This window comes from Klebsiella sp. w6 (assembly GCF_033100215.1).
In the GTDB taxonomy this organism is placed as follows: domain Bacteria; phylum Pseudomonadota; class Gammaproteobacteria; order Enterobacterales; family Enterobacteriaceae; genus Klebsiella; species Klebsiella variicola.
The window spans coordinates 1-111,737 of record NZ_CP136908.1 but is presented as its reverse complement, the minus strand read 5'-3'; the positions used below and the strand labels follow the sequence as shown (position 1 = coordinate 111,737).

General features: G+C 51.8%; 129 protein-coding genes and 10 pseudogenes (1 of these 139 running past the window's edge). 40 read left to right on the top strand and 99 right to left on the bottom strand.

The window, feature by feature from the left end:
• The 31 genes and pseudogenes from traG to traM form a co-directional block, all read right to left on the bottom strand.
• On the bottom strand, nt 1-2,730 hold the 5' portion of the coding sequence (gene traG, locus R0140_RS27735) for a conjugal transfer mating-pair stabilization protein TraG (protein WP_317704075.1). The gene continues 120 nt to the left of window position 1, outside the view; the window shows 2,730 of its 2,850 coding nt (coding positions 1-2,730); the start codon lies at nt 2,728-2,730; the stop codon falls past the left edge of the window.
• Complete coding sequence (gene traH / locus R0140_RS27730) at nt 2,730-4,109, bottom strand: conjugal transfer pilus assembly protein TraH (protein WP_011977731.1); 1,380 nt, start codon at nt 4,107-4,109, stop codon at nt 2,730-2,732. The genes traG and traH overlap by 1 nt, the downstream gene beginning before the upstream one ends.
• On the bottom strand, nt 4,087-4,530 hold the full coding sequence (gene trbF, locus R0140_RS27725; RefSeq protein ID WP_015065638.1) for an F-type conjugal transfer protein TrbF: 444 nt from the start codon (nt 4,528-4,530) through the stop codon (nt 4,087-4,089). Before trbF ends, traH begins: the two co-directional genes overlap by 23 nt.
• 44 nt (nt 4,531-4,574) lie before the next feature.
• Nucleotides 4,575-5,132, bottom strand: coding sequence for a type-F conjugative transfer system pilin assembly thiol-disulfide isomerase TrbB (gene trbB, locus R0140_RS27720; protein WP_022644930.1), 558 nt, complete (start codon nt 5,130-5,132; stop codon nt 4,575-4,577).
• Nucleotides 5,104-5,343, bottom strand: a complete 240-nt coding sequence (gene traQ, locus R0140_RS27715; protein ID WP_004144400.1) for a type-F conjugative transfer system pilin chaperone TraQ — start codon at nt 5,341-5,343, stop codon at nt 5,104-5,106. The genes trbB and traQ overlap by 29 nt, the downstream gene beginning before the upstream one ends.
• Before the next feature lie 10 nt (nt 5,344-5,353).
• Complete coding sequence (gene traF, locus R0140_RS27710) at nt 5,354-6,106, bottom strand: type-F conjugative transfer system pilin assembly protein TraF (RefSeq protein WP_015065637.1); 753 nt, start codon at nt 6,104-6,106, stop codon at nt 5,354-5,356.
• A gap of 20 nt (nt 6,107-6,126) precedes the next feature.
• Nucleotides 6,127-6,453 (bottom strand): hypothetical protein, encoded by a 327-nt coding sequence (locus tag R0140_RS27705; protein WP_016529362.1) that lies wholly within the window; start codon nt 6,451-6,453, stop codon nt 6,127-6,129.
• A 45-nt stretch (nt 6,454-6,498) separates the two neighbouring features.
• Nucleotides 6,499-6,684: a hypothetical protein gene (locus R0140_RS27700; RefSeq protein ID WP_032446653.1), complete on the bottom strand. Its 186-nt coding sequence runs from the start codon at nt 6,682-6,684 to the stop codon at nt 6,499-6,501.
• Entirely contained in the window at nt 6,681-6,917 is a 237-nt protein-coding gene (gene trbE, locus R0140_RS27695; RefSeq protein ID WP_317704074.1) for a conjugal transfer protein TrbE, read from the bottom strand. The genes R0140_RS27700 and trbE overlap by 4 nt, the downstream gene beginning before the upstream one ends.
• Before the next feature lie 31 nt (nt 6,918-6,948).
• Nucleotides 6,949-8,904: a type-F conjugative transfer system mating-pair stabilization protein TraN gene (gene traN / locus R0140_RS27690; protein ID WP_015065636.1), complete on the bottom strand. Its 1,956-nt coding sequence runs from the start codon at nt 8,902-8,904 to the stop codon at nt 6,949-6,951.
• Between the two features lie 58 nt (nt 8,905-8,962).
• Entirely contained in the window at nt 8,963-9,601 is a 639-nt protein-coding gene (gene trbC / locus R0140_RS27685; protein WP_015065635.1) for a type-F conjugative transfer system pilin assembly protein TrbC, read from the bottom strand.
• Nucleotides 9,602-9,613: 12 nt separating this feature from the next.
• A complete protein-coding gene (gene traU / locus R0140_RS27680) occupies nt 9,614-10,573 on the bottom strand; it encodes a conjugal transfer pilus assembly protein TraU (protein ID WP_317704091.1) in 960 nt (319 codons plus the stop codon).
• A 43-nt stretch (nt 10,574-10,616) separates the two neighbouring features.
• Nucleotides 10,617-11,243, bottom strand: a complete 627-nt coding sequence (gene traW, locus R0140_RS27675; protein ID WP_004152590.1) for a type-F conjugative transfer system protein TraW — start codon at nt 11,241-11,243, stop codon at nt 10,617-10,619.
• Entirely contained in the window at nt 11,243-11,632 is a 390-nt protein-coding gene (trbI, locus tag R0140_RS27670) for a type-F conjugative transfer system protein TrbI (protein ID WP_004152591.1), read from the bottom strand. Before trbI ends, traW begins: the two co-directional genes overlap by 1 nt.
• Nucleotides 11,632-14,271 (bottom strand): annotated as a pseudogene (gene traC, locus R0140_RS27665) (type IV secretion system protein TraC). The gene trbI and the pseudogene traC overlap by 1 nt, the downstream one beginning before the upstream one ends.
• 71 nt (nt 14,272-14,342) lie before the next feature.
• Nucleotides 14,343-14,741 carry a hypothetical protein gene (locus R0140_RS27660; protein WP_015065631.1) on the bottom strand — a complete coding sequence of 133 codons (399 nt, stop codon included), beginning with the start codon at nt 14,739-14,741 and terminating at the stop codon, nt 14,343-14,345.
• 24 nt (nt 14,742-14,765) lie between these two features.
• Nucleotides 14,766-15,170, bottom strand: coding sequence for a hypothetical protein (locus tag R0140_RS27655; protein WP_023320104.1), 405 nt, complete (start codon nt 15,168-15,170; stop codon nt 14,766-14,768).
• A gap of 44 nt (nt 15,171-15,214) precedes the next feature.
• Complete coding sequence (locus tag R0140_RS27650; RefSeq protein WP_099743479.1) at nt 15,215-15,553, bottom strand: hypothetical protein; 339 nt, start codon at nt 15,551-15,553, stop codon at nt 15,215-15,217.
• The gene (locus R0140_RS27645) at nt 15,554-15,772 is read right to left on the bottom strand and encodes a hypothetical protein (RefSeq protein ID WP_004171484.1); all 219 of its coding nucleotides are present in this window, start codon (nt 15,770-15,772) and stop codon (nt 15,554-15,556) included. It lies immediately after the preceding gene.
• Nucleotides 15,773-15,795: 23 nt separating this feature from the next.
• Nucleotides 15,796-16,086: a hypothetical protein gene (locus R0140_RS27640; protein ID WP_032426790.1), complete on the bottom strand. Its 291-nt coding sequence runs from the start codon at nt 16,084-16,086 to the stop codon at nt 15,796-15,798.
• A 28-nt stretch (nt 16,087-16,114) separates the two neighbouring features.
• Nucleotides 16,115-16,513, bottom strand: coding sequence for a hypothetical protein (locus R0140_RS27635; RefSeq protein WP_223177007.1), 399 nt, complete (start codon nt 16,511-16,513; stop codon nt 16,115-16,117).
• A gap of 155 nt (nt 16,514-16,668) precedes the next feature.
• Nucleotides 16,669-17,238 carry a type IV conjugative transfer system lipoprotein TraV gene (gene traV / locus R0140_RS27630; protein ID WP_015065628.1) on the bottom strand — a complete coding sequence of 190 codons (570 nt, stop codon included), beginning with the start codon at nt 17,236-17,238 and terminating at the stop codon, nt 16,669-16,671.
• Between the two features lie 205 nt (nt 17,239-17,443).
• Nucleotides 17,444-17,863: pseudogene (gene traP, locus R0140_RS27625) on the bottom strand (conjugal transfer pilus-stabilizing protein TraP); the annotation flags it as partial.
• A complete protein-coding gene (traB, locus tag R0140_RS27620; protein ID WP_317704073.1) occupies nt 17,856-19,280 on the bottom strand; it encodes an F-type conjugal transfer pilus assembly protein TraB in 1,425 nt (474 codons plus the stop codon). The gene traB and the pseudogene traP, both read right to left, overlap by 8 nt.
• On the bottom strand, nt 19,280-20,020 hold the full coding sequence (gene traK / locus R0140_RS27615; protein ID WP_004152497.1) for a type-F conjugative transfer system secretin TraK: 741 nt from the start codon (nt 20,018-20,020) through the stop codon (nt 19,280-19,282). Before traK ends, traB begins: the two co-directional genes overlap by 1 nt.
• Complete coding sequence (gene traE / locus R0140_RS27610) at nt 20,007-20,573, bottom strand: type IV conjugative transfer system protein TraE (RefSeq protein ID WP_004152602.1); 567 nt, start codon at nt 20,571-20,573, stop codon at nt 20,007-20,009. Before traE ends, traK begins: the two co-directional genes overlap by 14 nt.
• 19 nt (nt 20,574-20,592) lie before the next feature.
• The gene (traL, locus tag R0140_RS27605) at nt 20,593-20,898 is read right to left on the bottom strand and encodes a type IV conjugative transfer system protein TraL (RefSeq protein WP_004178059.1); all 306 of its coding nucleotides are present in this window, start codon (nt 20,896-20,898) and stop codon (nt 20,593-20,595) included.
• A 13-nt stretch (nt 20,899-20,911) separates the two neighbouring features.
• Entirely contained in the window at nt 20,912-21,280 is a 369-nt protein-coding gene (gene traA, locus R0140_RS27600) for a type IV conjugative transfer system pilin TraA (RefSeq protein WP_004178060.1), read from the bottom strand.
• Between the two features lie 53 nt (nt 21,281-21,333).
• Nucleotides 21,334-21,705, bottom strand: a complete 372-nt coding sequence (locus R0140_RS27595) for a TraY domain-containing protein (protein WP_317704072.1) — start codon at nt 21,703-21,705, stop codon at nt 21,334-21,336.
• An 83-nt stretch (nt 21,706-21,788) separates the two neighbouring features.
• Nucleotides 21,789-22,484 carry a transcriptional regulator TraJ family protein gene (locus tag R0140_RS27590; RefSeq protein ID WP_317704071.1) on the bottom strand — a complete coding sequence of 232 codons (696 nt, stop codon included), beginning with the start codon at nt 22,482-22,484 and terminating at the stop codon, nt 21,789-21,791.
• A 206-nt stretch (nt 22,485-22,690) separates the two neighbouring features.
• Complete coding sequence (gene traM / locus R0140_RS27585) at nt 22,691-23,083, bottom strand: conjugal transfer relaxosome DNA-binding protein TraM (protein ID WP_317704070.1); 393 nt, start codon at nt 23,081-23,083, stop codon at nt 22,691-22,693.
• 434 nt (nt 23,084-23,517) lie between these two features.
• Between traM and R0140_RS27580 the strand changes: the two genes are divergently transcribed.
• Nucleotides 23,518-24,003, top strand: a complete 486-nt coding sequence (locus R0140_RS27580) for a transglycosylase SLT domain-containing protein (protein ID WP_001568108.1) — start codon at nt 23,518-23,520, stop codon at nt 24,001-24,003.
• A 32-nt stretch (nt 24,004-24,035) separates the two neighbouring features.
• Here the strand turns inward: R0140_RS27580 and R0140_RS27575 are convergent, their stop codons facing one another.
• From R0140_RS27575 to R0140_RS27425, 31 genes and pseudogenes are all read right to left on the bottom strand, one after another.
• A complete protein-coding gene (locus R0140_RS27575; RefSeq protein WP_001568110.1) occupies nt 24,036-24,350 on the bottom strand; it encodes a DUF5983 family protein in 315 nt (104 codons plus the stop codon).
• Between the two features lie 47 nt (nt 24,351-24,397).
• On the bottom strand, nt 24,398-25,219 hold the full coding sequence (locus R0140_RS27570; RefSeq protein ID WP_015065622.1) for a DUF932 domain-containing protein: 822 nt from the start codon (nt 25,217-25,219) through the stop codon (nt 24,398-24,400).
• An 820-nt stretch (nt 25,220-26,039) separates the two neighbouring features.
• Entirely contained in the window at nt 26,040-26,873 is an 834-nt protein-coding gene (locus R0140_RS27565; protein WP_317704069.1) for an N-6 DNA methylase, read from the bottom strand.
• A 50-nt stretch (nt 26,874-26,923) separates the two neighbouring features.
• The gene (locus R0140_RS27560; RefSeq protein ID WP_032437931.1) at nt 26,924-27,070 is read right to left on the bottom strand and encodes a hypothetical protein; all 147 of its coding nucleotides are present in this window, start codon (nt 27,068-27,070) and stop codon (nt 26,924-26,926) included.
• 94 nt (nt 27,071-27,164) lie between these two features.
• Nucleotides 27,165-27,512 (bottom strand): hypothetical protein, encoded by a 348-nt coding sequence (locus R0140_RS27555; protein WP_032437933.1) that lies wholly within the window; start codon nt 27,510-27,512, stop codon nt 27,165-27,167.
• A gap of 66 nt (nt 27,513-27,578) precedes the next feature.
• Entirely contained in the window at nt 27,579-27,959 is a 381-nt protein-coding gene (locus R0140_RS27550; RefSeq protein ID WP_032437935.1) for a hypothetical protein, read from the bottom strand.
• A gap of 720 nt (nt 27,960-28,679) precedes the next feature.
• Nucleotides 28,680-29,093, bottom strand: a complete 414-nt coding sequence (locus tag R0140_RS27545; protein ID WP_004182074.1) for a helix-turn-helix domain-containing protein — start codon at nt 29,091-29,093, stop codon at nt 28,680-28,682.
• Complete coding sequence (locus tag R0140_RS27540) at nt 29,094-29,372, bottom strand: helix-turn-helix domain-containing protein (protein ID WP_004152721.1); 279 nt, start codon at nt 29,370-29,372, stop codon at nt 29,094-29,096.
• Nucleotides 29,362-29,682, bottom strand: a complete 321-nt coding sequence (locus R0140_RS27535) for a type II toxin-antitoxin system RelE/ParE family toxin (RefSeq protein ID WP_004152720.1) — start codon at nt 29,680-29,682, stop codon at nt 29,362-29,364. Before R0140_RS27535 ends, R0140_RS27540 begins: the two co-directional genes overlap by 11 nt.
• Before the next feature lie 80 nt (nt 29,683-29,762).
• On the bottom strand, nt 29,763-29,987 hold the full coding sequence (locus R0140_RS27530; protein WP_023320096.1) for a hypothetical protein: 225 nt from the start codon (nt 29,985-29,987) through the stop codon (nt 29,763-29,765).
• Between the two features lie 10 nt (nt 29,988-29,997).
• On the bottom strand, nt 29,998-30,210 hold the full coding sequence (locus tag R0140_RS27525; protein ID WP_004182070.1) for a hypothetical protein: 213 nt from the start codon (nt 30,208-30,210) through the stop codon (nt 29,998-30,000).
• Nucleotides 30,211-30,270: 60 nt separating this feature from the next.
• Complete coding sequence (locus R0140_RS27520) at nt 30,271-30,627, bottom strand: hypothetical protein (RefSeq protein WP_004152717.1); 357 nt, start codon at nt 30,625-30,627, stop codon at nt 30,271-30,273.
• A gap of 635 nt (nt 30,628-31,262) precedes the next feature.
• Nucleotides 31,263-31,613, bottom strand: a complete 351-nt coding sequence (locus tag R0140_RS27515; protein WP_023320095.1) for a hypothetical protein — start codon at nt 31,611-31,613, stop codon at nt 31,263-31,265.
• Nucleotides 31,610-31,882 (bottom strand): hypothetical protein, encoded by a 273-nt coding sequence (locus tag R0140_RS27510; RefSeq protein ID WP_004182067.1) that lies wholly within the window; start codon nt 31,880-31,882, stop codon nt 31,610-31,612. The genes R0140_RS27515 and R0140_RS27510 overlap by 4 nt, the downstream gene beginning before the upstream one ends.
• Before the next feature lie 694 nt (nt 31,883-32,576).
• A complete protein-coding gene (locus R0140_RS27505; protein ID WP_085842394.1) occupies nt 32,577-32,699 on the bottom strand; it encodes a Hok/Gef family protein in 123 nt (40 codons plus the stop codon).
• Nucleotides 32,644-32,796, bottom strand: a pseudogene (locus tag R0140_RS27500) (DUF5431 family protein); the annotation flags it as partial. The gene R0140_RS27505 and the pseudogene R0140_RS27500, both read right to left, overlap by 56 nt.
• 169 nt (nt 32,797-32,965) lie before the next feature.
• The gene (locus tag R0140_RS27495) at nt 32,966-33,340 is read right to left on the bottom strand and encodes a hypothetical protein (protein WP_087638571.1); all 375 of its coding nucleotides are present in this window, start codon (nt 33,338-33,340) and stop codon (nt 32,966-32,968) included.
• Between the two features lie 55 nt (nt 33,341-33,395).
• Entirely contained in the window at nt 33,396-33,722 is a 327-nt protein-coding gene (locus tag R0140_RS27490; protein ID WP_004152639.1) for a hypothetical protein, read from the bottom strand.
• Entirely contained in the window at nt 33,719-34,447 is a 729-nt protein-coding gene (locus tag R0140_RS27485; protein WP_015065618.1) for a plasmid SOS inhibition protein A, read from the bottom strand. The genes R0140_RS27490 and R0140_RS27485 overlap by 4 nt, the downstream gene beginning before the upstream one ends.
• Entirely contained in the window at nt 34,444-34,875 is a 432-nt protein-coding gene (gene psiB, locus R0140_RS27480) for a conjugation system SOS inhibitor PsiB (RefSeq protein ID WP_004194235.1), read from the bottom strand. Before psiB ends, R0140_RS27485 begins: the two co-directional genes overlap by 4 nt.
• 44 nt (nt 34,876-34,919) lie before the next feature.
• Nucleotides 34,920-36,977 carry a ParB/RepB/Spo0J family partition protein gene (locus R0140_RS27475; RefSeq protein WP_023320093.1) on the bottom strand — a complete coding sequence of 686 codons (2,058 nt, stop codon included), beginning with the start codon at nt 36,975-36,977 and terminating at the stop codon, nt 34,920-34,922.
• A 69-nt stretch (nt 36,978-37,046) separates the two neighbouring features.
• Nucleotides 37,047-37,295: a DUF905 domain-containing protein gene (locus R0140_RS27470; RefSeq protein ID WP_004182058.1), complete on the bottom strand. Its 249-nt coding sequence runs from the start codon at nt 37,293-37,295 to the stop codon at nt 37,047-37,049.
• A 48-nt stretch (nt 37,296-37,343) separates the two neighbouring features.
• The gene (locus R0140_RS27465; RefSeq protein WP_019706018.1) at nt 37,344-37,886 is read right to left on the bottom strand and encodes a single-stranded DNA-binding protein; all 543 of its coding nucleotides are present in this window, start codon (nt 37,884-37,886) and stop codon (nt 37,344-37,346) included.
• An 834-nt stretch (nt 37,887-38,720) separates the two neighbouring features.
• Nucleotides 38,721-39,284, bottom strand: coding sequence for a methyltransferase (locus R0140_RS27460; protein WP_020312297.1), 564 nt, complete (start codon nt 39,282-39,284; stop codon nt 38,721-38,723).
• Nucleotides 39,285-39,331: 47 nt separating this feature from the next.
• Nucleotides 39,332-40,687, bottom strand: a complete 1,356-nt coding sequence (locus R0140_RS27455) for a DUF3560 domain-containing protein (RefSeq protein ID WP_014386157.1) — start codon at nt 40,685-40,687, stop codon at nt 39,332-39,334.
• A gap of 51 nt (nt 40,688-40,738) precedes the next feature.
• On the bottom strand, nt 40,739-40,969 hold the full coding sequence (locus tag R0140_RS27450) for a CCDC81 family HU domain 1-containing protein (protein WP_255056441.1): 231 nt from the start codon (nt 40,967-40,969) through the stop codon (nt 40,739-40,741).
• Nucleotides 40,970-41,060: 91 nt separating this feature from the next.
• The gene (locus R0140_RS27445; RefSeq protein WP_004118469.1) at nt 41,061-41,288 is read right to left on the bottom strand and encodes a hypothetical protein; all 228 of its coding nucleotides are present in this window, start codon (nt 41,286-41,288) and stop codon (nt 41,061-41,063) included.
• A gap of 784 nt (nt 41,289-42,072) precedes the next feature.
• Nucleotides 42,073-42,390, bottom strand: coding sequence for a hypothetical protein (locus R0140_RS27440; protein ID WP_004118473.1), 318 nt, complete (start codon nt 42,388-42,390; stop codon nt 42,073-42,075).
• Between the two features lie 34 nt (nt 42,391-42,424).
• Entirely contained in the window at nt 42,425-42,679 is a 255-nt protein-coding gene (locus R0140_RS27435; RefSeq protein ID WP_023320090.1) for a DNA polymerase III subunit theta, read from the bottom strand.
• Between the two features lie 236 nt (nt 42,680-42,915).
• On the bottom strand, nt 42,916-43,341 hold the full coding sequence (locus tag R0140_RS27430) for an antirestriction protein (RefSeq protein WP_004118478.1): 426 nt from the start codon (nt 43,339-43,341) through the stop codon (nt 42,916-42,918).
• A gap of 505 nt (nt 43,342-43,846) precedes the next feature.
• The gene (locus R0140_RS27425) at nt 43,847-44,077 is read right to left on the bottom strand and encodes a hypothetical protein (protein ID WP_004118481.1); all 231 of its coding nucleotides are present in this window, start codon (nt 44,075-44,077) and stop codon (nt 43,847-43,849) included.
• A gap of 212 nt (nt 44,078-44,289) precedes the next feature.
• Here R0140_RS27425 and umuD point away from each other — a divergent pair, with 212 nt between their 5' ends.
• The 3 genes from umuD (at nt 44,290) to R0140_RS27410 (ending at nt 46,313) form a co-directional block, all read left to right on the top strand.
• Complete coding sequence (umuD, locus tag R0140_RS27420; RefSeq protein ID WP_001776124.1) at nt 44,290-44,715, top strand: translesion error-prone DNA polymerase V autoproteolytic subunit; 426 nt, start codon at nt 44,290-44,292, stop codon at nt 44,713-44,715.
• Nucleotides 44,715-45,986 carry a Y-family DNA polymerase gene (locus tag R0140_RS27415; RefSeq protein WP_114267168.1) on the top strand — a complete coding sequence of 424 codons (1,272 nt, stop codon included), beginning with the start codon at nt 44,715-44,717 and terminating at the stop codon, nt 45,984-45,986. Before umuD ends, R0140_RS27415 begins: the two co-directional genes overlap by 1 nt.
• A 78-nt stretch (nt 45,987-46,064) precedes the next feature.
• A complete protein-coding gene (locus tag R0140_RS27410; RefSeq protein ID WP_317704068.1) occupies nt 46,065-46,313 on the top strand; it encodes a type II toxin-antitoxin system Phd/YefM family antitoxin in 249 nt (82 codons plus the stop codon).
• A 368-nt stretch (nt 46,314-46,681) separates the two neighbouring features.
• On the opposite strand, the gene R0140_RS27405 is transcribed toward R0140_RS27410, so the two are convergent.
• From R0140_RS27405 to R0140_RS27355, 11 genes and pseudogenes are all read right to left on the bottom strand, one after another.
• Nucleotides 46,682-47,074, bottom strand: coding sequence for a plasmid partitioning/stability family protein (locus tag R0140_RS27405; RefSeq protein ID WP_070552885.1), 393 nt, complete (start codon nt 47,072-47,074; stop codon nt 46,682-46,684).
• Nucleotides 47,075-47,077: 3 nt separating this feature from the next.
• Nucleotides 47,078-48,052 carry a plasmid segregation protein ParM domain-containing protein gene (gene parM, locus R0140_RS27400; protein ID WP_020801689.1) on the bottom strand — a complete coding sequence of 325 codons (975 nt, stop codon included), beginning with the start codon at nt 48,050-48,052 and terminating at the stop codon, nt 47,078-47,080.
• A gap of 239 nt (nt 48,053-48,291) precedes the next feature.
• The gene (locus R0140_RS27395) at nt 48,292-48,666 is read right to left on the bottom strand and encodes a hypothetical protein (protein ID WP_017901448.1); all 375 of its coding nucleotides are present in this window, start codon (nt 48,664-48,666) and stop codon (nt 48,292-48,294) included.
• Nucleotides 48,666-49,298: a ParA family protein gene (locus tag R0140_RS27390; protein ID WP_017901447.1), complete on the bottom strand. Its 633-nt coding sequence runs from the start codon at nt 49,296-49,298 to the stop codon at nt 48,666-48,668. The genes R0140_RS27395 and R0140_RS27390 overlap by 1 nt, the downstream gene beginning before the upstream one ends.
• A 1,126-nt stretch (nt 49,299-50,424) precedes the next feature.
• Nucleotides 50,425-51,180 carry a replication initiation protein RepE gene (repE, locus tag R0140_RS27385; protein ID WP_001568031.1) on the bottom strand — a complete coding sequence of 252 codons (756 nt, stop codon included), beginning with the start codon at nt 51,178-51,180 and terminating at the stop codon, nt 50,425-50,427.
• 739 nt (nt 51,181-51,919) lie between these two features.
• Complete coding sequence (locus R0140_RS27380) at nt 51,920-52,705, bottom strand: site-specific integrase (RefSeq protein ID WP_070552902.1); 786 nt, start codon at nt 52,703-52,705, stop codon at nt 51,920-51,922.
• Between the two features lie 183 nt (nt 52,706-52,888).
• Nucleotides 52,889-53,905, bottom strand: a complete 1,017-nt coding sequence (locus R0140_RS27375; RefSeq protein WP_317704089.1) for a hypothetical protein — start codon at nt 53,903-53,905, stop codon at nt 52,889-52,891.
• A complete protein-coding gene (locus tag R0140_RS27370) occupies nt 53,902-54,225 on the bottom strand; it encodes a hypothetical protein (protein WP_070552900.1) in 324 nt (107 codons plus the stop codon). Before R0140_RS27370 ends, R0140_RS27375 begins: the two co-directional genes overlap by 4 nt.
• Before the next feature lie 26 nt (nt 54,226-54,251).
• Nucleotides 54,252-54,653, bottom strand: coding sequence for a hypothetical protein (locus R0140_RS27365; protein WP_167875980.1), 402 nt, complete (start codon nt 54,651-54,653; stop codon nt 54,252-54,254).
• Nucleotides 54,654-54,689: 36 nt separating this feature from the next.
• Nucleotides 54,690-55,634: a hypothetical protein gene (locus R0140_RS27360; RefSeq protein ID WP_011977810.1), complete on the bottom strand. Its 945-nt coding sequence runs from the start codon at nt 55,632-55,634 to the stop codon at nt 54,690-54,692.
• 160 nt (nt 55,635-55,794) lie between these two features.
• Nucleotides 55,795-56,058 (bottom strand): annotated as a pseudogene (locus R0140_RS27355) (hypothetical protein); the annotation flags it as partial.
• A gap of 107 nt (nt 56,059-56,165) precedes the next feature.
• Between R0140_RS27355 and R0140_RS27350 the strand changes: the two are divergent.
• The 3 genes from R0140_RS27350 to R0140_RS27340 all read left to right on the top strand — a co-directional run bounded on the left by R0140_RS27350 (nt 56,166) and on the right by R0140_RS27340 (nt 58,809).
• Nucleotides 56,166-57,119, top strand: coding sequence for a type II toxin-antitoxin system RelB/DinJ family antitoxin (locus R0140_RS27350; protein WP_317704088.1), 954 nt, complete (start codon nt 56,166-56,168; stop codon nt 57,117-57,119).
• A 292-nt stretch (nt 57,120-57,411) separates the two neighbouring features.
• A complete protein-coding gene (locus R0140_RS27345) occupies nt 57,412-58,326 on the top strand; it encodes an Abi family protein (RefSeq protein ID WP_126834912.1) in 915 nt (304 codons plus the stop codon).
• 285 nt (nt 58,327-58,611) lie between these two features.
• Nucleotides 58,612-58,809: a hypothetical protein gene (locus R0140_RS27340; RefSeq protein WP_087661545.1), complete on the top strand. Its 198-nt coding sequence runs from the start codon at nt 58,612-58,614 to the stop codon at nt 58,807-58,809.
• On the opposite strand, the gene R0140_RS27335 is transcribed toward R0140_RS27340, so the two are convergent.
• Genes R0140_RS27335 through R0140_RS27325 form a run of 3 tightly spaced genes read right to left on the bottom strand, consistent with a single transcriptional unit; the run spans nt 58,806 to nt 61,359 of the window.
• Nucleotides 58,806-59,096 (bottom strand): hypothetical protein, encoded by a 291-nt coding sequence (locus R0140_RS27335; protein WP_001535717.1) that lies wholly within the window; start codon nt 59,094-59,096, stop codon nt 58,806-58,808. The genes R0140_RS27340 and R0140_RS27335 overlap by 4 nt on opposite strands.
• The gene (locus tag R0140_RS27330) at nt 59,096-60,226 is read right to left on the bottom strand and encodes a DUF4238 domain-containing protein (RefSeq protein WP_087661546.1); all 1,131 of its coding nucleotides are present in this window, start codon (nt 60,224-60,226) and stop codon (nt 59,096-59,098) included. Before R0140_RS27330 ends, R0140_RS27335 begins: the two co-directional genes overlap by 1 nt.
• A 29-nt stretch (nt 60,227-60,255) precedes the next feature.
• Complete coding sequence (locus R0140_RS27325; protein WP_087661547.1) at nt 60,256-61,359, bottom strand: TIR domain-containing protein; 1,104 nt, start codon at nt 61,357-61,359, stop codon at nt 60,256-60,258.
• A 329-nt stretch (nt 61,360-61,688) separates the two neighbouring features.
• Here R0140_RS27325 and R0140_RS27320 point away from each other — a divergent pair, with 329 nt between their 5' ends.
• From R0140_RS27320 to R0140_RS27255, 14 genes and pseudogenes are all read left to right on the top strand, one after another.
• The gene (locus R0140_RS27320) at nt 61,689-61,952 is read left to right on the top strand and encodes a hypothetical protein (RefSeq protein ID WP_087661548.1); all 264 of its coding nucleotides are present in this window, start codon (nt 61,689-61,691) and stop codon (nt 61,950-61,952) included.
• Complete coding sequence (locus tag R0140_RS27315) at nt 61,949-62,515, top strand: hypothetical protein (RefSeq protein WP_087661549.1); 567 nt, start codon at nt 61,949-61,951, stop codon at nt 62,513-62,515. Before R0140_RS27320 ends, R0140_RS27315 begins: the two co-directional genes overlap by 4 nt.
• A 30-nt stretch (nt 62,516-62,545) precedes the next feature.
• Nucleotides 62,546-63,040, top strand: a complete 495-nt coding sequence (locus R0140_RS27310) for a DNA-binding protein (RefSeq protein ID WP_087661550.1) — start codon at nt 62,546-62,548, stop codon at nt 63,038-63,040.
• A gap of 49 nt (nt 63,041-63,089) precedes the next feature.
• Complete coding sequence (locus tag R0140_RS27305; RefSeq protein ID WP_012540085.1) at nt 63,090-63,293, top strand: HHA domain-containing protein; 204 nt, start codon at nt 63,090-63,092, stop codon at nt 63,291-63,293.
• Between the two features lie 13 nt (nt 63,294-63,306).
• Nucleotides 63,307-63,537, top strand: coding sequence for an ACT domain-containing protein (locus R0140_RS27300; protein ID WP_062913614.1), 231 nt, complete (start codon nt 63,307-63,309; stop codon nt 63,535-63,537).
• Nucleotides 63,538-63,600: 63 nt separating this feature from the next.
• Nucleotides 63,601-63,813, top strand: a pseudogene (locus R0140_RS27295) (hypothetical protein); the annotation flags it as partial.
• A gap of 3 nt (nt 63,814-63,816) precedes the next feature.
• Complete coding sequence (locus R0140_RS27290; protein WP_317704090.1) at nt 63,817-64,071, top strand: hypothetical protein; 255 nt, start codon at nt 63,817-63,819, stop codon at nt 64,069-64,071.
• A gap of 217 nt (nt 64,072-64,288) precedes the next feature.
• Entirely contained in the window at nt 64,289-64,420 is a 132-nt protein-coding gene (locus R0140_RS27285) for a hypothetical protein (RefSeq protein WP_258964029.1), read from the top strand.
• A 77-nt stretch (nt 64,421-64,497) separates the two neighbouring features.
• Entirely contained in the window at nt 64,498-64,917 is a 420-nt protein-coding gene (locus R0140_RS27280) for an ASCH domain-containing protein (RefSeq protein ID WP_117046534.1), read from the top strand.
• Between the two features lie 458 nt (nt 64,918-65,375).
• A complete protein-coding gene (locus R0140_RS27275; RefSeq protein ID WP_317704087.1) occupies nt 65,376-65,966 on the top strand; it encodes a hypothetical protein in 591 nt (196 codons plus the stop codon).
• 40 nt (nt 65,967-66,006) lie between these two features.
• Nucleotides 66,007-67,146, top strand: coding sequence for an MFS transporter (locus R0140_RS27270; RefSeq protein WP_191727038.1), 1,140 nt, complete (start codon nt 66,007-66,009; stop codon nt 67,144-67,146).
• A complete protein-coding gene (locus R0140_RS27265; RefSeq protein WP_317704086.1) occupies nt 67,119-68,348 on the top strand; it encodes an 8-amino-7-oxononanoate synthase family protein in 1,230 nt (409 codons plus the stop codon). Before R0140_RS27270 ends, R0140_RS27265 begins: the two co-directional genes overlap by 28 nt.
• 89 nt (nt 68,349-68,437) lie before the next feature.
• A complete protein-coding gene (locus R0140_RS27260; RefSeq protein WP_317704085.1) occupies nt 68,438-69,598 on the top strand; it encodes an aromatic amino acid transport family protein in 1,161 nt (386 codons plus the stop codon).
• 44 nt (nt 69,599-69,642) lie between these two features.
• Nucleotides 69,643-71,439, top strand: coding sequence for a glycoside hydrolase family 13 protein (locus tag R0140_RS27255; protein ID WP_191727031.1), 1,797 nt, complete (start codon nt 69,643-69,645; stop codon nt 71,437-71,439).
• 619 nt (nt 71,440-72,058) lie between these two features.
• Here the strand turns inward: R0140_RS27255 and R0140_RS27250 are convergent.
• A pseudogene (locus tag R0140_RS27250) lies at nt 72,059-73,496 on the bottom strand (glutathione synthase).
• Between the two features lie 104 nt (nt 73,497-73,600).
• Here R0140_RS27250 and R0140_RS27245 point away from each other — a divergent pair.
• From R0140_RS27245 to arsC, 9 genes are all read left to right on the top strand, one after another.
• Complete coding sequence (locus tag R0140_RS27245) at nt 73,601-73,972, top strand: ArsR/SmtB family transcription factor (RefSeq protein ID WP_032655866.1); 372 nt, start codon at nt 73,601-73,603, stop codon at nt 73,970-73,972.
• 4 nt (nt 73,973-73,976) lie between these two features.
• On the top strand, nt 73,977-74,456 hold the full coding sequence (locus R0140_RS27240; protein WP_032655868.1) for an arsenate reductase ArsC: 480 nt from the start codon (nt 73,977-73,979) through the stop codon (nt 74,454-74,456).
• Between the two features lie 45 nt (nt 74,457-74,501).
• Entirely contained in the window at nt 74,502-74,942 is a 441-nt protein-coding gene (locus R0140_RS27235) for a protein-tyrosine phosphatase family protein (protein WP_032655870.1), read from the top strand.
• A 143-nt stretch (nt 74,943-75,085) separates the two neighbouring features.
• Nucleotides 75,086-75,577, top strand: coding sequence for an arsenate reductase ArsC (locus tag R0140_RS27230; protein ID WP_032655872.1), 492 nt, complete (start codon nt 75,086-75,088; stop codon nt 75,575-75,577).
• 120 nt (nt 75,578-75,697) lie between these two features.
• Nucleotides 75,698-76,051 carry an As(III)-sensing metalloregulatory transcriptional repressor ArsR gene (gene arsR / locus R0140_RS27225; protein WP_032655874.1) on the top strand — a complete coding sequence of 118 codons (354 nt, stop codon included), beginning with the start codon at nt 75,698-75,700 and terminating at the stop codon, nt 76,049-76,051.
• A gap of 47 nt (nt 76,052-76,098) precedes the next feature.
• Nucleotides 76,099-76,461, top strand: coding sequence for an arsenite efflux transporter metallochaperone ArsD (gene arsD / locus R0140_RS27220; protein WP_032655876.1), 363 nt, complete (start codon nt 76,099-76,101; stop codon nt 76,459-76,461).
• A 17-nt stretch (nt 76,462-76,478) separates the two neighbouring features.
• Entirely contained in the window at nt 76,479-78,230 is a 1,752-nt protein-coding gene (arsA, locus tag R0140_RS27215) for an arsenite efflux transporter ATPase subunit ArsA (protein WP_032655878.1), read from the top strand.
• A 45-nt stretch (nt 78,231-78,275) separates the two neighbouring features.
• Nucleotides 78,276-79,565 (top strand): arsenite efflux transporter membrane subunit ArsB, encoded by a 1,290-nt coding sequence (arsB, locus tag R0140_RS27210; RefSeq protein WP_032655881.1) that lies wholly within the window; start codon nt 78,276-78,278, stop codon nt 79,563-79,565.
• A 12-nt stretch (nt 79,566-79,577) separates the two neighbouring features.
• Nucleotides 79,578-80,003 carry a glutaredoxin-dependent arsenate reductase gene (gene arsC / locus R0140_RS27205; protein ID WP_032655882.1) on the top strand — a complete coding sequence of 142 codons (426 nt, stop codon included), beginning with the start codon at nt 79,578-79,580 and terminating at the stop codon, nt 80,001-80,003.
• 49 nt (nt 80,004-80,052) lie between these two features.
• On the opposite strand, the gene R0140_RS27200 is transcribed toward arsC, so the two are convergent.
• The 7 genes and pseudogenes from R0140_RS27200 to R0140_RS27170 all read right to left on the bottom strand — a co-directional run.
• Nucleotides 80,053-80,574 (bottom strand): GNAT family N-acetyltransferase, encoded by a 522-nt coding sequence (locus R0140_RS27200; protein WP_046883965.1) that lies wholly within the window; start codon nt 80,572-80,574, stop codon nt 80,053-80,055.
• A gap of 131 nt (nt 80,575-80,705) precedes the next feature.
• Complete coding sequence (gene arsA, locus R0140_RS27195) at nt 80,706-82,463, bottom strand: arsenical pump-driving ATPase (RefSeq protein ID WP_046883964.1); 1,758 nt, start codon at nt 82,461-82,463, stop codon at nt 80,706-80,708.
• A 20-nt stretch (nt 82,464-82,483) separates the two neighbouring features.
• Nucleotides 82,484-82,846, bottom strand: a complete 363-nt coding sequence (locus R0140_RS27190; protein WP_046883963.1) for an arsenic metallochaperone ArsD family protein — start codon at nt 82,844-82,846, stop codon at nt 82,484-82,486.
• A gap of 75 nt (nt 82,847-82,921) precedes the next feature.
• Complete coding sequence (locus tag R0140_RS27185) at nt 82,922-83,467, bottom strand: sigma-70 family RNA polymerase sigma factor (RefSeq protein ID WP_046883962.1); 546 nt, start codon at nt 83,465-83,467, stop codon at nt 82,922-82,924.
• A gap of 8 nt (nt 83,468-83,475) precedes the next feature.
• Nucleotides 83,476-84,186 (bottom strand): arsenical resistance protein ArsH, encoded by a 711-nt coding sequence (arsH, locus tag R0140_RS27180; RefSeq protein ID WP_045347655.1) that lies wholly within the window; start codon nt 84,184-84,186, stop codon nt 83,476-83,478.
• Nucleotides 84,183-84,515 (bottom strand): ArsR/SmtB family transcription factor, encoded by a 333-nt coding sequence (locus R0140_RS27175; RefSeq protein WP_045347690.1) that lies wholly within the window; start codon nt 84,513-84,515, stop codon nt 84,183-84,185. Before R0140_RS27175 ends, arsH begins: the two co-directional genes overlap by 4 nt.
• Before the next feature lie 128 nt (nt 84,516-84,643).
• Nucleotides 84,644-84,946, bottom strand: a pseudogene (locus tag R0140_RS27170) (helix-turn-helix domain-containing protein); the annotation flags it as partial.
• 64 nt (nt 84,947-85,010) lie between these two features.
• On the opposite strand from R0140_RS27170, the gene R0140_RS27165 reads away from it, so the two are divergent.
• The 4 genes from R0140_RS27165 to cysC all read left to right on the top strand — a co-directional run bounded on the left by R0140_RS27165 (nt 85,011) and on the right by cysC (nt 88,193).
• Nucleotides 85,011-85,715, top strand: a complete 705-nt coding sequence (locus R0140_RS27165) for an IS6-like element IS26 family transposase (RefSeq protein ID WP_001067855.1) — start codon at nt 85,011-85,013, stop codon at nt 85,713-85,715.
• Between the two features lie 219 nt (nt 85,716-85,934).
• A complete protein-coding gene (locus R0140_RS27160) occupies nt 85,935-86,336 on the top strand; it encodes a hypothetical protein (RefSeq protein ID WP_317704084.1) in 402 nt (133 codons plus the stop codon).
• A gap of 16 nt (nt 86,337-86,352) precedes the next feature.
• A complete protein-coding gene (gene aroA, locus R0140_RS27155; protein WP_016495555.1) occupies nt 86,353-87,657 on the top strand; it encodes a 3-phosphoshikimate 1-carboxyvinyltransferase in 1,305 nt (434 codons plus the stop codon).
• Nucleotides 87,658-87,680: 23 nt separating this feature from the next.
• Nucleotides 87,681-88,193 (top strand): adenylyl-sulfate kinase, encoded by a 513-nt coding sequence (gene cysC / locus R0140_RS27150; protein WP_016495556.1) that lies wholly within the window; start codon nt 87,681-87,683, stop codon nt 88,191-88,193.
• Nucleotides 88,194-88,637: 444 nt separating this feature from the next.
• Here cysC and istB read toward each other — a convergent pair whose 3' ends face one another.
• The 3 genes from istB to R0140_RS27135 form a co-directional block, all read right to left on the bottom strand.
• Nucleotides 88,638-89,480 (bottom strand): IS21-like element ISAav1 family helper ATPase IstB, encoded by an 843-nt coding sequence (istB, locus tag R0140_RS27145; RefSeq protein ID WP_016495557.1) that lies wholly within the window; start codon nt 89,478-89,480, stop codon nt 88,638-88,640.
• The gene (gene istA / locus R0140_RS27140; protein ID WP_016495558.1) at nt 89,470-91,002 is read right to left on the bottom strand and encodes an IS21-like element ISAav1 family transposase; all 1,533 of its coding nucleotides are present in this window, start codon (nt 91,000-91,002) and stop codon (nt 89,470-89,472) included. Before istA ends, istB begins: the two co-directional genes overlap by 11 nt.
• Nucleotides 91,003-91,095: 93 nt before the next feature.
• Entirely contained in the window at nt 91,096-92,094 is a 999-nt protein-coding gene (locus R0140_RS27135) for a hypothetical protein (protein ID WP_016495559.1), read from the bottom strand.
• A gap of 147 nt (nt 92,095-92,241) precedes the next feature.
• Here R0140_RS27135 and R0140_RS27130 point away from each other — a divergent pair, with 147 nt between their 5' ends.
• Nucleotides 92,242-92,916 carry a DNA adenine methylase gene (locus tag R0140_RS27130; RefSeq protein ID WP_016495560.1) on the top strand — a complete coding sequence of 225 codons (675 nt, stop codon included), beginning with the start codon at nt 92,242-92,244 and terminating at the stop codon, nt 92,914-92,916.
• A 1-nt stretch (nt 92,917) separates the two neighbouring features.
• Here R0140_RS27130 and R0140_RS27125 read toward each other — a convergent pair whose 3' ends face one another.
• The 3 genes from R0140_RS27125 to R0140_RS27115 all read right to left on the bottom strand — a co-directional run bounded on the left by R0140_RS27125 (nt 92,918) and on the right by R0140_RS27115 (nt 95,731).
• Complete coding sequence (locus R0140_RS27125) at nt 92,918-93,490, bottom strand: recombinase family protein (RefSeq protein ID WP_317704083.1); 573 nt, start codon at nt 93,488-93,490, stop codon at nt 92,918-92,920.
• A gap of 152 nt (nt 93,491-93,642) precedes the next feature.
• Nucleotides 93,643-94,209 (bottom strand): TetR/AcrR family transcriptional regulator, encoded by a 567-nt coding sequence (locus R0140_RS27120; RefSeq protein ID WP_003830785.1) that lies wholly within the window; start codon nt 94,207-94,209, stop codon nt 93,643-93,645.
• Between the two features lie 10 nt (nt 94,210-94,219).
• Entirely contained in the window at nt 94,220-95,731 is a 1,512-nt protein-coding gene (locus R0140_RS27115; protein WP_003830786.1) for an MFS transporter, read from the bottom strand.
• 414 nt (nt 95,732-96,145) lie between these two features.
• Between R0140_RS27115 and R0140_RS27110 the strand changes: the two genes are divergently transcribed.
• Nucleotides 96,146-96,850 carry an IS6-like element IS26 family transposase gene (locus tag R0140_RS27110; RefSeq protein WP_001067855.1) on the top strand — a complete coding sequence of 235 codons (705 nt, stop codon included), beginning with the start codon at nt 96,146-96,148 and terminating at the stop codon, nt 96,848-96,850.
• A gap of 53 nt (nt 96,851-96,903) precedes the next feature.
• On the opposite strand, the pseudogene R0140_RS27105 reads toward R0140_RS27110, so the two are convergent.
• Nucleotides 96,904-97,215: pseudogene (locus R0140_RS27105) on the bottom strand (recombinase family protein); the annotation flags it as partial.
• 159 nt (nt 97,216-97,374) lie between these two features.
• Between R0140_RS27105 and R0140_RS27100 the strand changes: the two are divergent.
• A pseudogene (locus R0140_RS27100) lies at nt 97,375-97,707 on the top strand (DUF4158 domain-containing protein); the annotation flags it as partial.
• A 45-nt stretch (nt 97,708-97,752) separates the two neighbouring features.
• Here R0140_RS27100 and R0140_RS27095 read toward each other — a convergent pair.
• A complete protein-coding gene (locus tag R0140_RS27095) occupies nt 97,753-98,457 on the bottom strand; it encodes an IS6-like element IS26 family transposase (protein WP_001067855.1) in 705 nt (234 codons plus the stop codon).
• Between R0140_RS27095 and R0140_RS27090 the strand changes: the two genes are divergently transcribed.
• Entirely contained in the window at nt 98,434-101,187 is a 2,754-nt protein-coding gene (locus R0140_RS27090; RefSeq protein ID WP_411555545.1) for a Tn3 family transposase, read from the top strand. The two genes, R0140_RS27095 and R0140_RS27090, sit on opposite strands and share 24 nt — an antisense overlap.
• Nucleotides 101,188-101,580: 393 nt before the next feature.
• Here the strand turns inward: R0140_RS27090 and R0140_RS27085 are convergent, their stop codons facing one another.
• From R0140_RS27085 to R0140_RS27065, 5 genes are all read right to left on the bottom strand, one after another.
• Complete coding sequence (locus R0140_RS27085) at nt 101,581-101,904, bottom strand: hypothetical protein (RefSeq protein WP_191727027.1); 324 nt, start codon at nt 101,902-101,904, stop codon at nt 101,581-101,583.
• Nucleotides 101,905-101,976: 72 nt separating this feature from the next.
• Nucleotides 101,977-102,972 carry a hypothetical protein gene (locus R0140_RS27080; protein ID WP_191727025.1) on the bottom strand — a complete coding sequence of 332 codons (996 nt, stop codon included), beginning with the start codon at nt 102,970-102,972 and terminating at the stop codon, nt 101,977-101,979.
• 297 nt (nt 102,973-103,269) lie between these two features.
• On the bottom strand, nt 103,270-103,941 hold the full coding sequence (locus R0140_RS27075; RefSeq protein ID WP_191727023.1) for an SOS response-associated peptidase: 672 nt from the start codon (nt 103,939-103,941) through the stop codon (nt 103,270-103,272).
• Nucleotides 103,942-104,109: 168 nt separating this feature from the next.
• Entirely contained in the window at nt 104,110-105,024 is a 915-nt protein-coding gene (locus R0140_RS27070; protein WP_317704082.1) for a J domain-containing protein, read from the bottom strand.
• Nucleotides 105,025-105,661: 637 nt separating this feature from the next.
• A complete protein-coding gene (locus R0140_RS27065) occupies nt 105,662-106,210 on the bottom strand; it encodes a thioredoxin fold domain-containing protein (RefSeq protein ID WP_070611419.1) in 549 nt (182 codons plus the stop codon).
• Nucleotides 106,211-106,671: 461 nt separating this feature from the next.
• Between R0140_RS27065 and R0140_RS27060 the strand changes: the two genes are divergently transcribed.
• The gene (locus R0140_RS27060; protein ID WP_317704081.1) at nt 106,672-107,667 is read left to right on the top strand and encodes an IS110 family RNA-guided transposase; all 996 of its coding nucleotides are present in this window, start codon (nt 106,672-106,674) and stop codon (nt 107,665-107,667) included.
• Between the two features lie 322 nt (nt 107,668-107,989).
• Nucleotides 107,990-108,577: a LysE family translocator gene (locus R0140_RS27055; protein ID WP_317704080.1), complete on the top strand. Its 588-nt coding sequence runs from the start codon at nt 107,990-107,992 to the stop codon at nt 108,575-108,577.
• Nucleotides 108,578-108,634: 57 nt separating this feature from the next.
• Here R0140_RS27055 and R0140_RS27050 read toward each other — a convergent pair whose 3' ends face one another.
• Nucleotides 108,635-109,528 (bottom strand): LysR family transcriptional regulator, encoded by an 894-nt coding sequence (locus R0140_RS27050; RefSeq protein WP_032705636.1) that lies wholly within the window; start codon nt 109,526-109,528, stop codon nt 108,635-108,637.
• A gap of 1,354 nt (nt 109,529-110,882) precedes the next feature.
• Nucleotides 110,883-111,737: pseudogene (gene repA, locus R0140_RS27045) on the bottom strand (incFII family plasmid replication initiator RepA); the annotation flags it as partial.

Genomic DNA, 111,737 nt, shown 5'->3' with positions numbered 1-111,737 from the left:
AAACTCATTTGCTTTTGTTTTATGGTCCTTTTCCATTTCAGTATTCTCATTTTTCACCTCTGCGCCTTGCCGTTGTATGTTTTCGCGGGTTTCCTGCTGCTGTTGTTTATTCTCTGTAATCATCCCACCAACTTTCTGATCCACATTATCCTTAATACCCGCATCTTGCGTCATAGCATCGATACGACCAGAATTTTGTCGGTAGTCGGCCATTACCGATCCATTGTCACCACCACCTGACACCCCAGCCATATTCTGTCCAATGCTTTCACGACCCTGTTGATACGCAGCATCAACCCTGGGTTCTACCTGCTCTTTGACGAATTCACGCGCCAGGGCTTCACGCTGCGCCGCAATTTCAGGAGAACTGGTATTGGTCAGAATGGCCTCGGCATCCTGTGGAGCACGATGCTGAACAAAGTTCGCAAACTGCTGAGTCAGGTTTTCGTTCATCTGGCCAGTCATGCTCTCTGTGCGTGACGCCATCTCACTGTACTCATGGCTGCGTGTCCGGCTGCTTGTATACTGGTCATAGCTGTTTTTGGCACTGGAGAGTGACGCGGCAAACTGGTCAACACGCGAGCTGGCATTATTATCGGTAATGTTGCCCGATGTGGTGGTTTTGCGGCTGGTAAAGTAATCGGATGCTTCCTTAAAGTCTTTGGCCGCCTGACTACTGGTATCATGTCGGCTGTCATTCGATTCACGACCGGAAGTGCCAACATTATCTGTGTTACCCGAGCTGTGGGTCCAACCCGCACTGCCTTTAACTCCGGCCTCAGCAGATAACCCAGTTCCCCATTTACCTAGCTTACCAAACAGCTGATCCCCTGAACTCCACTTACCAGATCCGTATAAATCAACGCCCTGCGTACTTTTAGCTGAATCATCCATCAACTGCTGGAAAGACTCCTCATTACTGATGTTGTTGGCTTTCGCATTAGCAACAACCGCATTCCACATCTTGCTTCTGGCCATCGAGTCCTGCGAAGACTCGGTAGTATCAGCTCCGGTCGTTGTTGAGGCGCTGTTCCCTTTATTGGTACCAAATTGCTGCAGACTATTCCAGGCACTTGTCACGCTGCTGTTATAGCCATGCAGCGCGCTTTCGGCCTGGACATCAGCCTCACGGGCCATCTGTTGCTGCGCACTGGCTATCTGACGACCGACGTTGATATCCACCGGCAGTTTTGACATTGCACCACCACTGTCCCAGACCATCGATCCATCCCTCGTCTGCGTGCTCATGCCCCCATTCGCCAGCTGCCGTGACATCTGTCCGAAACTGGTTGTACTGTTGGTACCCCAGCTGTAGCCGCTGACGTTCTCCATCTGCATGTTGGCGAAAGAGTAATTGCCGTCCACCACGCCGGAGGCAGCCTGCGATGTTGCACTGAGCCCCGATGAAGAAAAATGGCTGTAGGCACTGGAGAAGGCTGCTCCCATGCTCTTCACGATCCCCCACGACAAAGGCGGTATCATCACGGCAATATAGCCCGCGGTGGTCGCAATATCCGAGTTTTTGAGCTGAACCTGCGACAACTCAGAGAGAACGACCGGGACGCCATTTTGCTTCGCATAGTAGGCCATTGCGCTGTTCAGGATGGCGAACAGTAATGGCCACGTCTGCAGCCAGATAAGCGCAAACACATACCCCTTTAGCACCTGCAGAGTCATCATATTAAACATGGCGGCCATCACCATGATCGGGAACATCCCAATCATTATCCCCATGATAACGGTCTGCATCAGCGGAAGTGTGCGAAGCGCCTGGTGCCCCATTGTGGCCTGTGCCAGCCGCTGCTTTTCAAGGGATGATGTGTTAGCCATATTGACCAGACTGGCGGTGTCCCCGCTGCGGGCCGCATAACTCTGGATCCCACTGCGCAGGGCGTTCATCGTGACGTTCTGGCGGATAATCTGCCCGGCGCTCTGTCCCGAGCTGTAGAAGTAATTGTAGCTGTCGCCAATCATCTGGCTGAAAAGCAGATCGGGATTAGGTTTGCCGCCAAACAGCTGACGAACATAGTAGTTCCAGGTTTTACCGCCTGTCTGAGTATCCAGCGCGAGAGCCGATTTCAGATCCCGTGAGGCCTCCTCGCATGTCTGGAACTGGTTGTTTTTGTCAAACACGCCACGCAGTGGACTCGGGTTTGCAAAAATCAGGGTATACGGATCAGGTGAATTCAGTAATTCCTCAAAAGAGTACTTATGATTGAGGAAAATATCGCCCATCACACAGTTTTGTACGTAATCGGAAAACAGCGTCGTAATCTGAGGATTTTGTGACAAAAAATCCGTACTTTTCGCGACCAGATTACTGCCAAATAACATCCCCGTTTTACTGTACGTGACACTGTCCGGCAGAGCGAAGACCATCTCATAACTCTGGATAAGCGCGTTTCCTACCCGTGTTGTCAGCGACGCCGGAATCGCCAGACCAATAGGCACATTATCGACTTCATAGACCTGCGCAACGTTACTGTAATCGATGATCTGCACAGGGGTACGAATGACAACCAGCATAGAGACCAGGGTGAGGGAAAAGACCCAGCCAATAAGGTCCATTACGTTGTGTTTTTTTACCCAGTTCCCCGCCACAATGAGTACCGAGATGGCGATACACATCTTTTCTATGGTCGACCATGTGCCGGTCCCCATAAACGCCGCAATCGCGTTCAGGTTGCCCCGTAACCAGTCGCCGCCAGCAATGGCATATATCTCAAGCATTACAGATTCCCCCCAAAATGATAGTTATTCTGGTAGCGGGTCATCATGCGGGCAGAGACCTGCTGGCGCATGTAACTCATTTGTCTGTCAACCACAAGCAAGGCGTCCTGCTGGACCTGAACACGGGACTGAAAAGCGGCAATCTGGACACTCGCCTGATTGAGGTTTTCCATGATCATATCCATTGTCGACTGGGGATAATTACCGGTTGAAATCATCGCCCGGGCCTGCTGGATAAGTTCCTGAATGTACTGCAGCAGGATGTCGTAGCCGATATAGTCCGTCAGCTGGTAAATAAGTGAGTTAGACACCCCGAGCATCTGCGGATCGACCAGGTATTTGAATACCGGAATGGTGGTGCTGGAGATAAACCCTTTCTCCTGATCCGTCAGTTTTTCATCAGCCACTGCTTTATTCTGGATACTGCTTAACAAAGCGGAAATCTGGCTTTTTAGCGCTTTATTGGAAGTGATGGTCACGGTCGCATCAGCAACGACCTTAAGACACTTATCCGAATCATTGCAGTGGTAGATTTTAGCCGTGCCGCCCTCCATCATGGCTCTAATCAGATCCTGGTCAGTGGTGCGTGCCGGCAGCGGCGTGATTTCACTGTTCTCCCCGAAAATCAGCGTACCGGTGAGCGTCATGATGAATTCCTTCAGCTCCTTATTGCCGTCGAAGAGCCGGTTCTTCGATAAGGCATTCCACATGATGTTGATGTTTTTCATCACACGTTCTTTGTCTTTATCGCTGGCCTTATCCTGGACGCTGTCCATCTTGCCGCCCACCGTACAACCCTGGCGCGAGGCGGCCCAGTCCGAAAAAATATTGCTTTCACCGGCAATGTCCTGGCAGACCTTTTGTTGAGCGACCTGGGTACGAGGAAACAGGCCACCCACAATTCCCTGAGCAGCCTGGCAGGAACTGAGGTTCATGCTGTTCATGTCAGTGGCCATCTTTTGAAGGAAGTCCTTTGCGGTTTTAATCTCCGGTACCGTGGTTTGCAAAGCGAGATCAAAAAAGTACCCCGCGGCGTTGCTCATGATTTGTTTTGCGAACCTCTGCAGCTGCTCGCTGTTGATATAGCTGAATGACCCCAGATAGGCATCAATCCCTCCGCAGCCGGCATTAATATCAGGGAGCGTCATGCTGACCAGCTGGATCGTTTTCACCTGCGTTCTGGCATACAGCGAACCGCCGGAGGCGTAACCCGCAGCCTGTCCCTGCCAGACCTGCGGCTGGCTGGTATTGGACGCAAAGCCCAGCTTATTGAAGAAGTTGTTCATATCGCCATTCACGTCGGCGGCGGCGCTAAATGACAGGCCAAGCACGGCACCGCAGAAGAGTGACAGAAGTTTAATTCGCATCCAGTCCTCCATTACGCACAGCATTCTTTTTAACTCTGTCATTTCTCAGAATAAAAAGGGTCTTCAGGTGATAACTGAAAAAATTGCGGATCGCTAATGTCACTCCGGCAACAAAGAACCCCACCCCAACAGCAATCAGCGCATAAGGGATGGCGTACATCATAATATTCCACAGGTCTTTTACTCGCAGGTCGCCGCTGGCTATCCAGTCATCCACGCAGATATTAAATAAAAATCTCATTATCCATAACAGCAGAGCACCTGCAGTGAGAAACACAATGAATAATTCCAGATAGATTTCCAGACGCCTTTCCCGGTGGATAAATTCCGGCTTCAGTTGTTCTATTTTTTCGGCTGCTGTCTGCCCGGAGTCCTTTAAACTTGCTGGAAATAAAAACGCGTACAGTCCCGTCGAACGTATATATTTGTTCATGGCTATTTTCCTTAATCACTTGCTAAGACCGGATATAACAGAGGCTAATGCATCATCTGAAATACCGTATCCACTCTGGCCATAAAGCCCTGTGCATCCGTGGCGCCCTGCAGGATCGGGTACGCTGCCAGCGTGTTTACGTTCACCAGAAACGTAGTCGGGGTCGCCACCGGGATATTGGGGAAAAAGGTCTGCATCACGTCAGGAGGCGCCGGCAGCGCTTCCGGAAACGCGTCATCACCCTGTCCGTCAATGGTGTAAGAGAACACGGAGAAGCCATACTGTCCGGCCAGCTGCTTCAGCACCGGGTCAAATTTATGACAGTAGGGACAGTGTCCCTGCATGAACAGCACCACTTTCCAGTCGCGCAGGTCCACCTGCTTTCCGTTGCTGAGTCGTAACCAGCGTGGCTGAGATGCCCCGCTCACCGCCTGGGGAGTGTCGCTCTGCGGGGAGGCCGTTTCAGTACCGGAGATACCCCGCGGATCCCAGAGCGACTTCACCTCATCGAGCGTTCCCGCCTGTGCCATCCCGGCCAGTGCAAGGGAAAGAGCCAGTGCCGCCAGCGGCGTCTTAGCGAGGTTCATCAGGCTGTTTTTCACAGGCTTTCTCCTCTTTTTCGGCTTCAGCAATCAGGGCGTTTAGAATGCGGTATCCCCCGAACACCACCATACCCAGCCCGAAGATTTCCCCGGCCTGGACGGCCAGCTCAGGCTGTTTTCTGACAAGCCTGGCTATCAGGTGGAAAAACACGCCCACGGCCAGCACCCACATCCCGGTGATATCTAAATCCGGAAAACGAATATTTCGCATGACACACTCCTTAGAAATTCGGTTTAAAGTCGCTGGAGACATAGAGGAACTGTTTCGCCAGGTCGTCCTGACTGATAAAGCCGTAACTGAGAGGCTTCACCTGGCCACTTTTCGGGTTAACCAGCATCATCGCGGGGAAGAACTTCACGCCAAGCTGCTCTGCCTGGCCCTGGTCCGTCCGGCTATCGGGCAGCATGGGGTTAATCACTCCGTCAACCGACACCGGTATCACGCTCAGGCCATAGGTTTCGCGAAAATTTTTAATCACCTGGACCAGCTGGCCATCGATCGCTTCCCGGCCCCGGTAGAAGAACATCACGCCGTAGTGCTGTGCGAGGGTGGAGATAGCCTGTCGCTGTTCGGCATAGTCGGCAGCGAGCTGGTTTTTTACCGTGCCGTTGTAGTAGCTGTGCTGCAGGTTGTAATCGAGTTCGGGGTTTTCCAGCATCGCTTTCTTCGCACTCATCGAGAACAAACCTGCCTGCTGCGTCCAGTAGTTCTGCAGCCGGAAATACTTAACGAAGTTTTCAGACGATGGATACAGAATGGCTTCGTACAACGACCGTTTGGTGGCCGCCTGGAGTGTGGCGAGTTTCTCCAGAATATCCATTTGCGGCGGTGGTGCCGCTGGTGCGGCTTTCCTTTCCTCATCATGGGGCTTAAGTTTCTCGTTGTACCACTGCCAGCCCGCGTCTTTGGCGAAAGCCGGCATCAGGGCGCAGCAAAGGCATCCCGCCAGCATGGCGGCATGTATTGTTCGCATGGCAAATACCCTTTTATGAATTATTGCGACTGGCGTGACAGATGCTGATAGACACTGTATTTATCGAGCTGGCGCTGTATCTTTCCTGCATCATCACGGGCTTCAAAGCGGTAACCGCTGCAGTACAGAGGCAGATGATTTATCTGAAGGTCCACCCGCTCCCCGTCCCTGACCACCCACGCGGCCTGAGAAACAGTGTCGCACTGGATCCCCCAGGCCCGGTTGGTGGTCATAAATGCGTTAACCTGTCTGTCCCGCCACAGGCTGTACGACATAATGCTGACCAGGAAAAAGACAAACACCCCGACAAAAACCATGACCAGCCCGTAGGCTTTTTTCTCTTCCATGAACACTCCTGTCTGTTTTGCTGATTAAAGCGGTGACGCCCGTCTTTATGGCATTAATCGTCTGGCTATAATGTTGAGAACAAAAATAAACAATAAAGATCTAACAATTACGAACCCATCATCGCTCGTTAATAACGTTGCCATGTTAATTATCAACAGAACAGGAATAAGGATTACCCCTGCTAACCTGAACCAATCTTTAAACTTATTAAACCTGCGCACCGTCTTCATTCTTCCTCCGTCTTTTTCCGTAACAACGCGGCAAGCGAACTAAAAAAGAGATAGCTCACGAACCAGAAAAAACCAACCGCAACAATAAAAACCACACTCTCGACATAATCACTCCCCGACGTCCCTTTGACGGCATCCCAGGAGAAATAAATCACCGGAGAAATAATGATTATTGTCAGCGTTAATCTCATGACAAAATCAATGGCAGGCTGTTTGTGAAAATTAATTTTCATGATTATCGGTCTCTTTATTAGTCAGCATGGTTTATTGCGCGGATTGCTGACTCATGATTTCCTTAATTCGTTCCTTGGTCTTATTGGTGAGAACATCGTTTTCCGGTATTTTTTGATTTTTCATCAGGTCGTCCATAAAGTTGGTGAAATCCAGCTTGTTAAAATCAATCCCCTGGAGTTCCGCGGTGGTAATGCCCCGACAGTCAGGACTGCTGGCGCCGCCAAAACCGATATGCAGCTGACCGTTTCTTCCCTGCTGCTGAACGATCTGCGCCAGTTTTGAGTCGAACTGGCAATAGCTCCTTTTTTTCTCCAGGCAAATACCCAGAACTTTTTTAGAGCAGAATTCCCCGATACTGACCGTCAGCTTGTCTTTTTTCGCTTTGGCCAGCGCCTTTTCCTCGCTGCTGCAGCGTGCCAGCCCCACATCCTGGCCCCAGCCGCTGTCTTTGCAGCAGTTACTGAAGCCGGCAGCAAATTTCTTACAGAACTTCGCTTTTCCGGTGAAGGCCCGGACATCCACCCCGTTCAGTGCCGCGACGTCCTTCCCCGCGGCTGCCAGTGCCGCCAGCTCAGATACCGCCTGCCCAAAGTCATTGCTCTTCCCGGACGTGGCTTTGTCACATTCACCATCAAGGCAGAAGACATCACCGCCGCAGATCATTTGCTTGCCACTCGTCCTGGTTTCGCAGGAATACGTTGCATATTCATGCAGGCACGTGCCTTCCTCGCTGGAGAAGGCGCACTGGCGGGATGACAGAGTACAGGCCGTATTTTTCATCAGGCTTTCACAGGAGCCGCTGTCCGCCGGCTGCGTGAGCCAGGTATCCTTATATTTCCAGCAGGCTTCCGTGAACGAGTAATCCCTGCCTCCGAGGGTGATGGTTCGCGTTCCTCCCGGACTGATACATTCCTCCCCCGTTTTTTTTCCTTCATCCTTACTGAACGGACAGCTTTCAACCCAGACGACTTCAGGTGCGTAGACGGTTTCGGTTTCTTCCATCACCAGGGTGACCGTGACCTGTACGGGTTTCTGGCTACCCGATGATACGGTCCGTGATGTTTTGCTTACTGAAAAGTTCTGCCCTGCAGTAACCGCTTTGTCCACACCAAACGACTGATGAATCTTCCCCTTCCCGTCATAGGTATATTTCGTACAATGCGTGTTCTGACCGCCTGAACACATCGATTCTGAACGTGGCCAGCTGATCACATCTATGGGGAACGTTCGCTCAAAGAGGGTCAGGCTTTCACTGACTGCACTCTTGCAGCTATCCCGCACCTTCCCTTCGGAATCGCATTCTTCAATCCAGGGGATCACCAGAGGCTCACCATCCACCGAGGCATTCAGCAGACGACCGTTGGTCGGGATCGTCAGGTTGCCACTCCATTGCCGGGTACTCCGGGCATAATTCAGCGTCACCACCTGCTGATAGGTTCGGTTAACTTTCTGCGTGGTGGCGTTATCCTTCAGGGTCGCTTCCCGTGTGCAAAAATTTTCCACCTGCAGATCACGTTCGCAGGTATGGTTTGTGAACTCGCTGCGGTTCACAACCTGGGCGGTACAGGACTGTCCGGTATCACCGACAATGCTGTCGGCACGGGATTCTGTATCCTTTGCGGCCTGAATAAACGGCGCATCCTGAGATATCTGATCCGGTGGCCGGTTCGTGAACGACTCCGTAATCGTTTTGCCGGTATCTCCCTGGCTGAACTCCAGGGCTGAATCGCTTTTCAGAGAGCTGTCTCCGCTGGCAGTGACGCCGCCGTAGTATTTTGTCTGATCCGGGTTGTCGGTATACCCCGGCAGGTTTTGCTCACCACTGAAATTTTTTAGTGAGTTCAGACCATTGCCCTGCACCTGTTTCGCAAAATCCGAACCGGCTTTATAGTCACTTCCACTGTCAGCGCAGGCGGGGGATGCCAGCCAGATGAAGGCGCTCAGGACAAAAAAATGCGCGGTCAGCACGGAAATAACCGTCTTCATTTACACCCTCCCTCATCCCTCACCATTTCCGGTAACGCCATGAAGTACGGTTTATCTTTCATGGCTGGCTCCCGGCGGCATTCGAGGGCGCATCAAGCATCTGCCGGGCCACCTGTGCGCAGTCACCGGTTTGTGCCACTTTCTCCAGCGCCTGTTTGACGTGAATGTTACCGCGTACCACGTCATACCCGGCCTGACACCGTACCACCAGAGACGGCACACTCCGGATGCTGTACTGCGTATATAGTGTCGGGTCGATCTGCACTCCGTCGGTCACGCCATCCTTCACCAGCTGCAGCACCGCGTCAGTGGTGGTCTTCATGTCGTTATTGACGAGCCCACGCAGTGTCGCCGGAATGCCGTACTGCCGGGTTTCGTGCAGCATCCGCTTCAGCCCCTCTTCAGGTATCGAGAAGGAGACAAAGTACAGCGCCCCTTCTGCCGGCTTTTCCTGATTCGCCGCTTTCTGCTGGCTGACCAGATTATCGATAAACTGGCGGTCTGATTTGGGCAGAGGATTACGGTTGATTTGCGCCTCAAGCTCCTGCTGCAGCTGTTTATCCGGATGCTGGCGCAGCTGTTCGCTGAGGTTCTCCTGCTGCTTCAGCCATTCTCTGTCTGTAACAGAGGAGGTTTCAGCCAACACTGCTCGTCCGGTCAGCAAAAGCATGACCATAAACAGATTCATTAATTTCATGAGAGACTCCTGTCAGAGAAAGACACAATTGCGTTTACGCCACATCAGATAGCCATAGTTCTTACGGGTGTTGGGTGGATTTTTACCGGCCTCCCAGCGCATCACGCTGCGCCCCACGGGATGGCATTGGCCGCTGTCCGGGTACATGTTCACCATCTGATAGCGCCAGCGCTCTTTGGGGATGATCGGGGACGGATACTCATAGCAGACCGCCTTGTCCTTCCCGATGCTCTCCATAATTTGTCCCTGCCGGTGAAGCTTGTACGCCATGCGCTCGCTGACAAGTAACGAGGACTGCAGCGGACTGGACTCGTTGCTTACCCAGCCGCTAAACGGGTACATCGACCCCTGAGAGCCGGCACACCAGAACAAAATATCGAGTGGCATATGAAACGCGCTGGCCATAGCGTCAGCCGCGCACGCCCCCTGTGCGATGGGGTTGGCAAACAGGATGGCTTCCGGATTCAGAATGGTGGTGAGGCTGCTGTCCACCCAGGTCGGGTCAATCTCGGACAGATAGGCTATATCCATGTCTCCGCCTTCCAGACAGCCTGCGGAGGTGATGATGTTCAGCCAGTAGGTCAGCGGGTACTTGTACCAGTGAACGTGATAAAAAGCGCCGTTCACCTGCTTGTCGTCCTTTCTCGCGGTCCCCATACCGGTCTTGCCGAGATTGATACTGAAGCCCCCCAGATTGACCATACAGCCAGGCGAACGGCTGACGTCCGTCATGGCCATCGGCTCCCAGTACCCGATGGCCAGGCCGGGGCGAACAAAAATCGGTGGCGGCGCCGGACACAGCTGCAGGGGACTACCCGGATTGCTGGTATCAGGCAGATCGCCTTTACCAACCTGCACGCTGCCGAGTGACAGGGGGAAGATGCAGCGCCAGCACACATCGGTGATCAGGTTAACAAACCGGCCCTCACAGGAGGGATCAGCAGCCGCACTGAGGCTGTACCCCCACAACATCAGGGTACTCAGGAAAAGCGTCAGGGTTTTCACAGAAACATCCTTATTTTACAGGGAAGGTCTCAATATTCAGGCGTTCACCGGATGGCGCCGGCGTGATCCGCGCCGGGACCGCCGTCAGGCCAAATCGCTTGCTCAGTACGCCGTTCTGGTCGAAATAGATCCGGCTGTCCAGCGCTGCGGAGGTGTCCGGGATACTGCCGCGCACCAGGATAATTTTGCTCATCAGGGTTTCCGGCACCTGACGCTTCATCCAGGCCAGCTGGTCGGCATCGTCTCCATTGATGAAGTACAGGGTCTGGACAAACGGTACGGTTTTAAGCGGGTTCACCACATCGCCCTTGCGGGCAAACACCCGCCCCTCATTGTCCTTCAGGTCTTCGGTCAGGCGGATGCTGGGATCAAACCAGCGCTGCTCGTATTTCTCCGCACGCTTAATGCCCTCCACCGGTGCCGGGCGCTGACTGTTCTCGATAACCCGCTGCTTAAACGCATCCATCGTCTGGTCCCACTGGCCAGAGGATTGCAGTGACTGCAGACGCTGCGTGATGAGCTGCAGCATGTCCTGCTCCCGGACGGGCCATAAATCCCCCCAGGTACCGAGATCAGCCGCCTGAGTCAGCGGCGATACCAGGCAGGCGGCGAGCAGACAGTCTTTCAGTCGTATCATTACTGTTCTCCTTTCATCCGGCGGGCAATGTCGTGCTGGATGTTGCGGGTCACATCGGGCGCGCCCTGAACCACGGCAGGTGAAACCAGAATGACCACATGATGCTGCTGCTGATACTCCGCCAGACTCTTCTCCAGCGCGTCGTTAAACCGGTCAGAGAGCGCTTTTGACTGCGCTTCTGTCAGCTGCTTCTGACTGACACTGTCCATAAAGCTGTCGAGCGTCTTCTTCATATCAAAAGCCACCACCCGCGGTGTGGAGTACTCCAGAACCACGCGTGAGAGAAACGCGCTGGTTGCCAGGGCGAAAAGCACGAGAGCAACGATGACAGATATCCGGCGAAAGGTATGAGAGGTCGTACTGACCGGTTGTTCGGTGTTGTTTTTCATCACTGTTTATCCTCCATGTCATTCACCGGTATTCGGGATTCAAGCTCAGCCATTTCGTCTTTAAAGTTGCGGCACGCCAGTCCGTATACCGCATCGTGGATATCGACCCCCTCCTGCCGGCGTGCTTGCATGTACTCAAAATCCGGGCCTTTGGAGGAGTACATCGCCCGGCTGAGCGGGTCGACGAACAGGCGGTGCCAGGAGCAGTTCGCTTCCACCTGCAGCATAAAAGAGGAGAACCACTGCTCTTTGGCCGAACCGAAGCCGTTAATCATGTCTTTCTCCAGCTTGCTGAACTGATCCGGGTACAGCTGGTTATACTTGGCAAATTCCTTCGCTGACTGCTTCAGAATGGCCTTGTACGATGAGTTCCCCCACGCTGCACGTGCGGCGCTGGAGGCGGTCGGGGAGTCGAAGTCGACGATGTTCTGCGTGATGGTGATGTATGCGCCGGTATGTCGACGCGCGGTACGGTAGCCTTTCTCGATAAACTGCCCCACTTTTTCATTCTTGAAATCAAGGAGCTTCCATCCTTCATCGATGACGTTCAGTTTTTTCAGGCCACGCGGTGACTGATACATCCTGTTCTCGATGTAAATAATCAATGAGAACATCACTGCGATAAGCAGAGAGGGCCTCGACTCCAGGCCACCGAGCTCCAGTACCACCATCCGGGCATCATCGTGGAGTGTTGGTTTATCTGAGTTGAAATAGTCCCCGTAGATCCCATTCACCGTGTACTGATCGAGCAGGATTATCATCTCGTCCAGACGGCCCCGGATTGTCGGGGAATCAGCATATTCATCGCTGTCCTTCGCGTCCTGTAAAAACTGCACTACGTCATCAACGCGTGCATGATTACGTTTGCTTAACCAGGCCGCCTGCACTGCCTACAGAAGCAGGCCTTCATGGACTTCATCGAGGTTGCCGTTCGGACTGGCCATGACAGACATCTGATCGCGTATACGTTCTGCTGACATGTCGAAGTGAGCATCATCCAGCACGTTGGCGAACGGGTTAAACTTGAGGGTATCGCCATCGAGATATACGCCCCTCATGTTTTCACACAGGGACTTATAGCCATCCCCCATGTCGAACACCCAGGCAAACCCGCCGGAGTCGAGCACACTGCGAATGAGGGGCTGAATCAGACCGGTTTTACCCGCCCCGGACGTCCCGCAGACCGCCATGTTGAAATTGGTATTGTTCATTCCCTCGTAGAACAGGTCGATGAACGCCAGCTGGTTTCGGTAGGTGGGCGCCAGGAGTCCCGCCGGCGCCAGCGGGCTGTCAGCGACGATCGGCAGGAGGTTAGCCACCTGGAACGTCTCCGCCCGCTTAACCACGCCTGCCGCCTGCAGCTCTTTAAACAGACCCTCACCACACTTGAACGGCATCATGGCCAGAAAGTTACGCAGGTGATGGTAGCGGGCCGGGATAAGCTGGAAACCGCCTTTACGGTAGCTGTTGAGCACCTGCTGTTCAGCGGCGAGAGAGGCCTCTGTGCTGTCTGCGGTGTACGTGGTGATATTAAAGAAATAGGACACCAGGGAGGTCTGGTTGGTCGACAGTCGCTGGCGGATATCGCCCCACTCCTGCATTTCCTTTATCACGTTAGGAAAGTACTTCGCGTAGGAGGTTTTGCTTTTCTTCTCCACGTCCATGAACTTCAGGTTGGCTTCGTTCTGGGTCTTCACCTGGTCCTCCACCATCAGCGTCAGCGTGATGACAAAGGGGCAGGAAATGGAGAGCTCCGGGTTAAGCAGGTTGGCGTAGTTGTCCGCAGCGGTCCAGAGGAAGGCCATTTCCGGATCACTCTCCAGATGGTAGCTCGTCACCCGGGTCACGCACTCTTTCCCGTCGCGCCCCAGGCGGCCAATTTTCAGATGACCGGCGGTGACCTGCATATCAAAGCTGTCATCGACACACTGATAGTTCAGATCCTGATAGGGGTCCAGCTTATACGGTACGCGGTACATTTCGTGCGGGTCCGGGTTTATCAGCTCACGCATCAGTTCGACCAGCCCGGCAGCATCAAGGATACGCGTCGGAATATAGGCACCGCCCAGTGACGCCCGCAGGATTTTTATCTGGTTCTCCATCTCGACAATTTGCGTGGTGGAGTTCTTCTTCCTGGGTACACAGCAGGAGATGTACACGCGGTAGTTACGCAGCGTCAGGGGCAAATCCAGATCAGGAGGCAGGGGGAACTTCGTCTCCGCTGCCCGGAGGTAGTAGGCCTGGGTAATGGCGTTAAACTTCTTAGCCTGTTTACCACTCCAGCGGAATTCACGCAGACCATAGTCGATATCATTGCCGACAAGTTTGCTGGAGACCAGATGAAAACTGACCGGGACGCCCCGGGGCAGTTTGCTGCGCAGTAAATGCTCCAGTGTTGCGACGATACTTTTATCCGCACCGGGTAAAGGACGCGCCTCAAACATAAAACCGACGGTTTTATTATTAATAAACAGACCGGTCGCGGAATCATAATCCTTATAGGGCAGAATACGGCTGAACTGGGGGAAATTCATGCTGCCCAGCGTGTCATTGGCTTTAGCGGATTCGTCGGGCAGCTTCAGTGCTGATACGAGTGAATTCACAGCCTGGGTGACGGTATCAATGATGTTATTACTCATGCGGTCGTTCCTTTAAAAGCATTTCAAAACAACAAGGGTAATAAATGGCAAGAAGAATATTCATAGCCGCACTAGAAACTCCTTCTTATAATGGAAAGCACAGGAATGAAAAACAATAAACACATGGAGGCAATAATCTGGCCCATAAAGATCGCATCCAACAACATCGCCCCTTGCCACAAACAAATAAGCAGAGTGATAAATAATAAAACCACATGAAAGAAAACAATCAGGAACAGAAGGTTCGCTGAGAACTCCCCATCACTAATTTCCACCTCCAGGCAGAAAAAATAAAAGACACACAAACTACAGATAATATAGAGGCCTTCATGTCGAATACCCTGAAAGAAATCAGGAGAAAACTCTCCTGCCAGTCCATTGTACGTCAGCCTGACTCCCAGATAGATGAGCCAGTAGACTGGAGGGATAAACAAAAAACCATACTTTCTAAAAAACAGCATCATATCCATCCCCTGTTTATTTTAACCAGCATTTCATTTTTTGTTAGCTTTATATAATTCCCACTGATGGATATACGAATAATACTGCCTACCAGGCACATTAATGATGATGCCATCACAGTCAAGTTTATTTACAGGGCTGGTAAAAGCGCCTGTCGGTATGTTTACTTCAAGTGTATTGCAGTCGTTTTTCCAGTGTCTACCTGCTTCAAGTTCATCCATCGAAAATGAGTGAATGGAGATAACGAACATCCCGCAAAACCCAACCACCGCCATAAGCGCACAGTATATGAATGTATCGCCTCTGTTAACTCGAAGATTGAATTTTTCAGGGATGGCAACCATTGCCAGCGCACCGACCACACCAATAACAAAAAGAATCAGGCATATACCGTTAAGCCATGCAACGTTATGTCCAAGTATATAGTACGCTTTCACTTTCTTATTCCTTATGCTGCATACTTTCAAATAACGTGAGATTGTTAATACTGACCATCGGTCTTACTATTCACCTGCCCCATCCGATCAAAGGAATAAATCAAGACATAAAACATATAAAAGATCACTGTGGCTGTAAAAAATCCCGTTATTACTGACAGAGTCAAATCAGGAGAACCGGCCCACATGTTTTTATCCATGAATACCATGAAAGAAAATAAAGCACTGAGACCTGTAAGCCCAAACAACATTAAAATATAGGAAAGCGCATCTCTTATAAAAACACCCATAATTACATAGCCGTAACCACAGATAATGATTGCCATTGCAAAAAACAGTCGTACATAACCATCACTATCAAAACTTAACAGAGATTCAGCCATTTACCCACCCTCACTCAATGTTTCCATCACGCTGTTCAAAGGCTCGCGTGTTTTAATTTCAATGCACTCTCCTGTATTACTTCCGTAACCTCTGCCTCCACGTGCTTCGAGTACCCGTAGCATTTTTATGCAGACATCTGTATTAGGCATGGGAGTAATATCCCAAATTCCACCACCACTACTCGGCGTCATCAGCACCAGAAAAATAAAGGCATGCATACTTTATTGCCTCTGTTTATATATTAACGAATGAATATTTCTTTCATTGCCTCTGCGAGAGTTGTTTGCTTATCGCCACTTATCGCTCTGTCATAATCAGCCTTGCTGACATTTTCAATAACATCACCACACTGAAGTCGATTTTGCGCAGGAGAGAAAAACCCTTTATCAATATTAGTCTCAAGCAACCGGCAGTCATTTTTCCAGTGATGAGAAAGCGCTTCGGGTACTGTATTACTGTCAGTAGAAAATAGCAGGACATAACCTGCCAATAAAAACACCAGCCACATCGCCCATCCGAATAACTCTCTCATAACAAGCTTTTCCTTTCAGTAAATAACATCATTGCACTTTATTTTCAGATAAACTTCCTTCTGGCCTGTACTTAACGGGAAGGTAGCGGGTTGTTCCGTCAGGACAGGACCAGGCATCTTTGCGCCCATTAAATCCTTGTTGAGCATCAAAAGCTGATATCTTGCAGTTTGTTAATGTATTCATTGTATTCTTTTTTCTTAAAATCATTTCCTTATAAGCATCCTCTGGTGACAAAATAACAAGGGCAGTTATAACATGAAGAATTAAAACCCCAGAGAACATGCATACGCGCCACACCCTTCTCTCAAACGCCCTTGATGCAAAAAATCCAACTATCACTCCCATACCAATAGCGAGAAAAAAATAAAATATATAAAATGAGTCAGCCCGAACAAGCTTATAAGAGAATGTTAAGAGATTAATCATAATCAACCCACCTATTTAAATAACGCCTTACACAAAGATACATGAGCGTAATATCTGCGTCTGAGCACGCTACCGCCCATCCCTTTCAACGCAGAGGGCACTCGTTATAATTCAGAAATGAAAACTTACTGCAGCGCCAGTAATGGCGCTGTGAATCAATTAAGGCGAGGTTGTCCCCACGCCGATGGTGTCACGACAAAAAGAACTGTTGCTGGCTGGTGATATACATCATCTGCATCCACGTACGGCGCTATCCACAATGACGTTGTCTCCTCCCCTTTTCTTAATGGCCGGGGATAATTACCAGGAACCGTCACCGGCGATGTAAAAGTTGATACACTCACTGGTCGAACAGCTGGCGCTACAGCCACGGGCCGATACACCGGCGTACTGACTTTCCTGTTATTCGTCAGCAATCCTGACGTTACTGTATTAGTCGGTGCAGTTGTCGTTGCTCCGGGACGCATTAAATTTGGCTGTGGCGGCAACGGGTACGAATTAACTGATGTGGTTCTGAAATTACCCTCAGCCAGTTGTGGCAACCCGGCCGCAGCCGGCTTTGCATCACTGCGTTCCTCTTTCAGCTTCGCTTTTTCATTTGCCTGCTCCATCGTCATACAGGTATCCGACGTCGTGGCATTACATTGAAATTCGGTCTCTGTGCCCGCACACCCGGTTAAGAGCAAAGCGCTGCCCAGAGGAATTAACAGCATTAATTCCTTCATATATTCACCCGTAATCTGTTTATTTTTTAAAAATCGATTTCCAGTCAGTCTTCCTGAATACTGCTTCTGCAAGATTATTAGCAGCCCTTACAAGCTCCTCATAAAGTTTGGGGTCTAAATAATTTGCAGATTGAGGTACAGGCTTAGGCTCCTTTTTCTCCTGCTTCCTGTTCATTACGCAGGCCCCCCCTGACATCCTTCACCCGAGAAATCCCCTGCGGACAGGAGTCCTACGGAAAACCACAGCCATCCCGGTAAACACCACCGCCATCAGCAGCCAGAGCCAGAGAATATTATGCGTATAGCTCTGGTCGATATATGCTGCATACCCTGCCGCATCCGTACTGACGGTGGTGCAGTCTTCCTGTAAAACCGGAGGCAGTGGAGCGTTCACCGCATCACCATTAAGTTCTTTCGGCCCCGTGCAGTCCTGAATGACATATCCCTCCTGCTGCACAGACTCTACGGTTTTCACCAGCGTCTGGCCGAACGTGTACGGTCCCGTCAGGAACACCAGAACAACCAGTAACATCATCATGGCCAGCGGATACACCACCGCACACTTAACCAGCCAGTGAGCCCAGCGCAGTGCTGACAGAACAGCAGTAATGAGAGACTTAGCCATTATTTTCCCCCTGCGGCGCTGCGCCCGGAGAGAACTCCCGCGGATCAAGTTTGCCCAGCTTCTTCAGCATCTCGTCAGTATTGAATCCGTTCATACCGCCGCCTGACTGATGATGTGCATCAGCCTGCGGTGCCGGCTCCGCCTCCTGATTCTGAGCCTGCTGTTGCCCGTTCTTTTCCGCTTCCAGCTCTTCAATCGTTTTCAGCTGGAATCCATCCTGGAACACGACGGTCACTTCGTTGCCCGCACCGATCGGGATAACTGGGTGATACTGCTCAGAACGTTTAATGTAGTATTCACTCAGCGATGAACCACCTTTGGACGCTCCGCCGCCAATCCCCATTTTGAGTACATCAGCTGCGCCGACAGTTGCCGTGGCGCCCAGCCCCACAGCCGGCTGAGAAGCACGTTCTATTCCCTGGCCAATCCCATCAACAAAACCGGCCCCCCATGCCCAGCCGAGGATTTTTCCGTTACGCATCACCACCTCTCCCTTAATCCCGTTTTTCCCCATAAAGGAAACGTGGCCGTTAATTGGCTGATCGATGGTTTTATCACCTTTGATACAGCTGATATTGCGGGTCCGGACAATGGCGCGCTCACTCGATACGTCGCCCCAGGCTTCAAGCCCCACAAAACACCCTGTCAGGTCGTAGGTTTTGCTGTTTGGCATTTCCACGCGACCGGTGATACGCAGCTGCATCGGCACAGTGGATTCATTGCCGGTAACAGACGCGTTGGCATCTGCCCCCTCGATAAGCATGCTTTTTGCAAAGCTCCCCGACGGAATGTACGGCAATGACTTCGCTTTCTTTCCTTTGACATAACTGAACGTTTTACGCTGTATCTGGTTTGGTACCGGCACAGACTGGTAGCTGACCTGCGGCGGCGGTGTCATACCATTCCCCGGATAGAATGCCGTCGGAGGCGGTACCGCGGCGCCGGTCTGCGGCGGATAACTGGCTGGCTGCGGCTCACCTTCCGGCCCGGGTGGCGGTGACGGAGGAGTCGGCGCGGGCTCGCCACCAGAGACAGCCGGTTTCACGCCCAGCGCCTTCAGCTGAGTCTGCATGGCTTCATTATCACTGCTGAGCTTGTCGATACGTATCTGGTCAGCGGTTCGCGCCTTACTCAGCAGGTCCACTTCCCCCTGCAGGGAGTCAAAACGCTTGTTGAGATCTGCGGCTGTCGCCTGCATTTCTGTTGTCGCGTGCTGCTCCACCTTACTGTTGAAGCTGCTGTCGACCACCCCGGTCATATCCGGCGCGGGTTCGCCCTGAGCCGGGGCTTCCTCATCAGAGCTCATGTTCAGATCTGACAGATACAGCCCGCCTCCGACGGCTGCTGCGCCGCCCGCCAGAATGAGTCCCAGCCAGATATATTGTTTACGTTTGATCAGCGTGTTGAAGTTGGCCATCAGCGCTTCACTCCTTCATCTGACGTCGTGACCCAGATCTGCATGCGACCACCGGCAGTCAGCAGGCCCGCCGGGGTACTGAACATGACGGCACGTGTTCCGGGCTGCCAGAAATCGCTTTCACGCACCATACGGGCCGACAGGGAGACATTGTCCAGACTGTAACGGACAACTTTCAGGTGATGACCGACCCAGACCCGATCGGCAGTGGCGCGCAGACCAGCCGGCACCTGCAGCACTTCAGAAGTGACGGGGACAGACTGATACTCATCGGGTACGCTGCCCTGTCGCACGGCGCGATTCAGCGAAACCAGTAACGATTCATAGGGATTCGACTCTTCCCAGGCTTTTGCCGGACCGGGGGTACCCGCCAGCTCGCTGACCAGCTGAATTGTCCGGCCTGAGCCCGCACGGGGCACGGCACGAATGGAGAAGTTCAGCCCGCGTTCGGTTTCCACAATGAAGGTGAATGGTTTTTTACTGACGGTCGCCAGAATGGCGCCGCCGCTGTCGGTCTGCTCCTGGTTTGTCAGGCCGCCGTCCAGGCTGTTTATCGCCGTGATGCGATCTCCAGGTACTGTGAACAGATTCGGATCGGTGTTACTCACGGCAATATTTGCCTGACCGCCATTGGTCAGGGGAACCACTGTCGGCGCCAGCGTACCGCTAAGGGTCGCTGACATCGCAGGGGCGACCAACAGCAGACAACCTGAAATAAATAACGGGTTAATTTTTTTCATTATTTATTTCTCCGAAACGCGCCAGCCAGCTGACACCATCGACACGACTGAACTGAATGACATAACTTTTAATTTCACTGTAGGGTTTGGAATCCCCTATCCACGTTTTCAGTTCACCCCGGATATCCACGCGGTTCTCTGCCGGCCACGCACGGATCGAGGTCATATAAAAGGTGGCATTAACGTTATTGTCTTTAATGCGTTTCGCATCTTCAGCCAGCTGGACCTTTAGGCTGTTCTGCGCAGCGGGTAATACATACCGGAGAAGCTGCTGATGCTGGGCATCAACCGTTTCCGGCGTGACATTCAGACGCAGGGCAACAAAGGACAGGCCCAGCTGCTCAATATAAGAAGCGTCAGCCTGGTTCTGAGACACCGCAAAGGGGGCACGGAATAACATCGGTGTCACCGCCACTTTCTGTTCCGTCTGCAGACGGTAATTATTTATGCCCTGGATAATATTGGTCGCAAGACTGAGGGTCAGGAGTGTCCCCAGACTGATAAATCCCACAGCGATAACGCGGGTGGTATTTTGTCTGGCACCATGTTCCATATGTTATTTCCCCGTTGATTTATTTAATCCACTGCCGGAAACAGGAGTCCGGAACATCATGAAAGAAACCTTTAAGAAGGGAGGTTGGCAGATACCAGTAAATCAGGTCGCGTAGCCAGGAACTGCCCCGCCCTTTTTTCAGTTTCTTGATACCCCAGAAAACCAGTGCCGCTGCAGCCATACCAAAAATGAACTTGCTGGTCCAGAAACCCCAGCCGAGACAAATCACGGCCGGGATAAGTTCATCGAGATATAAGCCAAACCAGCGGGACTGGTTAGTCAGTGTTTCCGGGAAACGGTATCGCTTTAATTCGTCTCCCGTCATCACGTGCTTCCTGTCAGTAACCGGCGACCGACATACCGATGGTGATAAAGGTGGAAATAATCGCGAAGCCAAACAGGAACTTCACGTTTTTGGTCATCATGTACATGATGCCGCCGGCGACAACTTCTGCCAGAACCACCCATTTGACGACGCTGGACTGCTTACCAAACGTGCCTTTAACGGTCGCATCCCCGGACTTCATCAGGTCGGTTGCCGTGGTGGTGGCCATCGCAGCATCCGGGAAGAACGCCGCCACAGCAGCAACCGGCAGCGCAACTTTAGCGGCTTTCAGGGCTTTCTTTTTATTGAAAACGCGGGACATAAAAGATGGTTTGGTTTTTTCAGGGACAGCAGAGCCCTGAACACTTAATACAGCATTCATATTTATTTCCTTTTAAATAGATAATGTTTAAATGGTAATACCTTCGGGACTACTTATGTTTCAGATACAGACCTCCTTATCACTTCGACTTCAGAGCTATAAAAATCAGGAAATTCGAACAGATGCGCTTTGAGACGAAGATAAACTTCATGCGACTTGCTTCTGTTACTTTTATTTTTAGCTGCAATCAGTTTTTTGTTTGTTTCCTCATCAAAGCGGGCCATAACAACAGGACCAAAACTCACACTCTTATAAGTTACAGTTGGATAAAAATCTGGATAGCGTAAAAGGTGATCCTTAACCCTAAGCACAACCTCCCCAGCCTTACTACGTCCGCTTCTCTCTTTGGCGTTTACCAATTTCAGATGCGTATCTTCATCAAGTTTAAAACTTACGCATGGACCTAATGCCGGACGAGTAGTCATTCGCCTCACTTGCACCTCCACTCTACTTTTCAATAGGAGTAGTCTCACAAATAAAACCCCTTAACACAATAGACAAAAGGTCACTATTTAGTTAACAATTTATTAACGCGACTTCCAATTAATTCTGTAACAACCTTACAGAATGAAAAGGCCATTCCACTGGCGAATAAAAAATAAAAAACCTCTTCTCTCGTGCGGATTGGTAAAGCTGCAAGAATACGATTAACTCTGTTCTTCGATGTTCCAACCGCTATATTTAAAACCTCTGAAATCTGATTATGGGAGGCACCAAAAGAATATAGAGCCAGAGTCTCAATCTGAACATCAGTTAAAAAACCGAGTGCATTTTTAAATTCGTTGAGTTTTTTTATAAAACCAGAACGAACAGGAGACAGTATAAAACCGCCTCGTTGAAGATGACAGAACTTCCACAGAGTGAACTCCGTTCCATCAAATGACATCCGTTCTATTATAAAATCCCATCGGTTCCCATTAATGGGCAAATTTTCCTCAACAAGCATTTTTCGATCGCCTGAGTAAACTTCGGCGTCAAGAGCTGACAGACGTAAAGAAGAGGAGATTTCCAGACGGTTAAACCATATGTTAACGTTAATATTGTGCAGAAAAGTTGTAGCGAAAGAATGATTGAAATGGGAAAAGGATCCATCACGGAGCCTTATACAAGCAGGATGGCTAGAAAGGTTGACAGTTAATTGCATTTCACGAAAGAAATCCAATTGACTACAGTTGGTGTTTTCAATACGATCCATCGAACACATAGGAGCCTCCTCAACAGGATTCTATGGGCAGCTGATGTGAAGGGGGCCAACCCTTCACATCAGCGATTCTCAAATTTTGTGAGACCTGAGCCTCTCAAACTATGATAAATGTAACCCAATTCCCTGTCACTAAAAATACGCAGATCATTCCGCTTTTATTTTTTATATTTTAGTTTAATAATCTATATAACTGAATGCTGTGTAGTTTACTCTTCTTCACCATCTTCTGATTCTGGAAAGAATGTATCGACCACTTCTTTAGTGTCTTCCAGAATGGTATCAATCATAAATCGCCACTCAAATTTTTGGTTGCCAGAGATATGTGGACTCAAACAAGAAATTCCCAAAATTTTGTTGGTTGCAAATTGTGTCTTCAAAACTGTTTCAAGCAAAACCTTATTGAAAGCCATCTGATTAAAGCCGCTTTCTTTCCTTTCCATTTGCGCTTCATAAACCCTCAAGCCTAACTCGACAAGCATCGTAGACACACTGGAAAAACTAACATCTTTCTCCTTGGCGCCCTCAGCTTTCCGTTTCTCCACAATGGCATTAATTTTTTCAGCAACTTCATCGCTAACATATGCCTGTATCTTTGCCATATCCATCCCTTAATATAAAAAGAAATCTTGATACTATTTACAGCAAACCAATTCAGACGATTCACCAACGATTCAATTCGCGATTCGAATCTAGATTCACCGCCTTGAAACTCGATTCATAAGGCGAATCACACCACGAATTGAATCTAGAGTCAATTCGCCAATAAAGCTAGATTTCATAAGGGTTGATTCGTTACTGATTCACCCACGATTTATAAGTGAATCGTTAGCGATTCATCTGCGATTCATATTTATATTACATAATGAAAGATAGTGTAATTTAGTTGACCATAACTCTATGGTTTAAATAATAAATCTGCAAAATTTTAATTTTGCGTGGGGTGTGGTCATTTTGTGGTGAGGAGTGCATATATGTTGAGTCTCGGTCTTGGATGGGTTAAGGTTATTCCGGGATTTGGCACGGAGGGGAATTCATGAAGGGAGTAGCGTTTGGTATCATCCTGTCTTTAATACCATTGTCATCAATGGCAGCAGACTGCTTTGATATGGCTGGCAGGGATTACAAAATTGATCCGGATCTCCTGCGTGCTATATCATGGCAAGAATCACGATTTAAAATTGATGCGATTGGGCGTAATCCTGTTACGGGTTATGGATCAGGCTTGATGCAAATTGACTCGCAGCATTTCAACGAACTGTCGCGATATGGAATAAAACCGGATCATCTTCTTAGCGATGCTTGTCTTAACATCTACACCGGAGCCTATTATCTGGCTCAGGCGTTTAAAAAGTGGGGCGTTTCGTGGGATGCAGTCGGGGCATACAATGCAGGCTTCAAAAAGACCCCGCGCCAGGCAGCAAGACGTTACGAGTATGCGAAGAAGATCCATTACTACTACACGGCTATCAAAGCAAGCAAACGAACTTCTTCTAAAGATCAGAAAATCGCCATGAACTAAAAAGCCTTCTGATATAAGAAGGCTTGAATTTCTTAAAAATCTACGGCATCTATACCTGGATAATAATCGGCATCACTATCAAAATGAAAAAGCAGATACCCGCCCTCCCGGTGCATTAGTATGAGATTTTTGCGTAAAAATTTAGACACCCCACCTCTTTTTAGCGCCAGAAGATGGCGTTTGAAATCATACATTCTTATAACACAACCATAAGGTGTATCATGTATCCACTCTAAGTAACTATCGCATGTTAGATAATTGGTTGTTGATGAAAGCACCTGAAGAACTCTGATATCACCTTCTTCCATATGTGAAATACTGATACACACAGCTTTAAATTCAAACATAAGTATTCCCACCGTCAAAACGCCGGACAGCTGCCCGGCGCTTATAATTAGCCTTTAAGAGTGCGGAATTTCTCCGCAATTAACCACAATGCCTTATTGAGTTTGACATCACCATCGATTGCTTTTACTGGCCGGGTTGTTGTTCTTTTCCCTTTTTCAGTTCGGCCAGGCAAACCGCCTTTAATCAGATTTTCCTGGACCCTTTGATATGTAGTCCAGATGTCATCTTTTTTATCTTCATAACGGCGCGGATGAATTATCTGTTCAATGCTGACTGGTGCTTTATTTTCATCATCGTATCGGTAGGTTAATGCAGCTTGTCCAAACAGACGCTGTTCTTCTTTGGTTAATGTAATAGACTTCATGACATCAACGCCTTCAGTAATTTTATCGAAAATGCCCAGAACTTCGTAAGCACCTTCTATGACCCTCCCAACAATATCACCTTTATGAGGTACACGAATCTCGCCAAACGACGTACCGCATACAAGGCCATTTGTGCATACAAAACGGAACATACCCGGTATCATTTGATAGCTGGACGATCCATCATGCGAGTTAAGAAGAATAATTTCGGGTACTTCTGTTCCTTTATTGGCCCCTTCACGGCGAAGTCTTACCATATGCTTAGTATGCCCCCGTTTATCCTCATCCCTTACTCGTGACTGACAGGCAAAAAATGGCTGGAAACCTTCTTCACGTAATTTATCCAGCAGTGTAATGGTTGGTATATAGGTATAGCGATCACTACGTGAATTATGCTTTTCTTCTGAAAACACAGAAGGTACAACCTTGACCAATTCATCGTTAGTCAGTGGGCGTTCCTGACGAATGGAATGAGTAAGTCCAAATCGGGATGCTAAACGCATATTATTCTCCTTCACCTGTTTAATTTTTTAACCATCACCCGTTGAGTTGCCGGGGCCGCGGTTTTGACTTTGTGCGGGGACCTGCTGAACCTGCCCCCTGGATATAACCTTCACCCGTTTGAGAGCCGTTCGCCGCGAGGGCGTAAACGAGCACGGCCCGGTGCAGATGTCCGGGGGTGAGCGGGAAATTTTTTTCGGTCTAATGAAGCGCAGCGGAATGGCCGGGAAAAATTTATTGCGAAAGGCTCTGCCGTCCCCTGGACAGCAAGACGGGTTGTGCTTGTCTCAGCCCCGGCGAATGGACTCAAACGGGTGATACGGGTACCAGGGGAAAGGAGCAGGCACCCGCCGCAACGACGAAGAGCGCGGGCGCGAAACGGCGTTGCCCCGCAGAGTGCCGGCAGTCCTTCGCCGGCACGGTGAAAGCGGCGCGACCGGGACGGTCGCAGCAAGCGCTGCCGTTGACCTTGACTTCAGACATCAGACACTAGCCGTCAGGCCCGAAACCGCGTAGCGGGTTCGGCGGAGCCCGGCGGGTGCGAAGCAGCTGCCCTGGCGGAGTGTGGCTCGACGACCGGACAGCGCAGCTGGCCGGGAGCCGAAGGTGTCCAGTGTGGGTATGCTTTTAAAGCCTTTAAGGTTTAAAAAGAGGCATCACAGCAGGGAGAAGAAGAGGAAGCAGGCAGACAGCAGGCAGCAAACAGGGAAGACGCGGAAAGGAAATGCGGGCGGCGCGTCAGCGCGGCTCGGTTTTCCCGGCGCCGCAGGCGCGCGGTCTTTCAGCGCAGTCGGGCAGGTGATCCCCTGCCCTTTCGGTTATTTACGCGGCCTCCTGTATTCCGCGCATAAAGTCCCGCATGGCCCTGAACCGCCGCAGATCGGCCAGTCGTTTTTCAAAATCATTGAGGTAGTAAACCGGGGTATACCTCACCCGCCGCAACTGCATCGTGAGCGTATTGCCCGTCACCACTTCCGCCGCTATCCCGAGCAGTGACATCTGGATAAAGGCCATATCTGCCGCCACCGGATCGATGTCAATGCAGCTGCCGAACATGTGCATGGAGGGGTTGATATCCGCTTCAAGCAGGCACTCTGCATAGGCGATCAGCATTCCGGCTGCCCCACACGCCGGATCGCTAACGGTGGCAATCCCTTCCCGGCGGATAGTGTCTCTGACGCCTGGCATCAGCATCCGTGCCATCAGACACTGCACGGAATACGGGGTAAAATACTGCCCGCGAAAATTATCGCCCAGCTCCAGCTCCATAAAAATCGCGCCGAGGAAATCATGAAATTTCGCCTCCAGCGCACACACCATCAGGCAGAACATTTCCTGCATGTTCGCGATGTCGGTGGCCCCGTACCGGGCGCAGATTTTCCGGCAGTGCTCCATGCTTTCCGGCGTTCTTATCCAGGCCATATCCAGCTCACTGGCGGCAAGTGACAGAAAATCACTGAACACTTCCCAGCGACCCAGATGGCGCCCCGTGTCTTTAAATACGCTGATAAACCGGCTTCGGCTGTACTGCTCGCTCAACATACGCAGAACCGTGGGCACCGTTTCCGCGATCTGCTGCCCTGCCTGAATGACTGGGCTGTTATCAGCGGCTTCTCTGGCCATATTGAACACATCGGCAAAACTTAGCTGTGACATGATGAATTCTCCAGTAATGCCGCCCCCTTCAGGGGGCGGCGTTTTTCACATCACGCGAGGCCGAGGCCAGCGTAAACCGCGGTCATAAACTGCTGCCAGTACTCCAGCTTTAAAGCGGGAACGCGGGCGCGCTGACCACTGCGAAGGGCATTTACAAACGCCTTCGCCTGTGCGACGATTTGCGGGTCGAAATTCATGGTTTAATCTCCATGTTGATTTTGTATATTCCGGATGCAAACTTTTGCGGGTGTCACATCCGGGGTGGAATGAGCAGGCTAAAGCCTGCTTTTTTCATTTCTGGAACAGGTTAAATCCCTCCTTAATGCGCGTTGTGATCTGCGCATGGCTCAGGTTGCACACATCCCGCAGCCGGAAATATCTGGCTCCGTAGCGGGCATAGATCTCTGTCACGTCACCGCAGACCATTTCCTGCAGCATGAACGTTTCCCACTCGCCGTTCTCACTTGTTGACCAGTTGAGCGGGTACATCAGGCCCAGCGCGTCATGGAACGTGTGGACATCGATTTCTGAGGGGGCTTTCACCGCTGTATTCTGCCGGTTCAGCCAGTATTCGCGCTCTGCTTCTGCTGTAGCCAGCATTCCCGGATGGGCTGAGGATTCAGTCAGGTGTAAGTTCATACGTCTCTCCTTATGTGGATCACCGGCGGCCCCCGGACCGCCAGATGTTGGGTAAAAAAAGCAGATTCATGGCATATAGGGTTCAGCGCGCATTGAGTCAGCAATGTATTTGCGTGCGTCATTCCACGCATCCTTACCGGTATCACCATAAAGAAGCTCAACGAGTTTCCGGGACTGAAGCCACGGTTGAGCAACGTCGAAATGCACCTTCAGAACGTCTGCGTGCCAGTCAACCACTCCCGCCCCCAGGACGTTATCAGCCATACGCATCAACGCCCCCCATACCAGTTCACTTCTTTCGCTTTCTCTCATACGCTTGCTTTTAAGCTCTACCAGATGCAGCAGGAGGCTCTTTTGCTCGCTAATCGCGGTGGCCAGAAGGTTTTCAACCCATCTTTCGGTAGATTCTTTGGTGGCGGTTTTGACGTTGACGTTCTGTGTGTTCATTCTGCTTTTCCTCTGGTCTGGTGGTTAATCCATCTCTCGGTGAGTTCCCTGGCGGCAAAGGGCAAAGGAGCAACGTCGTAAGGAGGAGAACAAGGGGCGGAGACAAAAAGTTTTTGCGGTCCCTGGCAAAAAGTTTTTGGCGGAGTTTATTTACCCCTTGGATGACGACACGGCGGTGCTACGACCAGCCCTTCGCCGGGGAACGGACGAGAGATGACTCACCAGGGGAAGGGATGAGAATGAACACACCCGACACGACGGAACGGCGTGGCGCCATCAGAGTGCCGGCAGTCCTTCGCCGGCACGGTGAAAGCGGCGCGGCCGGAACGGTCGCAGCAAGCGCTGCCGTTGACCTTGACCTCAGACATCAGACACTAGCCGTCAGGCCCGAAACCGCGTAGCGGGTTCGGCGGAGCCCGGCGGGTGCGCAGCAGCTGCCCTGGCGGAGTGTGGCTCGACGACCGGACAGCGCAGCTGGCCGGGAGCCGAAGGTGTCCAGTGTGGGTATGCTTTTAAAGCCTTTAAGGTTTAAAAAGAGGCATCACAGCAGGGAGAAGAAGAGGAAGCAGGCAGACAGCAGGCAGCAAACAGGGAAGACGCGGAAAGGAAATGCGGGCGGCGCGTCAGCGCGGCCCGGTTTTCCCGGCGCCGCAGGCGCGCGGCCTTTCGAGGCGCGGCCAGACGGGGACCGAGGCCCCATTCGCCTGCTCTGTTCCCGAATCAGTCAACAAACATCGAGACCGGGATTTGAAATCGATTTGCCAGCGCCCGCATGTGATCAAAGGTCAGACTGCGTTCACCACTGAGGATCCGGCTGACGAGCGATTTATTACCTATCTCGTTTTCGAAATCGGACTGAGAAAGCCCGTATTGCTGCATAAGAACCCGCAGCAACGATACACCGTTTTTGCCTGCTTCGAAGCGCGTATTAAATTCTTCAAATTCCACCGCGTTATCTTCCCAGGCATCGATGCGGGCAGTCAGCATATCAACCAGCGGGCTGTCCGGATCATGTTCCAGAAGATATTCAACGAGTTTACGTGCCTCTTCGTAATCTTTGCGGGACGAACTGCCACCCAGCAGAGGGACAATACTCGCCAGGTCATTCACCGCTTTATTGGCATCGCTAATCATTCAAACCTGCTGAATTTTAAAGTTAACACCGCAGGCTCTGGCGTACCGAACCAGCGTCTGAATACTCATTCGCGAAGCGTTCTTCTCCATACGTGAGATAGTAGGCGCTTTGATGCCCATACGTTCTGCAACCTGTGCCGACGTCAAACCCGCTTCTTTTCTCCATGTTGCTAAGGTTTCCCGAAGTAGCTCCGAGGCTTCTTCTGCCTCGAATGCCGCGCTGTACTCATGATCGTTCATTGCTTCGGTATGAACCTGGCTAAGGGTTTTATATTTCATTCTGCATTTCCTCCAGTCTGCGAAGTGCCTGATCTATTTCTGCCGGGGGCGTTTTTGGCGATTTTTTGATAAAGATCCGAAGTAGAAAAATACGTTCACCACTCTGATATACCCAGATTCCGCGGGCGATATCTGCCCCCATTGTACGTATTTCGAAAAGGCCGTTTCCAAGCGGCTTGGTATCTGGCTCGCGTAGCTGGCGAGGGTTTGCTTCCAGCTTCATGAGTAGCCTGGCCATTTTTGCACGAATGGCAGCAGGCAGAGCCGTAAACTCTTTTTCAGCCTCATCATGAAAGATGACTGTGAACATGAATGTAATCTCTAGTCCGTATGTGCACACATTAGCTCAAAAGCTAACTTAGCTCAAGAGCTAAGTTAGCTGGCTTCTCACTACCCGACCTTTACGACTTCAATGCCCAGGATCAGAGCGATGAATTCTGCTTTGTTCTGAAGCAACCAGGTGCGTGCTTCGAGTGCCTGAGCTTTGCTGATATCGATATCAAACTGATTAAGCGCTGCAGCATCGGCGTGTCCAAGTGTAATACCGCGCCACTGCATCCCTGCAAAATAGGCGTTCCCTGCCCCCTGCTGGTTTTTTCCTTTCACGTGTTCCATTGCCCAGACCTCATTTCACACCCAGACGGCGGAACATATCGGCGATGATATTCCGGCGCGTATATGAAGCACCTGCTGCTTTCAGATCGGCCAGCACGTTATAGGCGTAACTGGCATCCTTTCCATGAAAAGCGATCACCTTTTCCGCTTTTGGTTCAAAACAGGATGGGGAATTTTCCCGGAAGAAAGCCTCTGATGAGTGTTGATGGCCGTATACTTTCATTTTGCGTTACCTCTGGTCTTTAAGGGATGGCAGCGATACGCCGCCATCCGTGTTTATTTCTCAGCAGTCGTTTGCCGCCAGTTCACTCATCAGTACATCCCGTGCTTCCAGCGCACGTTCCTCTTCGGCTAGCGTCAGCAGATAGCCGCGCTTTGCCGCAGCGCCCATTAACACCGGACGGTCTTTCAACGGCAGCGCATCCAGATAATCCAGCGCACCACCCAGCAGATGGGCCTGATACAGCTCGTAATGCATCCCGCAGCTCCGACCAGCCTTTTTCTCGATACGTTCAAGCACTACATCGGCGCGGATAACATCGAACGGGTTTCGGGAATGAATGTTGCGCACAAAACCGTCAGTCCGGAGGGTTGTGCTTTCTTTGGTGGAGGGTTTTTCGTTGACGTTTTGTGTGCTCATCCAGCTTTCTCCTTTGTCTGTTTTTCTGCCTTTTAAAACCATCACCCGTTGAGTTGCCGGGGCCGCGGTTTTGACTTTGTGCGGGGACCTGCTGAACCTGCCCCCTGGATATAACCTTCACCCGTTTGAGAGCCGTTCGCCGCGAGGGCGTAAACGAGCACGGCCCGGTGCAGATGTCCGGGGGTGAGCGGGAAATTTTTTTCGGTCTAATGAAGCGCAGCGGAATGGCCGGGAAAAATTTATTGCGAAAGGCTCTGCCGTCCCCTGGACAGCAAGACGGGTTGTGCTTGTCTCAGCCCCGGCGAATGGACTCAAACGGGTGATACGGGTACCAGGGGAAAGGAGCAGGCACCCGCCGCAACGACGAAGAGCGCGGGCGCGAAACGGCGTTGCCCCGCAGAGTGCCGGCAGTCCTTCGCCGGCACGGTGAAAGCGGCGCGGCCGGAACGGCCGCAGCAAGCGCTGCCGTTGACTTTGACCTCAGACATCAGACACTAGCCGTCAGGCCCGAAACCGCGTAGCGGGTTCGGCGGAGCCCGGCAGGTGCGCAGCAGCTGCCCTGGCGGAGTGTGGCTCGACGACTGGACAGCGCAGCTGGCCAGGAGCCGAAGGGGTCCAGTGTTGTTATGCCTTTCTTATCGTTCCAGACGTTCGACGGTGGCCAGCAATTGCGGATAGGTCGCTGACTGACACTTTTCGTACAGTGATTTAGCTGCGGGTATCCCTTCCAGATAATCATCCGAGTCCCGAATTTCCTGAGCCAGATATTCAATAAAGGCGGGTTCCACAACGGAGCCACTCAGCACATTAAGCAGAACCTGTGTTTCGTCGTCATCGAGAGGAAGGGCACAGGCCCGAACCAGATGCGCATAGCGATCAAAGATATTATTCAGCCTTTCAGTCACCCCTTCCCTGTGGGAGTTCAGATGTGCTCGCAGCTTAGGCGAAGGCGTGAAAGAGGGGTTGCGGGAGATCTCTTTTTTCATGGGTTATCCTCAGAATACTGGCCCGACATCATTAAGAATTTGCGCCGCTCCCTCACGAACTGTCGGTACCATTTACGGGCAACACTGGCCAGATCGTCCTCAGAAGCGCCACAGGAAAGCGTACTCCCCATGAACCCTCCACCACAGCAAATCTGAGCACCTGTGTTACCAGAGTGTCCCGGGGACTCCAGGTGGACATAACCGCCACTCTCGGGTGCGTAAAAACTGAAAATTTCGCCGGTTTTACGGGATTTTATCGTGAAGTTCATGCTGGCTCTCCTTTGGCTCACCCGCGACTGCGCTTCGCCTCACTGAGTTAAGTGGAAAAATTGCTGTTCATTACACAATCAACTGTATGACAGATGTCATACATAATCAACAAAAAAAAGCCTGCTAAAATAGCAGGCAAAAAACACTGGATCATTCAAGGAATGAACTGCGGTATCACCTGACAGACCGAGCGACTGATTTATCAGGAAAGTAGAAACCGCGCATTGCACATAAAAGGTATTACAGCACGTTTCCGGAAGGAAAACCCGCCCGGAGGGCGGGTTAAGTGCTATGCAACCTGATGTAGCGCCGGATTTCCCCGGGGAGCCTTTGGACAGCCTCACTGACTCGTGGACTTTTAACTCTGCCGTTGCCGTTTCCACCCCTCCGTAAAGAGGGCTACGCTACAGAGCGAACTTATCACCAGAACCCAAATGTTCACAATCAATCGCTCTTTTTTTCACACTGATGACAGGGTGTTACGGTGAATGAAGGGTGTTAATGTGACTTGCGATTCATTGAATCCGTGTTGTAGGTAGGTGAAAGCATTTTGCCCGCCTGTCGTGCGGTTTTTTTTCCTGTAAGCAGGAAAAAGGGGCTACCGGCGAACCGGCAACCCCTTCATAAAGGCGCTTCAGGCATGTCAGACCAACGCAGCCCTGAAAAGGCGGGGTATTCCCCGCCTCCAGGTTGCTACTTACCGTTGGATTCGTAAGCCAGGCTTGCCGCGACCTCCCTGTTCCCGTCCTTTAGCCGGACTTCGCATAAGCGGTTCCGGGTCAGGCATGTGAATATCAAGAGCGTTAAACAGACGATTAATACGCACCAGACCAGGGCGTTTCGCGGTAGTTTCATGGTTTACTCCTCCTTGCAAATTGCACGGTAAGAGGCCATACTGGTGTTGACTAGACATTCAGTGGGCCTCGTGGGTTAATGAAAATTAACTACGGGGCTTTCTGCTTTCTGCCACACAACACGGTAACAAACCACCTTCACGTCATGAGGCAAAAAGCCTCAAGCGCCACGTCGATTATACCGGGCCGGTGCTATTTCTTACCAGGTATATCCACGCTTTATGCTGCTTAGCGCTTTAAATATCTAATGTATACCCATCCCGCGATCAAGACGCCCGTGCCCAGCGCAAGATTAGGCAAAATAACATCGTTTTCACTTGCATATATGGTATTAGGATCATGTTGCCCCCAGAATGCCAGCTTGTACCCGATGCCCCAGACAAAGAATATAATCCCGGCAATCAGAACGCCGAATTTTATTACGCCGAGCAGGATTCCATCTAACCAGTCAGGCGGATCACGCCATGTGATGACCGCAGCTATTAGTGTGCAGATGAGCTGGCCTGCATAATAACCAGGGGAACCATACCATTCCGGAGCAACATGCTTCACGATCAACCAGAACAGCACGTTCATTGAGATAACGAGCAACCAGTACCTCATAGTTCTGCTTTCCTTGTATTTGGCCATCTGAGTTGTCAGACAGCATTGTACTTATTCATCGGGCGGACTTGCCATTGAAATACTCCGGACGCGCAGCCAGTTCACGCTCGATTAACTCGTCGGCAAACAAAGGGGCAACACGATTAATACGTGCCTGCATGTTGCGCCTTCTCACCGCTGCTTTCCGTTCATCGCTCCAGCGTTGGATCTGTTTCTGGCCGAGAAAATCCACGCATACAGCGTAACCTGAGCCAGCCACCCAGCGTGACATCACCTCTTCAGGTGCCGCCTGCCCAGCCTCCACGACAACGGAAATCAGTTCCCGTGGACCTGGGCAGGGCCTGTGCGGCAGTTTCCAGCGCAGAGAATAGCGCCACTTCATACACCACTCCGATCAGCCAGCTTATTTGGCACCTGCCAGCGTTCAGCAACACGAATATGCTCAGGTGTTTCCCGGACAATAAACGGAATTTCGTACATCACTGCATACAGCGGCTCACCGCTGATGCGAAGCCAGTCAAGTTCCTTCAGCGATGCGAATCGCGACTGCCAGCGCCAGAACGGTGCTGCAAGCTCTGCCGCGTCAAACTCGTCGCTCCACCGGGTGTACCAGGTGCAGACGGTTTCCGGTGACTGAAAATTCAGTTCTGTGACAGCCTGTCCCAGCAGGTTCTGACGCAGTAACCAGGACTGCTCGACCTGACGGGCTTCACGGCGCATTTTTCGGGTGAAGGCAAAGTCCTGACGTTTTAGCCTGCGTACTGTTCGGGTATGAAGGACTTCCGGAAAAAGTTCAGCCTGCACATCCATTGTCAGCGGCAGCGGACAGTATTCCCCGTGGCTGGAGATAAGCATATCCAGCGCCTCTTCTACCTGTTTCAGGCTGGAAAGGCGGTCTTTTGGATCACGGTGAAGGCCAGGAATACGGCGTGCAACGTCACTGTTAATCCGGCTACAGCCTGTCAGCAGGCGCAGGAATGTCCGGACGTGTGGCATCGATGGCAGACGTGCGCCGCGCTGGCGAGCCTCTTCCACCGTCATGATGGCCTGCAGCGCTGCCTGACGGGCTGGTTTCAGGGATACAAGAGCACTGGATGACGGGATCATTGTGCGCCCTCCTGTGACAGCGTGCTGATGATGCTGGCAAACGAGTAGCCACCGGCGTCAAGACACTCGATGAGATCCAGAGTATGGGTGATGAGTTCAGGGTTGAATGCATCCATCACGCGAACGACAGAGAACGGCTGACCGTCACGGGTAACAAAGACCACTATCCAGCGAGGATTCAGCTCCCCCGGACTGCATACCGCCACATCAAAGTGACCATGAGGGGGGGTAAAACGGATCTGGACAGGAAAGAAGCCGCCAAATTCGCACCGGTATTCGGCATTCACGGACCAGCCGGACGGTGAGGTCAGATCGCGCATGACAGCATGACTCAGCTCCCGGCGAAAGTCTTCACCGGCAGCGCGGTAGTCTTCCAGCTCATCAGAAGACATGGTTTTCAGGACATCCAGAGTCAGTAACGTTTTCATTTTCAGTCTCCTTATCGCCGCCCCGCAGGGCGGCGTCTCCGTTATCAGGCGGCGCAGGCCGGGTTGTTATGGTCGGTGACGTCGCCGGCATCAGCGTCGGTATCGTTCTGACTTGTTGCCAGACTGAGTTCAGACTTTGCGGCAAGCTGTTTCTGATTGTCAGCACTGGTCATCCATTCCGGAACCCAACGGATTTTTGAGAGGAAGTGCTCTGCATGTTCAGCGGCATCCTTTTTCTTCATCTTCGCGGCGTCCTGTGCTGCTCCAGCCAGTCCGGCCTGAGAGAGTGCCTGTACAATGTGTGGCAGCTTCATGTGCGAGAAAAGGTTATCAGCCGTCGGTTTCCACCAGTCACGAAGGTCAAACTGAATGGCGTTTTCCACCCGATCCAGCGAACTCTGGTGTTTACGACCAAATTCATCCTTGCCCTGTACACCATCTATGGAGCAGGCGGTGCAGAAAGCCATCAGTGCCATCAGTGTTGCGCCATCGAGCGTAAAGAAGGTGGTCATATCCTTTCGCCAGTTTTCCGGCAGCAGGGCTTCAAGACGTTCTTTTTCTGACTGGATGGCCTGAAACGCAACGCTGTTTTCACCGTCAGGTGCTTCACGGGTCAGCGCGTAATGCGACACACTCACGCTAATGCAGAACGGCTCTTTGACGGACGTTGTGGTATGGAAAACCGAGTTACACATTTTCCAGACCATCAGCGCGACGGCTTTCTGCGGCTGCTGCAACAGGGCCGCCTGAACCGCCAGTGTGCGTTCAGAAGAAAGGCGGGTCAGCAACGGGACACTGACGGCGTCCAGCGGATCGACTTTTTCAGGGGCCTGATCGGTGGATGCATCCTTCTCCTCCATTTTTTCATCGGCGCACAGCACCACACCGCGCTGTACTTTCACCTCCTGGCCAGTCCAGGAAACCACCACTCCGGCAGATTGCTTCATTTCATCCGTCCATGCCCGGTGTTTTGCCCGGTGCGCGATGGTCTGCTGTTCTTCCCAGACGGCTTCCAGAGCCCCGGCCACGACGTCATCATTCACGCCGGGGTTCTCGTCTTCATACTTAGCTTCCAGAGCTTCCAGCTCTGCAAGACGTTCTGATTCGGCTTCGGTATATTCCACAGGCGGGACAGCATGCAGGCGCCAGATTTTAGTGTCCTTCCCGTAGTGAGAAATCGGGTCAAGACGACCATCACACCATGACCAGCCTTCCGCTTCGCGGAGGTGCTCCGCGATGTTCTGCAGTTTTTCCAGCAGGGCGGTATCGAGCGATGCACTTTTGACATAGCCGCCGTTTTCGCTGCTGAAGAGATCAACCCGGATTTCATCCGGACTGAATGCGGCCTCTCCCACAAAGCGGAATTTGTCGCCGTTTGTGGAAACCTCTTCTGAGGTAATGAGGTTACGGATCGAGGAAACTGATACTTCATTATTCCAGGACCGTTTGCGGGCGGATTCCAGCACTTCCACCTGGCGTTTCTGATCGCTTTCGAGCGCCAGTGCCTGGCAGTGTTCGGTGGTGATTTCATCCTTCGCCAGCGCCGCCAGAATTTCGGGAGCCAGTTCGGTCAGTTTCAACATGCGCTGAACATGACGCGTACCGAACCCCAGCAAATCGCCAATCTGCGCGGGGGTTTTCCCCTGCTCTGCCAGTGTGCGGAACCCGGCGATCTGTTCAGACGGGTGCATTGCCATCTGCTGTTCGTTTTCTGCCATTGATGCCGCAACAGCCAGTTCATCAGGTACCTTTTTCACCATCACCTGATATCCGGCATCGATACGGTTTTCACTCTGCAGGAGCTGCAGCGCTTTCAGGCGACGACCACCGGCAGCCACACCACAGCGACCATCCGGGAGGTTATGCACGACCAGATTCTGCAACAGGCCAATGGCTTCAATGGAATCTGCCATTGAACAGACTTTCTCCGCCGGATAGGGAATGGTCCTGACGTTCAGGGGAGACTTCACCAGTGCCGTCACCGGGACATACTCGACCTGTGCGGCATCGAGAGCCACTTTAAGCGCCTCAGCTTCGGCAGACTTAAGCGTTTTTTTGCTGGTTTTCGGTGCAGTTTTTACCTTAGACTCTGTAGCAGACATAATTGATACCTCTTAGCTATTGATGAATGTCTGCCGGACAGCCCACCTGTCCGGCCTTCTTCTTACTGCTTACTTCGTTTTGCGTACTCCGTAGTCCCGGATGTAGCGGTTCATCATGTCCTCGCCGCCCGGTTCAAAATTCCAGACGCGCCAGATCATGCTGCCGTCATCCTGATGACGGACGACAAGGCGAAAATGGGTCCCCTGATCATCTTCAATCGCCACATTCTGATACTGCGCTGCGACAACCTGAGCCTGCTCGCGGGTAAACGTGCCATCCGGCAGGGATTCAAGCGGGGACAAAACGTTATGGTCCATGTGTTTCTCCTTTTCTGCCCCGCCTGAACGGGGCGTCTTCATCGTGGTTTAAAAGGGCGCGTCATCATCCATTGGTGGGAAATCATCCGGGAGAGGCTGAGGCGGTTGCTGAGACGGGGCGGCATCCTGACGGCCTTTCTTACCGCCCTTCGCTTTCGGGGATTTAGCTGCGGCCTGAGCAGGTTGTGCCGGGGTGGCAGGATTCTGCGGCTGCGCGGCGCTCTCAGGCACTCCGGATTCACGGCGGCCGCCGAGCATCTGCATGGTGCCGTTCTGCCCGACCAGCACCTCGGTGACGTAGCGCGTGACTCCGGCATCGTCCTGCCAGTTGCGGGTGCGCAGCTGGCCCTCGATGTAGACCTGTGCGCCTTTACGCAGGTATTCGCCCGCCACTTCCGCGAGCTTGCCGAACATGACAACACGGTGCCACTCGGTGTTTTCACGCATCTCTCCCGTCTGCTTGTCACGCCATGTTTCAGACGTGGCCAGCGTCAGATTGACCACTGCGCCCCCGTTGGGCATGTAACGCACTTCCGGGTCCTGTCCCAGATGTCCAACCAGAATGACTTTATTAACGCCACGTGCTGCCATGATGAATCTCCTTAATCCGTTGTTTTGCCTTTTAAAACCATCACCCGTTGAGTTGCCGGGGCCGCGGTTTTGACTTTGTGCGGGGACCTGCTGAACCTGCCCCCTGGATATAACCTTCACCCGTTTGAGAGCCGTTCGCCGCGAGGGCGTAAACGAGCACGGCCCGGTGCAGATGTCCGGGGGTGAGCGGGAAATTTTTTTCGGTCTAATGAAGCGCAGCGGAATGGCCGGGAAAAATTTATTGCGAAAGGCTCTGCCGTCCCCTGGACAGCAAGACGGGTTGTGCTTGTCTCAGCCCCGGCGAATGGACTCAAACGGGTGATACGGGTACCAGGGGAAAGGAGCAGGCACCCGCCGCAACGACGAAGAGCGCGGGCGCGAAACGGCGTTGCCCCGCAGAGTGCCGGCAGTCCTTCGCCGGCACGGTGAAAGCGGCGCGACCGGGACGGTCGCAGCAAGCGCTGCCGTTGACCTTGACTTCAGACATCAGACACTAGCCGTCAGGCCCGAAACCGCGTAGCGGGTTCGGCGGAGCCCGGCGGGTGCGAAGCAGCTGCCCTGGCGGAGTGTGGCTCGACGACCGGACAGCGCAGCTGGCCGGGAGCCGAAGGTGTCCAGTGTGGGTATGCTTTTAAAGCCTTTAAGGTTTAAAAAGAGGCATCACAGCAGGGAGAAGAAGAGGAAGCAGGCAGACAGCAGGCAGCAAACAGGGAAGACGCGGAAAGGAAATGCGGGCGGCGCGTCAGCGCGGCTCGGTTTTCCCGGCGCCGCAGGCGCGCGGTCTTTCGAGGCCCGGCCAGACGGGGACAGGTGCCCCGCCGGCTTAACGTGTCATCAGACGGTTATTCTGAGAATGGCGGTCGCTACCTGGGTATACGTGAATGTTCCCCGTGGCAACGGCTCCCAGACGTCCGCCAGGGACTCCAGCGCCTTTTGCTGACGCGGCCCGTCCAGACATATGCCCGTCAGAATCCCGCCAGGCTCAAGCAGAGTTAATGCCCGCCGGATATGCCGGATATCATCACCGCGATGAAACGGCGGATTCATGATAATTCGGGTATACCGGCGCTCCGGATGATATTCGAGAAAATCTCCGCACCAGATCCGGACCTCCGGGAAATGCGCCTGCAGGTGACGGGCTAACCCGGCGTGCAGCTCCACGGCGTCACACTTCGCCCGGGGGACTGCATCCCTGATCGCCTGCAGTATGGCGCCCGTTCCGGCACTGGGTTCCAGTATGCGATCGGTTTCCCGGACATCAGCCAGCTCAACCAGCCGGCGACATTCCGGGGAGGGGGTGACAAAAAGCTGCGAGCTACCCTGAATTTCAGCGACAGGGGCGCGCCCTTCCAGTTTGTCCCGCATCGCCTGAATACGGTGTTTAAGGTCATGATGCATGAATGTACTCCCTGACCTCCCCGGCAAGATGCCGGGGAGCCTTCCTGTTATTTTTTCGGAATTTCAACGGTTTTCATGTCTGTGATATACACATTCACGAGCGTACAACCGTGCGTCATGCACCGGCGGAAGCGGTAGGCGCCGTGTGTTTCGGTTTCTGCAGCACCCCGCACGCCTTTATAATCAGCGGGTAATTTCGCCCACTCGGCTTTTGTCATTTCCCGGAACCCTTCCCCCGGATAATTGACGATCGGTGGGCGCTTCGCCGCTTTTTTCGCGTCGCTGGCTTCCTCCGCTGTCGGGGCTTTGTAGTCCGTGATACGGTCGGGCGTGAGTTTCATCGTGCCGCTGTAGCCCAGAAAGCGATAACCGGGCGTTTCGACTGAACTCACCTCCCCCTTACTCCGGTTAACCCGGAGAATGGTTAACCATTCTCCCCGGCTCAGTACCTGCCCGCCTGGTTCAAATTCCTGTGTTCGGGTGACAACTCCACCGTTTTCATTGAGCATCGCGCGTTCGTAGGCCAGGCGGTTCTGGTAATGATTAACCCAGCGCTGTTGGTGGTTAATCGTGCGCTCATGACAGCGGATCGCAATATCACGCGCCTGTTCAAAAGTAATGATCTCCTCAGACAGGGCAGAATGGAGAGACATCGAGCCCTCATACTGGCTTTTCTCTGCCGGGCGGGGGTATTTGTCGAGCGTGAAGCAGGCATGAATATGATCATAATTACTGACCAGTAACGCCATTTTCAGATCGAGCGTCTGCGCACGCCACATCGTCATATACTTTTCAGACCGGGCAATGTGCTTTTGGGACTTGCGTAATTCCGCCTCGATTTTTTTGATACGGCGGTAACGCACATCCGGACGCTCCTTGTATTTCGCGTGCCGCAGAGAGGCCTGCGCGCGCTGTTCCCAGTATTCGGCGCGCTCGAACAGCATCACCGCACGTTTCATGCCGTTCTCAATTTTCTGCGCATGCCGGCGCGCGCGGCGCTCGCTGTGGTGGCCTACCAGGATCGGCTGTCCCAGCGGGACAGCCGATGCCAGCGAATCAACATGCGCAAGCGCCTGCTCCGATTCAACCGCCCGCCGGTCACTGTAGTCACTGAACCGCCCGGCGCGCTGCTCCTGGCGATCAAACAGAGTGCTGTCCTCGTCCTCGATATCACCGGCGAGGGAAAGCAGGACATCCTCCCGCCCCGGCGTCCAGGCTGGCGCCACAAAGAGTTCCTGTTTGGGCGCCCAGCGAAAGCCTGCTTTGTTGATCAGGGAATACGTTTCTTCATCGAGCCGTAATGATGCGTAAAGTCGCAATTTATTATCATCGGGTGAATAAGTTGCCCGGTAAGTCTGGCTGACGGTATTTTCCGTCATGATCTGTGCGGTAGTCGGTGTCATTGTGTTTTCTCCTTCCTGCAGTTGCCGCCCCTCGCGGGGCGGCTCACCTCATCAGTTAAATGCGCGTTTCAGTTCCAGCGTGCGGAGTACCTGCCCGAGGGCTGTATTTTTCATCGCGGGGATGTGGACACCGCGCCCTTTGCGGTGACTTCTGGCGATATGACGCCCAAAAGCTCTGAGAGCGGGATCAATCTCAGGTGCGGTGATATCTGCGCGCAGAATGCGCGAATGACGACGGGGCTTTACAGCGCCTGCGGAAGGTGAAAAAATAGAAATGATCATAAAGTTGACTCCTTATGGTAGTTAACGAAGCCGGAAAAACCGTTCGTGCGATTTTTACGGCGTGGGAGAAGCAGGGTTTACCCTGCTTTTTTCATACCTGCGGTTTGCTTCCCGCCTCTTCTTCCTCCTTCTTAACTTGATCGGTAATGTCTTCAGGTGCGCCCAGAAACCAGCCTTTGACGGGTTCACAGCGTTCAATAAACGCTTTTATCGCCCGTTTTCCGGTCGTGGCCTGCACCCGGGTAAACATCGGCAGATTGCCGCTGGCATTGCTTCCCAGAAATGCGATCCGATACGTTCGCAATGAAGGATCCTGCATTTTTCTTTTTCCTGATTTTTAAAGAACATCACCCGTTGAGTTGCCGGGGCCGCGGTTTTGACTTTGTGCGGGGACCTGCTGAACCTGCCCCCTGGATATAACCTTCACCCGTTTGAGAGCCGTTCGCCGCGAGGGCGTAAACGAGCACGGCCCGGTGCAGATGTCCGGGGGTGAGCGGGAAATTTTTTTCGGTCTAATGAAGCGCAGCGGAATGGCCGGGAAAAATTTATTGCGAAAGGCTCTGCCGTCCCCTGGACAGCAAGACGGGTTGTGCTTGTCTCAGCCCCGGCGAATGGACTCAAACGGGTGATACGGCGCCAGGGGGAAGGAGCAGGCACCCGCCGCAACGACGAAGAGCGCGGGCGCGAAACGGCGTTGCCCTGCAGAGTGCCGGCAGCCCTTCGCCGGCACGGTGAAAGCGGCGCGGCCGGAACGGTCGCAGCAAGCGCTGCCGTTGACCTTGACCTCAGACATCAGACACTAGCCGTCAGGCCCGAAACCGCTTGCGGGTTCGGCGGAGCCCGGCGGGTGCGAAGCAGCTGCCCTGGCGGAGTGTGGCTCGACGACCGGACAGCGCAGCTGGCCGGGAGCCGAAGGTGTCCAGTGCGGATGTGCTTTTAAAGCCTTTAAGGGTTAAAAAGAGACATCACAGCAGGAAGAAGAAGAGAAAGCAGACAGACAGCAGGGATCAAACCGGAAACGTAAGGATGCAGGCTGGAGAGAATATGTTTTTCATGCCGCCGGAAAGTAGCCATGATAAACCGGCGGCATACCAGACGGGGCGTCAGGAACGGAGCTTATTTTCCTTCCTGAACTGCGCAACGCTATACCAGATTGAAGCCAGGAAAGCGAAAACGGTGATCAGAACACGAAATTCGTCACCCGGCTCTTTCCCCTTCAGCATCAGCGTTATGATGATGCCGGCAACGATAATCCACGCAATACCACTCCAGAGGCGCAGCTTATCCGCCACGACATTAATCAGAACAAAAGCAACGGCCAGGATAGCCCCCCACAGAGCCGGAACAGGCTGAAACGGAATAAAAAACAGGTTAATACCGGTTAAAAGCGTCACGGCAGCAAACATCAGAGACATACGCACAGATTACCCTCCCTGGACACACTGAGTAAGAAAATCAATTCTGCTGATCCTCGCCCGGTTTATTATATTCAGGCGCATTTGCGCGCGGCAACTGCTGACTGTTCAGCCGATGTACGCGGAGCCGTTCACGGAAATACTCGCGCAGGTGCTCAGGCTGTTCCCGTTCAACAAGTTCCGGCACGACGGGCTTGCTCATCCTTTCCTGCCAGGCGACAGCAGCGGCCACCTTATCGACGGCAACTTTGTCCTGCTCCTCTTTTGAAAAAGAGGCAATATTCCACTGCGACATACGCAAATTCCGCAAAAGAAGAAAAGGTACGCAGATATTACGCTCTTAATCCTTAACTGGCGACCTGTTGAGGTGAGGCCTGTACGCAGCGCCGCAGGCGTGGCGAACCGCCTCACCGGCAGGCGAAGCCTGCCAGGATTTTCGCGCGGCCGCACCGATCTGCGAAGCCGGGTAAGCTCCCCACAGATCGTGCCGTCTCAGACCTTAAACGGAGCGTCGGGTGCCCCGATGTAGTATCAGTCCAGAGCCGCGTAAATAGCAGCGCATTCGTCATGAGAGTCAATGAAATTCCACAGCTGCGATTCCCGCAGCATCAGGTGGCGTGTCAGGGCAGCATCACCGCGTTCATGGTGCAGCCAGATACGGCGGTTGATCGCCAGCGCCGTAATGATAACTCCGGCCGCATCCGCGCTGACGGACCGATCAAACCAGTTATCCGGGTTAGTCAGATGGAAACGGTCACCGTCAGGCATCATGTAGCCGCCGCCCTCCGGAATACGGATGAAATGCCAGAAGCCTCCGCAGTAATCGGTGATGTGTTTCTCAGCGAGCGCATAGACCTGCATCTCTCCGGCCAGAAAATCGTTACCAAACAGATCCGGCAGGAACGAGAGACGGTCGGACTCCTCTACATTCAGCATGGTTTGACGGGCATGATACATAGCAACCTCCACAGGTTCATAAGATTGCGGCACCGGGTTGTGCCGTGCCGACACGACAGCCCGGCGGAAAGCGGAAGATGCAGGGGCGACACCGGAGGCCGCAGCGCAGATAAAGCACGAAGCTGGTCTGGACGGTTTTCGAGCGAAACCTGAGCGAGAAAACGACGGGAAGAACGGCGAGCATCATAAAAAAACTGCGACCGGGCGAGGATGGCGGCGTCAGCGAACCCTTGCATCTGCAGCGGCCGGGCTAAAGTGAAGGCACGGCACTACCCGAAGCGATGGAGGTCCCCTGTCGCGGTTTACGAGCGCAGGGAGAAAAGCGGAGGCTGGCATCGCGACGCGATGGCTGCGTATAAAGGCCGCAGACCGGAGGGAGGGGGCCGGACAAAGCGGAGCCGGCGGCAACGACAAGCCGGCGACGTCCTTATCCGGTGTTGATGGCATGGCGCCAGTTTATCAGTTGCCTGTCACCAGGCGGCCCGGGAGACCTCTCGTTCTGAGCTTATCGGCGATCTGGTTTATCACTGGCCACGGAGATACCAATGTACATACCGCTTCCCCAGATAATCTGAGAGAGCACAAATAGCCACTGAGGGACGTCAACAATCAACAGCGGAAGAAGAGCAACCGTCACGATTAAAATCAGGCGGCTACCGAATTGCCGGCGCACCGGTTCAGCGGCGTCAACCGGGACGCCTGCATATCGCAGAACCTGCCTTAAACCCGTATTCATAATCACTCCACTCAGAATAAATGCACTGTACTTCAGTATATTACATTTTATTAGATAACGATTCTCCGGACTGGCAGTGATCCTTCTGAAATTTCCCTGTTTTTGCAGGAACAGCAAATGGTTACAGACAACGGCAACAAGATGACTTGAAAAAAAACGGCCTCCGCAAAATAATACTGTATATATATACAGTTTCAAGCGAGGGAAAAACGATGAAGTTCATTCCTGCAGTATCAGAAGCCAGCATAGTAAAAATTCCTTTGTTCACAGAGCGATGCCCTGCGGGTTTTCCGTCACCGGCTGCGGACTACACGGAGTCTGAACTGGATCTGAATGAGTACTGCATTCACCGGCGCCACTCTACCTATTTTGTCAGGGCGATTGGCAACTCAATGACTGATATTGGCCTCTATTCCGGCGATCTGATGGTCGTGGATAAAGCAGAACAGCCGCGGCACGGGGATATTGTTATCGCGGAAATTGAGGGTGAATTCACCGTAAAACGCCTGCTTCTGACGCCGCGGCCAGCCCTGCAGGCGATGAACCCGGACTTCCCTTCCCTGTACCCGGATCCGGAAACGCTGCAAATTTTCGGCGTGGTGACGGCCTTCATTCATAAAACCCGGAGGGCAGACTGATGTTCGCCCTGGCAGACGTCAACTCCTTCTACGCCAGTTGCGAGAAGGTTTTCAGGCCGGATTTGCGCGGCAAACCTGTCGTCGTTCTCAGTAACAACGATGGCTGCGTTATTGCCCGGAGTGCTGAAGCCAAACGGCTGGGTATAAAGATGGGAACCCCCTGGTTCCAGCTCAAAGAGGCGCAGTTTCCTGAAAAACTGTACGTTTTTTCCAGCAATTACGAGCTCTACGCGAGCCTGAGTAACCGTGTGGTCGCCCTGCTGGAAGAGCTGTCGCCCCGCGTCGAACAATACTCAATTGACGAATGTTTCCTGGATGCCCGGGGAATTGGCCACTGTATGGATCTGGAGAATTTTGGCAGACAGCTGCGTGGGCATGTTCTCAGTGGAACCGGACTGACGATCGGTGTCGGCTTCGGCGCCACAAAAACACTGGCCAAATCGGCGCAGTGGGCGTCAAAGGAATGGCCACAATTCAGGGGGGTGCTGGCGCTGTCGCCCGAAAATCCACGCAGAACGGCAAAATTACTCAGCCTGCAGCCGGTGGAAGAAATCTGGGGCGTGGGGAACCGGATAGCGAAAAAGCTGCACGTTATGGGGATCACCACTGCCCTGCAGCTGTCGCTGACGAACCCCACATTTATCCGGAAAAACTTCAACGTAGTGCTGGAGCGCACGGTACGTGAGCTGAACGGCGAGAGTTGCATTTCGCTGGAGGAAGCGCCGCCGCCGAAACAGCAGATTGTCTGCAGTCGCAGCTTCGGGCAGCGGATCACCACCTACGAAGAAATGCGCCAGGCCGTCTGCCAGTATGCCGAGCGCGCGGCGGAAAAGTTGCGCGGTGAGCGACAGTACTGCCGGCATATCAGCACCTTCATCAAGACGTCCCCTTTTGCGGTTAATGAGCCGTATTACGGTAACGTGGCCACGGAAAAACTGAACACCCCTACCCGTGACACCCGGGACATTATCGCGGCAGCGGTCAGGTCTCTGGACAGGATCTGGCTCGATGGCCACCGCTACGCAAAAGCGGGGATAATGCTCAATGATTTCAGTCCGAACGGCGTCGCGCAGCTGAATCTGTTCGATGACGTGCAGCCACGGCCGCACAGCGATGCGCTGATGAAGGTACTCGACGGCATTAATCATTCCGGACTCGGGAAAGTCTGGTTTGCCGGACGGGGTATTGCGCCGGACTGGCAGATGAAACGGGAGATGCTGTCACCGGCATATACCACCCGCTGGAAGGAGCTGCCGGTTGCCCGTTTCTGACCGTCGAATTGACAGACGGGACTTGCCGCAAGAGCTTACTTTACCGATCATACAGATGACTTGTCTCAGGGGGGAACCATGACAAATATCATTATGTGTGATGTGACTGCCAGCATCAGCGAACTTAAAAACGATCCGGTGGCCACCGCCAGTGCCGGCGGCTACCCGGTCGCGATTATTGACCGCAACCGCCCTGTTTTTTATTGTGTGCCCGCGGCTCTGTACGAACAAATGCTCGATGCGCTGGACGAAAAAGACCTGGTGCAATTGATAACAGAACGTCAAAACCAGCCGCTGCGTGAAGTGGATCTCAATCAGTATCTGTGATGTGCTCCGGTGCGAGGAGCAAGGAATGTATTAAGCCTATGTTACCCACACGGTTATCCCCCGTTACTGTGGATAATCAATATGTTGTGTTTTATTCAGCTGCATTACCTACCATATGTTGTGTCCCTTATCCCCTCCCCCGTTCTTTTTAGTGATCGGACAGCGTGACAAACGACACCACAGTGGAAATGCTACTGACGGGATGATGTTCACCCAGGGTCGTAAGAACGGCCGGGACTGGTTACCGGCCGGACGAAGGACCGGCCAACGCGCAGCGGCGGCAGCTGGTTTCAAAAATGCTGGCGGAAATCTAAAAATTAAGCCGCACACCCCGCGAAAATTTGCAGATTTCACGGAGCGAGGCTTTTTCAGATCAGGTTTTGCATCTTCGCCCTGGCCGCTTTCAGACGGGCCTGCTCACCGGCATCCTGAGAGTGTTCTGGTGAAGCTGTACTCTGAAGCCCTCCTAACGCCTTCAGTACCTCTTTCAAATCGCCTGAGGAGGGTTTCCAGCCTGTTATCGTAGCAATCTGACTAATGACTTCATCCGCATTCAGTTCTCTGGTGAATAGTGCGGTTAACACGGCGGGAATTCGCGCATCAAGCTGATGCATTATCAGGCCGGTTATCAAAGCCTGCCGATATAACTCCCCCCGGTTTTTCCGGGGGACAGTTTCGATTTCAGCCAGTGCAAGACGATCGGCAGAGTCCTCCGGGTGAAGGTACAGCGAAAGTTTTTTCCTTTCTTCGCCGTCGTGCATCGATTACTCCTCCGCTTTGAAGCGTGCAATCGCCTGGACCAGCGCTGTCTGAGGTTCGTCCATAAGAACAACCTTTTCGCCAAGGTGGTTCCATGCCTTACGAACAGCATCGGCAATAAGTGCGGCACCGCCACCGACAATGTATACGCGGTTTACGTTTCGATACTGCAGCAAATCATCAACAACCAGCTCGCCCAGCTTATGTATCGCTGTATCAATGGTATCCAGTACCAGATTTTGTTTAGCAGCCTCATTTACAACCTGCCCCACAAAATCCAGGTTCTCCCTGTTTTTGATCAGCTCGTCAGCAATCATTGGACTGGTATCACTGCTGGCCATTTTCAGTGCAGTGAGCGTGGCTTTCGTGACCATTGATACGCCAATATCAGGATTACCATGTACTGCCGAAACGTCCTCAAACTGGCCAACAATAACCCCGACATCCAGGGTCGTACCACCGAGATCGATAACCAGTGATTTTTCGTACTGGCCCACATTGTCAGCAACCAGGCGTGTAAAGACAGCTGGGAGTGATTCAGGCATCACTTCAACGCTTTTAATGGTAAAAGTTACCCCTTTGTTCAGGGTGACTTCCCGCATCAGGTTGCTAATTTTTCTCTCAATGTTAAGCGTGTTTTTCTGGCAGTCGGCCGTGTAAAACTCGCTGATAGGTAACGTAACGGTGAGATCTATCTCCTGGGGTTCAATTCCACTGTTCAGTAATGCGTGGTGAACTGCCAGCACGTTTGTATCAGAGTACTGGTACTCAATGTGAGTCGTGCTGATCGCAGCTTCGCTGACCGGGTCGTAAGTATATTTGCGGCCATCGAGCAGATAGTTATAGGTACGACTGCTGCCTAAGCCCTCGACTTTCCAGTTATGGCGAAAAGAGTTCACTGATACCGCACTTTTCAGCGTCTTCCCTTCAAACCAGGCAAGTTTCACGTTTGTAGAACCATCATCGCAAAAAATTTTCATACCTATCTCCATTGATACTCAATTTGAGTATTCATCTTCACCCCATAACTACTCACATTGAGTAAATACGTTCATAAACCGCAGGTAAGTACTCAAACTGCGTACTTCGCCGGGTCGTTTAATTACTCAGTTTGAGTATTATATCATTTATCTTGCAGCAATCTAGCATTTAGCTAGCATAAATCTTGCTGCAAGATTGCAACTATAAAAAGAATGCAGCAAGATTGCTGCATTCCGGATTAGTATCCCTGTTTTTCCTTATATGCCTCAACTGCTTTTTCCAGAACTTCCACCAGTTTCAACCCCTCACGCTCTGCGATATCCCTGATCTCCTGGTCGAAAGCAGGTGTGACACGTGTTGCAAATGCCAGCGTCCTGTTTGTTTTTCTGGCAGAACGGCCATCGCGGCGGGTATATGCCTCGGTCACTGTTTGTGTACCCACAGGATCATGGTGCACTGGCGATAAGTCCGCCTGCTGTATCTGTACATCAGTGGCAGCGACTGCAGGAGCTATCTCAGGCGCGTTCAGGCTGGTAGCCACTTCGTCAGGGCCTGGGGGTACACCCAGCCCACCACGGGCTCTTTTAGTTTTAAGTTTTGATGCATCAGCCATTACTCTTCTCCAATCTTATCGATGAGCGCCTGGATAAGTTCATCAGCTCTCTCGTTTAAACCTTTATAGCGTGTTTCTGTCACTGCAAGTCCTGAGTTCATCGCTTTTCTGTAAGCAGGCTTCTCAAAAAGACATCCAGCTAAAGTTTCATAACCCGCCTCACTGATATATGCACGAGCATCCAGCTCTTCCGCTTCGGTACCTACACGGCTTAAAGCAAAGACCAGTTTTGAACGTGGCACGCCTTCTTTTACAAGCGCGTTGAAAACTTTAATGGCCGGGACAAGATCGTCAAGGGAAGCCCCCGTTGGCTGGACGATAAGGTCGGCCACCTTAGCAATTTCCGAAGTCCCTTTGCTTGCACGAGCTGGTCCATCAAGAATGAGAAGATCAAACTCGCCGGCAGATTCTATGGCCTGCTTTGCTGTTGAAAATACTTCGACTGAAGCAACCGGTGGTAAACCAGCTGACAGACGTCGGCGGTGCCACTCAGCACTCGTTGCCTGTTCCAGGTCGAGGTCAGCTAATTTTGTTTTGATGCCACAGGCAGATGCTTCACGCGCTAACGCTCTCGCTTTAGTGCTTTTGCCCACACCACCTTTCTGGGAAATAAAACCAACTATCCAGGCCATCTAGCCCCCTTTACTTGCTGCTATCTTGCAGCAAACATTAGTATAAACCTGATTGAGGTTAGGAAAGTAACTCTTCCTGAACAAGATAACAGCTTGCAGCAAGATTGCAATAATCAAAAATCTAGCAGCAAGATTAAATCTTGCAATAAAGGAGAGTGCAGGAATTAACAGACGAACAGTAGTGTCACGTTAACGATAACGAAAGCAGCAAGCTTTATGCAATCTTGCAGCAATAATCAAAGAGAGCTCACTGAGGATTGTATCGATAAATCGGCAATATAGCGGCAAGATTGCAGCAATCACGCAGACATCACAACATGAGCCGAGCGCCAGAAAATCACTGTCTGGAAACTACGTCATTATAAGCCCCGACGGCTGCATGAAGCATGCTAGCAGCAATCTATTTTATTGCTGCTAGCATGCTGAAAGATTGCTATTAGAATCAGGCAGCGCTCGCCGCAGCCATGTAACCGAGCGTAGCGAGCGAACTGGCGAGGAAGCGAAGAGGAACCGTTCCGGCAGATAGTTCTTACGCTCAGCACAAGAAGAGTTTTCCATCCTCTGTGGGGAACAGGTCAACTTCGCGGACGGTCAGGACTGTGGGAAACAGGTCAACTTCGCGGACGGCCCGGACTGTGGGAAACAGGTCAACTTCGCGGATGGCCGGGACTGTGGGAAACAGGTCAACTTCGCGGACGGCCCGTACTGTGGGAAACAGGTCAACTTCGCGGATGGCCGGGACTGTGGGAAACAGGTCAACTTCGTGGACGGCCAGGGCTGCGTGAAACACCACATGTATAGGCACACACAGATAGCGTGTTCAGGGCAACAAATGTGACAATCTGCCCTCATTAATTATGTCGAACTTGCCCTCATGTCATATGACTAACGGGAAGAGGGGAAAATCTAGTGTGACAAACTGCACTCATTTAACTGTGACAAACTACCCTCAGGATAGGGTGACAAATTGCCCTCAATTCTGGCTCCACTACCGGTTACAGCCAAAAAAACTATGAGTAAGCGCAGGATGCCAGGGAGGGAACATCAAAACTGTGACAAATCACCCTCAACCTTCCAGATCAAATGTGACGAAGCACCCTCAAATCTGTGACAGATAACCCTCAGGCTATTCTGTTGTCATCGAGGTGATATCACGGAAGGAAAATACTATATGAGTCGTCTGGCGGCCTTTCTTTTTCTCGATGTAAGAGAGGCGCATAGGTGTCCGGCTATTGATCTCATCAACACTTGCCTGCAGGAAACGACGGCGAAAATCCGGCATACGCTGATAACTTTGGGGTAGTTGGTAGCGCTCCATGATCCAGTCGATTTTCAGGGACACGACACCAGAGCCATCAGGTTTACGGTACTGACACAGGGATTCGTATAAACGCATGGCATACGGATTGGTAATCTCTTTTGTTTCACTGAGCCGGAACTGCGTAAACCGGTTCTGTAACCCGATGAAGAAGGGAATCAGATATGGGTTGATATGTACGCTGTAAAGCCCTCTGGATGGGCTGTGCGCACGTTTGATAAACCAGGGAAAGGATTCATACCCTTTTTCATCGCCGGCATCCTCTTCAGGGCGATAGAAAACTACTTCCTTACCCGCAAAACCTTTTAAAGCCTGTCGTATATCCTTACTGGCTTCAGCGGAGGTCAGCCCGAAAGTTTCAGCGTATTTAGCAACGTGAATTTCGCAGATGCCGTCATGTTCCTGCAGGGAGCCGTCGGATTTTCTGATCTGGTCAACGAACAGATACAGCATACGCTTTTGATCCCTGGAGAGACTATATGCCGCCTCAGTCAGCTCATTTGACTGGACAATCCGCGGGCTATTTTTACGTTTTTTATGGTTTATAACCGCTATTTCCGCCATGACAGGTCCATGTGAAGTGTGACAGGTTTTCAGATTGTCACACTTTATAAAACAGAGTCAACAGGGAGGGATAACTTTGTGAAAAGCAACGCTTCCTGAGGGCAATTTGTCACAGAGTTAAGGGCAACTTGTCACAGAAAGGACGGCTATTTGAGGGTGATTTGTCACACTGAAAGGGCGGTTTGTCACAGATCCCTCTCTGGAACCCGCATGGATAAAGGCCTGTGGGCATTCTAAAAATAAAGATCTAACAACTATTAAAAAAGATCTTATAAAAATATCCCCGTGGATAAGTGGATAACCCCTAGGGGAGGTGATTTTTCAGCCATTGAGCGTATGCAGAATTTAGGAGTTCTGTTCCCTGGTGCTTCCTCGCTCACTCTGGGCTTCGCCCTGTCGCTCGGCTGCGGCGAGCACTGCAGGCTCGATCATATCCGTCGCCAGAAGTTAGACATACAGCCTATTCTGTCCAGTTCTGCTGGGTGTGCTGGATCTGGGCTGGTAATATCAAAACACTACGATGAGTGGAGCCAATGATGAAAGCGGTAAGGCAATGAGTGATGGCTATCTGGCCAGACTACGCGAATTAGATAAATTACTGCATTTACACTGTAAGTCTTAGCTGAGAGAGCAGTTTGATATCACAGGTTACCTAACTAAGGCCGCGCCAGTAGCTTTTTTACGCCTGTCTTCCACTCCCGCGCCATAGCTTGACGTTACAGAACCGCGAATGCAGCTTTTAGCGCCTCTCAAGTTGTTTCATCAGCGCTACCGCATCGGCTTCCGGCATGGCGAACTGCACACGATGGCGCGCCGCGACATCGAGCGCAAACACCTTCGTATAGACCTCCGTCGAGCTAATCGATTTGTGGCCCATCAGGCTCTGCAAAACCTTCAGTGGTATGCCGGCGTACAGCATGTGCATCGCGTAGGAGTGACGGAACGTATGGGGGGTCACAGGTACTGAGAACGTCACCCCGTCGGCCGCTGCGGCCTCCACCGCTTCGCTAAGCCAGGTGCGCACGGTACGGTCAGTAATCTCCCAGATACGCGCCTTCTCCACTTTGCCGGTGCGCTTGTTTCGTCTTTCCAGCGGAATTTTCAGGGTTGCCACCATCATCTGCAGCTGGCTGACGTAGTGGTGATCGGAAAGCGGAACCAAACGATGAGCCTGACTACCGGCCGGCGCTCGACCTGCTGTTCTGGCCGTTTTCTCTGTGCGCTGCTTGAGCGTGGCCAGCTGCACGAACGGATATGGCGGCGCCAGCGAAAAATCCCCCCGGGTCAGCGCGAGCGCTTCATTAATGCGCGCGCCGGTGTTCCACAGCGTCGCCATCAGCATCTTGCGGTGAAGATCCGGCACGTAATGGAGCAGGGCGCTGACTTCCGGCGCCAGCAGGTATTTCGGCAGTTCATCCTGCACGAGCGCCATCTGGCGCAGGGCGAGGGCGGCAGGGTAATCGATGGCCACCGGGAGCAATGTTCCGGGAGATGCCGGAGATCCAACTGGAACCAGGTTATTCATAATTTCTGTTAACTTTTTTCTTTGCCGAGAATTTTCTTCGTAATATTACCGGAGTCAGGATGACTAACCAGCCAGAATACAGACGAAGTCGCAAACAAAACTACCCCGTCAATGACGGTAGACACGATATTTTCGGGCACAGGTTTCACTCCTCTTCAGCGGGTTGCTATGGAACGGGAACATTCATGACACCAACATCCAGTAGATAAAGCCCAGAAAAGTCACCAAGCCCACCCAGAATAAGTCCTGGTTGGATAATTTCTCCCTCAGGATAGAAAGGAGATTTGTCTGCAGGTCAACGAGCTCCTCACTTTGCGAGGCAAGATCCCTTTCCAGCTCCAGGATTCTTTTCTGCGACTGAGCACACAGGGTAGCCAGCCGGATGACACCGGTTGCCCGTTGCGCCACCTCCTGGTCAGAATCTCCGCTCTGCGGCAGAGACAGTTTTTCTGCCCATAGTGGCAGGGCATCACATTTCTCGTCCGGGAGCTGGCCCCCTTTCCTGTGCCACAGATGATAAAATGGACGATTCCTAAGTGAAGTAATTAACTTATTATGCGACCGTTTTTTGCCTTCGAGCTGCACGATTTTTTCCTGCAGCCCGCGATAACAGTCTTCCAGCCGGTGTACCGCGGATACCAAGGGCTCCACCCGGAGCGTTGAACACCTGCCCCGTGGCAACTGCAGTTCGTCTGCCCGCAGCGGCATTGAGCTGGTTTCCCCCTCCGGGAACCGGAAACCCATTGCGTGCCACAGCCTGTCCCTCCGGATCTTGTTTTCTTCGTTTTCTTCATCAACCCGGGAAATTTCAATCGGCAAAACCAGGGTTGCTGGCGGAAGGCCTCTGGCCCAGAGAACAAACTGCTGCGTGATCCAGCTACCCAGGCCGAGTCGCTGCAGGCGGCGTTCCAGTCTGAACTCATCTGTAAACAGATGCAGGGCCTTCTGTTGAGGCCAGTAGATTGCAGTGAAAGTCTGAGTCTTCGTCTGTTTGGTATCGGCCAGGTACAGTGTCATTATGCAGGAGACCCGGTACAATCCGTCGGGAAAATGGTCAGAAGTTGGCCCCCACGATTCCTCCCTGCTCAGAATAACGACCAGATTTTCCTCCTGGCGGGTACTGTTATTTGTAATGCTCTCCGGCAATGTCACGAGCCACATTGTTTTGTCGTCACCAGTCCGGGTAACACAGTCGGTCATGTTTTTTTCCCTAACAGTGAGCAATACACTTTAAAGACCTTATCGATGAGGCAGGCTTTCCACGGCGGAGCGCTGTGTTCAGACTGCGGCAGATGGTAGTCACCCGTGAGCACCCAGAAATCAGGCTGGCCTGATTGTTCTGCCACCATTCTGCCGTTTCGTTTGAGAATTTTTGGAGATCGCCATTTCTGACGCCGGCGGGCTGTCTCGATGGGGCTGTCCTCATTAAGGCCAGAATAAAGCCACAGCTCCTGGTGGCCATATACATCCTCAAGCTCCCGGACCACATCGTTAAATGAGCTAAATGTTGGTGTACCCATACCTCGCCTCAAAAATAGTATCCGGTTCAATAGTCATTCTTGCCAAACAGCTGAGGCAGTTCATCAAACAACATCACATGGCGGGTGCGCTTTCCCTTGAAAATGCGCCTCATCACTGGCGTGAAATCCGCAGGCTCCCAGCCATAGGGCCACGTATAGAAGATTCCGGCTTTCAGCGTGTTATCTGGTCGTTCAGGGCCAGCGACGATACGTCTGACCTCCCTGTTCAGCGCCTCACCGCGCAGGCCATACTGCCCCAGGTAGCGGCGCAGCCGCGTTCTGGGCATCGGCGGGTCAGATTTCACGTAACCATTAACATCCAAATGCTGCGTGGCGGTGATGATAGTCATGCCGTACCTGCGCATGGTGCGGAAGGCGGCGGCCATCACGTCCGTTTCGGTCTCTGGTTCGTCATATGTTCTGTTCATCTGGTTTCCTGTTATACGTTGCCGTGATGCACCGAATCATTCATCATTTTTTTCAGTATGTTCAGTAGCGTTATCCGGAGGGGTAGCTTCGGCCACTTCTTTCAGTATTGATGACCATCCCCCGGCAAACCATTCGCCCGGATCTTCACCACTGAGTACCTGCTGCAGCCAGCGGGAAGGGGAGCGACGTCTGGCGTCACGGAACCAGACCGGATGGTGCTGACCCATGACTGACCAGAAATCAAAATCCGGCTCCGGGGGGGAGAACACATACGCATTCATGACCAGATTCCCGCCGTGTTGTCTGAGGAACAACAAAAATTCTTTCAGGTTTACATACCCCCCCGGCCCCATACCGGCACCAAGGAAAAACGCCTCTGTTACCACGCCGGCAGTGATACGGCCGTTCTGCTCATGCTGGCGCAGGATCATCAGGGTGCCATCATGGCGCCCACCGGCGATGCGGATGAACTCAAAGACATACCTTTCATCATCATCCGGGAAGAAAAACTCCTCCCAGCTGACACCAAAATACGTCCCCAGGATCACCAGCGGGAACATCTTCCCGTCACCGGTGGTCAGCCAGTCTGCACTGGCGCCGAACCGGCTTTCAATCCGTTCAGCCAGCTCACGGGTTAACTCACCGGCGCCATCGATACAGTCCAGGAGCAGTCCCGGGGAAACATGTAACCGGTGAGCTATCCGTACCTGGTCGGCGATCCGCGTCGGCCCGGGTTGCCCGGCCCCCGGGAAAAAGCCGTCAGCGGACAGACGGTCAAACAGGGCGCGCAGACGCCCGCCACATTCCTTCTGCCACTGTTGCCGGCTGGAGAGAATTTCCGGTGAGGTGGTCCCGGCAGGATACTGTCTGGCCAGCGCCAGGCGGATCTCTCCTTCGAGTGAACGTTCATTTTTCATCGCTGACTGCTCAATGCGTGCAAACAGCGCATCGTCAACATTTCTGGCCTGGATCTTCGCCATGACTCCTTCCTTATGCAAAACGTATTCAGGACTGGTAAATGGTCTTTGAAGTAAACATGAAACCTGATTTACCGCTATAACAATAAATGTATACGTTATGATTCATTTTGTATACAAAGGAAGAAATCAGCATATGATTAGGCATGAAACAGTCACGCCGTTAAATTACCGGATGACCGTTTCCGGCAGATCCGATTTTCCTGCGTATAACAATTTTCCGGAAGTGTACCACGCACACGGAATAAGCAAAGCGGCGTTTTCCGGTGGTGAGCAGGCGGTCACGGGGCAGGGGAGGGACACAACATATAGCGTCATTGTCAGCTGATCACACCGCTACATATTGTGTTAGGGGGCCGCAGAGCGCCGGTGGGTCTGCCGGAGATCCGGAACTAGCTTTTTTCGGATCTGCGATGAAAAAGAGCGAAGGGAACCAAAAACTATATTTTGATTACAGAAAAATCCTTGTGTAGAAAATTGACTACACGGAAAATAGGTGGTTACTATAACAACATTCGTGATAATGGAGATAAAATGATGGCCGCTATCAATATAAAGATAGATGACAATCTTAAAGATACGGGAGACGCGATTCTGCGGGAGCTAGGCCTGAATGCAACACAGTATATTACTCTCTGCTGGCAGTACCTTGCCCAGCATCGCAAATTGCCTTTCATGACAGAGACGAAGATCTTAACTGCCTCTGATCTGACAATGACCATTGCCACCCAGTTTAGGGATGTGCTTAATCAGCTGCATAAAATTCGGGACATGTTAAACTCTGAAGGCACGGATTTTTCTGAACTGTCTGCTGCAAAACAGGCTCTCTCCCGTCTTGCTGCAGACATACAACAGAACGGCTGGCGACTGGAGTCCATGCCTGAAGATCTTGATGCATCCACCCCGGCCCGTCGGATGCTGCCCCGAATTAACTATTACCTGACAGGATGCGACTTTGCCTTGTCGGATTTACCGGCAGAACTGCCTGTCCCCACCCGGATAGAGAATGAGTTTGGCATCTCGCTGAAGGCGTTCGAAACTGAGTTTGCCAGGCTGCAGTCTGTACTTACCGATACCGGTCTGCTGGCACGTCCTGCGCCGGCGCGCGAATTCGTTTACCGGGGAGAAAACGTCACAGTATCCGTCGTACAACCGGAAGATTACCAGCACGGGGCATGGCTAGTGCGGATGCAGGCAAAATCAGTGGTTCGGGAAAATGCACTGGAAGATGCCGCACTGACCTTTCCAGCACTGGAGGGCACAGTATTCCTGCCCGGTACTGTCTACGGTAAAGCGGTACGTAATTCACTGACTGGAAAATATGAGATGGGATTCTGTTTTCTCTCTGGCATCACAGAATTTCATATGTACTCCAGCGGACACGAAGAGGAAGGGAATCCAACCTCGCCTGATCAGGTGGCTTCCCGCCTGTCAGCTTGTGTGGACCAGTATGTACTGAAGAGCCTGCAGTCAATGTCAGGCAATTAATTTTAAGGATTATCGAATGTACAATCAGGATGAAGGGTGTGCAGCTCTTTTGAGAGATAGGCAGCGCATCGGAGAAATGGTGGAAGAGAGAGGGCGAATAATGTCCGTCTATAGAGTGTTTATAAAAGCAAAAACCCCGACTTAAGCCGGGGTCAAAATCTGCGGTCTTCATGAAAGGTCTTACACCCGGAGGCCATTGGTTCCTTTCACCAACCTGAGCAAAATAGTATAGGTTACGGGCAAAGGTGTCAAGTCAACACTGGCAACTGCATAGCCAGAACAAGGAAAATATATGCCGGATAGTGTGGCTTACCAGCCAGATCTAATGGACAGGATCTTCACCCAGAAAAGAATGGACAGCTACCAAAGAGTGTTCGGGAGACTGACTGACCGGGAAATGGTGGGGATTTATATCTGGAATCAGACGCTGGGTGGTGAACTCTATCCGCTGCTGAGCGCCGCTGAAATTACCCTACGAAATGCTATTGATAGTGCATTCATCGCCTTTGCAGGCCCTCGGTGGTGGAGAGGGGTTAAGTATAAAAGTTATGCCCCCGTCGCAGGCCATGTACCGCCTTTCGAGATTAAGGCGATGAAAGACAATTTTGTTAAAGCAGCTGACTATGCAAGGAAAGAAAAATACCTCCGTTATCACAAGCCAAATCACGCTCCCACTCATGAAGAAGTTGTTGCCAGCACCGATTTTTCCACATGGCAATTTGCAATGAGTGACGAGTTGCTGGGGCCGGGTCTATTCTGGAATACCATGATAACTCAAGTCTTTAAGGGACAATGGCCCTCGCAAAGCGGTGCGAAAACACTATCCACGGCCCGGGATCAGGTCAAAACGATACGCGAATACCGTAACCGCGTAGCGCATAACGAACCGTTGTGGAAGGCTTATCAGGTCAATACGCCGCAGGATGCGATTGCCTACATTAATACGAAGATTGATACCGTTGAGCAGCTGATTCAGCTGTTGTCTCCGGAAAAGCATGATCTGCTGACTAAGCACCGTCTGTTCAGTAATGCCCGCAGAATTAATTCACTACCAGAAATCATGCGATTCCGTACCACAGGTAACGCGCAGTGGCTTGGATCGTTTGGCGATGTGACGTCCGCCTTCCAGAATGCAAGAGCAAACAACAGTCCTGTCCTCTGCAAGCTCGGTCCCGGAGCCGAACCTTTCCTTATTATCCCCCATTAAGTTCAGCCGGTTGTTATACCATCATCATGATCAGACCCGGAGCCATTCCGGGTTTGGTATTTTTCGGATCTCAGGAGAGGAAAAGAGAGATTATTGCAGGATAAGCACAAAAAATAGTGATTTGTTGTGATGAGTGGATTATTGCCCAGGGAGCAAAATTTACGAAAGAGCTAGCCTGAAATGGCAACAAATAGGCCAGAGAAACTTTTTTCAGTTCATTTTCATCAACCGGCCTTAAAGGCCGCTTCGGATTTCCTAAATACAGTTTTACATAAGGAACATCGTATGACTGTATTTCTCATGGCCGTTTTCTTTGGCCTCTTAAAAACTGGCTCTCTCATTGCCCTACTTGTTGGTGCCTATAAAGGCTGGACCTTGTTTTGGAAGAACTATGATCGACTCACCCATATCTACCGCTCACAATGGCGATATCAGCGACGCTTCATACTCAAAAGAATCTGGAAACGCATCAGAACCGGCTAAGCCGGTTCTTCCAGCAGCATTCCCAGCCCGGCCAGCCAGCACAGGCAGCACCAGGTGGTGAACACCATACTGGTCTCGCCGGATTTCCACTTGCGGATGGTGCGTTCGTCCACATCCAGCCGGTTCGCCAGCTGGATGTCCGTCAGGGGGATCAGCGACAGAACGTGCCGGACATCAGCGTTTTCTGGCCTGGTCCACTCCTCTCCGGGCAGCAGGGTATGGGCATTGAAGTCACCCATTGCCACAAGCTGCTGTCGGCAACTTATCTGTTCCGGGGTCAGGGCCATCACCCTTTCTCCCTGGATACAGTCCAGCAAACGGGATGTTCCGGAAGATAATAAGTATCATGATGTTCGTTCTGTAGCCTCAGATAATTTTCAACATCACTGAGCTGCCAGCTAGAATAAATAATATTTGAAAATCCGACGTTATACATATCAATTGTTGACATAACCTGATCAATATAATCATAGGAGCATTTATAAACTTTGATTCGTGACATGTCTTTTGTAAGTAGTTTCTGAGGGGCCGGGCTGAATACATTAATTTCCAGTGGTGTGAAAAACCCGTGTTCCGGGTACTGATAAAACTTAAGAGCCAAATTATGAGCAAGGGGAAGGTACAGGACGCGTTCTTCTGTCATTTTGCAAAATACATTAGGTGATACTGTAAACACCGGACGTGGTTCTGTACTGTCAAAGTGGTGCCCGGTATGAAATATATCCACACGATGTATTCCGGAAAAAACCTCTCCGCGTAGCCAGGCCATAGTGTCAATCATTGTTATTTTTCCCTGAAGTGCGAGAAGGGAAAATAATACAAACATGGCCTTAGCTTTTTCGTCATCCCCAGAAGAAGAACGAGCTATACGAATCAGTTTCTGATAGATACTTAAAGCCGCCAGCTCCGGCATAACGTCAGACAAAGAAATTGTTTCGGAAATGATATGCTGAAGGTTGTTTTTTACTGGGTTAATGAATGACTGAAATAACTCATTTTTACCCGGAAATCTGCTTTGTGGGTTATTGAGGTTTAGTAACATCTGAAATATAGCAAAACTTGCAAGCTTCTCTACTGGAAAATCATCAGTGTCACAGTTAGCCAGACGCGGGAAATTATGGTTCTGAACCAGATCCCGGACAAGCAAAGCCATATCCTGTTCATAATCACTGAGCTCATGCTCGATATCAAAAACCTCGCCTGTGTCACCGTCGGTAAGACGAAAGCAGTCCTTACAGACGGCCACGCTGGATATCGGTAGCGGGATGTCCTTTATGTCATTTTTGCCTTCTGCCGTAGGAACCACAACGTGGGCCCAGACCCGTTGCTTCTCCTTCGGACTCTGTGCCGTATCATCACTGCGGAAGTTCCTGAGAAACCACTGTGAGAGCATGTGCTGATTTCTGGTGTATCCCATAATAGTATCCTTACATCACTGAATACAATTTAATTATTGAGCACTTTTAATTCTTTAGACAGATCATATTTCCAGTCTGATGCAGATATTCTGACCACTCCGGACAGGTCTCCAGGAAATTCAACGCCATCTTCAACTATCGCAGCGACGAATTTACGCGATAGCTTGGACATGAGCCAGCCGTGTTCTAAAACAACATTCTGCCGGGCTCTTTTTTTTAGTTCAGTTTCATTCTTGGCTTTCCCTTCATCACAGGCAGTATAAAGCACCACTGCATAGGATACCGTGTCGATATGCTTCTCAAGCTTCTCGATTATGGTCTGTCCTTCATTGGCTTCATGATGAAGTATGACAGGCTGGAAACCTTCATTTACCAGAAAAATGTAAACCTCGTTTTTTAGTTTATCATCGTGCCCATGGACAATGAATACTTTCTTCTTCATGTTTAACCCTGCATCGCTTGCCACCGTTGTCAACCCGCTGACTTGCTCAGTATTTTTTATTTTATTCTCACTAATAGAATGCTCAATAATTGGAGCGGTTTTATAGCTTGAAAGTATTTTCATCGATTCGCTCTGCAAATACTGTCGTCTTCGACCCCAAGCTCCATCGCCACCTGTGACGTTTAAGCCAACATTATTCTTAATGTCAGCGGGTGACATGGAGAATCTGATCCATGAAGGAATGGTGATAATATTATCGAGCTCAAGTAATTCCTGACGCAAGCGATAAAACTGCGAAACATATTTATCAGGACTTGATGAACCTTCATTTACAATGGTGACACACAGAGCAATGAATGTATTTACAGTGGCAATAACTGCTTCCGGTACTGTTGTGGAAGGGGATGACATCATTTCCTCGGTAGTTGTATTTTCCTTCAGTCTCACCTCAGCCTGATAGGTCGCAGGAATACCCCCTACACCCATTCTGAAATTAGGTTCGATTACTATATATTCTTCAGTACCACCATGCGGCATACTGCGTATAAGCAGATCCCCCTTTTCAATAGCAATATCGCTCCGGTTAATGAAAATCTTATTCTTTTGAACACTTCCTTTTATCCCATCAGTCCTGTCGCCATTTCGCTTAACAAGGGAAAGAGTGTCACGCATCAGTTGTGCTAACGGCATGTATTACCCCGAAAAAAGGCTGATTAGTGTGGCCGTTAGCATAGCAAATGGTGTGAGTAATTTCCCTTGCTCGATTCGATAAATCTTCTCCATACCCTAACAACAGAACCACGTAACCTATCATCTCCGTGTTAGCCAGAAATCGGATCTGCGCGGCGGAAAACCGGCAAGCGATATGATAATTGAATCACACGAATAAAATCATACTGAATATGATATTTATCGTTAACTATAAAATAATATCTGATATGATGTTTACCAGTTAAGTATAAAATCATTACAGGTATGATTTTTTGCCTGAGCGGACATTATCAGACGGAGCGTGCAGGATGGATGAGAAAGAAGTGACGTTTTCACTCAGCTATGAGCAGCTGACCCGGTTCGCGGAACAACGCATCCGGGAATGTAAACTGGACAGCGAGGGCCTGGCATATATGACTGCATCGACCGAGGCCGCCACCGTTCTGAGCTTCTGGCATGAACTGGCCATCAATGGCTATGCCTCAGTTAATGCCTTAAAGAGAAAAGAGCTCATAGACGCCGATCACCTGCGACTCAGACAACTCATCTGGCCGGAGGCGGACAAGCAATGACTCAGGCGCGCCGACCATCGCCGCTGCAGCGGCGGGTGCTGATTGTGCTGGCCGCCCTCGATGCGAAACGTCCGGGACCGGTGGCGACAAAGGATATCGAGCGGGTGCTGGAGCTGGGCGGGGATGCCCCGGTGTACGGGCCGAACCTGCGCGCCTCCTGCCGGCGCATGGAAGCCGCGGGCTGGCTGCGCACCCTGCGCGCCCCGAACCTGCAGCTGGCCGTCGAGCTGACGGAGGCCGGTCGCGGCATTGCAGAACCGCTCTTCCAGGCAGAATGCGAGGCTGAAACGGCACGACAACGTCTGACTGACGTCCGGCGTCTGCCGTTACGCCAGACGGCTGCCGGTGATGCGGTGGAGCTGCAGCTTGGTGACGGCTATTACACCATCAGGGAAGCGGCCTACGTGATCCGTCTGGATGGTACCACCTGCCTGCAGCTGACGGATGCCGGCGGCATACGCCGGATAAAAGAGGGCGATCCCCTGCAGGTGGCCAGCTGGTATCAGACCTGTTTTGATGCAGGCCTGCCGGTCACCGTCCAAGTGAATGAGAGCCGGGACTGATCGCCACCACACAAGGAACAGGAGCATAAAATGAAAGTCACTGAACCCGGGCTGAATACGCTGATCGATAACCTGAACACCCTGATTTGCGAGGACAGCCTGCTCACGCGCAAGGAGCGTGAAACGCTGGTGCTGGCCGTCGCCGCCATCGGCGCCATGAAAGCGCGCGTCGGCATGAAAAAAGGCGACGCGCCGACCGTTGCCAGACGGGAAAAAAGGGAGAAAAAAGACCGCCAGCCTGATCCGCGTTTTCCGCGAGCCGGTCATCCCTGGCAGGAAGACGAAAAAACCTTACTGAGTGATGCGCTCGATTCGGTACCGGACGAAGAGATTAGCAGGCATCTTTTCTGGCTGTCCGAGAAACTGGGCAGAACGCCTTTCAGTGTTGCTTTCCAGATCGCGGCAATCAGGGAGCTGCAGGACGGCTGGGAGGAGCAGTTCAGGGAGATTTCGGATAACATTCGCTTGTCCGGCCTGAGCATCAGTGATTATCTTAAGCAGAACGGCACGGGCCATAACGCCTGAATGAAACTGGCGTTATTTATAAAAGGACGCCTCAGGATATGAAAAACCAATGACGAAACAGGAATGGATTTTACGACTACGGCGCTGTACATCGAAGGAAACCCTGGAAAGGGTAATAGAAAAAAATAAATATTCCCTGTCAGATGATGAGCTTGAGCATTTCAATGCCGCGGTTGATCACCGGCTGGCGGAGATGACGATGGGAAAGTTGTATGACCGGGTACCGTCAGGTGTCTGGAAATTTGTGAAATAGAACAGGTGAATTTATGAGTTACGGCTGGCTCTTCGAAAATCCGGATGATGACATTTCGGGTGATAATCATATCAGTCTGGAACACCTCCCTCCGGAACTAAAACAGGTTGCTATCCAGATAGTACAGAATCAGATTGATCGTGATACAGCAGAGAAAAAACTGGCAGAATTAATCCAGCAACTCGAGTTTGATATCACCGCTGCCGAACTGTCAGCGTATCTTTTTAAACCGGGCCATGCCTGACGGCTTACCCGGTACCATTAATACAACGTGAATCTGAAAATGATATCTCCGGAGGGGAGCATCATGGCGGGAACAGGAATTAACACGGTACGTATCGGCGGTGAAGTGAAGCATATCACCGGGCTCGATGCGCTAACACTCATGCATGAATGGTCCCGGCTGAAAAAAGAGAATGCTCACCTGTATGACTATAACCGTCAGGTTAACCGGGGCTGGCGCGGCTTTGTCCTGCGCCTGATGGGTATCCATTTGCCTGATAACGACCGTGTTCGTCTTATTATGACGGGAACAGGTATTAACACAGTACGTATCGGCGATGAAGTGAAGCACATCACCGAGCTCGATGCGCAAACACTCATGCATGAATGGTCAAAGCTTAAAAAAGAAAATGCAGACCTGTATGACTATAACCGTCAGGTTATCCGGGGGGGGCGCGGCTTTATTCTTCGCCTGATGGGTATCCATTTGCCTGACAAAAACCATGTTTGCCTTCATGGCATTAATGTCAGAAAAGAATCCATCTATCCCGACTGAAGCCGTGCCGGCAGTGATAGTGAGCAGGTCATTGCAAAAGAACTGCTATAACTGCGCATTAAGTGTATGATATTTAACATAAAACGCATTAAGCGTAGTTGCGGTGTAGGGGCTCAATGATAATGTCTAATCACTGGCTCATTAGGAATGTCCAGGCTATAGTTCTCTGACCTGTATGCCTAGTCAACAACTCGCTTTTCCTGATGAGGAGTTTTCTGTGGCTATACATGACACCGGGATGTTCACCGTGAAAGAAATCAACCGCCTCAAAATCCTTCAGGATGTCATCGACCGCAACCTGCGTCCTGGTCAGGCAGCCGAAATGTTCGCGGTAGCGCAACAAAGATGAATATTTGAATCAGATAGTTCATATTAAACGGAAATAGGTTACTTCCTCTAAACGTATCAGAGTAACAAAGGCTGAAAATGGCAAAGCTTGAAGAATTAAAAAACATTTATCCCGGTGCACTGGCATGGAAATTTGGCGACAGCCCAGAACTTGCTGACGAACTCGTACAACTGGTTTTGAGTGGGAGAAAAACAGCGACATGCTCTTCGATAGCATCTTTTCACCATGAACATGAACGAGGCGAAGCTCCCTGCGTTGGAAGTTATAATATCATTCTTAACGGAGCCGGGCAGCCAATGTGCGTGATCAGAACTCTCAGGATGCAAGTTATCCGCTTCAATGAAATGACGAGTGAACTTGCCAGTAAGGAAGGTGAAGGTGATTTAAGTCTGGAGTATTGGAATGAAGGTCATAAGCGTTATTTTGAGCGTGAAGGCACTTATTCTGAAGAAATGGAACTTATATTTGAGGAATTTGAACTTACAGAGATTTTGTAACTGTCAGCTCCTGGCACTAAGCGGACTTTTCAAAATCAGGACATTTCTAACGAGCCAGTGATTAGACATTTTCACTGAGCTTTGACATACAGTGTAACTGCAAAGTTGTGATGCTCGCACTTCCTCTGGGCTAAGTTAAGATGTGCGTCAGGTAGATTCACCATCAGTGGTGAATACGCCGCCAGGGCGGCGTTTAGTTTTGTAACACTTACTCCTGTCTCATCCACTCCCGGGCGGCTTCCGGTACCAGTACTGAAGTGCCAATGTCTAAAAATTAATCATATTATACGTTTCCGTACAGTAAGATTCATGGTGATGAGCTTTGTTTCTGCATCACTGCATTATGAATAATTAACTGATTATAAATATAATTTTAAACTTTATATAAAAATTAGTTGAAACATTAAAAAAATTAACGTTACCATTTAGTACAGTTCGAAGCGATGCAAGGAATTAGCATGCCTTACCTGTTACTAACACCACTGGCCCTGATTTGGCGAAGGAATGATGTCTTCAGCCAGCTTCTTTTTCAGGGTGCGGACCAGGTTCTTATGACAGAAGCGAGTTGGGCTTCAAATGTGGTAATGCTGTATCAACGGCATATCTGCAATGTTAAGTCGCCGTTGCTCCGCCAACTGCTGATTTCCTCGCTACAAGTACAGTCCCACTCTGTTGATTTACAGCCGATTTTTGCTCCAGGCAAAACAATTTATATGGCTGCGATCTCCCTCATAGTTCTTATTATCAATCGTCTCATCTCCCTTATGCGGCCATCGCTGCGTTACAACCGGGAAATGCAATCACGTACTGTACGTGAATTGCTATACCTCTCTCATCGCAACCTGAGTCGGGGCTCGTTGCTAAACCGATTTAGCTTTCAAGAGATATCGATAATGAAATCGGCAATGGTTCTGGCAGTGTATTGCTCTCTGTTGCGGAATATTCTGCTTACCGGTTCGCAACGCTGTCATTTACTGAGCTGGCTTTTTATTTTAAATGGAATCGGTGCTTGTTCATTCGCAAAAACTCAGCGGCCTGTTGATAAATAATAATTTCATGTTTCAACTAATACCAACGGAATAGTTTATTATGTACAGGATATACTTATATCTTATTCTCGCCGCATCGGTTTCCGCACTGGCTACAGATATGATCGTTCCAGCGCTTCCCCTGTTACAAAAAGCGTTTAATACCGATTATTCATCTATTCAGTTAACCATTAGTGGTTTTCTGGTGATATACGCGGCCAGTCAGTTACTGTCAGGATTTCTTGGCGAAAAGCTGGGTAAATTACGAATACTAACGGCCAGCTTTTTGCTCTTCCTGGCGGGAAGTATCATCTGTTTTATGTCCGACAGCTTAGTGATGTTGTTGGCCGGCAGGGCATTACAGGCTCTGGGTGCCGGCGCCGGGCCGGTTCTGTCCAAAGCCATCGCCAAAGAGACGTTTTCCCCGTTAACACTCAAGCGTGCGCTTTCCGATATTTCTTCCGCCAGTGCAGTCGTCCCTCTCATTGCGCCGCTGGCTGGCGCCGCAATCCTCGGCTATCTGAGCTGGAACACGATATTCCTTGTCATGGCCCTGTTCAGCGTCGTCACCCTTCTGCTCTCTCCGCGTCGCCTCGAGCATCATGACGTGGCCACAGTATCCTCTTCGTCCGGTTTTATCACCCCGGCATTTATTCAGGGAACGCTGCTGGTTTCGCTGATCCTGAGTTCGCTGTTTTGCTATATCTCACTGTCGCCGGCCATCTTTATGCAGCAGCTTGGGCTAAGCACCATACACTACTCGCTGCTGTTCTCTGCTTCCGTATTATTTTTTATTATTGGTAATCAGCTCGCAAAATTCGAGCGAATCATTAATCCGTGGTTTTTGTTTGGCATTAATGCACTGTCGGTCTTGCCATTTATTATCGGTAGCCACTCGCTGCTATTGTGCATCGCCGGATCGATGATTTTCAATCTCACCCTTGGCGCCTATTACCCGAGCGCGAATTTCATCGCCCTGCAAATCAAAGGCAAAAAAACAGGTATTGCGGCGTCCGTCACCGGATTTATTCAAACAGTGAGTGCCGGTGCCATCAGCTATTTCGCTGTAAAACTGACGGATACCGGTATGGGTTTTGACAGAACCCTCGGCATGAGCACGTTAACACTGGCAATTTTATCTCTTCTGGTAGTCACTACAATGAAGGTAACACAATGGAAAACTGGCAAAAAAGGAAAATAGACAGGTCATTAAAATATCAGACCAGGGTATTTTCCGAGCATATTAACGAACTGGTCGCAGTAAAAAGAGAGGGTAAGGTCATTACCCTCGACGATGGCAGAAAAATGGTGGAATTTGTCTCTTGCTCTTACCTTGGGCTGGAGACACACCCGGCGCTGAAAAAAGCGGTTGTCGATGCCATTGAACGTTTTGGTGTGCAGGTTTCTGTCGCCAGAACGCGGGTTAAAGTCGATCTCTTTCCGCAGCTGGAAGCGCGTCTGAACGACATCATGCACGGGGCTCATACCCTCACGTTCAACGCAGTGACTCCCTGCCACATCGCGGTGCTGCCGCTGCTGGCATCCGGGACGCTGCCGCATTTTACGTTCAGTAAAAAACCGTACTTTATTATGGAGAAGACCGCGCACGCGACGTTGCAGATCAACCGCGGACTCTTACAGCAGTTTGGCGAAGTCGTCAGAATTGATTTCCAGGACAAGGCGCGGATTGAAGAGGCTTTTCGCTATGCGGCCAGCCAGGGACTGACACCGATCTCGGTATCAGACAGCGTAGGCTCAATGGGTGGTGTCGCCCCTGTTGCACATATCGTCCGCCTGGCGCATCAGTATGACGGCTTCGCCTATATTGACGATGCACACGGCACCTCTATCTACGGAGATTACTGTTCGGGATATGTCATGTCATGCCTCAACCATCAGCTTGACGAGCGTATTATTATCGCCGGGTCGCTGTCCAAAGCTTTTGGCTCACACGGCGGATTTATCGCCTGTCGGGAAGCAGAGACCATCAACTTTATCAAAACCTACGGTACAACCTACGCCTTTGGTGGACCTCCGTCATTACCGGGGATTGCCGCCTGCGTCGCCGCAGCCGATCTCCACCTGGACGGCACCGTCACAGCCCGTCAGGAGAAGCTACAGAACGTCATTCGTTATTTTGACGAAGTGTTCGGCGGGACCGAGATAGTTAACCGGGGCACAACAATGCCGATTCGTGGGATCATGATAGGTAACGAAGACCTCGCCATTACGATGTGCAAAAAACTGCACGATCGCGGCTTCGCCACGACAGTGGCGATGTATCCAACCGTTGAGGAAGGACACGCCATTCTGCGTTGCGCATTGTCTGCGCTTCATGAGAGCGGCCAAATCGACGACTTCCATAAAAACTTCAGTGAATCACTGGCTGAAGCCACAAAATAAATAGCTACTGCCGGCCTGCTTCGTCAGGCCGCTTACGGACATTCGCTCATATGAAAGGAACAAATTTCCCGCTACGGGGAACGTCTCTTATGGTGGCGACCATTATCGGTGGAGGCATGTTCGCGTTGCCGGTTGCTTTCGTCAACGTGTGGTTTATAAAGGGCCTTCTGGTCCTGTCGGTAACAGGCATATTGATGCTGATTACAGGGTTGATCCTCGTCGACATTACGATGCGCTTTCCTCCTGGCGCCAGTTTTCATACCTTCACCCATGCCCTGCTCGGACCCGCTGCCAGCGTAATCATCGGCGTGGCTTTCTGTTTCGTACTTTATTTCCTGACCTACGCGTACATATCAGGCGCAGCATCGATAGTGTGGGATCTCCTTCCTCCCGATATTGCTGGCCGCAGCTGGCTGCCGATCATTTTGCTGTCGCTGACGACCTCGCTGATTCTGTGGGCCGGCGGCAAATTGCCCGGTTTTCTCCTCTCCGGCCTTATCGCCGCCAAATTCACCCTTTTTCTCCTGCTGTTCGCCGGTGCCGCAGGAGGCGTAAAAGCACTCAGATTACTCGACTTCGCCGGCAGCACGCCGCTCCAGTATTACCTGCCGATCGTACCGGTCTGCGTTATCGCTTTTGGATTTCATGGCAGCGTCCCCTCTCTGACAAGAATGTACCGGGGGGATAATCATCGTGCGGTCCTCCGCTCTCTCTATTACGGTTTCGCCGTTTCGTTAACGGTCTATGCTTTCTGGCTGACGCTCACAATGGGCGCGCTCACGCCTCAGGCTATCCGGCATGTCAGCGATGAAGGCGGGAATATTGGCGCCTTTATTACGGCCCTTAATATCCACCGGACCACCTCTGCTACCAGTCTGATTCTGGTTGCCTTTGGGTGTATTGCCGTTTTAGCTTCACTGATGTCGGCTTCAATCGGCTTAAGTGATTATCTTGAGGATACACTGAACAAAATTAACTGTCAGTGCTCACGCCCGCTGGCAATATTTCTGACTTATTTCCCTCCTGCACTGGCCTGTATTATTGCTCCGCAAGGTTTTTTGTCTGCCTTGTCCTTTGCAGGGATATCACTGGTATTATGGAGTATTATACTCCCCCCTTATTTACTCATCAAAGCCAGGCGTTCCACTCTGCCTCCGGTATATAACTTTCCGGGAAGCAATTCCTTCCTGAAAATAATTATTGTTACCGGAATCATACTCTGGCTATTGATGATTTACGCTTTTCTTTAATAACAATCCGTCTCATTCACAACTGACTTTGCAAGGAAATTATTATGTCTTTTGTTACGCTACGTACCGGGGTGGCTGTCGCGCTGTCATCTTTGATAATAAGTCTGGCCTGCCCGGCTGTCAGTGCTGCACCATCCTTGAATCAGGATATTCACGTTCAAAAGGAAAGTGAATATCCTGCATGGTGGAAAGAAGCTGTTTTTTATCAGATCTATCCTCGCTCATTTAAAGACACCAATGATGATGGCATTGGCGATATTCGCGGTATTATTGAAAAGCTGGACTATCTGAAATCGCTCGGTATTGACGCTATCTGGATCAATCCCCATTACGACTCTCCGAACACCGATAACGGCTATGATATCAGTAATTACCGTCAGATAATGAAAGAGTATGGCACAATGGAGGATTTTGATAATCTTGTTGCCGAAATGAAAAAACGAAATATGCGCTTAATGATCGACGTGGTCATTAACCATACCAGTGATCAACACCCGTGGTTTATTCAAAGTAAAAGCGATAAAAATAGTCCTTATCGTAACTATTATTTCTGGCGTGACGGAAAAGATAATCAGCCACCTAATAATTACCCCTCATTTTTCGGCGGTTCGGCATGGCAAAAAGACGTGAAGTCGGGACAGTACTATTTACACTATTTTGCCAGGCAGCAGCCTGATCTCAACTGGGATAACCCGAAAGTACGCGAGGATCTTTACGCAATGCTCCGCTTCTGGCTGGATAAAGGCGTATCAGGCATGCGATTTGATACGGTGGCAACCTACTCAAAAATTCCCGGATTTCCCAATCTGACACCTGAACAACAGAAAAATTTTGCTGAACAATACACCATGGGCCCTAATATTCATCGATACATTCAGGAAATGAACCGGGAGGTACTGTCCCGGTATGATGTGGCCACCGCGGGTGAAATTTTTGGCGTCCCGCTGGATCGTTCTTCCCAGTTTTTTGATCGCCGCCGGCATGAGTTGAATATGGCGTTTATGTTTGACCTCATTCGTCTCGATCGTGACAGCAATGAGCGCTGGCGTCACAAGCCGTGGTCGCTCTCTCAGTTCCGCCAGATCATCAGCAAAATGGATGTCACGGTCGGAAAGTATGGCTGGAACACGTTCTTCCTGGATAACCATGACAACCCCCGTGCGGTATCCCATTTCGGGGATGACAGGCCGCAATGGCGGGAAGCTTCGGCTAAGGCACTGGCGACGATCACCCTCACCCAGCGGGCAACGCCGTTTATTTATCAGGGCTCAGAGCTGGGAATGACTAATTATCCCTTCAGACAACTCAACGAATTTGACGACATCGAAGTTAAAGGCTTCTGGCAGGATTATGTTCAGAGTGGAAAAGTCACGGCCACCGAGTTTCTCGATAACGTGCGTCTGACGAGCCGCGATAACAGCAGAACACCTTTCCAGTGGGATGACAGCCTGAATGCCGGTTTTACTCACGGAAAGCCCTGGTTTCGCATTAACCCAAACTATGTGGAGATCAACGCCGAACGTGAAGAAGCCCGCGAAGATTCAGTGCTGAATTATTATAAAAAAATGATTCAGCTGCGCCATCATATCCCGGCTCTGGTATATGGCGCCTATCAGGACCTTAATCCACAGGACAATACCGTTTATGCCTATACGCGAACGCTGGGTAACGAGCGTTATCTGGTCGTGGTGAACTTTAAGGAGTACCCGGTTCGCTATACTCTCCCGGCTAATGATGCGATCGGAGAAGTGGTCATTGAAACTCAGCACCAGGCGACCGCGCCACAGGGTACATCCCTGTCATTGAGCCCCTGGCAGGCAGGTGTATATAAACTGCAGTAATCACCTGGCAGGTAACATAACCAGACACAGGGGTAGTAGCGTTCCCCTGGTCTTTAGCACAACCATAATCGGTGTCGGTCTGTCGGCTTACCGGGACGGCTATAACGGTAAACCATAAAATAATATCAGATGTGAGATTATAGATAATAAGCCGTTCATCACCTGCAGATGACCCTTCGAAAAATCATCATTAAATATGACAAGAGCGCAGTATGGCCAGCACAGAGAAGATATTTACCCTCTCCTAGGGGTCCGCTTGGAAAACGGAAAATATCCCACGCTAAGACTGTTTGCTGTACAAATTGATGTCGACAGCGCGTAATGACCGTAGTCACAGGAACAGCTAATGGTATTGAAAATTGACCCGTAACTGAAACAGCATCGACCCAGCAGCGATGATGTGAACCTTGAAGAACTTTGGGTGCAGCCTCTTATAGCAGCAGTTTTTGCTGTTGTTCCCTTAATAAGATATGCCCTGTAAATACCCTCATGGCTTCATTTATAATACTATTATTAGCTTACTACGACTCAGTCTAGAAACAGCATCATCTCCACTGGGGCTAAAACACCACTTACCGCATGCTTTCATATAACCAGATTTCAGCCCCCTTGAAAGGGACTAATCGCTGTATACCAGCGAGTCTAAAACACCTTGTCCACTATGGACCCCTCCCTCTGTCGATTCAGCTGATTTGCTACGAATTAGATATCCAGCAAAACTGTGCTCAGCACTGGAGGGATTGTTATCTGTCTGCACGGAGAACATTCCAAGTTCGCTTATCAAATCATTCACCTTATGCAACTCCCCTTTACGCACAATCAAGGTGGGCATAGCTCGGGGCTGAGGGTGTAAACGGCGCATCAGCGACCAGGACTGATATTGTTGTGGAGTGAGTTCCGTCAGTTTTGTCAGGATATCCGCACCAAACAGACAATGCCCCCCGCCTTCACCCTGGTTTTTTGAGAACCCAGGTTTCCGAAGGAGACTCTTTTGCAAGGTTGATACTATCCGGGCTGATGGGTAACATCTCACCCAGTATCGTTTTTGCTATTTTAGCTTCCTGCAGTGTTAATCCAAATGCGACAAACTCGTCGTAACCCAATTGCGAGAGCAGCATTTGTACTCGCTTGCTGGTCGCCAGTTGCTGGCCAACTGTGGCGTTCACTGCAACCCGGTGCTGCTCAATGAATACTCGGGTCGCCATCAGCGCCTGACAACACTCCTGCTCATCGATATTGAATGCTTCATAATCAGAATACTGATATCCGGCACGTAAGTAGACGGTATCAAGTGGGCCTACACCCTCGAGAATGAGCCTGTTGTCGGCGCCTGTACTCAATTGATTATGCAGTTCACGAAAAGTCCTGCGATGCGTTTCGATTCCTTTTTGCTGGAGGGCGAGCTCAAGCAAGTGTTGATCAAACACATTATTTTCATTCTCCTGCACAATCATCAGGAACCTGGCAGGGCCGGGGTCTCCGAACTCCTGCTTAATTCTGCAAGTTGCCTGACAAATCGCTGCTGATAACCCTTCGATCGCTTGATTGTCGACAAGCGCCCCTGTTGCCTGATTCGATAAATCAGAAAAGACAGCGGGACATTGCCGTTGTAGATAGTGATGCAGATCATGTATCCGCTGACCAAACGGCCCCATTCCTGCAGCTATACCATTGAACTCTATAAGCCTGAACCCATCACGATTATCATCCATAAAGTCGCTACGCATAATGAGTAATGGTAATCGAGGAGCATGCCTTGATGATGAATGGATTTGTTGATGCATGTTCAGGAGGGCTGAAAAGAAGGCATTCCCGGCCTTGATGGGATAAATCGCAGAGTACAAAAAATCATGATCCTCAGAAACTGAATAGATTAATTTGCTGAGTATTCCTGTTGCATTCTTTAAGTACTGATAGGATTTACGGCTGATAGGTGTTGGTGTCAGGGTAAACGGGGTATGCACTGCGGAATACGACGATTCCTTGAAAGCAACACCATGAGTTAAGGCCCATTCGACGGCATCATCCTTGAGCTTCTGAACATCAAGAGTACTCATTTTACGTCCCCTGATTTTACCTGGCATATCATTGGTGGTTGTTACTTGGCTATCAGCCTATAAAATTTGATTGATTACTTCAATAGTTCTTGTAGCATTGAATTATGAAAAAAGATACCGCAACTCAAGTTTTTGAATCTCTGGCTTCTGGCATCCGGCTGGATGTCTATCGCTTGCTGGTGAAAGCCGGACCACAGGGGATGGTAGCGGGGCAAATTGCCTCAAGCCTTGCCATTGTTCCAAATAAATTGTCCTTTCATCTCAAGGCTATGACCCATGCCGAATTGCTCTCGGTTGAGCAGGAAGGACGCTTCCAGCGTTATCGGGCCAACATTCCCTTGATGCTGGAGTTGATAACTTTCCTGACTGAAGAGTGTTGTTCTGGCCATCCGGAAAAATGTATATCCCTGTACTCCAATCCCAGTTGCTCATCAACAGAGCCACTTTCACCCACCTGGATAAAATGTGAGGACTAGTTGAATGAACGTTTTGTTTCTGTGTACCGGTAACTCTTGTCGATCCATTCTCGCCGAAGCGACATTCAATCATCTGGCACCAGAAGGTTGGCATGGCATGAGTGCCGGAAGTCATCCGACAGGTCAGGTGCATCCCCGCTCCCTTGCTTTACTGGCTCGTGAAGGTATCGCCACTGAAGGTTATTACAGCAAGTCGTGGGAGAACCTACCCCTGGAACCGGATATCGTCGTCAGCGTCTGTGGCAATGCTGCCAATGAAACCTGTCCGGCCTATTTGGGTCCCGTGTTGCGAACCCATTGGGGAGTTGAGGATCCTGCTCATGTCGCAGGGACGGATGAGGAGATCGATGCGGCATTTGTTACGGCATATACCATTCTGCGTACGCGTATTGAGGCATTTTTTGCGCTTCCATTGGAAAAATTGCAGCAGGATAAAACCATGTTGAAAGCTGAACTGGACCGTATCGGCAATCTGTTGGGTTAGGTTTTTAGTCTGTTTATTTAGCTTATTAGGAGTGAAAACAAGTACATGAGCAAGTTATATCATGCACTAATACCTGGTCATATTTACTGTGGCGGCGCTAATGATATCCAGCAGATGGTGGACGAAGATGGCATCGACGTGGTGGTTGATTTACGTGCCGAAGCGACGGGCTGTGCTACACATCACCCAGAGGTGCAGTGGGTACATATTCCATTGAGCGATCATGCCGAAGAACCTGAGGAACAACTGTTCCGTGATGCAATACTCGCGGTAGTAGATGCCTATCAAAATGGTCATAAAGTGGCATTTCATTGTGGCGCAGGCAGGGGACGGACGGGAACTGTTGCAGCAGGTGTCTTGCTGGAATTAAAAATCAGCAAAACCGTACCGGAAGCGGTTGAGCGGGCTAAATCTATTCGTCCGGTATTCAACATCAAGCCAATTCAGTATCAGGCGTTAGGTCTCCTCTACCCTGAACCTGATTAAACACAGAAGTCCAGCTTCTCACCACTTTGGAGTAAGCACCCAAAGTGGAGTTGCTTAAAATTGTGGCTGTCATGATTGAGCGTTTCAATCTGGCGCAATAACTTACAGGATTGACCTGACAAGCTATCCGGCAGGAGATTAAGATGCAGAATCAACCATTCAACGTGCTGTTTCTTTGTACAGGCAATTCAACAAGAAGCATTATGGCTGAAGTGCTCATGAATCAGATGGGGCAAGGTAATTTTAAAGCTTACAGCGCTGGCACTCATCCTCGTGGAGAGCTGCATCCGATGACGACACTTTTCTTGCAGCAACATCAGATAGATACTTCAACGCTTTCCAGTAAAAGTTGGCTCTTATTTGCAGAAGTCCATGCTCCTAAAATGGACTTCATTTTTACTGTCTGCGATCAGGCAGCAGGAGAATCCTGCCCGGCCTGGCCTGGGCAACCGATTACTGCCCATTGGGGATTTTCCGATCCGGCCTTGTTTAAGGGGACTGAAGAGCAGAAGTTGAAAGAATTCAGCCGAATATACAAAGAAATTAGCAACCGGATTCGAATTTTTATGAGCCTGCCGTTTCATAAACTGGATCGTATGTCTCTTCAGCAAGAACTGAATCGTATTGGTAAGTAAACAGCCTTGCTAACATGTTTTATTTGGCATGATTATTCATTTTCATATATGAAAATTCAAATATATCTTTGACATTCCGCTGTCACAGAGAGACACTACCAGATAAAAGCAGGAGGGCTTATGCCGCAATTATCATCCATACAACTCTTCAAAAACCTGTCTGATGAAACGCGTCTGGGCATCGTTCTCTTGCTCAGAGAGATGGGGGAACTATGCGTATGTGATTTGTGTACGGCACTGGAGCAATCACAACCTAAAATATCCCGCCATCTGGCAATGCTGCGGGAAAGTGGGATTTTACTGGATCGTAAGCAGGGAAAATGGGTTAACTACCGCTTATCTCCACATATCCCCTCATGGGCCGCTCAGATTGTCGAGCAGGCTTGGCTAAGCCAGCAAGGCGACGTTCAGGCCATTGCCCGTAAGCTGGTGTCAGCCAACTGCTCTGGCAGCGGTAAAGCTGTCTGCATCTAAAAATTTTGCTTGTACACATATGTTTTTACGAATGTGAGGTATTGAGAATGAAAACGTTAACAGTGTTCGACCCGGCGATGTGTTGCAGTACCGGTGTTTGTGGCTCAGATGTCGACCAGGTACTGGTTGATTTTTCTGCTGATGTGCAATGGCTGAAAGAGCGAGGGGTTCAGATCGAGCGTTTCAACCTGGCGCAACAGCCGATGAGCTTCGTTGAGAACGAAAAAGTGAAAGCATTCCTCGAAGTATCAGGGGCTGAAGGGCTTCCGCTGCTGTTGCTGGATGGCGAAACGGTGATGGCAGGACGTTATCCCAGACGTGCTGAACTGGCTCGCTGGTTTGGCATTCCGCTGGAGAAAGTAGGCTTAGCACCAACAAGTTGCTGTGGTGGTAAGACTTCCTGTTGCTGAATATGTCAGGAGGACATATGAATTTTTTACAGAATATCCCGCCTTATCTGTTTTTTACCGGTAAAGGTGGTGTAGGTAAAACCTCTATTTCCTGCGCCACGGCTATACGCCTGGCTGAGCTGGGCAAACGTGTTTTGCTTGTCAGTACTGACCCGGCTTCAAACGTAGGCCAGGTCTTTGACCAGACGATTGGCAATACCATTTTGCCAGTGGCCTCCGTACCAGGGTTGTCAGCTCTGGAGATTGACCCGCAAGATGCGGCACAGCAATACCGGGCCAGAATCGTTGATCCTATTAAAGGTCTTTTGCCTGATGACGTTGTTAATGGTATCAACGAACAACTCTCGGGCGCATGCACGACAGAGATTGCTGCGTTCGATGAATTCACAGGCTTGTTGACGGATGCTTCTCTGCTGACCCGCTTCGATCACATCATTTTTGATACCGCCCCGACGGGTCACACTATTCGTCTTCTCCAGCTTCCTGGCGCCTGGAGTAGCTTCATTGAAAGTAACCCGGAAGGCGCTTCCTGCCTCGGCCCGATGGCGGGGCTGGAAAAGCAACGTGAGCAATATGCTCATGCGGTTGAAGCATTGTCTGACCCCGAACGTACGCGCCTGGTACTGGTCGCGAGACTGCAAAAATCAACACTGCAGGAAGTCGCCCGCACTCATGACGAATTATCAGCCATTGGCCTGAAAAATCAGTACCTGGTCATTAATGGTGTCCTGCCTGCGAGCGAAGCAGAACGTGACTCACTGGCCGCTGCAATATGGCAACGGGAGCAAGAGGCGCTGGCAAATCTTCCCGTGGGGTTATCTGACTTGCCGACAGACACACTGTTCCTTCAGCCACTGAATATGGTTGGTGTTTCCGCATTGAAAGGCCTGCTCAACGAACACGCGGAGATAGCATCGCTTCCTGAACAAAGTATACAAAACAAGCCAGAGAATATGTCGCTTTCTGGCCTGGTCGATGATATCGCCCGCAGTGAACACGGTTTGATTATGCTGATGGGCAAAGGTGGCGTGGGTAAAACCACAATGGCTGCGGCCATCGCTGTCAGGCTGGCGGACATGGGATTTGATGTCCATCTCACCACTTCGGATCCTGCCGCGCACCTGAGCACAACGCTGAACGGTAGCCTCAATAATCTGCAGGTTAGCCGAATCAACCCTCATGATGAAACCGAACGCTATCGCCAGCATATTCTGGAGACGAAGGGCCGGGATTTGGATGAAGCGGGGAAACGGCTGCTGGAAGAGGATTTACGTTCACCTTGCACTGAAGAGATTGCGGTGTTCCAGGCGTTCTCACGTGTCATCCGTGAAGCCGGCAAACGGTTTGTGGTCATGGATACGGCACCTACCGGGCATACGCTATTACTGCTTGATGCTACCGGGGCTTATCACCGTGAGATTGCTAAGAAGATGGGGGATAAAGGTCATTTTACCACTCCGATGATGCAGCTTCAGGACCCGGAACGTACCAAAGTTCTGCTGGTCACTCTGCCTGAAACCACACCAGTACTGGAGGCGGCAAACCTGCAGGCCGATCTTGAACGCGCAGGAATTCATCCCTGGGGCTGGATTATCAATAATAGTCTTTCCACTGCTGAGACGCGTTCACCACTACTTTGTCAGCGTGCTCAACAAGAGCTGCCTCAGATCGAAGCCGTGCAGAGCACACATGCCAAACGTGTCGCGTTAGTACCCGTGCTGGCATCAGAACCCACTGGCATCGAAAAACTCAGAGAGCTGGCTGTTTAATTTTTGTGTATACAGGGCGGCCGAGCCGCCCTGTCTGGAGGATTTATGTTACTGGCAGCCGCTATTTTTGTCCTGACCATCGTGTTGGTTATCTGGCAGCCGAAAGGATTAGGGATCGGCTGGAGTGCGACGCTGGGCGCGGTACTGGCGTTGATTTCTGGTGTTGTGCATTTAGGCGATATCCCTGTTGTCTGGAATATCGTCTGGAACGCTACAGCAACGTTTATTGCCGTGATTATTATCAGTCTGTTGCTCGATGAATCGGGCTTTTTCGAATGGGCGGCGCTGCACGTTTCACGTTGGGGCAATGGTCGTGGGCGTTTGCTGTTTACCTATATTGTTTTGCTCGGTGCAGCGGTGGCGGCACTGTTTGCTAATGATGGTGCAGCATTGATTCTGACGCCGATCGTGATCGCCATGTTGCTGGCATTAGGTTTCAGTAAAGGCACTACGCTGGCATTCGTGATGGCTGCCGGGTTTATTGCCGATACGGCCAGTCTGCCGCTTATCGTATCGAACCTGGTTAACATCGTTTCTGCTGACTTCTTTGGACTGGGCTTCACGGAGTATGCGTCGGTCATGGTGCCGGTGGATATCGCCGCCATTATCGCCACGCTGGTGATGCTGCATCTGTTTTTCCGTAAAGATATCCCGCCAACTTATGACCTGGCTCTTCTGAAAGCACCGGCAAAAGCGATTAAAGATCTGGCAACCTTCAGAACCGGCTGGATAGTGTTGATCCTTCTTCTGGTTGGCTTTTTCGTCCTTGAGCCGCTCGGTATTCCGGTCAGCGCGATTGCGGCTGTTGGCGCTGCCATCCTGTTTGTGGTGGCGAAACGAGGCCATGCCATTAACACCGGCAAAGTGCTGCGCGGTGCACCCTGGCAGATCGTCATCTTCTCACTGGGGATGTATCTGGTGGTCTATGGCCTGCGTAACGCCGGGCTAACGGAATACCTCTCCGGTGTGCTGAACGTGCTGGCAGATAAAGGCCTGTGGGCCGCGACGTTTGGTACTGGCTTCCTGACGGCTTTCCTGTCTTCCATCATGAACAACATGCCTACCGTGCTGGTTGGCGCGCTCTCTATTGATGGCAGCACCGCAACAGGCGTTATCAAAGAGGCGATGATTTATGCCAACGTGATTGGCTGCGATCTTGGGCCGAAAATTACACCTATTGGTAGCCTGGCAACGCTGCTCTGGCTGCATGTTCTGTCACAGAAGAACATGACCATCACCTGGGGATACTATTTCCGCACCGGGATCGTCATGACTCTGCCTGTGTTGTTTGTAACGCTGGCCGCGCTGGCGCTACGTCTCTCTGTCACTTTGTAATGAGATACTGAAATGAGCAACATCACCATTTATCACAACCCAGCCTGCGGCACATCGCGTAACACGCTGGAGATGATCCGCAACAGCGGTACTGAGCCGACCGTTATTCTTTACCTTGAGACTCCTCCTTCACGCGATGAGCTGGTCAAACTCATTGCCGATATGGGTATTGCAGTCCGGGCTTTGCTGCGTAAAAATGTCGAGCCTTATGAGGAACTGGGTCTTGCAGAAGATAAATTTACGGACGATCAGCTCATCGATTTTATGCTGCAACACCCGATCCTGATTAACCGCCCAATAGTGGTGACGCCGCTGGGAACTAAACTGTGCCGTCCTTCCGAGGTGGTTCTGGATATCCTTCCAGATGCTCAGAAAGCGGCTTTCACCAAGGAAGACGGTGAAAAAGTCGTTGATGGTGCAGGTAAACGACTGAAATAAAGATGAAGGGGGCAAATGCCCCCTTTTTACTGCCTCAGAGCATAAGACCTTAATCTTTTGGCTGAGTACTACTCCCTTCACCAAGATTTAGTTGTAGCAAAACCGTGTCCAGCCAGCGGCCATGCTTGAAACCAATGTCCTTCAGTGTGCCTATTTCAGTAAATCCTGCACGGATATGTAACGATACAGAAGCTACGTTTGCACTGTCCCCCACAACAGCAATCATCTGACGATATCCCCGGGACTGGGCCCATTTTAAAGCATGACCAAGCAATGCTTTTCCGACGCCCTGTCGCTGATAAGCCGGATCAATATATATCGAGTTTTCAACCGTAAACCGATAAGCATGGCGTTCGCGGTAACGCGAAATATAACAGTAGCCAATGACGGTATCGCCCAGCAGGGCGACATACCATGGGAATCCCTGAGACTGAACGTTTCTCAGTCGGCTAAGCATCTCTTGTGCGTCCGGGGGGTCGGTTTCGAAGCTACCTGTACCATGCAGGACGTGGTGAGCATAAATATTGCGTATCGCAGTACTATGCTGTTCTTTAGCATTGATAATATGCATCGTATCACTCCAGTAATGATGTTTTACAAACTACCGGAATTCGCGACGGTAGGTTAAACGCTTAAACTTATAACCTGTATAAGCAAAAGTTTGGATATAGGAGATGGGGCTGTCGCCCCATCTATTAGCTATTAGCCCGCCATTTTTGCCAGCAGGACCGTACCCACGGGTTCTTCATTCTGCAATGGCGTTAACGCAATGCGCTTTGCATACTGCTCTGTAACGTCATTTATCAGTGGCAGTTCGCGACTGGCTCTGGTTACCAGGAACAGTGAGGACGGTTTCGCAGCAGCAAGACTGCTGTTGATTACCCATGCCCATGGTTCTATTCCGGCCCTGCGTAAGTCCTGCTGCAGGTTTGCGGCTTCCAGTACCGGTGTCGTTTCGGCAAGCGTCACGATAATCACCTTGGTCTTCTCCGGGTCCTGCAATTGCATCATTGGCGTCACCGTATGGTCATGTATTTGCCCCATCTGGCGCACCATTTCACGGTGATAGGCTCCAGTTGCATCCAGCAGCAGAAGCGTGTGGCCCGTTGGCGCGGTGTCCATAATGACAAAATGATCGTCGGCCTCTTTGATTACCCGCGAGAATGCCTGGAAGACGGCGATCTCTTCAGTGCATGGCGAGCGGAGATCTTCCTCCAGCACCGCCAGCCCTTCAGCGTCTAATCCTTTGCCCTGGTTTTCCAGAACAAAACGACGATAGCGCTCTGTCTCCACCTTCGGGTCGATGCGGCTGACCTGAAGATTTGGCAGTGATCCATCCAGTGTGTAAGACAGATGGGCTGCCGGGTCGGATGTGGTCAGGTGGACCTTATGACCACGCTTCGCCAGCGAGACCGCCACCGATGCCGCAACGGTCGTTTTGCCCACACCGCCTTTACCCATTGTCATGACCAGCCCTTTTCCTGTCTGGCTCAGTTCATCCACCAGTGAGGATAGCTTCGGCAAATCCAGAGCATTCAGCGTGGTAGCAGGGAGAGCCGGTGCGGCCTTGCTCTCTGTAAATAACTCACGCAGGGCTTCCAGACCGACCAGGTTAAATGGCTTCAGATACAGCTGCGAGCGGGGAAGGTTCGCCAGATTGTCAGGCATGGCCTGCAATGCGCTTTCTTCCCGAGCCAGAATACTTTGCGCCAGTGGATCGTTTTCACCAGCAAACGGCGGCAGCACACCATTGATGGCAAGGTGTTGATGCTGCAAACCGATAGCAGACAGCTCATCGTGCGTATGAGAAACCTCTTTCAGCGTTGAAGCCTGGGCGCGGGCAACCAGCACTAAGCGTGTGAGCGCGGCATCAGACAGCGCTTTAACCGCATCGGAGTACTGGTGCTGCTGTTTTTCCAGCCCTACCAGCGGTCCGAGGTTTGCAGCGGCATCAGGGTTCGCGTCCAGATAACCGCTCCAGGCTCCCGGCAGCTCAAGCATGCGGATAGTGTGACCGGTTGGCGCGGTATCAAATACGATATGGTCATATTTTTCGCGCAGCGCATGATTGGTCAGCAGACCGGTAAACTCATCAAATGCAGCGATTTCCGTGGTGCATGAGCCGGAGAGCTGCTCTTCAATGCTGCTGACCACATCGGCTGGCATCAGTCCGCGAACAGGGTCCAGTACACGGTCGCGATAAGCCTGTGCCGCAGCCATAGGGTCAACTTCCATCGCGGCAAGATTGTCTACGGTGCTGATATCTGTGATTCGGTGGCCGATAGTCTGGCTAAATACCTGGCCGACATTGGAAGCCGGATCGGTACTCACCAGAAGCGTTCTCTTGCCCTGATCGGCCAGCCATACCGCAGTCGCACAGGCCAGGGATGTTTTACCCACGCCACCTTTACCGGTGAAGAAGATAAACGGGGGAATGTCTTTTAAAAATGGCATATTCATCGGTGATAGCTCCTCTGGAATTAAGGCATACGTGGAATGTTGCAGCAGCGTGGTTGTGTACTGTCTTCACTCCAGTCCTGAGTCAGCGGAATACCGACCCAACGGGCGATATCTTCACGAGTTGGCAGTTTGCCTGCCATCACCAGCTTCCCGTCGAGCAAGGTGACAGGGAGGGACTCCATTCCTGATGTGTTCAGAAACTCTTTAATGACAGGCGAATTCAGGAACTGCTGCGGGTGCTTCGCAAGGCTGTAGCGCTGAATATCAACGCCACTCTTTTTCGCCCATTCGGCGCTGGCGTTCCATTTGACGGCTTCGTCGCTGACCACAACGCTGCTGGTTGCGCAGCAGCCTGCAGCTTCAAAGATCTCAATTTTTGACATGGACTGTTTACCTCAGTGTTAAGTCATTTGGCTTTACACTGAGGTAAACGAAGGTGGAGGGAAAAAGATGCGTGATTAATTCATTTTTTTGTGGCAGCAGACGGGAGAAGTGTCATCCGCCTCAATCTGGCACAGTTCTGTCATCGCTGCTTTCAGGTGCTTTCTGGCCCGAAGCAGGCGGGATTTAAAAGCCGTCAGCGTGATACCCAGTTCATCGGCCAGGGACTGCTGAGGACGCCGGTTAAGATCGGACTCTTCAATCAGCCACCGCTCATCTTCGGGTAAAGCCTGCAACGTTTCAGGCAGGCAAATATCCAGCGTTGAGATGGCATCAGGGGATGCCTCTGTGAATGGGGCATCTTCTTCCAGCTCAACAAAATCCCTGGTGGTGCGGTACTCATCAATCAGCAGATTCCTCGCCGCCCGGTACAGCCAGGCTCGCGGATTCTCCATCTCGCAGAAACTGTCCGAATGAGCGCGGGCACGCAGGAACAGCTCCTGCAGAAGGTCTGCTGCTTTTTCACGATCGCCAGTCTTCGATGTCAGAAAGCGAGAGAGTTCGGCTTCATGTTGCCGCCAGAACACGCTCATGCAGTTGTTGAATGCCGTTACATCACTCATGCCAGCCCTCAAATTTTGCTCTGATTTACCCGCCGGGAAAGTTCTTCTGCCGACTCTTTTCGTTCGCTGTAGCGATCAACCAGATACTCTGAGTTGCCTCGGGTCAGCAGCGTAAATTTCACCAGTTCTTCCATTACATCCACGATGCGGTCGTAATAAGATGAGGGTTTCATTCGTCCATCGTCATCAAACTCCTGCCAGGCTTTTGCCACAGAGGACTGATTCGGGATGGTGATCATCCGCATCCAGCGGCCAAGAATGCGCATCTGGTTGACGGCATTGAATGACTGAGAGCCACCGCAGACCTGCATAACGGCCAGTGTCTTACCCTGAGAAGGGCGAACAGCGCCTTCGGATAGTGGTATCCAGTCAATCTGGGCCTTCATGATGCCGGTCATCGCACCATGGCGTTCAGGTGAGCACCACACCATCCCTTCGGACCAGCGAACCAGTTCGCGCAACTCCATGACTTTCGGATGAGAGTCAGGTGCATCATCAGGTAGGGGGAGACCTGAAGGATTGAAGATCCTCACTTCCGCACCCATGGCAGTCAGTAATCTTGCCGCTTCTTCTGTTGCCAGTCGGCTATATGAACGTTCGCGTACAGAACCGTACAGCATGAGGATACGGGGAGGATGGGGAACGGCAGGGACACCGAGGCGTTCCTCGGTAATAGAAGATTCAAATAAATCAGGTGTAATGTTTTTCAATTCATTCATTTGCTATTCCCTTGAGTCAGGTTTTCCTCAAAACGAGGGCAAGATACGCCTGCACAGCATTCCTCAACCAAGAAAGCCATGAGTTCTTCAAGTTTCTCGTAGCGAGAATGGCAGAAAAGAGTTCTGCCCTGCCTTTCTTGCTTAATCAGGCCGACGGACATCAGAGCTGACAGGTGATGACTTAGCGTAGATGCAGGGATCTCAATTCTTTTCTGTAGTTCACCAACTGACATCCCTGTTAGCCCGGCTTTGACGAGTTCTTTATAGATTGCCAATCGAGTCTGATGACCGAGTTCTTTTAGGGCGGATGCAGCCGATTCGATATTCATCATATACCTTTACTGCAATTATTCTATATTTCTAGAATAATGGAAATGTTAGTTTTTATCAAACGCGACGGATTCGGATATTTCACAAAAGAGGATAAACAGAATCACCATTGAATTGGTTAAACAAATCAAACAGGACGAGAGGAAGCATTATCAGGTGCTAAATGTGCTGCTTTCACCCTGAGAATGGTTTGTCTCGTCGTGCTGAACTCGCGGGCGATGGCGCTGATACTGATTCCTGAATCAATACGTGCAATCACTGCCCGCTGCTGTTCTTCGTTCAGTGCGGAGGGACGGCCAAACCGTTTTCCGGCTGCTTTTGCCCTCGCAATACCTGAATGTGTGCGCTCAAGCAGCAAGTCTCTCTCAAACTCAGCCACAGCAGAAATCACCTGCATCGTCATCTTTCCTGCCGGGCTGGTTAAATCCACGGGCACTGTTGCAAATAGTCGGTGGTGATAAACTTATCATCCCCTTTTGCTGATGGAGCTGCACATGAACCCATTCAAAGGCCGGCATTTTCAGCGTGACATCATTCTGTGGGCCGTACGCTGGTACTGCAAATACGGCATCAGTTACCGTGAGCTGCAGGAGATGCTGGCTGAACGCGGAGTGAATGTCGATCACTCCACGATTTACCGCTGGGTTCAGCGTTATGCGCCTGAAATGGAAAAACGGCTGCGCTGGTACTGGCGTAACCCTTCCGATCTTTGCCCGTGGCACATGGATGAAACCTACGTGAAGGTCAATGGCCGCTGGGCGTATCTGTACCGGGCCGTCGACAGCCGGGGCCGCACTGTCGATTTTTATCTCTCCTCCCGTCGTAACAGCAAAGCTGCATACCGGTTTCTGGGTAAAATCCTCAACAACGTGAAGAAGTGGCAGATCCCGCGATTCATCAACACGGATAAAGCGCCCGCCTATGGTCGCGCGCTTGCTCTGCTCAAACGCGAAGGCCGGTGCCCGTCTGACGTTGAACACCGACAGATTAAGTACCGGAACAACGTGATTGAATGCGATCATGGCAAACTGAAACGGATAATCGGCGCCACGCTGGGATTTAAATCCATGAAGACGGCTTACGCCACCATCAAAGGTATTGAGGTGATGCGTGCACTACGCAAAGGCCAGGCCTCAGCATTTTATTATGGTGATCCCCTGGGCGAAATGCGCCTGGTAAGCAGAGTTTTTGAAATGTAAGGCCTTTGAATAAGACAAAAGGCTGCCTCATCGCTAACTTTGCAACAGTGCCCTCTGTACGACGTCCTTGGTGACGTCTATGCCGAGCACTTCGACACCCTCGGGCGCCTATCTCTGTTCCATGAGCAATTGTTTAGCGAAGCGACGCACGGGGCGCCCTATGTTCTCACCGCCAGAGTTCGACGCGACTTCCGAGCCCTGCCATCGGTTGAAACGGTCGTGGCAAACGCCATTGGGCGAATCGAATCGGTTAGTACTGCGGTCGAACGTAAGGCCGTTCTCGTCGGCGAGGCTTTTCGTGCCGCCCAAGGCAACGAAGATCGCCTGACCAAAACGCTGCGCTTCCTCGCCAACCAGCGGAGCTGGGCAAGATGGTTGGGGACCATTCTCATGCGAAGTGGATTTTGCCAGCCCGCCGATGTAAACTCGCTGCATCACCTCGCTGACCAGGCGGCACAAGGTTGGCGTGACTATTTCCTGCGGGCGGCCATCGGTCGCCGAGCCGCGGAGTCGGTAAGGGTCGTGGAAGAAAGCGAACAGAGGCTGATCGAATTCATCCGGGGCCGCTGCGCTCCAATGTTGTCAATAAACAATCCCGATAGCGAGAAATTCGCAGTCTAATTCTAGCGAGGCACAAATGAAGGTTACGTTTTCCGGCCGTCTGACCCAAAACCCGACAGTGATTGAGGTTCCTGGCGACAAGTCCATCTCTCACCGCGCGGTGATGCTCGGCTCTCTGGCTAAAGGGGTTACCACGGTTCGGAAGTGCTTGCTGGCAGCAGACGTGGTCAGCACCATCGGAATGATGCGAGCCATGGGAGTAAGCATTGAGATTGCGAACGGGCAGGTAACCATCACTGGGGCCGGCGAGAGTGGGCTCACGCGGCCAAATGCGGAACTGGACGCGGGCAACGCGGGTACTGCGATGAGGCTTATGGCCGGAATCTTGGCCGGGCAGCCCTTCGAAAGCGTGCTGGTTGGAGACCATTCTTTGTCGAAACGGCCGATGGGGCGTGTGGCGACCCCCCTTGGCCAAATGGGGGCGCAAATTCAGCTGTCAGCTTCCGGGACCGCTCCGATGAGGATCACCGGCACGCCAAAGCTTCGGGGCATCACTTACGATTTGCCCGTGGCCAGCGCCCAGGTGAAGTCGGCGGTACTGTTGGCCGGCCTCTATGCGGATGGAGCCACCACCGTGATAGAAAGGAAACCCACCCGCAACTACACGGAAACCATGGTGGCCGCCTTCGGAGGCAACGTCTCCGTCAACGGGCAAGAAATCCAAGTGGAGCGAAGCAGCCTGAAGGGCCGGGACGTTGTTGTTCCCGGCGACATATCGTCCGCAGCCTTTTTTATGGTGGCGGCTGCTATCAATCCTGGCGCCTCAATTACCATCAGGAACGTGGGAATAAATCCGACACGCACCGGCATTGTGGACGCACTGCGGCTCATGGGCGCGCGGGTAGAGCTTTCGGACCGCCGCAGCTCTGGTGGAGAGGAAGTCGCTGATATAACGGTCACCGGTGCCGAGCTGTCCGGAATCGAGCTCGACGCGGACATCGCGCCCCGGATGATCGACGAGTTCCCCGTGTTCTTTATTGCCGCGGCGTTTGCCAACGGGACCACTGTAGTGCGCGGAGCGGAGGAGCTCAGAGTTAAGGAAAGTGACCGTATTGAGACCATGCTCGTCGGGTTGCGCCAGCTTGGCGTAGTCGTCGAATCCAAGCCCGACGGCGCCGTGATATCGGGCGTGGGCAGTCGAATGCTCAAGGGCGGTGTCTCAATTGAGACGGCGTACGACCACCGAATCGGGATGGCTTTCGCCATCGCCAGCTCCCGCTGCGAAGACGGGATAACAGTCGTGGATGCGGAGGCGATCGGGACGTCGTTTCCGGGCTTTGGAGATCTGTGCGCCGGCTGCGGTCTGGCGAGCTCGCAATAAGCAATCTCATCACGAGGGGCGTTATGCGCACAGTTTGGATCACGGGCCTGAGCGGAGCGGGCAAGACAACGCTGTCGGCAGCTATTGCTCGCCAGCTTCGAGTGCGCGGTTGTCCAGTATGCCTCTTGGACGGTGACGTTGTACGGCAGGGCCTGAGTCGAGACTTGGGCTTTGCGCCTGCTGACCGAACTGAGAATGTGCGCCGGGTCGCGGAGGTTGCAAGGCTGGCCAACAACTGTGACATATTCGCAGCCGTCGCGCTCGTTTCCCCCTTTGAGGAGGACCGTAGAGCCGCACGGGACATCATCGGGCCCGACCGATACGTCGAGGTATTCCTTGATGTCCCCCTGTCAGTTTGTGAGGCTCGGGATGTCAAGGGGCACTACCGAAGAGCACGCGCTGGGACTCTACGCGCCTTTACCGGCGTGTCTCAGATTTACGAGGCCCCGAAAGCCCCGCAGATTTGTATCAGCGACCCCGGGTTCGATATTGAGGCCACAGCAGCCGACATCATACGACGCGTCACGGGCACGTGACGTCGCAGAAGACGACCGCCTGGAGGACTAGGGTCATTGTCTGCCGGCGGCGCGCAGGCACCTCTTTTAGATTCCTATCTCTGAGGGTCCAAAGCGCCCCTCACACTGCTTCCGTGCGGAAAGAGGGCCGCGTCCTGAGAGATCTCCGCACGACCGACACGGTCTCGCAGCACCTCTCGAGCTTGTGCGCGTGATCGGACAAAGAACGAATTGCGGTGCAGTCTGCCTGGATGCGAACGCGCCGATCGGCTCTCCAGATCACACAAACCTCAGGCGGTAACCGCCGACACTTGATTCTATTGTCGATGCGCCGCGCAAGCGGGCGAAGCTACTCGCGTGTGCGCAACCGGACTGCGTGCCACTCTGCACAAAATAACATTCTGGCGCTTCGTGTGTTGAATCACGAGCAAAACTGAGCCAGGCGTCACGTCCAAAACTGAGCCACTAAGTTGACGAAGAAATGGACTGTTCGGATGTGGATAAGTCTACTGCGTGATCTGTCTGGGGTGCTCCTTTGGCCGTTTTGGTTCGTGTGGCTCTGATGATCGAAGACGGTTGTGCAGTCGAGTGCCTGAAGCGCCAGCTCTGGTTGCCGGTTTCGACGATGTGGCAGTGATGGGTGAGTCGGTCGAGTAGCGCGGTGGTCATCTTGGCGTCGCCGAACACGCTGGCCCACTCCGAGAACGACAGGTTGGTGGTGACGACCACGCTGGTGCGCTCGTACAGCTTGGACAGCAGGTGGAACAGCAAGGCCCCACCGGCTTGACTGAAGGGCAAATAGCCCATCTCGTCGAGGATGACGAGATCCACGTACATGAGCCGATGTGCCAGTTGCCCGGCCTTACCTTGAGCTTTCTCGGCCTCCAGCAGATTGACCAGCTCGACGGTCGAGAAGAAGCGCACCCGCTTACCATGTGCACGGATGGCATGAACACCCAGGCTTGTGGCAAGGTGTGTTTTGCCCGTGCCAGGGCCGCCCACGAAGACCACGTTGTGGGCTGAGTCGATGAACTTGAACTCGTGCAGCTGACGCACCAGCGCCTCGTCCACCTGCGCCTGATCAAAGGCAAAGCCAGCCAGGTCGCGGTGGTGCGGGAATCGGGCCGCCCGCATCTGGTAGGCCATGGAGCGCACTTCCCGATGTGCACCCTCGGCCTTGATGAGCTGATGCAGCAGGGCTTCGTGGTCGAGCGATTTGAGCCGGGCGATGCCCAGCAGTTCCGGCCAGGCACTGGCCATGCCGTGCAGGCTCAAGCCCTTGAGGCTTGCTGCGATGTCATTGGACATGGTCATCCTCCTGGGACTGGCGCAGGCTGTCGTAGCGCGACACGTCGGCCTGAGGCGGCTCGTGCAGCGTCAGTGAAGGCAAGGCTGCTTCAGGCAGGCTTTGCACGGCTTGGGGCTCCTTGAGCCTGGCCAGCACGTTGAGCACATGGTCTGCGCTCACGCGGCCCGATTGCAGCGCCAACTCCACGGCCACCAGCACGTCATCGAGCCCGTGCAGGGTGATGGCCATGAGCACCTGGGCCATCACCCGGTCGCCGCCAGGGTGGCGAAGCAGGTGCGCTTGCAGATGCTGCAAGGGCTCGGGCATGGTCTTGAAGGGGGCGCCGTTGCGCAAAGCGCCGGGCTTGCGTTCGAGCAAGCTGACGTAGTGCCGCCAGTCGTACAAGGTCTGGCCACGCTCGAAGCTGCGCGGCAGGCTCACCGGCTGTTCTGGCGATTCCGAGTTGGCACCGACCACCACCAGGCGATCGGGATAAGCCCGCACGCTGACACTGGTGTGGGCCCACTCGCATGGCACGCTGTAGCGATTGCGCTGGTAGTGGATCAGCGAGGTGGCTGTGACCCTGGCCATCTGCTCGACATAGCCATCAAATGGCGCAGGGTTGGGCATCAGGTGCGTCTGCTCTTGCTGCCAGACGTCGGCGATCGTCAGCTCTGGCCACTCGGGGTGAGGCAGCTCATGCCAGGCGTCCAGGCAAGCCTGGTGCAGCCACGCATTGAGGCTCTCCAGGTCGGGCCAGCGGCGTTCCGCTGCCTCCATCCAGATGCCACGACGGCGATCCTGCACGTTCTTCTCGACGATACCCTTCTCCCAGCCAGCGGCGCGGTTGCAGAACTCTGGCTCGAACAGGTAGTGACCCGTCATGGCCTCGAAGCGCGCATTGACGGTGCGGCTCTTGCCCTGACCAACCTTGTCGACGGCGGTCTTCATGTTGTCGTAGATGCCCCGGCGCGGCACGCCACCAAAAGCCGCAAAGGCTCGGGCATGGGCGTCGAACAACATCTCGTGGGCCTGGCTGAAATAGGCGGTGAGCATGAAGGCCCGACTGGCCGCCAGCTTGGTGTGCGAAGCCTCCAGGCGTTTGCGCAGGCCGCCCACGAACAGGTACTCGCAGCTCCAGTCGAACTGGAAGGCCTCGCCCATCTCGAAACTCATGGGTACGAAGGCCATTCGGGTTGGCGCGTCGGACTGTGCCTGCTGCCAGCGCTTGGCGAACTCATAGACCGGGCCTCGGCTGCCAGGGTAGCCCACGGCCTGCAGTGCCCGGAACATGGCCTTGATGCCACGGCGCTCGCGCTTGTTGCGGTGGCTGTCGGCCTTTAGCCAGGTGGCCAGCTGTTCCTTGTAGGGATCGAGAACGCTGGGAAGAGAGGCCCGCTTGGGGTAGCGGGGCTCGACCATCTCGTCGGCCTCGAGCCACTTGGCGGCTGTATTGCGGGAGATGCCCAGCCTTCGGCTGGCTTCGCGCACGCTCAGGTGGTCACGGTGGACCATGCGGCGCAATTTGCTCAATGTGCTCACGTTGATCACTCCTGCACCCCACTGCTGCAAAAAACAGCAGGGTAGGTGGATAACGTGGCTCAAAATTGGGCGTGACGGATGCCCTTTAGTGGCTCAGTTTTGCTCGTGATTCAACAGACTGGGTTTCCATTCAGTCGGAGGGCGCTCCTCGCGTTTGTTGGGGTCGGAACGGCCGTCGTTGTCCCGATCCCATTTCAGTTCGGTGAAGGGCGGCTTCCAGTCGCAGCTCAATAGCCGCGTGACGAAGATCCTTGGGCGCTCTTCACTGCCAAGTGGTATCCCAAGAAACGTGACTTCTTCAGTGCCTTGGAACGGCGGTAGCGCCCTTATGCGTCGCTCATGCGAAGGCTCGTTGGCAGCGGCGGTACTCAGGAATATCGCCTGGGCTTGGCCGAGGGCGTACTCGTCGAAGGCGAACCTCGCCAGGAACCGGGCATCCGCATCCAGCATCCATTTCCGCAGCCACAGGACCGCTTTCCCGTCAGTCCTCGAGATAGCCGTCTTGCTGGGATTCCAAAGGTAGGCGCCGGGATCAAGAAAACGGTCCTTCAAGAAGTACTTTGCCAGTACATCTGACGTGGCGTAGAAAAAGCGGAACACCTCGACGCAGGGGATGACTAGCGCATAGGGGTCTTCGCCAGATCCGAATGCGACAAACAGTCCATGACGATCATGGTCGCTGAGCTGGCTTGCCCACTTGGCGCGAACGGGAACCACATAGTTGCCTTGGTCGTCCTTGTGGTCGCGAGTGATTACTGTGATGTTCGACCTATCGCAGTTGATCTCCCGGCGCATCCAGCGCTCGAATTCGAGCCGGTCCACGAGGTCGTTCGCGAGGCGTCCGTCATGCAGGACAGCGTTGAGATGAAGGCGCGGAAGCTCGCCAACGGGCACGAGCATCCGCCGCTGACGTCCCGTGACCCTGCCCCAATCCACAGGGGAGTCTTCCCAGTTGGCCAATTCCGCCAGGTCCGCACGGATAAGGAGGTCGCCGGCAGCTGCGGCTGGATTTTCGGTCAGTGCGCCGAAGCTGGTTATTCGCCAATAGCCTGGCAGGAGCAGGCTTTCGTGCTGGACCGGTTCTTTAGCCATGGCTCACGCATTCGCAACAAGCGTTGGCTATTTACACGGATCGCGGCACATTCGCAAATAGCGAAGTCTTTCAGACCGGCTTCCCTTGACAGCATCGCCATTTCTGACGATGCTGGCCAAGTCCCGATTTACTCCAGGAAGAAGGCCATGAGATACCCCGGCGGCAAGGGCGGTGCCGGCGTCTACCAGACGATCATCAACAACATCCCGCCTCACGACACGTACATCGAAACGCACCTGGGCGGCGGCAACATCCTGGAGCGCAAGCGGCCCGCTGCCCGCAGCGTCGGCATCGACGTTGATCCCGAGGTGATCGAGGTCTGGCAGCAGCTCGACGTGCCCGGCCTGGAGCTGCACCACGGCGACGCCGTGGCTTGGCTGGAGTCCCACCCGTTCACCGGCTCCGAGTTCGTCTACGTCGATCCGCCCTACGTGATGGACAGCCGGCGCGGCGGCAAGCTCTACCGCCACGAATACGACGACGCCGACCACCTGCGGCTGCTCGACGTGCTGGCCGGCCTGCCGTGCGCGGTGATGGTGTCGGGCTACAGCTCAACGATCTATGACAGCTCTCCCTTGGCGTCATGGAGAACCATCGAGTTCAACGCGATGACGCGCGGCGGCATCGCCATTGAAAGGCTCTGGATGAACTACCCCGAGCCGGCCGAGCTGCACGATCTGCGCTACCTCGGCAGCAACTTCCGCGAGCGCGAGCGCATCAAGCGGAAGAAAGCCCGCTGGCAAGCGAAGCTCGCCAAGCTCGATCCGCTGGAGCGGGCGGCGATCATGGAATGCCTGCGCGAGCTGGAGGCGGCCGAGTAGGTCACGCCTGCGCCTGGTTGTGCAGCGCCCATACGCGCTTGACCTGGCTTTCACTGCACCCGGCCAGCCTGGCCGTCTCTGGAATGCTGTGGCCTGCGGTGCGCAGCGCCACGATGCGTTCATGCACCTTCGTGTTGGCCTTGCGGCCGGTGTAGCGGCCGGCGTCCTTCGCCAGCTCGACGCCCTGCCGCTGCCGCTCGCGGCGATCCTCGTAGTCGTCGCGGGCCATCTGCAACGCCAGCTTCAAAAGCATGTCCTGGATCGACTCCAGCACCACCTTTGCCACGCCCTTCGCCTCGGCGGCCAGGTCGGACAGATCGACCACGCCAGGGACAGCCAGGCGCGCGCCCTGGGCGCGGATCGAGGCCACGAGGCGTTCGGCCTCGGGCAGCGGCAGGCGGCTGATGCGGTCGATCTTCTCCGCAACGACGACTTCACCGGGTTGCAGGTCGCCGATCATGCGCAGCAGCTCGGCGCGATCGGCGCGAGCGCCCGAAGCCTTCTCGCGGTAGATGCCGGCGACGTAGAAGCCGGCGGCCCTGGTGCTCTCAACGATGGCGGCCTGCCTGGTCAAGTCCTGCTCGTCGGTGCTGACGCGCAAGTAGATGCGCGCGACCTTGAAGGCGACGCCGGCGGCCTGGTGCTCGGTCGGTTCAGATCAGCAATGCACCATCACCGTGAAAGCGCCGGCAGCACCGGCGCAGTAGGGTTGTGGGGGGACACCAGTTATTTCGGGAGGTTTTCTTCCGCCTCAACAGGTCCGGCGGCCATCGCGACGAGGCGCGCCGCGATACGCTTGCGCAGTTGCTCGGGGAGCGGGCGCGACGACAGCGCCTCGTGAATCCACAGCCCATCGGCGGCAAGGCGCGAAATGAACCTGTCCAACTCGGCAGCGTCGTTTCCAATCGGCGCAGGAGGTGCCCAGCGGTCGATGACCTGTTGCCACAGATCGCCAAGCTGCCGATTGTCGGAGCTTTCCAGTATGAGCAGCAGTTCGACCCGCCGGGCAGCTCTTGCGCAGGTGTTGATGTAGGCGGCGTGTCGTTCGGCGTCTGTCGCCCTGTCCGAGGTGTTGCCGGCGCTCGCTTCCAGCTCCTGTTCCCATGAGCGAGTCAGATGCTCATGGGTGGCGAGGATCAGGGCTTCGCGCGACGGGAAATGATACAGAAGGCCGGCGCGTGTCATGCCGGTTTCGAGCGCTACGGCGTCGAGGGTGACGGCGGTGAGGCCGTCACGCTCGATGATGCTCACAATGGCTTCAAGCACTTCGAGGCGCTTGCTGGCTCTCGCCATGTCGGCTTCCTTAGTGTTGTGTGGGATAGGCTGACGATTGCGAGCCGGGACCGTAGCGCCGCAACAGGATGCCGGTGATCAGGGCACCCACGGCCAGAACACCCGCCGCCACGTACATGACGACCGTATAGGCGTGGTCGAATGCGATTCCTGCCGCTTGACGCACGACAACACCATCGGCCCCCGCCTCGTTGGCAAAGACCAGCGCCGACGCCATGCTGTCGCGGGCCGCTTCCGAGGTTCCGGCGGGGAACACGACGTTGACCGTATAGAGGTAGGCCAAAAGACTTCCGAGAATTGTGACAGCGAACAGACTGCCAAACTCGTAGGACACTTCCTCGACCGACGACGCCATGCCGGCGCGATGCACAGGCACATTGCCCACAATAGCCGTTGATGCCACCGACATTGTTGCACCTACGCCGGCACCGGTCAGCGCCAGACCGGCGATCAGCCAGCCAAGGCCATGAGTGATGCCCCATGTCGCAAGCAGGACCGCCAGCGATCCCGCCGCAAGCCCGCCAGCTATAAGGATACGTAGGCCAATACGATGCAGGAATGCACCACCGAGCAGCGCAGTCGGCAATGATCCGAGCGCCGCCGCCGAAACCAGCATCCCGGCTTCCAGCGGCGTGAAGCCCGCAACGAGCTGGAAGCGTTGCGTCGTAGCAAGCTCAACACCGCCGATGGCGAACAGGGAGAACGCGGCCGCTAGAACGCCCGATGTGAACGCGGCATTGCGGAAGATCGAGAAGTCGAGCAGCGGGAACGGCAGGCGCAGTTGCCGGCGGACGAACAGCGCTCCGGCGAGGATGGCAACCAGCAGCGAAATAGCGGGGACGGCCCACGACTGCCCGGCATGGGCAGATTCCTTGATCGCGATCACAAAAGCCGACAGCGCCACCAATGCCTGAAACGACGACACCACGTCCCAAGGCTTGGTCGCATCGCCGGCCACCTTCGGCGCAACGATCAGCGCCGAAATGAAGGCAGCGACCACTACCGGCACATTGATGAGGAACACCGACCCCCACCAGAAATGGCCGAGCAGAAAACCGCCGATGATCGGTCCGAGCGCAGCGCCGACGACCGACAACGACCCCCAGATCGCAATGGCGATGTTGCGTTCCCGGTCATCCTCGAAGGTGACGCGGATGAGGGCGAGTGTCGCGGGCATCATCGCCGCCGCGCCGACCGCCAGAAAGGCCCGCGCCCCGATCAGGATTTCCGCTGTAGGCGAATAGGCCGCCACAATCGACGCGACACCGAACAGCACGAGGCCGATGAGGAACATGCGCCGGTGACCGATCCTGTCACCCAGCGTCCCGGTGCCGAGCAGCAGGCCGGCCATGACGAGGGGGTATGCGTTGATGATCCACAACCCTTGCGTTGCCGTCGCGCCAAGCTCGCGCGTCAGGGTAGGCAGGGCCGTGTAGAGGACCGAATTGTCCAGAACGATAAGCAGGAGACCGGCGGCGACGGTCACCAGAAGAACCCAGCGGTTCGAGTGGGCGGCAGGCATGATAGCACCATTCAGTGAGAGTAGCCAAACTTTACAGACAAGTTAGTAAAGTATCAAGCGCCTGCCCGTGAGGAACTTCAGACAATGGCCGACAGCGGGGCTTCGCATTCCGGGGCGCGATCAATTTGTCGCGAAATTCCTAAGTTTTGCGACAGCCCCACCCCGCTCCGTTTTCCCTGGCGACGAGACGTTGCAAAAGTCAGTCGCAAATGTTCTACAATGTGCGACGATATTTGCAACATGATGGGGACGCCATGAGAGACAAACACGACCCCGGCACGCTCGACCTGGAAAGCGGGCGGCTGCTGATCGGCTACGCCAGGGTATCGACCGATGACCAGGACTTGAGGAGGCACTGTTGCAAATAGTCGGTGGTGATAAACTTATCATCCCCTTTTGCTGATGGAGCTGCACATGAACCCATTCAAAGGCCGGCATTTTCAGCGTGACATCATTCTGTGGGCCGTACGCTGGTACTGCAAATACGGCATCAGTTACCGTGAGCTGCAGGAGATGCTGGCTGAACGCGGAGTGAATGTCGATCACTCCACGATTTACCGCTGGGTTCAGCGTTATGCGCCTGAAATGGAAAAACGGCTGCGCTGGTACTGGCGTAACCCTTCCGATCTTTGCCCGTGGCACATGGATGAAACCTACGTGAAGGTCAATGGCCGCTGGGCGTATCTGTACCGGGCCGTCGACAGCCGGGGCCGCACTGTCGATTTTTATCTCTCCTCCCGTCGTAACAGCAAAGCTGCATACCGGTTTCTGGGTAAAATCCTCAACAACGTGAAGAAGTGGCAGATCCCGCGATTCATCAACACGGATAAAGCGCCCGCCTATGGTCGCGCGCTTGCTCTGCTCAAACGCGAAGGCCGGTGCCCGTCTGACGTTGAACACCGACAGATTAAGTACCGGAACAACGTGATTGAATGCGATCATGGCAAACTGAAACGGATAATCGGCGCCACGCTGGGATTTAAATCCATGAAGACGGCTTACGCCACCATCAAAGGTATTGAGGTGATGCGTGCACTACGCAAAGGCCAGGCCTCAGCATTTTATTATGGTGATCCCCTGGGCGAAATGCGCCTGGTAAGCAGAGTTTTTGAAATGTAAGGCCTTTGAATAAGACAAAAGGCTGCCTCATCGCTAACTTTGCAACAGTGCCAATCCACGCCTCCAAGCGCCAGACAATGGACTCGGATATCGGAAGTTGCCAGCTGCTCTACTGTTTTTCGGATATCCATCGCATTACGACCAAGGCGATCAAGTTTGGTGACGATCAATACATCACCATTTTCCATGCGGTCAAGCAGGCGGAGAAACCCTGGTCGCTCACATCCAGCAACCGAACCACTTATATGTTCTTCTACGAATCGCTGGGGTCTGACATCAAAACCCGCAGCCTGAATTTCCCGTCGCTGATTCTCAGTGGTCTGTTCCAGAGTGGATACCCGGCAATAAGCAAAAACACGTGACATAGGAAACTTTCCGTACGAAATGGATGTCCGAATTATATAGCCTGTACGAAATATATTTCACTTACTTTCGGACATATTTACATAATGGTGTCCGAAACCGACCGGTTTCGGTCACAGCGAACAAATAACAGATGAAAACTATACGCGAGGGAAGCATTTATGCCACGGCGACAGATACTGAGCAGTGAAGAGCAGGAACGCTTACTGGTTATACCAGATGATGAAATTATTCTGACCCGAATGTGTTTTCTGAACGAACCGGATATTGCGCTCATTAATAAGCACCGACGGCCAGCGAATCGCCTGGGCTTTGCTGTATTACTCTGTTATCTGCGTGGACCCGGATTTATTCCGGACAAAAGCAGTGCTCCTCACAATGGCGTTGTAACCAGGGTTGCTTCCCGACTGAAACTTCAGCCTGATTTATGGCCGGAATATGCATCCAGAGAGCAAACCCGCTGGGAACATCTGACCGAACTTTATCGGGCACTGTTGCAAAGTTAGCGATGAGGCAGCCTTTTGTCTTATTCAAAGGCCTTACATTTCAAAAACTCTGCTTACCAGGCGCATTTCGCCCAGGGGATCACCATAATAAAATGCTGAGGCCTGGCCTTTGCGTAGTGCACGCATCACCTCAATACCTTTGATGGTGGCGTAAGCCGTCTTCATGGATTTAAATCCCAGCGTGGCGCCGATTATCCGTTTCAGTTTGCCATGATCGCATTCAATCACGTTGTTCCGGTACTTAATCTGTCGGTGTTCAACGTCAGACGGGCACCGGCCTTCGCGTTTGAGCAGAGCAAGCGCGCGACCATAGGCGGGCGCTTTATCCGTGTTGATGAATCGCGGGATCTGCCACTTCTTCACGTTGTTGAGGATTTTACCCAGAAACCGGTATGCAGCTTTGCTGTTACGACGGGAGGAGAGATAAAAATCGACAGTGCGGCCCCGGCTGTCGACGGCCCGGTACAGATACGCCCAGCGGCCATTGACCTTCACGTAGGTTTCATCCATGTGCCACGGGCAAAGATCGGAAGGGTTACGCCAGTACCAGCGCAGCCGTTTTTCCATTTCAGGCGCATAACGCTGAACCCAGCGGTAAATCGTGGAGTGATCGACATTCACTCCGCGTTCAGCCAGCATCTCCTGCAGCTCACGGTAACTGATGCCGTATTTGCAGTACCAGCGTACGGCCCACAGAATGATGTCACGCTGAAAATGCCGGCCTTTGAATGGGTTCATGTGCAGCTCCATCAGCAAAAGGGGATGATAAGTTTATCACCACCGACTATTTGCAACAGTGCCCTTTATCGCTACCTGGAACTATCCCCGTTCAGCCGGTCAATGCAAAAAGACTGTATCCGTCATCTGCACCCCGATGCCATGCGAACTGACAAAGGATTTATGCTGGCGGAAGAAATGCTCAGCTGGCTACATAACAATAATGTTATTTTCCCTTCTGTTGAAGTGATCGAACGGACGCTTGCCGAAGTCGTCACGCTCGCTAACAGATCGGTATTTTCGACACTTACCGCGCAACTGGAAAAGCAGCATAAATCAGCACTCGACAGCCTGCTCATATCAGAGGGTGAACAACCTTCCCGTCTGGCATGGCTGCTACAGCCTCCGGGTAAAATAAACGGTAAAAATGTGCTGCAACATATCGACCGGCTTAATTCCATCGCTGCGCTGGGGTTGCCTGATGGTATTGCGCTTTCCGTTCACCAGAACAGGTTGCTTAAACTGGCGCGTGAGGGCCGGAAAATGAGCAGCAGGGACCTGGCAAAATTCACCGATGTCAGACGTTACGCTACGCTGGTTTGTATAATAATAGAGGCCAGGGCCACTCTGACTGACGAAGTGATTGATCTGCACGAGCGTATCTTGGGTAGTCTGTTCAGCAGGGCAAAACGCACGCAGGCCGAACGGCTCCAGCAAACGGGAAAGCTTATTCAGAGCAAGCTGAAGCAGTACGTTACCGTCGGGCAGGCGTTACTTAACGCCAGAGAATCCGGGGAAGATCCCTGGACTGCAATAGAAGATGTCCTTCCCTGGCAGGAATTCATCAACAGCGTGGAAGAAACGCGGTTTCTGTCCCATAAGGGCAATTTCGACCCGCTTCACCTGATCACCGAAAAATACAGTACGCTGCGTAAATACGCCCCGCGTATGCTGTCAGCATTGCAGTTCATGGCGACACCTGCGGCGCAGACGCTCAGCGATGCGCTGGACACCATCAGGGAAATGTACCGTAAACAACTTCGTAAAGTGCCGCTATCGGCGCCAACAGGATTTATCCCTGAAAGCTGGCGAAAACTGGTACTCACGCCTTCAGGAATCGACCGCAAGTACTACGAGTTTTGCGTAATGAATGAACTCAAGGGGGCGCTACGTTCCGGTGATCTCTGGGTAAAAGGATCGCGCCGCTACAGAAATTTTGATGATTATCTCATCCCGACTGCTGAGTTTGAGAAATCCCGCCACAATGACCAGTTACAGTTGGCCGTTCAGACCGATTGCCAGGCATATCTTCAGGCCCGTATGACGCTTCTTGCATCGCGTCTGGAAGAAGTTAACGCGATGGCGCTTGCCGGTGATTTGCCCGATGTTGATATTTCAGATAAAGGAGTAAAAATCACTCCGCTGGAGAACAGCGTCCCTTCGGGTGTTTCGCCCTTTGCCGATTTGGTTTATGGCATGCTTCCTCATCCGAAAATTACAGAGATACTGGAAGAAGTGGACAGCTGGACGGGGTTTACGCGTCACTTCGCGCACCTCAAAAATAATAACGTCAGACCAAAAGACGGAAGACTGTTGCTGACCACCATTCTGGCCGACGGCATCAATCTGGGGCTGACAAAAATGGCGGAGTCCTGCCCGGGGGCAACAAAATCGTCACTCGAAGGTATTCAGGCATGGTACATCAGAGATGAAACTTATTCAGCGGCACTGGCCGAGCTGGTCAACGCTCAGAAAGCGCGGCCTCTGGCCGCATTCTGGGGCGACGGGACAACATCATCGTCAGACGGGCAGAACTTTCGGGTAGGCAGTCACGGACGTTATGCCGGTCAGGTCAATCTTAAATATGGTCAGGAGCCGGGCGTGCAGATTTATACGCATATCTCAGACCAATACAGCCCGTTCTATGCCAAAGTGATCAGCCGGGTGCGCGACTCAACCCACGTGCTTGATGGCCTGCTGTACCATGAAAGCGATCTGGAAATTACCGAGCATTACACCGATACCGCAGGCTTCACTGAACATGTTTTCGCCCTGATGCACCTGCTGGGATTCGCTTTTGCGCCGAGGATCCGGGATCTTCATGACAAGCGGCTGTTTATTCATGGAAAGGCCGAACGCTATCCGGGGCTTCAGTCCGTCATATCAACAACCAGCCTGAATATCAAAGACATTGAGGCACACTGGGATGAGGTATTGCGCCTGGCAACCTCGATTAAGCAGGGGACAGTCACCGCATCGCTGATGATGAAAAAGTTAGCCAGTTACCCAAAACAGAATGGACTTGCCAAAGCGCTGAGAGAGATTGGCCGCATTGAGCGGACACTATTTATGCTGGACTGGTTCCGTGATCCCGGTCTGCGCCGACGCGTACAGGCGGGGCTGAATAAGGGTGAGGCCCGTAATGCCCTTGCGCGAGCGGTCTTTATGCACCGTCTGGGTGAAATAAGGGATCGTGGGCTGGAGAATCAGAGTTACCGCGCCAGCGGGCTGACGTTACTGACAGCGGCGATCACGTTGTGGAACACGGTATATATAGAAAGAGCTATTGAGTCACTAAAACGAAAAGGTATCCCGATAAATGAGCAACTGGTATCTCATCTTTCTCCCCTGGGCTGGGAACATATCACTCTGAGTGGAGATTACGTCTGGCGTAATAATTTTAAGCTGGGATCCGGAAAATACCGCTCATTACGCACAGTCGACACCACATTGTACAAAAAACAGTCTTAGCGTGGGATAATTTCCGTTTTCCAAGCGGACCCCTCCTATGACGAACTGCTTGAGCACACCAAAAAAGTGGTCACCGATTTCAGGCATCTCAGCACGCCGCCGGACATCCTGGATATCTGGAGCAACAATGGAGTCATCGTGCTCTGGCATTCACTTGTCGAGGCTATGGGGGTGCCCGGGAAGGACTATCTCAGTGACTTAAGACAACTCAAAAGTCTGGGCGGTCTGAACTTCTACGATCAGGACTCCACAGACTGATAAACGACGTCTCTCGGCGCCGCTGCAATGGCGGTGCCAATGACCACATGATCACGCATTGAATCAAAACCATCTGCCGGGCATAGAGCAGGCTGAGGCGTTCCGTGACGAGCTGCACCACCGTAAAGGCTTCCGTTATCTAAATCCTGGTCCCTTAAATCTCTCACACACAGCAGCAGACAGACTGCCTGTGTCATATTTATTCGTACAGTCGCTCTGATCTTTAACAAACAGAACAAAAGTCGTCATAATCAGAGATACAATCAGGCCCGGTATTACTGCCTTAAAAGCATCCTTAATTTTCCTCTCTTTTTTGTAACCCATAATGCAAAAGAAAAATAGGGGGAATGAAAACAGCGCAAAATCCATTATATTAAACAAACCGATTATCATTACCGGCAACGCAAGAATGGGACCAAAGATGAATGCAATAATGATTGTGACGATATACCCATTCATAAATCACTCCTTAATTAAATGTTGTCGCATTCATTATATGTTGTTCTTATTTAGAATGACAAACTGTATCGGTCAAAATTCCTCAATTAATGAATATAAAGCTGCAGGAGTATGTCGGTAGCTTACAAACATCACCTCCAGATTATGATGGCTGACCAGATATAAGGCACGCCTGAGAGCAGAAATTATCCAGCCAGTTTCATTACCAAATGCTCCGCCTCCGACCATAGTCACATATACTCTCGGATTGCCTGTACGTCGGTAGTTCAGAACACCTGCCAGCAACGTTGCTTCGTAACTGGCTTCCAGTACCAGCGATGCAAAAGGAGCCCAGTCTTCCCGGGGAGATGAGTTATACGCGACAGGTAAGGCAGAGCAGAGAGCCTGAGACACAAACTGATCTTCAGGTACTCCTGGTATAGTGACTTCAGTATCTGAGTGCAATCCGATGCGTAACTCCTGTCTGAGCCTGTCCCGCATTTGCTCATCCAGCGATGCAATATGATGGCTAATAGCCTGCACTGTATTAGCCGACATCAGGGCATACCCGTTTTTCATTCGTATGCCATCAATGCCAATAGCCTTTTCCATATCAGCCAGCGTGTTAAGCTGGCTGATAATGGATTGTCCAGTCTGTGACCCTATCGGGACAAGATAGTTACGAAATACCGTGGCAGCAGCACAGGCCATAGCGCAGGCAGGTCCTTGAGTATGATCAAACTGGTAATCGGTAATCCCCTTTTCTGGCGTTGTATATTCACATGGCATTTCGAGCAAGTTGAACTGACTGGCAACCTGGATCAGCGCGCCCTTTACTTCGGATTTTCGGTGGAGGTCATATGCATCAGCCTCAAGTATGTCAAATCTGCACCTTCCATACGGTTCTGTCACAAGATTGCTGACCGCTTTCCTTAATTCGGCCAGACTCGGCATGGTCAGAATACCAGAACGATAAGAAACAGATGGCTGGCTTCTGGTATGAAGAAAAGGGCCTTCCTGGAAAAAACAAGCCTGAGTCTCTGCATAGTCTGATTCTTCGAATCCAAATACGTCATTAAACCAGCTCATGATAAGTTCCTTTATTGAAAAGGCAGGTATTATATTAATATCTTTGTTTATAGGTAAATTCAACAATTAACTTTACTGACTAACAATAATACATGTAAAAATGAATTATATATTTAGTACGATAATTACTTATTAGACTTGCACCGCTTTTAATGCACAGGTCTGAAGCTTTTAAGATCTCCCTGTCGTGATAGCTGTCCATATTGATGATGGAAATTAGTTACGATGCATGGCTAATTTTAAAGCTAATGTATGCGTACATTAGCTTTAAAACACGGATCAGCCTCCCACAACTCATCAGCCAACAGGCTCGATGAGCTCTGGTCCCTGATTCTTCACATTACCAACAGCGCGCGTTACAGGATGCCATTTGAAATGATCAGCTGACACAGCTCCATCAGCAGCAATTTCTGCAGCCTCCTTACCCGAAATGTCCTGTTTCATCCACTCCCGGGCGGCGTCCGGTACCAGGACAAGTGGGCGCCGGTCATGGATATCAACGAGACCTTTATCAGCCGCGGCCGTGACAATCAGAAACCCTTCCGCCTCATCACCACGCTCAAACGGAGTGCTTCCGATCGCGGCCATGAGGATTGGCTGGCCGTCTTTACGGTGGATGAAATAGGGCTGCTTCTTGTCTCCTTCACGCTTCCATTCAAACCAGCCATCGGCAAAGCAGATCGCCCTACCGTGCTGCCAAAGAGGTTTAAACATCCTGCTGCTGGCTGCTGTCTCAACCCGGGCATTAATCAATGGCGGTTTATCCCACCACCCTGGCGCGTAACCCCAGTGAACCGGATCGAGCTGCAGCTGTTCGTCGCGTTCGCTCAGCAGTAACACCCTGGTACCCGGGGCGACGTTATAGCGACCGATGGGTTCCGGGTCGTAGGCAATATTTCGATCTGCTTCATTGGCGAGGAGAGAAAGATACTCTTCCCGCGTCATTGACTGAGAAAAACGTCCGCACATACTCACCTCCTATGGCCAGGATGAAAGTATAGCTGCTTCGCCCTATCCAGAGTTATTAAAGCTAATGTATGCGTACATTAGCTTTATCATATAACTCATACGATAACCTGGAAACTTCACGTAAAAATGTTGTACGTGGCGGGTAAGCAAATACCCTGCGGGGATATTTTAAAACTGTGACGCCGGCAAAGATAAGAAATGTGTATTACCATTTATTACGGGATAAAAAGTCAAAGAATTGTCACTGTACTCTGTTCCCGTTGAAGTTTGTCTTTCAATCATATTGATTGGTTCAGAAATTTGTACACATCCATTTTTAACATTTTGTGTTTTTACCCGATATATTCCTGATGAGATTTGTTCCAGAGTAATTTGGCTACCTGCTGGAACGAATACTTCACGTACAAAATCAGTTTTGTTGTATGCATTATCCAGGGTTAACCTGACTCGTAACCCTTCGTTATTTTGAGTGTTATCTAACCTAAGTGAGGACAAACCATTTCGCCTGTCTTTTTCAGATAAAACAGTTGGGACAGTAGGCCATAGTAGTTGTTGCACAGATGAATCACAAATTCCGTTATTGTTATTTACACGTTCTGGTTTTAATGGAGATGAGTTGCTTCCTGTATATGTTTTATCTAAAGAAGCATCTCTTTCATTAATATTATGAATAATTGCGTACGCAACAATCCCTATCACACACAGGCCGGCAACAGTTTTCAGCATAGAGAACAAAGGGTAAAAAACAACACCTAATATTGTCATTAATGATTTCTTTTTTGTTTCTTCTGTTGTTTTAACTGATGCCTGGATATTAACATTTGCTTCCGAATCTCGTGCTATTGTGGCTTCAGCCTTTTCTCTCCAGGTTTCTTTAATAATCCAGCGATCATGTTCTTTTCTTTTCAAAGGGTCAATTAATACTTCGTATGAGGCATTAATTATTTGCATTATCCTGACAGCTTCGGGATTATTTTTGTTTATATCCGGGTGATATTTCTTTGCCAGCGTCCGGTAAGCAGCTTGTATTACCTCCACAGGAGCATCTTTCGACACTTTGAGGTTATCATAGTGTGTTCTCATCTTCTTCCCGTAGTGATAAAAGTCCCTACCATGTGTATAACAAAGTTGCTGAATCTTGTAAAACCCTGGATTTTGCAGCTGAACTCCGCCCCTGATTTGAAAGGTTCAGCCTCCCCACTTCCCTGCAAAGCCATACCCGCTTAAAACGCCACAGACACCTCTGTACGCGGTCGGACTGGTCCCGATTAGCTACCGAAACTGGTGAGAAGCTCCTTCCCACATACCATAAAGCATCCCTTTAGATGCCCGGGTTGTTAGCGCAATTCCCGGATGTCTCGCTGTACCTCCTGTTCCCGGATATGGATAGCGGTTCTGGCGCCCTGGTCGATTATGCCCTGCTCTTCAGCCCTGAGGAGTCTGTCCTCCTGGTGCAGCGATGTACGCAGCGCCGCTGTATGCGTTTGCTTCTCTTCAGAACCTGAGGTGAGGTGTTCGCTTACGGGGCGCGTCATTTTCGCCGCATCCTGGGCCTGTTATACCGTAATGAGCCTTACCGCTGCAGCTGCAGGACCCGCTATCTGGATCGTCATGGCCAGCAAACATAACGGCAGTATGCGGGATTGTACCTTCAGACAGACTTTCATTTTTATCCTTAAAATACGGTTTGATTTATTTTCAGCAATCCCTGCCCGTCTCTTTACCGGAGTTCTGCGAGAATTTTTTCCGGAGAAACACTACCCAGGAAAGTATGGACAGACGGCTCCAGCACAACCATCGCAGGCGTGGCGGTAACCCCGAGACGGTCTGCAAGCTCAGACTGTTTAATCACCAGATTTTTACATTTTTCTGAACTGGTGTTATCTGGCAAAAAACCGGCCATTGCATTTTTAAAACTTTTCTGGCGATCGGGTGCACACCATACTCTCCCCATATCTTCTATGACAGAGTCTTTGATGGATGACGGCACCACAGTCACAAATGACATAGTGAGCCCTGCATCCGTGTACTTTTTGATATTTTTCACAACATAGCTGCAATAAACACACTGATTTTCAACAAAAACTAATAATTTATGTTTTTCAGCTTTTGCCTGGAAGGTAACGGGCTCCAGCTCAGCTAAGGAGCGGGATATATCTTCATAGGCCATCTGTGGCGTTACGTCTGAGACCGGAGCCGCTGAAACACCGTGGCTGAAGCTGGCTACCATAAAAATGCCTGCAGTTAATGCTTTAATACAAAAGTGCATGATTTCCTTTTCCTCATCCCTGACTACCTTCAGGTTGTCGACGTCTGGTTCATGTCACAGTTAACGCCTTTTTTTTCATCAGGAAAAGAAAATCGTTTCTGGGGAGCATTTTTAATGCCGCTTCAGCGGCATAGAGGCGCCAGCTGAAGTTGAATGGAGTACTGTGGGCAAATGGCGCCGTCGCCCGGCGCAGCCGGCTGCTGTTTTGACAGGTTCTGCCTCACCGCCCCCCTTCCCTTGTATCTAACAGTTTGTGGTGATTAGCTACCACCACTGAAGCAGAGTGAGCCGCCCCCTTCCCTTAAGGTCAGAAAAGTCGGCACCGCTGAACCTTGATTTGCAGCACATGGCCCTCCGCTTCTCCTTTCACGCCAGCACATCAGGTTGAACGGTTACCGGGAGCTCGACTCCGTATGTACAAGGCGAACAGGCGTGACGGTTTATGTGAGAGGAGTTTGACCATGTTTCCAGTCGGCATTGACGTAAGTAAAAACACCCTGGATCTTTGCATGCTTTATGACGGTATCAAAGGACGCATAAAAACCCGTAACATCCAGAATAACAGACATTCAGTTGAAAATATTCTTCGCTGGCTCAGGCTTCAACATTGCAGTCCGGAAGATGTTCATGTGGTAATGGAAGCTACCGGTGTTTATCACGAACGGCTGGCCACTGAATTACATGATGCCGGTTTCCGGGTTTCTCTGGCCAACCCTCACCGTAGTCGGGAGTTTGCGCGTGGCATGGGAATCATGACAAAAACGGATAAGGTGGATGCGTATATGCTGGCCTGTTACGCATTCCTTAAGAAGCCACACCGCTGGGAGCCGCCGGCACCCGAAATCAGATATCTCGGTGCACTCCTGCGACGGCGGGATGTTCTGCTGGGTGATGCCCTGCGTGAGGAGGACAGGCTGGAAAAATACCTGTCGACAGACACACCTGCAGATATTATCAGTTCCTGCAGGCGTATGGCGCAGCTTCTGCGCGAGGAGGTAGGTAATATCGAGCGGCAGATTAAAGCACATATCAAAGCCAGCCCTGCACTGAGGCGTGATTATACACTGCTGACCTCAATTAAATCGGTTGGTCCCCAGCTGGGGATGCATATGCTGGTCGTGCTTCGCAGCCATAACTTTGCATCAGCAGAGCAGGCTGCCGCCTTTCTGGGCGTGGTGCCGATCGAGAAACGCTCAGGCACATCGGTCCGGAGCCGACCGCGGATGTCGAAAATCGGCCCCCCTCAGTTGAGAGCGAAGCTTTACATGTCCGCCCTGTGCGGAAAAATCTACAATAAACGAATGCGTAATATTTACGATGAGATGTGCCTGCGGGGTAAACCTAAAATGGTGGCCATTGGCGCGCTGATGCGGAAACTGGTGCACTGGTGTTATGGCGTCCTGAAGACCGGAACCGTTTTTAATGACGAAGACCTGAAACCGGTACTGTCAACCTGACTATACCAGGCTGGCATTAAACACAAGGTAACGCTCACTGCAATAAGTGAGCGCAGTCCGTTATGAGCGAAGAGCGGACATTATGCTGTATTCATTAGATGAATCCCAAAGGGTAATAGTTGGTAGCTGAACATGAGGAACTTGCTAATAATAATTGGCTGGTTAAATCCCAGACATTATTAAAAGATTATGTGAAAAAATCAAATACACTCTTTTAGAAATCCTACTTTATCTGCCTGTTTTTTACGATAGACTATGAGGATAGTCAGGAATGTAGTCATTCAATAAAAACGCTTTATTATATAATGCATATGGAGAGAAAATGACTCTAGTATTAGCAATGTTTTTGTTCTCCCTTACCATGTCAATTTCTCCAGGGCCAGTCAATATGGTCATTATATCATCTGGAGCGAGCTATGGATTCAGAAGAACTTTCCCATTCGTCTCAGGTGCTACAATAGGATTTACTCTATTACTTATAGTCATTGGTTTTGGGTTCTACGCTTCCATTGAGAAATATCCACTTTTCTTCAAATATCTCAACGTGGCTGGCTCAGCTTTTATAATATACATAGGTTATAAGATAGCATCATCAAGATCTGAGTTATCATTAACAAAATCAGAGGCGCCTAGTTTCACTCAGGGTTTTTTACTTCAATGGCTCAACCCAAAAGCCTGGATTGCCTGCGCATCCGGAGTGGTATTATTTTCTGAACCATCAAATAACACTTCGTTAATAATCTTCATAATAATATATTTTATCGTTTGCTACCTCTCTTTAGCTGCATGGGCTGTCCTTGGAAAGAACATCTCAACATTGCTTAATAGCATTGGACGCATCCGTGCATTTAATTTCTGCATGGGTGGGATACTGATTACCACTGCCTTCTACATGTTTCTGGCTCAATAAGCCACTTTCCCTTACTGGCTGGAATTGATCTTTTACATTATTGAAGCCTTAAATTAATCATAATATTTTGAATTCAAAGGAGTTGTAAATATTATTAATTAACGTGTAAGCGACACTGTTGGTTGATATATTAGAAGGCCAGGTTGCATAGACTTTTAGTGGTTCCAATGACCAGTCAGGGAGAACCAACTGTATTTCATCTCGCTTAATATCCTCTTTGCTGAGATAGCAAGGAGGGGCTGCGATTCCAACCTGATGTTTTGCTAGAGTGTAGGCAGCCTCGACATTATCAACGTACACCGTTGGCGTATACTTAATTAAAGCTATCTCTCCATTTTTGTGCCTGAACTCTCGACTGCCCTTCAGCATGCTCAGACCAATCCAGGGCATTTTTTCTAAGTCATTAGGATGGTTGATAGGCTGATAATTGCTAAGAAGTTTCTTTGAAGCAACAACGTGTCGGGGTAATACAAAAAGATGCCGTGCTTTGAGTGTGCTGTCGGGCAGTTCGCCAATTCGAAATGCAACATCTATACTATCGGCAATAATATCTTTACGAGTGTCGCTATAAGAAATACTCAGGGAAACGTCCGGATGTTCCTTTATAAATCCTGCAAGATGACGAGTAAAAACACTATTTATAAAAACTGCAGGAATTGACAGATTCAGCTTATTACTTGTTGAAATAGAACGCTGTTTAAACTCGATAAACCCCTTTTCATACAGTTCTAACATAGAGTTTGCAGTTTCGAGCAAACTTGCCCCATCATGGGTCAGCGATAATTTTCGCGTGTTTCTGTATAGCAAAGCACTTCCCAGATTTCTCTCCAGCTTAGAAAGATGTGTGCTTGCTGTCGCGGTAGTGAGCCCTAAAGCGTCTGCGCCACCTGAAATCGATCCAGCTTGTACAATTTTTGCAAAAACAATCAGGTAACGGATATCATCAATCATTACTATTCCTGAGTTCACTCATTAACTTTAAGCGTGAGAGTTGTTCTATCAGCCATAAAACTATCATGTTTTTATTTACCGCCAAAGTTCCTTTTTTTATCGAAGATTCCCAAAGTTGGAAACCTGAACATTGAAAAATATAATTAGTAATGAGAGGTAATGACCTGCTCCCCGCAAACTAACATAGCACGATGTTAGCAATGTCCGCTCCTGGCACAAAGCAGACGTTAAGACTTACAGCATCGGGAAACTTCTGGATGCCGCGTCAGCGGCATGGAGGCGCCAGATGAGGTTACATGCATCAGTGGAGTCAAATGGCGCCGAAAGCCCGGCGTAGCCGGTTACCTGGCTATAAACTCTGCCACCCTACCCCCTGCCCTGATTAGCCTTAACCCGCTCACAGCAATGAAGAAGTAAAAGTAATCCCTTTTAACCCCGGTGAGCGGGCTTTACGGCGTTTACGACGTAAAGGGCGTGATTTCCGGGGCCTTGGCGGCGGCAGCTTGCTGCTGACGCTTAGGGGGATGTTCTTCAGTTATTTCAGCGACACCAGGGAACTTAACACGGTAGCTGCAAAGCCATACCCGCGCAAAACACCTCAGACGCCTCTGTACGCGGTCGGAGTGGTCCCGACAAGGCGACAGCCGCAGTCGGGGCGTATCTCCGCGTTAGCGGGCCGCAGGGCCGCTTACGAGCGTGTACCAGACAACTGACCACAGCTCCACCCACAGCGATGAAGAAGAGTAGTTACAACACCCATCATTAAAAGCGATGGTGTTCCCCGGCCTTCGGCCGGGGGGCGGCGGCGCTTTTCAGTGGTGGGGAGGGGCACCGGGCCGGCAAACCGGCGCTGGTTTTATGGTGAACTCCCTTTTGAATGCTGTAACTAATTTACTTCTCCGGTCGGGGCCCGTCGCGAAGCGATGGGAGCTCTCTCTGATGTTGCCGAACCGGCGCGACCGTCAGGTCGCTGCAAGGGCGGGCATTCTCCGGAGCCTGTCCACAGGGCAGGCGATGAACAGGTTATGTGTTTACAGGATTTATTAAAGGATCTTTAAAAGAGGTATAGAGCTGGTGTTTAAAAGGAACCACGCGCCCTGAAAGTCCGACGGCAGGCGCTTTGTGAAAACATCGGTTGGCGTCATATGAAATAAACCCTTGCAGTTATATGTGGATAACAGAAATCGGCCGTCAGAAGTGACGCCGGAGATAACATTTAAGGCCACGTTGACGCCAGGAAGACCGGAATTATGGTGAGGAAAGCAGGCCTGAAGATAAGATAATACGTAGTAGCCGGACAACAGGCGTGCGAAAGCCTCCGGCGCCGGCCGGATTTTCAAAGGAAGGGTCGTTATATGGGGACAGTGGCCAGTCGCGTGTAGTTGTTCCCGCGCGACAGCAGCATGCGCTCCTGCACACGGCGCTCAACCTCGCGCTTCAGCGCTTCATGATCGCCCCTGAAGCGGCCAGTGGCGTATTCCCGGGTCAGTTGCTGACGCACGCGCGTCTCGATGTCATGACGCTGCCGTGATGCATCCCGCCGTGCAGTATCCCTCTTACGGCCGTGAGATTTACGCTCAGCCTGATAGCTGCGAAAACGCTCACGCACAAACCGCCACGCTTTTGCGATCAGTTCGTCCATCTCCAGGGGTTTCAGTTTCTGCTTTTTGCGCTGCAGGTTTTCCCACTCCACACGGCTGCGGCGCGCGGCCACTACAGCCACCTCAGAAACGTCAAGCGCGGAAAACAGAGCCGGGGTGAAGGTGATATCGGTCGGGATGTTACAGCCGATCTGCGGGTCATATTCAGTCTGATAGGTGATGAGCCCCAGCTCGGCCAGAAACTTCAGCGCCCGGGTGGCACGGCTGACTGACAGGTTGCCGCTCCTGGACTCGGTGGCCAGTCCACACTCGATGGCCATATTGGTAATCGAGCGCTGCACGCGATTGGCCAGCGGATCATAGTGAAAACACATTGCCTGCAGTAGCGCGTCAATTGCACGCCTGCGCAACAATGGTGGCATCCGGTGACGCTTACCCAGCGAACGCAAAAACGCCACATGAATGGAAAAATCAAAACGGGACGTGAAGCCTTCGGCTTTCGCCATCAGCTTACGGCAGAACGGCAGGGTCTTTTTCCCTTCTCGCGGCGTGAAAACCGGGTTCGGGTTTTTAACCTGTGAATAGTGGTTTTGAAGGATATCAGTCAC

Coding starts and splice junctions, on each gene's coding strand:
- traH (WP_011977731.1), bottom strand. CDS start 4,109: ATGGAGGACTGGATGCGAATTAAACTTCTGTCACTCTTCTGCGGTGCC.
- trbF (WP_015065638.1), bottom strand. CDS start 4,530: ATGAACAAATATATACGTTCGACGGGACTGTACGCGTTTTTATTTCCA.
- traQ (WP_004144400.1), bottom strand. CDS start 5,343: ATGCGAAATATTCGTTTTCCGGATTTAGATATCACCGGGATGTGGGTG.
- traF (WP_015065637.1), bottom strand. CDS start 6,106: ATGCGAACAATACATGCCGCCATGCTGGCGGGATGCCTTTGCTGCGCC.
- R0140_RS27705 (WP_016529362.1), bottom strand. CDS start 6,453: ATGGAAGAGAAAAAAGCCTACGGGCTGGTCATGGTTTTTGTCGGGGTG.
- R0140_RS27700 (WP_032446653.1), bottom strand. CDS start 6,684: ATGAAGACGGTGCGCAGGTTTAATAAGTTTAAAGATTGGTTCAGGTTA.
- trbE (WP_317704074.1), bottom strand. CDS start 6,917: ATGAAAATTAATTTTCACAAACAGCCTGCCATTGATTTTGTCATGAGA.
- traN (WP_015065636.1), bottom strand. CDS start 8,904: ATGAAGACGGTTATTTCCGTGCTGACCGCGCATTTTTTTGTCCTGAGC.
- trbC (WP_015065635.1), bottom strand. CDS start 9,601: ATGAAATTAATGAATCTGTTTATGGTCATGCTTTTGCTGACCGGACGA.
- traU (WP_317704091.1), bottom strand. CDS start 10,573: ATGTTGTGGGGGTACAGCCTCAGTGCGGCTGCTGATCCCTCCTGTGAG.
- traW (WP_004152590.1), bottom strand. CDS start 11,243: ATGATACGACTGAAAGACTGTCTGCTCGCCGCCTGCCTGGTATCGCCG.
- trbI (WP_004152591.1), bottom strand. CDS start 11,632: ATGAAAAACAACACCGAACAACCGGTCAGTACGACCTCTCATACCTTT.
- R0140_RS27660 (WP_015065631.1), bottom strand. CDS start 14,741: ATGGATATGATGCTGTTTTTTAGAAAGTATGGTTTTTTGTTTATCCCT.
- R0140_RS27650 (WP_099743479.1), bottom strand. CDS start 15,553: ATGGCTGAATCTCTGTTAAGTTTTGATAGTGATGGTTATGTACGACTG.
- R0140_RS27645 (WP_004171484.1), bottom strand. CDS start 15,772: ATGCATGCCTTTATTTTTCTGGTGCTGATGACGCCGAGTAGTGGTGGT.
- R0140_RS27640 (WP_032426790.1), bottom strand. CDS start 16,086: ATGAGAGAGTTATTCGGATGGGCGATGTGGCTGGTGTTTTTATTGGCA.
- R0140_RS27635 (WP_223177007.1), bottom strand. CDS start 16,513: ATGATTAATCTCTTAACATTCTCTTATAAGCTTGTTCGGGCTGACTCA.
- traV (WP_015065628.1), bottom strand. CDS start 17,238: ATGAAGGAATTAATGCTGTTAATTCCTCTGGGCAGCGCTTTGCTCTTA.
- traB (WP_317704073.1), bottom strand. CDS start 19,280: ATGGCCAACTTCAACACGCTGATCAAACGTAAACAATATATCTGGCTG.
- traK (WP_004152497.1), bottom strand. CDS start 20,020: ATGAAAAAAATTAACCCGTTATTTATTTCAGGTTGTCTGCTGTTGGTC.
- traE (WP_004152602.1), bottom strand. CDS start 20,573: ATGGAACATGGTGCCAGACAAAATACCACCCGCGTTATCGCTGTGGGA.
- traL (WP_004178059.1), bottom strand. CDS start 20,898: ATGACGGGAGACGAATTAAAGCGATACCGTTTCCCGGAAACACTGACT.
- traA (WP_004178060.1), bottom strand. CDS start 21,280: ATGAATGCTGTATTAAGTGTTCAGGGCTCTGCTGTCCCTGAAAAAACC.
- R0140_RS27595 (WP_317704072.1), bottom strand. CDS start 21,705: ATGACTACTCGTCCGGCATTAGGTCCATGCGTAAGTTTTAAACTTGAT.
- R0140_RS27590 (WP_317704071.1), bottom strand. CDS start 22,484: ATGTGTTCGATGGATCGTATTGAAAACACCAACTGTAGTCAATTGGAT.
- traM (WP_317704070.1), bottom strand. CDS start 23,083: ATGGCAAAGATACAGGCATATGTTAGCGATGAAGTTGCTGAAAAAATT.
- R0140_RS27580 (WP_001568108.1), top strand. CDS start 23,518: ATGAAGGGAGTAGCGTTTGGTATCATCCTGTCTTTAATACCATTGTCA.
- R0140_RS27575 (WP_001568110.1), bottom strand. CDS start 24,350: ATGTTTGAATTTAAAGCTGTGTGTATCAGTATTTCACATATGGAAGAA.
- R0140_RS27570 (WP_015065622.1), bottom strand. CDS start 25,219: ATGCGTTTAGCATCCCGATTTGGACTTACTCATTCCATTCGTCAGGAA.
- R0140_RS27565 (WP_317704069.1), bottom strand. CDS start 26,873: ATGTCACAGCTAAGTTTTGCCGATGTGTTCAATATGGCCAGAGAAGCC.
- R0140_RS27560 (WP_032437931.1), bottom strand. CDS start 27,070: ATGAATTTCGACCCGCAAATCGTCGCACAGGCGAAGGCGTTTGTAAAT.
- R0140_RS27555 (WP_032437933.1), bottom strand. CDS start 27,512: ATGAACTTACACCTGACTGAATCCTCAGCCCATCCGGGAATGCTGGCT.
- R0140_RS27550 (WP_032437935.1), bottom strand. CDS start 27,959: ATGAACACACAGAACGTCAACGTCAAAACCGCCACCAAAGAATCTACC.
- R0140_RS27545 (WP_004182074.1), bottom strand. CDS start 29,093: ATGATTAGCGATGCCAATAAAGCGGTGAATGACCTGGCGAGTATTGTC.
- R0140_RS27540 (WP_004152721.1), bottom strand. CDS start 29,372: ATGAAATATAAAACCCTTAGCCAGGTTCATACCGAAGCAATGAACGAT.
- R0140_RS27535 (WP_004152720.1), bottom strand. CDS start 29,682: ATGTTCACAGTCATCTTTCATGATGAGGCTGAAAAAGAGTTTACGGCT.
- R0140_RS27530 (WP_023320096.1), bottom strand. CDS start 29,987: ATGGAACACGTGAAAGGAAAAAACCAGCAGGGGGCAGGGAACGCCTAT.
- R0140_RS27525 (WP_004182070.1), bottom strand. CDS start 30,210: ATGAAAGTATACGGCCATCAACACTCATCAGAGGCTTTCTTCCGGGAA.
- R0140_RS27520 (WP_004152717.1), bottom strand. CDS start 30,627: ATGAGCACACAAAACGTCAACGAAAAACCCTCCACCAAAGAAAGCACA.
- R0140_RS27515 (WP_023320095.1), bottom strand. CDS start 31,613: ATGAAAAAAGAGATCTCCCGCAACCCCTCTTTCACGCCTTCGCCTAAG.
- R0140_RS27510 (WP_004182067.1), bottom strand. CDS start 31,882: ATGAACTTCACGATAAAATCCCGTAAAACCGGCGAAATTTTCAGTTTT.
- R0140_RS27495 (WP_087638571.1), bottom strand. CDS start 33,340: ATGAGGTACTGGTTGCTCGTTATCTCAATGAACGTGCTGTTCTGGTTG.
- R0140_RS27490 (WP_004152639.1), bottom strand. CDS start 33,722: ATGAAGTGGCGCTATTCTCTGCGCTGGAAACTGCCGCACAGGCCCTGC.
- R0140_RS27485 (WP_015065618.1), bottom strand. CDS start 34,447: ATGATCCCGTCATCCAGTGCTCTTGTATCCCTGAAACCAGCCCGTCAG.
- psiB (WP_004194235.1), bottom strand. CDS start 34,875: ATGAAAACGTTACTGACTCTGGATGTCCTGAAAACCATGTCTTCTGAT.
- R0140_RS27475 (WP_023320093.1), bottom strand. CDS start 36,977: ATGTCTGCTACAGAGTCTAAGGTAAAAACTGCACCGAAAACCAGCAAA.
- R0140_RS27470 (WP_004182058.1), bottom strand. CDS start 37,295: ATGGACCATAACGTTTTGTCCCCGCTTGAATCCCTGCCGGATGGCACG.
- R0140_RS27465 (WP_019706018.1), bottom strand. CDS start 37,886: ATGGCAGCACGTGGCGTTAATAAAGTCATTCTGGTTGGACATCTGGGA.
- R0140_RS27460 (WP_020312297.1), bottom strand. CDS start 39,284: ATGCATCATGACCTTAAACACCGTATTCAGGCGATGCGGGACAAACTG.
- R0140_RS27455 (WP_014386157.1), bottom strand. CDS start 40,687: ATGACACCGACTACCGCACAGATCATGACGGAAAATACCGTCAGCCAG.
- R0140_RS27450 (WP_255056441.1), bottom strand. CDS start 40,969: ATGATCATTTCTATTTTTTCACCTTCCGCAGGCGCTGTAAAGCCCCGT.
- R0140_RS27445 (WP_004118469.1), bottom strand. CDS start 41,288: ATGCAGGATCCTTCATTGCGAACGTATCGGATCGCATTTCTGGGAAGC.
- R0140_RS27435 (WP_023320090.1), bottom strand. CDS start 42,679: ATGTCGCAGTGGAATATTGCCTCTTTTTCAAAAGAGGAGCAGGACAAA.
- R0140_RS27430 (WP_004118478.1), bottom strand. CDS start 43,341: ATGTATCATGCCCGTCAAACCATGCTGAATGTAGAGGAGTCCGACCGT.
- R0140_RS27425 (WP_004118481.1), bottom strand. CDS start 44,077: ATGAATACGGGTTTAAGGCAGGTTCTGCGATATGCAGGCGTCCCGGTT.
- umuD (WP_001776124.1), top strand. CDS start 44,290: ATGAAGTTCATTCCTGCAGTATCAGAAGCCAGCATAGTAAAAATTCCT.
- R0140_RS27415 (WP_114267168.1), top strand. CDS start 44,715: ATGTTCGCCCTGGCAGACGTCAACTCCTTCTACGCCAGTTGCGAGAAG.
- R0140_RS27410 (WP_317704068.1), top strand. CDS start 46,065: ATGACAAATATCATTATGTGTGATGTGACTGCCAGCATCAGCGAACTT.
- R0140_RS27405 (WP_070552885.1), bottom strand. CDS start 47,074: ATGCACGACGGCGAAGAAAGGAAAAAACTTTCGCTGTACCTTCACCCG.
- parM (WP_020801689.1), bottom strand. CDS start 48,052: ATGAAAATTTTTTGCGATGATGGTTCTACAAACGTGAAACTTGCCTGG.
- R0140_RS27395 (WP_017901448.1), bottom strand. CDS start 48,666: ATGGCTGATGCATCAAAACTTAAAACTAAAAGAGCCCGTGGTGGGCTG.
- R0140_RS27390 (WP_017901447.1), bottom strand. CDS start 49,298: ATGGCCTGGATAGTTGGTTTTATTTCCCAGAAAGGTGGTGTGGGCAAA.
- repE (WP_001568031.1), bottom strand. CDS start 51,180: ATGGCGGAAATAGCGGTTATAAACCATAAAAAACGTAAAAATAGCCCG.
- R0140_RS27380 (WP_070552902.1), bottom strand. CDS start 52,705: ATGAATAACCTGGTTCCAGTTGGATCTCCGGCATCTCCCGGAACATTG.
- R0140_RS27375 (WP_317704089.1), bottom strand. CDS start 53,905: ATGACCGACTGTGTTACCCGGACTGGTGACGACAAAACAATGTGGCTC.
- R0140_RS27370 (WP_070552900.1), bottom strand. CDS start 54,225: ATGGGTACACCAACATTTAGCTCATTTAACGATGTGGTCCGGGAGCTT.
- R0140_RS27365 (WP_167875980.1), bottom strand. CDS start 54,653: ATGAACAGAACATATGACGAACCAGAGACCGAAACGGACGTGATGGCC.
- R0140_RS27360 (WP_011977810.1), bottom strand. CDS start 55,634: ATGGCGAAGATCCAGGCCAGAAATGTTGACGATGCGCTGTTTGCACGC.
- R0140_RS27350 (WP_317704088.1), top strand. CDS start 56,166: ATGATGGCCGCTATCAATATAAAGATAGATGACAATCTTAAAGATACG.
- R0140_RS27345 (WP_126834912.1), top strand. CDS start 57,412: ATGCCGGATAGTGTGGCTTACCAGCCAGATCTAATGGACAGGATCTTC.
- R0140_RS27340 (WP_087661545.1), top strand. CDS start 58,612: ATGACTGTATTTCTCATGGCCGTTTTCTTTGGCCTCTTAAAAACTGGC.
- R0140_RS27335 (WP_001535717.1), bottom strand. CDS start 59,096: ATGGCCCTGACCCCGGAACAGATAAGTTGCCGACAGCAGCTTGTGGCA.
- R0140_RS27330 (WP_087661546.1), bottom strand. CDS start 60,226: ATGGGATACACCAGAAATCAGCACATGCTCTCACAGTGGTTTCTCAGG.
- R0140_RS27325 (WP_087661547.1), bottom strand. CDS start 61,359: ATGCCGTTAGCACAACTGATGCGTGACACTCTTTCCCTTGTTAAGCGA.
- R0140_RS27320 (WP_087661548.1), top strand. CDS start 61,689: ATGGATGAGAAAGAAGTGACGTTTTCACTCAGCTATGAGCAGCTGACC.
- R0140_RS27315 (WP_087661549.1), top strand. CDS start 61,949: ATGACTCAGGCGCGCCGACCATCGCCGCTGCAGCGGCGGGTGCTGATT.
- R0140_RS27310 (WP_087661550.1), top strand. CDS start 62,546: ATGAAAGTCACTGAACCCGGGCTGAATACGCTGATCGATAACCTGAAC.
- R0140_RS27305 (WP_012540085.1), top strand. CDS start 63,090: ATGACGAAACAGGAATGGATTTTACGACTACGGCGCTGTACATCGAAG.
- R0140_RS27300 (WP_062913614.1), top strand. CDS start 63,307: ATGAGTTACGGCTGGCTCTTCGAAAATCCGGATGATGACATTTCGGGT.
- R0140_RS27290 (WP_317704090.1), top strand. CDS start 63,817: ATGACGGGAACAGGTATTAACACAGTACGTATCGGCGATGAAGTGAAG.
- R0140_RS27280 (WP_117046534.1), top strand. CDS start 64,498: ATGGCAAAGCTTGAAGAATTAAAAAACATTTATCCCGGTGCACTGGCA.
- R0140_RS27275 (WP_317704087.1), top strand. CDS start 65,376: ATGCCTTACCTGTTACTAACACCACTGGCCCTGATTTGGCGAAGGAAT.
- R0140_RS27270 (WP_191727038.1), top strand. CDS start 66,007: ATGTACAGGATATACTTATATCTTATTCTCGCCGCATCGGTTTCCGCA.
- R0140_RS27265 (WP_317704086.1), top strand. CDS start 67,119: ATGGAAAACTGGCAAAAAAGGAAAATAGACAGGTCATTAAAATATCAG.
- R0140_RS27260 (WP_317704085.1), top strand. CDS start 68,438: ATGGTGGCGACCATTATCGGTGGAGGCATGTTCGCGTTGCCGGTTGCT.
- R0140_RS27255 (WP_191727031.1), top strand. CDS start 69,643: ATGTCTTTTGTTACGCTACGTACCGGGGTGGCTGTCGCGCTGTCATCT.
- R0140_RS27245 (WP_032655866.1), top strand. CDS start 73,601: ATGAAAAAAGATACCGCAACTCAAGTTTTTGAATCTCTGGCTTCTGGC.
- R0140_RS27240 (WP_032655868.1), top strand. CDS start 73,977: ATGAACGTTTTGTTTCTGTGTACCGGTAACTCTTGTCGATCCATTCTC.
- R0140_RS27235 (WP_032655870.1), top strand. CDS start 74,502: ATGAGCAAGTTATATCATGCACTAATACCTGGTCATATTTACTGTGGC.
- R0140_RS27230 (WP_032655872.1), top strand. CDS start 75,086: ATGCAGAATCAACCATTCAACGTGCTGTTTCTTTGTACAGGCAATTCA.
- arsR (WP_032655874.1), top strand. CDS start 75,698: ATGCCGCAATTATCATCCATACAACTCTTCAAAAACCTGTCTGATGAA.
- arsD (WP_032655876.1), top strand. CDS start 76,099: ATGAAAACGTTAACAGTGTTCGACCCGGCGATGTGTTGCAGTACCGGT.
- arsA (WP_032655878.1), top strand. CDS start 76,479: ATGAATTTTTTACAGAATATCCCGCCTTATCTGTTTTTTACCGGTAAA.
- arsB (WP_032655881.1), top strand. CDS start 78,276: ATGTTACTGGCAGCCGCTATTTTTGTCCTGACCATCGTGTTGGTTATC.
- arsC (WP_032655882.1), top strand. CDS start 79,578: ATGAGCAACATCACCATTTATCACAACCCAGCCTGCGGCACATCGCGT.
- R0140_RS27200 (WP_046883965.1), bottom strand. CDS start 80,574: ATGCATATTATCAATGCTAAAGAACAGCATAGTACTGCGATACGCAAT.
- arsA (WP_046883964.1), bottom strand. CDS start 82,463: ATGAATATGCCATTTTTAAAAGACATTCCCCCGTTTATCTTCTTCACC.
- R0140_RS27190 (WP_046883963.1), bottom strand. CDS start 82,846: ATGTCAAAAATTGAGATCTTTGAAGCTGCAGGCTGCTGCGCAACCAGC.
- R0140_RS27185 (WP_046883962.1), bottom strand. CDS start 83,467: ATGAGTGATGTAACGGCATTCAACAACTGCATGAGCGTGTTCTGGCGG.
- arsH (WP_045347655.1), bottom strand. CDS start 84,186: ATGAATGAATTGAAAAACATTACACCTGATTTATTTGAATCTTCTATT.
- R0140_RS27175 (WP_045347690.1), bottom strand. CDS start 84,515: ATGAATATCGAATCGGCTGCATCCGCCCTAAAAGAACTCGGTCATCAG.
- R0140_RS27165 (WP_001067855.1), top strand. CDS start 85,011: ATGAACCCATTCAAAGGCCGGCATTTTCAGCGTGACATCATTCTGTGG.
- aroA (WP_016495555.1), top strand. CDS start 86,353: ATGAAGGTTACGTTTTCCGGCCGTCTGACCCAAAACCCGACAGTGATT.
- cysC (WP_016495556.1), top strand. CDS start 87,681: ATGCGCACAGTTTGGATCACGGGCCTGAGCGGAGCGGGCAAGACAACG.
- istB (WP_016495557.1), bottom strand. CDS start 89,480: ATGTCCAATGACATCGCAGCAAGCCTCAAGGGCTTGAGCCTGCACGGC.
- R0140_RS27135 (WP_016495559.1), bottom strand. CDS start 92,094: ATGGCTAAAGAACCGGTCCAGCACGAAAGCCTGCTCCTGCCAGGCTAT.
- R0140_RS27130 (WP_016495560.1), top strand. CDS start 92,242: ATGAGATACCCCGGCGGCAAGGGCGGTGCCGGCGTCTACCAGACGATC.
- R0140_RS27120 (WP_003830785.1), bottom strand. CDS start 94,209: ATGGCGAGAGCCAGCAAGCGCCTCGAAGTGCTTGAAGCCATTGTGAGC.
- R0140_RS27115 (WP_003830786.1), bottom strand. CDS start 95,731: ATGCCTGCCGCCCACTCGAACCGCTGGGTTCTTCTGGTGACCGTCGCC.
- R0140_RS27110 (WP_001067855.1), top strand. CDS start 96,146: ATGAACCCATTCAAAGGCCGGCATTTTCAGCGTGACATCATTCTGTGG.
- R0140_RS27090 (WP_411555545.1), top strand. CDS start 98,434: ATGCCGGCCTTTGAATGGGTTCATGTGCAGCTCCATCAGCAAAAGGGG.
- R0140_RS27095 (WP_001067855.1), bottom strand. CDS start 98,457: ATGAACCCATTCAAAGGCCGGCATTTTCAGCGTGACATCATTCTGTGG.
- R0140_RS27085 (WP_191727027.1), bottom strand. CDS start 101,904: ATGAATGGGTATATCGTCACAATCATTATTGCATTCATCTTTGGTCCC.
- R0140_RS27080 (WP_191727025.1), bottom strand. CDS start 102,972: ATGAGCTGGTTTAATGACGTATTTGGATTCGAAGAATCAGACTATGCA.
- R0140_RS27075 (WP_191727023.1), bottom strand. CDS start 103,941: ATGTGCGGACGTTTTTCTCAGTCAATGACGCGGGAAGAGTATCTTTCT.
- R0140_RS27070 (WP_317704082.1), bottom strand. CDS start 105,024: ATGAGAACACACTATGATAACCTCAAAGTGTCGAAAGATGCTCCTGTG.
- R0140_RS27065 (WP_070611419.1), bottom strand. CDS start 106,210: ATGCACTTTTGTATTAAAGCATTAACTGCAGGCATTTTTATGGTAGCC.
- R0140_RS27060 (WP_317704081.1), top strand. CDS start 106,672: ATGTTTCCAGTCGGCATTGACGTAAGTAAAAACACCCTGGATCTTTGC.
- R0140_RS27055 (WP_317704080.1), top strand. CDS start 107,990: ATGACTCTAGTATTAGCAATGTTTTTGTTCTCCCTTACCATGTCAATT.
- R0140_RS27050 (WP_032705636.1), bottom strand. CDS start 109,528: ATGATTGATGATATCCGTTACCTGATTGTTTTTGCAAAAATTGTACAA.